General features: G+C 61.4%; 119 protein-coding genes, 1 tRNA gene and 21 pseudogenes (1 of these 141 cut by a window edge). 86 read left to right on the forward strand and 55 right to left on the reverse strand.

The annotated features are described in order from the left end of the window. The 3 genes in view from leuS to holA are tightly spaced (each overlapping or abutting the next) and all read left to right on the forward strand, a layout consistent with a single transcriptional unit that may run on beyond the window. On the forward strand, positions 1-570 hold the 3' portion of the coding sequence (leuS, locus tag QNJ43_RS06400; protein ID WP_300468324.1) for a leucine--tRNA ligase. The gene continues 2,043 nt to the left of window position 1, outside the view; 570 of the gene's 2,613 nt are visible here — the last part of the coding sequence; the start codon falls outside the window, past its left edge; it ends in the stop codon at positions 568-570. Then, the gene (lptE, locus tag QNJ43_RS06405; RefSeq protein ID WP_300468326.1) at positions 557-1,132 is read left to right on the forward strand and encodes an LPS assembly lipoprotein LptE; all 576 of its coding nucleotides are present in this window, start codon (positions 557-559) and stop codon (positions 1,130-1,132) included. Before leuS ends, lptE begins: the two co-directional genes overlap by 14 nt. Continuing rightward, positions 1,120-2,160: a DNA polymerase III subunit delta gene (gene holA / locus QNJ43_RS06410; RefSeq protein ID WP_300468328.1), complete on the forward strand. Its 1,041-nt coding sequence runs from the start codon at positions 1,120-1,122 to the stop codon at positions 2,158-2,160. Before lptE ends, holA begins: the two co-directional genes overlap by 13 nt. 31 nt (positions 2,161-2,191) lie before the next feature. Here the strand turns inward: holA and QNJ43_RS06415 are convergent. The 3 genes and pseudogenes from QNJ43_RS06415 to QNJ43_RS06425 all read right to left on the reverse strand — a co-directional run bounded on the left by QNJ43_RS06415 (position 2,192) and on the right by QNJ43_RS06425 (position 4,861). Further along, positions 2,192-3,763: pseudogene (locus QNJ43_RS06415) on the reverse strand (GMC family oxidoreductase). 57 nt (positions 3,764-3,820) lie between these two features. Further along, a pseudogene (locus tag QNJ43_RS06420) lies at positions 3,821-4,402 on the reverse strand (gluconate 2-dehydrogenase subunit 3 family protein). A gap of 63 nt (positions 4,403-4,465) precedes the next feature. Then, positions 4,466-4,861, reverse strand: a complete 396-nt coding sequence (locus tag QNJ43_RS06425; RefSeq protein WP_300468330.1) for a VOC family protein — start codon at positions 4,859-4,861, stop codon at positions 4,466-4,468. Positions 4,862-5,077: 216 nt separating this feature from the next. Here QNJ43_RS06425 and QNJ43_RS06430 point away from each other — a divergent pair. Together QNJ43_RS06430 and QNJ43_RS06435 are read left to right on the forward strand one after the other, a co-directional pair. Continuing rightward, a pseudogene (locus tag QNJ43_RS06430) lies at positions 5,078-5,378 on the forward strand (ribbon-helix-helix domain-containing protein). A 70-nt stretch (positions 5,379-5,448) separates the two neighbouring features. Next, a complete protein-coding gene (locus tag QNJ43_RS06435) occupies positions 5,449-6,639 on the forward strand; it encodes a pyridoxal phosphate-dependent aminotransferase (RefSeq protein WP_300468332.1) in 1,191 nt (396 codons plus the stop codon). Positions 6,640-6,819: 180 nt separating this feature from the next. Here QNJ43_RS06435 and QNJ43_RS06440 read toward each other — a convergent pair. Then, positions 6,820-7,830 (reverse strand): annotated as a pseudogene (locus QNJ43_RS06440) (putative sulfate exporter family transporter). A 172-nt stretch (positions 7,831-8,002) separates the two neighbouring features. Between QNJ43_RS06440 and QNJ43_RS06445 the strand changes: the two are divergent. Continuing rightward, positions 8,003-8,890, forward strand: a complete 888-nt coding sequence (locus QNJ43_RS06445; protein ID WP_300468334.1) for a LysR family transcriptional regulator — start codon at positions 8,003-8,005, stop codon at positions 8,888-8,890. Here QNJ43_RS06445 and QNJ43_RS06450 read toward each other — a convergent pair. The 6 genes and pseudogenes from QNJ43_RS06450 to QNJ43_RS06475 form a co-directional block, all read right to left on the reverse strand. Next, positions 8,887-9,225: an EAL domain-containing protein gene (locus QNJ43_RS06450; protein ID WP_300468336.1), complete on the reverse strand. Its 339-nt coding sequence runs from the start codon at positions 9,223-9,225 to the stop codon at positions 8,887-8,889. The genes QNJ43_RS06445 and QNJ43_RS06450 overlap by 4 nt on opposite strands. Then, a pseudogene (locus QNJ43_RS06455) lies at positions 9,201-10,163 on the reverse strand (bifunctional diguanylate cyclase/phosphodiesterase). Before QNJ43_RS06455 ends, QNJ43_RS06450 begins: the two are co-directional and overlap by 25 nt. Beyond that, positions 10,049-10,696, reverse strand: coding sequence for a PAS domain S-box protein (locus QNJ43_RS06460; RefSeq protein ID WP_300468338.1), 648 nt, complete (start codon positions 10,694-10,696; stop codon positions 10,049-10,051). The pseudogene QNJ43_RS06455 and the gene QNJ43_RS06460 overlap by 115 nt, the downstream one beginning before the upstream one ends. Continuing rightward, positions 10,654-10,929, reverse strand: coding sequence for a hypothetical protein (locus tag QNJ43_RS06465; protein ID WP_300468340.1), 276 nt, complete (start codon positions 10,927-10,929; stop codon positions 10,654-10,656). The genes QNJ43_RS06460 and QNJ43_RS06465 overlap by 43 nt, the downstream gene beginning before the upstream one ends. Beyond that, positions 10,929-11,435, reverse strand: a complete 507-nt coding sequence (locus QNJ43_RS06470; RefSeq protein ID WP_300468342.1) for a hypothetical protein — start codon at positions 11,433-11,435, stop codon at positions 10,929-10,931. The genes QNJ43_RS06465 and QNJ43_RS06470 overlap by 1 nt, the downstream gene beginning before the upstream one ends. Before the next feature lie 59 nt (positions 11,436-11,494). Continuing rightward, complete coding sequence (locus QNJ43_RS06475) at positions 11,495-12,238, reverse strand: hypothetical protein (RefSeq protein ID WP_300468344.1); 744 nt, start codon at positions 12,236-12,238, stop codon at positions 11,495-11,497. 280 nt (positions 12,239-12,518) lie between these two features. Here QNJ43_RS06475 and QNJ43_RS06480 point away from each other — a divergent pair, with 280 nt between their 5' ends. Both QNJ43_RS06480 and QNJ43_RS06485 read left to right on the forward strand, forming a co-directional pair. Beyond that, complete coding sequence (locus tag QNJ43_RS06480; protein ID WP_300468346.1) at positions 12,519-13,469, forward strand: bile acid:sodium symporter family protein; 951 nt, start codon at positions 12,519-12,521, stop codon at positions 13,467-13,469. A 798-nt stretch (positions 13,470-14,267) separates the two neighbouring features. After that, positions 14,268-14,975, forward strand: coding sequence for a GntR family transcriptional regulator (locus tag QNJ43_RS06485; protein ID WP_300468349.1), 708 nt, complete (start codon positions 14,268-14,270; stop codon positions 14,973-14,975). A gap of 97 nt (positions 14,976-15,072) precedes the next feature. On the opposite strand, the gene QNJ43_RS06490 is transcribed toward QNJ43_RS06485, so the two are convergent. The 13 genes and pseudogenes from QNJ43_RS06490 to QNJ43_RS26845 form a co-directional block, all read right to left on the reverse strand. Further along, positions 15,073-15,444 carry a hypothetical protein gene (locus tag QNJ43_RS06490; protein ID WP_300468350.1) on the reverse strand — a complete coding sequence of 124 codons (372 nt, stop codon included), beginning with the start codon at positions 15,442-15,444 and terminating at the stop codon, positions 15,073-15,075. 84 nt (positions 15,445-15,528) lie between these two features. Continuing rightward, positions 15,529-16,173: a hypothetical protein gene (locus QNJ43_RS06495; RefSeq protein WP_300468352.1), complete on the reverse strand. Its 645-nt coding sequence runs from the start codon at positions 16,171-16,173 to the stop codon at positions 15,529-15,531. Beyond that, positions 16,174-16,467 carry a hypothetical protein gene (locus QNJ43_RS06500; protein ID WP_300468354.1) on the reverse strand — a complete coding sequence of 98 codons (294 nt, stop codon included), beginning with the start codon at positions 16,465-16,467 and terminating at the stop codon, positions 16,174-16,176. It lies immediately after the preceding gene. A 414-nt stretch (positions 16,468-16,881) separates the two neighbouring features. After that, a complete protein-coding gene (locus QNJ43_RS06505; RefSeq protein WP_300468356.1) occupies positions 16,882-17,628 on the reverse strand; it encodes a threonine aldolase family protein in 747 nt (248 codons plus the stop codon). 90 nt (positions 17,629-17,718) lie between these two features. Beyond that, positions 17,719-18,479: pseudogene (locus QNJ43_RS06510) on the reverse strand (amino acid ABC transporter ATP-binding protein). Beyond that, the gene (locus tag QNJ43_RS06515) at positions 18,476-18,604 is read right to left on the reverse strand and encodes a hypothetical protein (protein WP_300468358.1); all 129 of its coding nucleotides are present in this window, start codon (positions 18,602-18,604) and stop codon (positions 18,476-18,478) included. Before QNJ43_RS06515 ends, QNJ43_RS06510 begins: the two are co-directional and overlap by 4 nt. A 200-nt stretch (positions 18,605-18,804) precedes the next feature. Next, the gene (locus tag QNJ43_RS06520) at positions 18,805-19,557 is read right to left on the reverse strand and encodes a hypothetical protein (RefSeq protein WP_300468360.1); all 753 of its coding nucleotides are present in this window, start codon (positions 19,555-19,557) and stop codon (positions 18,805-18,807) included. After that, the gene (locus QNJ43_RS06525) at positions 19,554-20,177 is read right to left on the reverse strand and encodes an ABC transporter permease subunit (RefSeq protein WP_300468362.1); all 624 of its coding nucleotides are present in this window, start codon (positions 20,175-20,177) and stop codon (positions 19,554-19,556) included. Before QNJ43_RS06525 ends, QNJ43_RS06520 begins: the two co-directional genes overlap by 4 nt. Before the next feature lie 65 nt (positions 20,178-20,242). Continuing rightward, positions 20,243-20,743 (reverse strand): hypothetical protein, encoded by a 501-nt coding sequence (locus tag QNJ43_RS06530; protein ID WP_300468364.1) that lies wholly within the window; start codon positions 20,741-20,743, stop codon positions 20,243-20,245. 130 nt (positions 20,744-20,873) lie between these two features. Next, the gene (locus QNJ43_RS06535) at positions 20,874-21,776 is read right to left on the reverse strand and encodes an amino acid ABC transporter substrate-binding protein (protein ID WP_346432886.1); all 903 of its coding nucleotides are present in this window, start codon (positions 21,774-21,776) and stop codon (positions 20,874-20,876) included. A gap of 12 nt (positions 21,777-21,788) precedes the next feature. Beyond that, positions 21,789-22,487, reverse strand: a complete 699-nt coding sequence (locus tag QNJ43_RS06540; protein WP_300468366.1) for a GntR family transcriptional regulator — start codon at positions 22,485-22,487, stop codon at positions 21,789-21,791. A gap of 470 nt (positions 22,488-22,957) precedes the next feature. Continuing rightward, positions 22,958-23,725, reverse strand: coding sequence for a phosphate acetyltransferase (gene pta, locus QNJ43_RS06545; RefSeq protein ID WP_300468368.1), 768 nt, complete (start codon positions 23,723-23,725; stop codon positions 22,958-22,960). Between the two features lie 85 nt (positions 23,726-23,810). Next, positions 23,811-24,029: pseudogene (locus QNJ43_RS26845) on the reverse strand (phosphate acyltransferase); the annotation flags it as partial. 192 nt (positions 24,030-24,221) lie between these two features. Here QNJ43_RS26845 and QNJ43_RS06555 point away from each other — a divergent pair. After that, positions 24,222-24,491, forward strand: coding sequence for a hypothetical protein (locus QNJ43_RS06555; protein ID WP_300468370.1), 270 nt, complete (start codon positions 24,222-24,224; stop codon positions 24,489-24,491). Positions 24,492-25,020: 529 nt separating this feature from the next. On the opposite strand, the gene QNJ43_RS06560 is transcribed toward QNJ43_RS06555, so the two are convergent. Next, on the reverse strand, positions 25,021-25,854 hold the full coding sequence (locus tag QNJ43_RS06560; protein WP_300468372.1) for a LysR substrate-binding domain-containing protein: 834 nt from the start codon (positions 25,852-25,854) through the stop codon (positions 25,021-25,023). 620 nt (positions 25,855-26,474) lie between these two features. On the opposite strand from QNJ43_RS06560, the gene QNJ43_RS06565 reads away from it, so the two are divergent. The 9 genes and pseudogenes from QNJ43_RS06565 (at position 26,475) to QNJ43_RS26860 (ending at position 30,733) form a co-directional block, all read left to right on the forward strand. After that, positions 26,475-26,657 (forward strand): hypothetical protein, encoded by a 183-nt coding sequence (locus QNJ43_RS06565; protein ID WP_300468374.1) that lies wholly within the window; start codon positions 26,475-26,477, stop codon positions 26,655-26,657. A gap of 43 nt (positions 26,658-26,700) precedes the next feature. Then, positions 26,701-27,255 carry a tripartite tricarboxylate transporter substrate-binding protein gene (locus QNJ43_RS06570; RefSeq protein WP_300468376.1) on the forward strand — a complete coding sequence of 185 codons (555 nt, stop codon included), beginning with the start codon at positions 26,701-26,703 and terminating at the stop codon, positions 27,253-27,255. Between the two features lie 11 nt (positions 27,256-27,266). Then, entirely contained in the window at positions 27,267-27,563 is a 297-nt protein-coding gene (locus QNJ43_RS06575) for a tripartite tricarboxylate transporter substrate-binding protein (protein ID WP_300468378.1), read from the forward strand. A gap of 81 nt (positions 27,564-27,644) precedes the next feature. Further along, entirely contained in the window at positions 27,645-27,890 is a 246-nt protein-coding gene (locus QNJ43_RS06580) for a tripartite tricarboxylate transporter TctB family protein (RefSeq protein ID WP_300468380.1), read from the forward strand. A 178-nt stretch (positions 27,891-28,068) separates the two neighbouring features. Then, positions 28,069-28,638, forward strand: coding sequence for a tripartite tricarboxylate transporter permease (locus tag QNJ43_RS06585; protein WP_300468382.1), 570 nt, complete (start codon positions 28,069-28,071; stop codon positions 28,636-28,638). 28 nt (positions 28,639-28,666) lie between these two features. Next, positions 28,667-28,891 carry a tripartite tricarboxylate transporter permease gene (locus QNJ43_RS26850; protein WP_346432887.1) on the forward strand — a complete coding sequence of 75 codons (225 nt, stop codon included), beginning with the start codon at positions 28,667-28,669 and terminating at the stop codon, positions 28,889-28,891. After that, a pseudogene (locus tag QNJ43_RS06590) lies at positions 28,869-29,494 on the forward strand (tripartite tricarboxylate transporter permease). The gene QNJ43_RS26850 and the pseudogene QNJ43_RS06590 overlap by 23 nt, the downstream one beginning before the upstream one ends. A 37-nt stretch (positions 29,495-29,531) precedes the next feature. Continuing rightward, a complete protein-coding gene (locus QNJ43_RS26855; protein ID WP_346432888.1) occupies positions 29,532-30,260 on the forward strand; it encodes an aminotransferase class I/II-fold pyridoxal phosphate-dependent enzyme in 729 nt (242 codons plus the stop codon). Then, positions 30,257-30,733, forward strand: coding sequence for an aminotransferase class I/II-fold pyridoxal phosphate-dependent enzyme (locus QNJ43_RS26860; RefSeq protein WP_346432889.1), 477 nt, complete (start codon positions 30,257-30,259; stop codon positions 30,731-30,733). Before QNJ43_RS26855 ends, QNJ43_RS26860 begins: the two co-directional genes overlap by 4 nt. A 61-nt stretch (positions 30,734-30,794) precedes the next feature. Here QNJ43_RS26860 and QNJ43_RS06600 read toward each other — a convergent pair whose 3' ends face one another. From QNJ43_RS06600 to QNJ43_RS06635, 8 genes are all read right to left on the reverse strand, one after another. Continuing rightward, on the reverse strand, positions 30,795-31,238 hold the full coding sequence (locus QNJ43_RS06600; protein WP_300468384.1) for a substrate-binding domain-containing protein: 444 nt from the start codon (positions 31,236-31,238) through the stop codon (positions 30,795-30,797). A gap of 611 nt (positions 31,239-31,849) precedes the next feature. Then, positions 31,850-32,344: a hypothetical protein gene (locus QNJ43_RS06605; protein WP_300468385.1), complete on the reverse strand. Its 495-nt coding sequence runs from the start codon at positions 32,342-32,344 to the stop codon at positions 31,850-31,852. Beyond that, positions 32,341-32,841, reverse strand: coding sequence for a hypothetical protein (locus QNJ43_RS06610; RefSeq protein WP_300468387.1), 501 nt, complete (start codon positions 32,839-32,841; stop codon positions 32,341-32,343). Before QNJ43_RS06610 ends, QNJ43_RS06605 begins: the two co-directional genes overlap by 4 nt. Before the next feature lie 162 nt (positions 32,842-33,003). Continuing rightward, positions 33,004-33,417 (reverse strand): MBL fold metallo-hydrolase, encoded by a 414-nt coding sequence (locus tag QNJ43_RS06615; protein ID WP_346432896.1) that lies wholly within the window; start codon positions 33,415-33,417, stop codon positions 33,004-33,006. Next, the gene (locus QNJ43_RS06620) at positions 33,324-35,060 is read right to left on the reverse strand and encodes an iron ABC transporter permease (RefSeq protein WP_300468389.1); all 1,737 of its coding nucleotides are present in this window, start codon (positions 35,058-35,060) and stop codon (positions 33,324-33,326) included. Before QNJ43_RS06620 ends, QNJ43_RS06615 begins: the two co-directional genes overlap by 94 nt. Positions 35,061-35,064: 4 nt before the next feature. Further along, on the reverse strand, positions 35,065-35,994 hold the full coding sequence (locus QNJ43_RS06625; protein WP_300468391.1) for an ABC transporter substrate-binding protein: 930 nt from the start codon (positions 35,992-35,994) through the stop codon (positions 35,065-35,067). Between the two features lie 189 nt (positions 35,995-36,183). Next, positions 36,184-36,342, reverse strand: coding sequence for a hypothetical protein (locus tag QNJ43_RS06630; protein WP_300468393.1), 159 nt, complete (start codon positions 36,340-36,342; stop codon positions 36,184-36,186). A 54-nt stretch (positions 36,343-36,396) separates the two neighbouring features. Beyond that, positions 36,397-37,137, reverse strand: coding sequence for an ABC transporter ATP-binding protein (locus QNJ43_RS06635; RefSeq protein ID WP_300468395.1), 741 nt, complete (start codon positions 37,135-37,137; stop codon positions 36,397-36,399). A gap of 679 nt (positions 37,138-37,816) precedes the next feature. On the opposite strand from QNJ43_RS06635, the gene QNJ43_RS06640 reads away from it, so the two are divergent. The 10 genes and pseudogenes from QNJ43_RS06640 (at position 37,817) to QNJ43_RS06685 (ending at position 44,503) form a co-directional block, all read left to right on the forward strand. Beyond that, positions 37,817-38,035 carry a phosphopantetheine-binding protein gene (locus QNJ43_RS06640; protein WP_300468397.1) on the forward strand — a complete coding sequence of 73 codons (219 nt, stop codon included), beginning with the start codon at positions 37,817-37,819 and terminating at the stop codon, positions 38,033-38,035. A gap of 562 nt (positions 38,036-38,597) precedes the next feature. Further along, the gene (locus tag QNJ43_RS06645) at positions 38,598-39,410 is read left to right on the forward strand and encodes a carbamoyltransferase N-terminal domain-containing protein (protein WP_300468573.1); all 813 of its coding nucleotides are present in this window, start codon (positions 38,598-38,600) and stop codon (positions 39,408-39,410) included. A gap of 34 nt (positions 39,411-39,444) precedes the next feature. Continuing rightward, positions 39,445-39,747, forward strand: coding sequence for a carbamoyltransferase C-terminal domain-containing protein (locus QNJ43_RS06650; protein WP_300468399.1), 303 nt, complete (start codon positions 39,445-39,447; stop codon positions 39,745-39,747). Continuing rightward, a complete protein-coding gene (locus QNJ43_RS06655; protein ID WP_300468401.1) occupies positions 39,747-40,601 on the forward strand; it encodes a hypothetical protein in 855 nt (284 codons plus the stop codon). The genes QNJ43_RS06650 and QNJ43_RS06655 overlap by 1 nt, the downstream gene beginning before the upstream one ends. 258 nt (positions 40,602-40,859) lie before the next feature. Then, a pseudogene (locus QNJ43_RS06660) lies at positions 40,860-41,876 on the forward strand (AMP-binding protein). 24 nt (positions 41,877-41,900) lie between these two features. Next, positions 41,901-42,290: a hypothetical protein gene (locus QNJ43_RS06665; RefSeq protein ID WP_300468403.1), complete on the forward strand. Its 390-nt coding sequence runs from the start codon at positions 41,901-41,903 to the stop codon at positions 42,288-42,290. A gap of 59 nt (positions 42,291-42,349) precedes the next feature. Then, positions 42,350-42,724 (forward strand): hypothetical protein, encoded by a 375-nt coding sequence (locus QNJ43_RS06670; RefSeq protein ID WP_300468405.1) that lies wholly within the window; start codon positions 42,350-42,352, stop codon positions 42,722-42,724. Positions 42,725-42,769: 45 nt separating this feature from the next. Then, positions 42,770-43,144, forward strand: a complete 375-nt coding sequence (locus tag QNJ43_RS06675; RefSeq protein ID WP_300468407.1) for a hypothetical protein — start codon at positions 42,770-42,772, stop codon at positions 43,142-43,144. A 1-nt stretch (position 43,145) separates the two neighbouring features. Beyond that, positions 43,146-43,556, forward strand: coding sequence for a hypothetical protein (locus tag QNJ43_RS06680; protein WP_300468409.1), 411 nt, complete (start codon positions 43,146-43,148; stop codon positions 43,554-43,556). A 164-nt stretch (positions 43,557-43,720) separates the two neighbouring features. Beyond that, positions 43,721-44,503 carry a multicopper oxidase domain-containing protein gene (locus QNJ43_RS06685; RefSeq protein WP_300468575.1) on the forward strand — a complete coding sequence of 261 codons (783 nt, stop codon included), beginning with the start codon at positions 43,721-43,723 and terminating at the stop codon, positions 44,501-44,503. Positions 44,504-44,623: 120 nt separating this feature from the next. Here the strand turns inward: QNJ43_RS06685 and QNJ43_RS06690 are convergent. Next, positions 44,624-45,520, reverse strand: a pseudogene (locus tag QNJ43_RS06690) (LysR family transcriptional regulator). A 126-nt stretch (positions 45,521-45,646) separates the two neighbouring features. Between QNJ43_RS06690 and QNJ43_RS06695 the strand changes: the two are divergent. From QNJ43_RS06695 to QNJ43_RS06760, 14 genes and pseudogenes are all read left to right on the forward strand, one after another. Continuing rightward, positions 45,647-46,708, forward strand: coding sequence for an NAD(P)-dependent alcohol dehydrogenase (locus tag QNJ43_RS06695; RefSeq protein WP_300468411.1), 1,062 nt, complete (start codon positions 45,647-45,649; stop codon positions 46,706-46,708). Positions 46,709-46,743: 35 nt separating this feature from the next. Further along, the gene (locus QNJ43_RS06700) at positions 46,744-48,093 is read left to right on the forward strand and encodes an MFS transporter (RefSeq protein WP_300468413.1); all 1,350 of its coding nucleotides are present in this window, start codon (positions 46,744-46,746) and stop codon (positions 48,091-48,093) included. Between the two features lie 83 nt (positions 48,094-48,176). Then, positions 48,177-49,158: pseudogene (locus tag QNJ43_RS06705) on the forward strand (aldo/keto reductase). A gap of 89 nt (positions 49,159-49,247) precedes the next feature. Beyond that, positions 49,248-49,742 carry a flavodoxin gene (locus QNJ43_RS06710; protein WP_300468415.1) on the forward strand — a complete coding sequence of 165 codons (495 nt, stop codon included), beginning with the start codon at positions 49,248-49,250 and terminating at the stop codon, positions 49,740-49,742. A gap of 50 nt (positions 49,743-49,792) precedes the next feature. Further along, positions 49,793-49,945, forward strand: coding sequence for a hypothetical protein (locus QNJ43_RS06715; protein ID WP_300468417.1), 153 nt, complete (start codon positions 49,793-49,795; stop codon positions 49,943-49,945). After that, positions 49,923-50,788: pseudogene (locus QNJ43_RS06720) on the forward strand (aldo/keto reductase). Before QNJ43_RS06715 ends, QNJ43_RS06720 begins: the two are co-directional and overlap by 23 nt. A 144-nt stretch (positions 50,789-50,932) precedes the next feature. Next, entirely contained in the window at positions 50,933-51,364 is a 432-nt protein-coding gene (locus QNJ43_RS06725) for an Rrf2 family transcriptional regulator (protein WP_300468419.1), read from the forward strand. A 37-nt stretch (positions 51,365-51,401) separates the two neighbouring features. Then, positions 51,402-52,408, forward strand: a pseudogene (locus QNJ43_RS06730) (sulfate ABC transporter substrate-binding protein). Positions 52,409-52,412: 4 nt separating this feature from the next. Then, positions 52,413-53,227: pseudogene (cysT, locus tag QNJ43_RS06735) on the forward strand (sulfate ABC transporter permease subunit CysT). Between the two features lie 19 nt (positions 53,228-53,246). After that, positions 53,247-54,122, forward strand: coding sequence for a sulfate ABC transporter permease subunit CysW (gene cysW, locus QNJ43_RS06740; protein ID WP_300468421.1), 876 nt, complete (start codon positions 53,247-53,249; stop codon positions 54,120-54,122). 10 nt (positions 54,123-54,132) lie between these two features. Further along, positions 54,133-55,232 (forward strand): annotated as a pseudogene (locus tag QNJ43_RS06745) (sulfate/molybdate ABC transporter ATP-binding protein). Positions 55,233-55,508: 276 nt separating this feature from the next. Beyond that, on the forward strand, positions 55,509-55,760 hold the full coding sequence (locus tag QNJ43_RS06750) for a hypothetical protein (protein WP_300468423.1): 252 nt from the start codon (positions 55,509-55,511) through the stop codon (positions 55,758-55,760). A 107-nt stretch (positions 55,761-55,867) separates the two neighbouring features. Further along, positions 55,868-56,821, forward strand: a complete 954-nt coding sequence (locus QNJ43_RS06755) for an SLC13 family permease (protein WP_300468424.1) — start codon at positions 55,868-55,870, stop codon at positions 56,819-56,821. Continuing rightward, positions 56,755-57,222, forward strand: a complete 468-nt coding sequence (locus QNJ43_RS06760; RefSeq protein ID WP_300468426.1) for an SLC13 family permease — start codon at positions 56,755-56,757, stop codon at positions 57,220-57,222. The genes QNJ43_RS06755 and QNJ43_RS06760 overlap by 67 nt, the downstream gene beginning before the upstream one ends. A 21-nt stretch (positions 57,223-57,243) precedes the next feature. Here the strand turns inward: QNJ43_RS06760 and QNJ43_RS06765 are convergent, their stop codons facing one another. From QNJ43_RS06765 to QNJ43_RS06775, 3 genes are all read right to left on the reverse strand, one after another. Next, positions 57,244-57,765, reverse strand: coding sequence for a hypothetical protein (locus QNJ43_RS06765; protein ID WP_300468428.1), 522 nt, complete (start codon positions 57,763-57,765; stop codon positions 57,244-57,246). A 75-nt stretch (positions 57,766-57,840) separates the two neighbouring features. Then, positions 57,841-57,978 carry a hypothetical protein gene (locus tag QNJ43_RS06770; RefSeq protein WP_300468430.1) on the reverse strand — a complete coding sequence of 46 codons (138 nt, stop codon included), beginning with the start codon at positions 57,976-57,978 and terminating at the stop codon, positions 57,841-57,843. A 12-nt stretch (positions 57,979-57,990) separates the two neighbouring features. Next, on the reverse strand, positions 57,991-58,188 hold the full coding sequence (locus tag QNJ43_RS06775; protein ID WP_300468432.1) for a LysR family transcriptional regulator: 198 nt from the start codon (positions 58,186-58,188) through the stop codon (positions 57,991-57,993). Between the two features lie 175 nt (positions 58,189-58,363). Here QNJ43_RS06775 and QNJ43_RS06780 point away from each other — a divergent pair, with 175 nt between their 5' ends. From QNJ43_RS06780 to QNJ43_RS06805, 6 genes and pseudogenes are all read left to right on the forward strand, one after another. Next, a complete protein-coding gene (locus QNJ43_RS06780; RefSeq protein ID WP_300468434.1) occupies positions 58,364-58,858 on the forward strand; it encodes a pyridoxal-phosphate dependent enzyme in 495 nt (164 codons plus the stop codon). A 213-nt stretch (positions 58,859-59,071) separates the two neighbouring features. Beyond that, positions 59,072-59,395, forward strand: coding sequence for a pyridoxal-phosphate dependent enzyme (locus QNJ43_RS06785; RefSeq protein WP_300468436.1), 324 nt, complete (start codon positions 59,072-59,074; stop codon positions 59,393-59,395). 67 nt (positions 59,396-59,462) lie between these two features. Beyond that, a complete protein-coding gene (locus QNJ43_RS06790; protein ID WP_300468438.1) occupies positions 59,463-60,248 on the forward strand; it encodes an amino acid ABC transporter substrate-binding protein in 786 nt (261 codons plus the stop codon). 200 nt (positions 60,249-60,448) lie between these two features. Next, positions 60,449-61,024, forward strand: coding sequence for an amino acid ABC transporter permease (locus QNJ43_RS06795; RefSeq protein WP_346432890.1), 576 nt, complete (start codon positions 60,449-60,451; stop codon positions 61,022-61,024). A 149-nt stretch (positions 61,025-61,173) separates the two neighbouring features. Then, the gene (locus tag QNJ43_RS06800; RefSeq protein WP_300468440.1) at positions 61,174-61,686 is read left to right on the forward strand and encodes an amino acid ABC transporter permease; all 513 of its coding nucleotides are present in this window, start codon (positions 61,174-61,176) and stop codon (positions 61,684-61,686) included. After that, positions 61,683-62,412, forward strand: a pseudogene (locus QNJ43_RS06805) (amino acid ABC transporter ATP-binding protein). The gene QNJ43_RS06800 and the pseudogene QNJ43_RS06805 overlap by 4 nt, the downstream one beginning before the upstream one ends. 109 nt (positions 62,413-62,521) lie before the next feature. On the opposite strand, the gene QNJ43_RS06810 reads toward QNJ43_RS06805, so the two are convergent. Then, the gene (locus QNJ43_RS06810; protein ID WP_346432891.1) at positions 62,522-63,409 is read right to left on the reverse strand and encodes a DMT family transporter; all 888 of its coding nucleotides are present in this window, start codon (positions 63,407-63,409) and stop codon (positions 62,522-62,524) included. A gap of 192 nt (positions 63,410-63,601) precedes the next feature. Further along, positions 63,602-64,036 (reverse strand): TetR family transcriptional regulator C-terminal domain-containing protein, encoded by a 435-nt coding sequence (locus QNJ43_RS06815; protein WP_300468444.1) that lies wholly within the window; start codon positions 64,034-64,036, stop codon positions 63,602-63,604. A gap of 578 nt (positions 64,037-64,614) precedes the next feature. On the opposite strand from QNJ43_RS06815, the pseudogene QNJ43_RS06820 reads away from it, so the two are divergent. The 6 genes and pseudogenes from QNJ43_RS06820 to QNJ43_RS06845 all read left to right on the forward strand — a co-directional run bounded on the left by QNJ43_RS06820 (position 64,615) and on the right by QNJ43_RS06845 (position 68,640). Beyond that, a pseudogene (locus QNJ43_RS06820) lies at positions 64,615-65,307 on the forward strand (glycine betaine ABC transporter substrate-binding protein). Further along, positions 65,304-66,209, forward strand: a complete 906-nt coding sequence (locus QNJ43_RS06825) for an alpha/beta hydrolase (RefSeq protein WP_300468447.1) — start codon at positions 65,304-65,306, stop codon at positions 66,207-66,209. Before QNJ43_RS06820 ends, QNJ43_RS06825 begins: the two are co-directional and overlap by 4 nt. A 744-nt stretch (positions 66,210-66,953) precedes the next feature. Continuing rightward, a pseudogene (locus QNJ43_RS06830) lies at positions 66,954-67,034 on the forward strand (GntR family transcriptional regulator); the annotation flags it as partial. Positions 67,035-67,085: 51 nt separating this feature from the next. Beyond that, complete coding sequence (locus QNJ43_RS06835; protein WP_300468577.1) at positions 67,086-67,547, forward strand: FCD domain-containing protein; 462 nt, start codon at positions 67,086-67,088, stop codon at positions 67,545-67,547. Positions 67,548-67,831: 284 nt separating this feature from the next. Then, the gene (locus QNJ43_RS06840; RefSeq protein WP_300468448.1) at positions 67,832-68,143 is read left to right on the forward strand and encodes a transporter substrate-binding domain-containing protein; all 312 of its coding nucleotides are present in this window, start codon (positions 67,832-67,834) and stop codon (positions 68,141-68,143) included. After that, entirely contained in the window at positions 68,062-68,640 is a 579-nt protein-coding gene (locus QNJ43_RS06845; protein WP_300468449.1) for a hypothetical protein, read from the forward strand. The genes QNJ43_RS06840 and QNJ43_RS06845 overlap by 82 nt, the downstream gene beginning before the upstream one ends. A gap of 122 nt (positions 68,641-68,762) precedes the next feature. Here the strand turns inward: QNJ43_RS06845 and QNJ43_RS06850 are convergent, their stop codons facing one another. Continuing rightward, the gene (locus tag QNJ43_RS06850; RefSeq protein ID WP_300468451.1) at positions 68,763-68,981 is read right to left on the reverse strand and encodes a hypothetical protein; all 219 of its coding nucleotides are present in this window, start codon (positions 68,979-68,981) and stop codon (positions 68,763-68,765) included. On the opposite strand from QNJ43_RS06850, the gene QNJ43_RS06855 reads away from it, so the two are divergent. From QNJ43_RS06855 to QNJ43_RS06940, 18 genes and pseudogenes are all read left to right on the forward strand, one after another. After that, positions 68,980-69,930: an ABC transporter permease subunit gene (locus QNJ43_RS06855; RefSeq protein ID WP_300468453.1), complete on the forward strand. Its 951-nt coding sequence runs from the start codon at positions 68,980-68,982 to the stop codon at positions 69,928-69,930. The genes QNJ43_RS06850 and QNJ43_RS06855 overlap by 2 nt on opposite strands. Positions 69,931-70,223: 293 nt before the next feature. After that, complete coding sequence (locus QNJ43_RS06860; protein WP_300468455.1) at positions 70,224-71,054, forward strand: amino acid ABC transporter permease; 831 nt, start codon at positions 70,224-70,226, stop codon at positions 71,052-71,054. Then, positions 71,051-71,794, forward strand: coding sequence for an amino acid ABC transporter ATP-binding protein (locus QNJ43_RS06865; protein ID WP_300468457.1), 744 nt, complete (start codon positions 71,051-71,053; stop codon positions 71,792-71,794). Before QNJ43_RS06860 ends, QNJ43_RS06865 begins: the two co-directional genes overlap by 4 nt. A 297-nt stretch (positions 71,795-72,091) precedes the next feature. Then, positions 72,092-73,261 carry an alanine racemase gene (locus QNJ43_RS06870; protein ID WP_300468459.1) on the forward strand — a complete coding sequence of 390 codons (1,170 nt, stop codon included), beginning with the start codon at positions 72,092-72,094 and terminating at the stop codon, positions 73,259-73,261. A 270-nt stretch (positions 73,262-73,531) separates the two neighbouring features. After that, positions 73,532-73,891: a sigma factor gene (locus tag QNJ43_RS06875; protein ID WP_300468461.1), complete on the forward strand. Its 360-nt coding sequence runs from the start codon at positions 73,532-73,534 to the stop codon at positions 73,889-73,891. After that, complete coding sequence (locus tag QNJ43_RS06880; RefSeq protein ID WP_300468463.1) at positions 73,875-74,048, forward strand: sigma factor-like helix-turn-helix DNA-binding protein; 174 nt, start codon at positions 73,875-73,877, stop codon at positions 74,046-74,048. Before QNJ43_RS06875 ends, QNJ43_RS06880 begins: the two co-directional genes overlap by 17 nt. A 232-nt stretch (positions 74,049-74,280) precedes the next feature. Beyond that, positions 74,281-74,328 (forward strand): annotated as a pseudogene (locus QNJ43_RS06885) (hypothetical protein); the annotation flags it as partial. Between the two features lie 233 nt (positions 74,329-74,561). Then, positions 74,562-74,825 (forward strand): FecR domain-containing protein, encoded by a 264-nt coding sequence (locus QNJ43_RS06890; protein ID WP_300468465.1) that lies wholly within the window; start codon positions 74,562-74,564, stop codon positions 74,823-74,825. After that, positions 74,826-75,161: a FecR domain-containing protein gene (locus QNJ43_RS06895; RefSeq protein WP_300468467.1), complete on the forward strand. Its 336-nt coding sequence runs from the start codon at positions 74,826-74,828 to the stop codon at positions 75,159-75,161. A gap of 216 nt (positions 75,162-75,377) precedes the next feature. Beyond that, positions 75,378-75,500, forward strand: a complete 123-nt coding sequence (locus tag QNJ43_RS06900; RefSeq protein ID WP_300468469.1) for a hypothetical protein — start codon at positions 75,378-75,380, stop codon at positions 75,498-75,500. Between the two features lie 3 nt (positions 75,501-75,503). After that, the gene (locus QNJ43_RS06905; protein ID WP_300468471.1) at positions 75,504-76,757 is read left to right on the forward strand and encodes a TonB-dependent siderophore receptor; all 1,254 of its coding nucleotides are present in this window, start codon (positions 75,504-75,506) and stop codon (positions 76,755-76,757) included. A gap of 10 nt (positions 76,758-76,767) precedes the next feature. Then, the gene (locus QNJ43_RS06910) at positions 76,768-78,405 is read left to right on the forward strand and encodes a TonB-dependent receptor (RefSeq protein WP_300468473.1); all 1,638 of its coding nucleotides are present in this window, start codon (positions 76,768-76,770) and stop codon (positions 78,403-78,405) included. Between the two features lie 27 nt (positions 78,406-78,432). Further along, entirely contained in the window at positions 78,433-78,744 is a 312-nt protein-coding gene (locus QNJ43_RS06915; RefSeq protein WP_300468475.1) for an iron chelate uptake ABC transporter family permease subunit, read from the forward strand. Then, positions 78,741-79,262: an iron chelate uptake ABC transporter family permease subunit gene (locus QNJ43_RS06920; protein ID WP_300468477.1), complete on the forward strand. Its 522-nt coding sequence runs from the start codon at positions 78,741-78,743 to the stop codon at positions 79,260-79,262. Before QNJ43_RS06915 ends, QNJ43_RS06920 begins: the two co-directional genes overlap by 4 nt. 62 nt (positions 79,263-79,324) lie before the next feature. Continuing rightward, complete coding sequence (locus QNJ43_RS06925; RefSeq protein ID WP_300468479.1) at positions 79,325-79,882, forward strand: iron chelate uptake ABC transporter family permease subunit; 558 nt, start codon at positions 79,325-79,327, stop codon at positions 79,880-79,882. Further along, on the forward strand, positions 79,882-80,253 hold the full coding sequence (locus QNJ43_RS06930; protein ID WP_300468481.1) for an iron chelate uptake ABC transporter family permease subunit: 372 nt from the start codon (positions 79,882-79,884) through the stop codon (positions 80,251-80,253). The genes QNJ43_RS06925 and QNJ43_RS06930 overlap by 1 nt, the downstream gene beginning before the upstream one ends. A 50-nt stretch (positions 80,254-80,303) precedes the next feature. After that, positions 80,304-81,233, forward strand: a complete 930-nt coding sequence (locus QNJ43_RS06935) for an alpha/beta hydrolase-fold protein (RefSeq protein WP_300468483.1) — start codon at positions 80,304-80,306, stop codon at positions 81,231-81,233. Then, entirely contained in the window at positions 81,230-82,036 is an 807-nt protein-coding gene (locus QNJ43_RS06940; protein WP_300468485.1) for an ATP-binding cassette domain-containing protein, read from the forward strand. The genes QNJ43_RS06935 and QNJ43_RS06940 overlap by 4 nt, the downstream gene beginning before the upstream one ends. A gap of 237 nt (positions 82,037-82,273) precedes the next feature. On the opposite strand, the gene QNJ43_RS06945 is transcribed toward QNJ43_RS06940, so the two are convergent. From QNJ43_RS06945 to QNJ43_RS06960, 4 genes are all read right to left on the reverse strand, one after another. Continuing rightward, a complete protein-coding gene (locus QNJ43_RS06945; protein ID WP_300468487.1) occupies positions 82,274-82,840 on the reverse strand; it encodes a hypothetical protein in 567 nt (188 codons plus the stop codon). Between the two features lie 45 nt (positions 82,841-82,885). Beyond that, positions 82,886-83,608 carry a glycosyltransferase gene (locus QNJ43_RS06950; protein WP_300468579.1) on the reverse strand — a complete coding sequence of 241 codons (723 nt, stop codon included), beginning with the start codon at positions 83,606-83,608 and terminating at the stop codon, positions 82,886-82,888. 235 nt (positions 83,609-83,843) lie between these two features. Continuing rightward, positions 83,844-85,685, reverse strand: coding sequence for a hypothetical protein (locus QNJ43_RS06955; RefSeq protein WP_300468489.1), 1,842 nt, complete (start codon positions 85,683-85,685; stop codon positions 83,844-83,846). A 12-nt stretch (positions 85,686-85,697) separates the two neighbouring features. Further along, the gene (locus QNJ43_RS06960; RefSeq protein WP_300468491.1) at positions 85,698-86,144 is read right to left on the reverse strand and encodes a hypothetical protein; all 447 of its coding nucleotides are present in this window, start codon (positions 86,142-86,144) and stop codon (positions 85,698-85,700) included. A 242-nt stretch (positions 86,145-86,386) separates the two neighbouring features. Between QNJ43_RS06960 and QNJ43_RS06965 the strand changes: the two genes are divergently transcribed. Beyond that, entirely contained in the window at positions 86,387-86,566 is a 180-nt protein-coding gene (locus QNJ43_RS06965; protein WP_300468493.1) for a DUF3883 domain-containing protein, read from the forward strand. Positions 86,567-86,924: 358 nt separating this feature from the next. Here the strand turns inward: QNJ43_RS06965 and QNJ43_RS06970 are convergent, their stop codons facing one another. The 5 genes from QNJ43_RS06970 to QNJ43_RS06990 form a co-directional block, all read right to left on the reverse strand. Next, positions 86,925-87,344: an autotransporter domain-containing protein gene (locus tag QNJ43_RS06970; protein ID WP_300468580.1), complete on the reverse strand. Its 420-nt coding sequence runs from the start codon at positions 87,342-87,344 to the stop codon at positions 86,925-86,927. Between the two features lie 54 nt (positions 87,345-87,398). Then, positions 87,399-87,998, reverse strand: a complete 600-nt coding sequence (locus QNJ43_RS06975; protein WP_300468495.1) for an autotransporter domain-containing protein — start codon at positions 87,996-87,998, stop codon at positions 87,399-87,401. Positions 87,999-88,032: 34 nt separating this feature from the next. Next, positions 88,033-89,073 carry a hypothetical protein gene (locus QNJ43_RS06980; protein ID WP_300468497.1) on the reverse strand — a complete coding sequence of 347 codons (1,041 nt, stop codon included), beginning with the start codon at positions 89,071-89,073 and terminating at the stop codon, positions 88,033-88,035. A gap of 1,037 nt (positions 89,074-90,110) precedes the next feature. After that, positions 90,111-90,356 (reverse strand): DUF6538 domain-containing protein, encoded by a 246-nt coding sequence (locus tag QNJ43_RS06985; RefSeq protein ID WP_300468499.1) that lies wholly within the window; start codon positions 90,354-90,356, stop codon positions 90,111-90,113. A gap of 88 nt (positions 90,357-90,444) precedes the next feature. After that, a tRNA-Ala gene (locus QNJ43_RS06990) sits at positions 90,445-90,520 on the reverse strand. Between the two features lie 458 nt (positions 90,521-90,978). Here QNJ43_RS06990 and QNJ43_RS06995 point away from each other — a divergent pair. From QNJ43_RS06995 to QNJ43_RS07015, 5 genes are all read left to right on the forward strand, one after another. Further along, a complete protein-coding gene (locus QNJ43_RS06995) occupies positions 90,979-91,275 on the forward strand; it encodes a YggT family protein (RefSeq protein ID WP_300468501.1) in 297 nt (98 codons plus the stop codon). Positions 91,276-91,288: 13 nt separating this feature from the next. Further along, entirely contained in the window at positions 91,289-91,621 is a 333-nt protein-coding gene (locus QNJ43_RS07000; RefSeq protein WP_300468503.1) for a DUF167 family protein, read from the forward strand. Positions 91,622-91,678: 57 nt separating this feature from the next. Then, a complete protein-coding gene (gene folD, locus QNJ43_RS07005) occupies positions 91,679-92,590 on the forward strand; it encodes a bifunctional methylenetetrahydrofolate dehydrogenase/methenyltetrahydrofolate cyclohydrolase FolD (protein ID WP_300468505.1) in 912 nt (303 codons plus the stop codon). Between the two features lie 134 nt (positions 92,591-92,724). Further along, a complete protein-coding gene (locus tag QNJ43_RS07010) occupies positions 92,725-92,913 on the forward strand; it encodes a hypothetical protein (protein WP_300468507.1) in 189 nt (62 codons plus the stop codon). Positions 92,914-93,083: 170 nt separating this feature from the next. Further along, positions 93,084-93,332 (forward strand): hypothetical protein, encoded by a 249-nt coding sequence (locus QNJ43_RS07015; protein WP_300468509.1) that lies wholly within the window; start codon positions 93,084-93,086, stop codon positions 93,330-93,332. Positions 93,333-93,523: 191 nt separating this feature from the next. Here QNJ43_RS07015 and QNJ43_RS07020 read toward each other — a convergent pair whose 3' ends face one another. Then, complete coding sequence (locus QNJ43_RS07020; protein WP_300468511.1) at positions 93,524-94,192, reverse strand: TlpA disulfide reductase family protein; 669 nt, start codon at positions 94,190-94,192, stop codon at positions 93,524-93,526. Between the two features lie 33 nt (positions 94,193-94,225). On the opposite strand from QNJ43_RS07020, the gene argH reads away from it, so the two are divergent. The 4 genes from argH (at position 94,226) to QNJ43_RS07040 (ending at position 100,247) form a co-directional block, all read left to right on the forward strand. Beyond that, on the forward strand, positions 94,226-95,623 hold the full coding sequence (gene argH / locus QNJ43_RS07025) for an argininosuccinate lyase (protein WP_300468513.1): 1,398 nt from the start codon (positions 94,226-94,228) through the stop codon (positions 95,621-95,623). A gap of 181 nt (positions 95,624-95,804) precedes the next feature. Continuing rightward, the gene (locus tag QNJ43_RS07030; protein WP_300468515.1) at positions 95,805-96,020 is read left to right on the forward strand and encodes a lipoprotein; all 216 of its coding nucleotides are present in this window, start codon (positions 95,805-95,807) and stop codon (positions 96,018-96,020) included. Positions 96,021-96,045: 25 nt separating this feature from the next. Continuing rightward, positions 96,046-97,317 carry a diaminopimelate decarboxylase gene (lysA, locus tag QNJ43_RS07035; RefSeq protein WP_300468517.1) on the forward strand — a complete coding sequence of 424 codons (1,272 nt, stop codon included), beginning with the start codon at positions 96,046-96,048 and terminating at the stop codon, positions 97,315-97,317. 434 nt (positions 97,318-97,751) lie between these two features. After that, positions 97,752-100,247, forward strand: a complete 2,496-nt coding sequence (locus QNJ43_RS07040; protein ID WP_300468519.1) for a TIGR02302 family protein — start codon at positions 97,752-97,754, stop codon at positions 100,245-100,247. Between the two features lie 318 nt (positions 100,248-100,565). Here QNJ43_RS07040 and QNJ43_RS07045 read toward each other — a convergent pair. From QNJ43_RS07045 to QNJ43_RS07055, 3 genes and pseudogenes are all read right to left on the reverse strand, one after another. Further along, a pseudogene (locus QNJ43_RS07045) lies at positions 100,566-100,962 on the reverse strand (RidA family protein). Positions 100,963-101,068: 106 nt separating this feature from the next. Next, entirely contained in the window at positions 101,069-102,292 is a 1,224-nt protein-coding gene (locus QNJ43_RS07050) for a multidrug effflux MFS transporter (protein ID WP_300468521.1), read from the reverse strand. Next, positions 102,289-102,768 carry a MarR family winged helix-turn-helix transcriptional regulator gene (locus tag QNJ43_RS07055; RefSeq protein ID WP_300468523.1) on the reverse strand — a complete coding sequence of 160 codons (480 nt, stop codon included), beginning with the start codon at positions 102,766-102,768 and terminating at the stop codon, positions 102,289-102,291. The genes QNJ43_RS07050 and QNJ43_RS07055 overlap by 4 nt, the downstream gene beginning before the upstream one ends. 215 nt (positions 102,769-102,983) lie before the next feature. Here QNJ43_RS07055 and typA point away from each other — a divergent pair, with 215 nt between their 5' ends. The 4 genes from typA to QNJ43_RS07075 all read left to right on the forward strand — a co-directional run bounded on the left by typA (position 102,984) and on the right by QNJ43_RS07075 (position 108,084). Further along, positions 102,984-104,807, forward strand: a complete 1,824-nt coding sequence (gene typA / locus QNJ43_RS07060) for a translational GTPase TypA (protein ID WP_300468525.1) — start codon at positions 102,984-102,986, stop codon at positions 104,805-104,807. Between the two features lie 494 nt (positions 104,808-105,301). Beyond that, positions 105,302-107,530: a heavy metal translocating P-type ATPase gene (locus QNJ43_RS07065; protein ID WP_300468527.1), complete on the forward strand. Its 2,229-nt coding sequence runs from the start codon at positions 105,302-105,304 to the stop codon at positions 107,528-107,530. 156 nt (positions 107,531-107,686) lie between these two features. Then, the gene (locus tag QNJ43_RS07070; protein WP_300468529.1) at positions 107,687-107,839 is read left to right on the forward strand and encodes a hypothetical protein; all 153 of its coding nucleotides are present in this window, start codon (positions 107,687-107,689) and stop codon (positions 107,837-107,839) included. Next, complete coding sequence (locus QNJ43_RS07075) at positions 107,836-108,084, forward strand: YkvA family protein (RefSeq protein ID WP_300468531.1); 249 nt, start codon at positions 107,836-107,838, stop codon at positions 108,082-108,084. Before QNJ43_RS07070 ends, QNJ43_RS07075 begins: the two co-directional genes overlap by 4 nt. 206 nt (positions 108,085-108,290) lie before the next feature. Here QNJ43_RS07075 and QNJ43_RS07080 read toward each other — a convergent pair whose 3' ends face one another. The 3 genes and pseudogenes from QNJ43_RS07080 to QNJ43_RS07090 all read right to left on the reverse strand — a co-directional run bounded on the left by QNJ43_RS07080 (position 108,291) and on the right by QNJ43_RS07090 (position 110,363). Next, entirely contained in the window at positions 108,291-108,497 is a 207-nt protein-coding gene (locus tag QNJ43_RS07080) for a DUF1737 domain-containing protein (RefSeq protein ID WP_300468533.1), read from the reverse strand. Continuing rightward, positions 108,463-109,392: a CoA ester lyase gene (locus QNJ43_RS07085; RefSeq protein WP_300468535.1), complete on the reverse strand. Its 930-nt coding sequence runs from the start codon at positions 109,390-109,392 to the stop codon at positions 108,463-108,465. The genes QNJ43_RS07080 and QNJ43_RS07085 overlap by 35 nt, the downstream gene beginning before the upstream one ends. A gap of 74 nt (positions 109,393-109,466) precedes the next feature. Beyond that, positions 109,467-110,363 (reverse strand): annotated as a pseudogene (locus QNJ43_RS07090) (EamA family transporter). Positions 110,364-110,532 lie beyond the last annotated feature (169 nt).

Genomic DNA, 110,532 nt, shown 5'->3' on the forward strand with positions numbered 1-110,532 from the left:
GTATGGCGGCTTGTGGGCGACATCGCGGAGCGGATCCCGGCAGATATCGCGCGGCCGTCCGCCTTCGGCGATGCGGCGACCGAAATCCGGCGTGCGACTCACAAGACGCTCGCCGGGGTCGAGCACGATATCGAGCATCTGGGCTTCAACCGCGCGGTCGCCAAGCTTTATGAGTTGGTCAATGCGCACGCCAAGGCCGCCAACGGGAAGGCTGCGGGTGACGACGTCGCCTGGGCGATCCGCGAAGCGGCACGCTTCCTGGTGCAGATGATGGCGCCGATGACGCCGCATCTGGCGGAGGAATGCTGGGTTGCGCTCGGCCATGACGACCTTCTGGCGGAGGTCGGCTGGCCTGTCGTCGAGCCCGATCTGCTGGTGGAGGATTCCATCCTCATGCCGGTGCAGGTCAACGGCAAGAAACGGGCTGAGTTGACCATTGCCCGCGATGCGTCGCAATCTGACGTCGAAGCGGCCGCTCTAGGGCTGGAGGCGGTGCAAAGGTCCCTGGAAGGCCGGGCGCCGCGCAAGGTCATAGTCGTTCCTCAGAGGATCGTGAATGTCGTTGTCTGATTATACCGGCCGCTTTCGCGTCCTTGCCGCGGTTTGTGTGCTCGCCGTTCTGGCGGGCTGCAACGTTCGTCCGCTCTACGGAACCGTCGGGGCCAATGTTGCGCCTCAGGAAGAGCTTGCCGCAATCGACATCCAGCAGGCTGACGATCGCGTCGAGCAGGTTCTGCGCAACGAACTCATCTTCATGCTCCAGCGCGGCGGCGAAGCTGCGCCGCCGCGCTGGAGCATGAAGATGATCGTCAACCGCACGAAGTCGTCGGTGGCGGTCGAGGAGTTGTCGGACGTTCCCGCCGCCTATCTGGTGCAGATGACCGCGAGCTTTGCGCTCACGGATATCAAATCCGGACACACCCTGCTGACCGGCTCGACGTTTGCCAACGCGTCCTACGACTTCTCCAACCAGCGGTTCGCCAATCTGCGTGCCGCCCGTGAGGCAGAGGATCGTGCGGCCAAGGTCATCGCCGACGACCTCCATACGCGCCTCGCCGCCTACTTTGCCGGGCGGGAGAGTAAGCCCGCCGTGGCTAGGAACGCTTCCGGGATCCGCTCATGGTTGCTCTGAAAGCTGCCGAGATCGACCGGTTCATCGCCAATCCGCCTGCGGATATGGCGGTGATTCTCGTCTACGGACCGGATGCGGGGCTGGTCAACGAACGGGCGAAGGCGCTCGTGGAGATCGCGGCAAAGGGAAATGATGATCCCTTCGGCCGGGTGAAACTCCACGCCTCCGAACTCGCTTCCGATCCGCAACGGCTCGTCGACGAATATCTCACTGTCCCGCTTTTCGGCGGCAAGCGCATCATCTGGGTGCGCGATGCGGGGGGCAAGAACCTTGCACCCGCCGTCGAGCCCGTCTTGAAGGCGGAAAGCGGGGATGCGCTCGTCGTCATCGAGGCGTGCGATCTCAAGAAGGGAACGGGCCTTCGCAAGATCGCGGAAAGCGCGAAGAACGCGGCCGCCGTGCCGTGCTATGCGGATGCAACGCGCGATCTCGACCGGCTGATCGACGAGGAAACGCGCGCGGCCGATCTCACCATTACTCGAGAGGCGCGGGCCGCCCTGCACACGCTGCTGGGGGCAGATCGTCTCGCTTCTCGCGGGGAAATCGCCAAGCTCTGTCTTTATGCGCTCGGCAAGGGGCGGGTGGAGGCGGATGACGTGGACGCGGTGGTGGGCGATGCCTCGGCATTCGCGCTCGACGCCCTGATCGATGCGGCAGCCGGTGGCGATCTTGCCACGCTTGACCATGGTCTCGATCGTCTTGGGGCCTCCGGCCTTGACCCGTCCGTCATTGCGGGGCAGGCGCTTCGTCGTTTTCAGTGGCTGCAGGCCGCCCACGCAGAGATGGAGGCGGGGGCTAACCCCGACGATCTCGTCAAACGGGCGCGGCCGATGATCTATTTCAAGCGGCAGCCGATGGTCGCCCAGCAGATCCGGATATGGACGCCGCCACGGGTGGCGCGGGCGCTGGAAATCCTGCACGAGGCGACGTTCAAATCCCGCACCATGCCGCAGCTCTCCCGTGCGCTCGTCTCCGACACGCTGTTGACGCTCGCCCGTGTTGCGCGCAGTGCCGGCGGGCGGCGCTGAGACCGCCCTCTCTTTCTCAAGGACTTTTGTTCTAAAGCGTTCCCGCCACCATCTCTCCGGCGATGAATTTCGCCTGCCGGATCGCCAGCGAGGCGATGGTCAGCGTCGAGTTTTCCGAAGCTCCCGTCGTGAACTGCGAGCCGTCGGAGACGAACAGGTTGGCGATGTCGTGGGTCTGTCCGTGCCGGTTGACCACGCCGTCGCGCTCCTTCTCGCTCATCCGGTTGGTGCCGAGATTGTGCGTGGACGGATAGAACGGGGTGGGGAAGACGCGGGTTGCGCCCACGGCATCGTAGAGAGCGGAACCTTGCGCATAGGCGTGGTTGCGCATGGCGATGTCGTTGGCATGGTCGGAGAAGTTGACGTTTGCCACCGGCATGCCGAAGGCATCCTTCTCGGTGCCGTGCAGGGTGACGGCGTTGGTCTCCTGCGGCATGTCTTCGCCCACCAGCCACATGCCGGCCATGTTCTCGTAAGCCTCCAGCGCACTGGCAAACGAGCGGCCTCAGGAACCGGGATCGAGAAAGGCGGCCATGAAGGGCAGGTCGAGTGACAGCGTCTCCATCTCGTATCCACCGACGAAGCCGCGTGAGGGATCAAGCCGGACCTCGTCCTGGATGATGCCTGCCATTGTGGTGCCGCGATACATGTGCACCGGCTTGTCGAAGATCGCGTAGACCGATCCCGTCATGTGCCGCATGTAGTTGCGCCCCACTTGGCTGGAGGAATTGGCGAGCCCGTCGGGGAACATGGAGGAGGCGGAATTCAGCAGCAGGCGCGGGCTTTCGATGGAATTGCCCGCCACCGCCACGATGCGCGCCTTCTGGCGCTGCTCGTTGCCGTCCTTGTCCGCATAGACGACGCCGGTCACCTTGCCGCTTTCATCGTGCTCGATCCGCAGCACCTGCGAATTGGAGCGCACCTCCATGTGGCCGGTGGCCTCGCCCTTGGGGATCTCGGTATAGAGCGTCGACCACTTTGCTTCCCACTTGCAGCCCTGAAAGCAGAAGCCCGTCTGCTGGCATGAATTGCGGTCGTCGTGGGGCTACGAATTGATCGCCATGCGGCTCGTATGGTACTCGGTGTAGCCGAGCTTGTCGGCGTCTGCCTTCATGATCTTGAAGTTGTTGTTGCCGGGAAGGTCCGGAATGGCGTTCGTGCGGGTCACGCCCATCTTGTTTTCGGTGCGGGCGTAGAAGGGCTCCATTTCCTCAAGCGTGATCGGCCAGTCGAGCAGGTTCGCTCCTTCAAGATCGCCGTAGTGGGTGCGGACCTTGAATTCGTGCTCCTGGAAGCGCAGCGAGGCACCTGCCCAGTGGGTCGTGGAGCCGCCGACCGCCTTGACAATCCATGCCGGAAGCTTCGGGAAGTCCTTGGCGACGCGTCAGTCGCCCGAGGTCATGCGCTTGTCGGTCCAGGCGAGCTGCGAAAAGCTTGCCCATTCGTCGTTGATAAACTCGTCGTATTCGTGCCGGGCGCCTGCCTCCAGAATGACGACGTCGATGACCTTTTGCGCCAGTTCGTTGCCGAGCATGCCGCCGCCGGCGCCCGAACCGATGATGACGACGACGCTGTCGTCGTTCAGCTTATAGGGAGCAGCCATGATGTTTCCTCCGAATTGGGTTTGTTCTTGTCGGATGCGCGAATCTTTCGTCCGCGTTCACAGCCAGTCGATGTCGTCGAAGCCGCGGTTGATGTAGCCGCCCTTGGAATAAAATTCGCTCTCGTAGCCGAAGAGCGGCCAGATCTCCTTCTGGTTGTAGAGAGAGACGACGAGACCGCCGCGCACCGCCTGGAAGAAAGCCGTGTCCTCGATTGGGCGGAGGAGAGTGACGCGGTCATCCTCCCATCTGAGGCCGCGATATCCGCCGGATCCGGCCCGTTGGTCGAGATCGGCAATGCCGCCTTTGATTAGATTGCGGTGGCTCTCGTTTTTCCGCCGCCTTCGTGTCGTGGTCCTTGACAGCGATGGCGTAGTAGCGGTCGGCGATGCGGTCGTGGGGATAGGTGTCACGCGCCACCTGGATGTGGGTGGCCATGGTCTCCGGCTTGAGAGATTGGGTCTCAAGACCCCAGGCCTGGCTTGGCAAAGAACGGCGCGGCCGGAGACGACGAGAAGCGCCCCGAGGCTGGTGGCGGCGGTGCCGCGCAACAGCGCGCGGCGGGAAAGGCCCGTTGTAGTCGGCTCTGAATGAGCTGAAGCGTCCGGGTGCGCGGCCCGGCCGGAATAGATTGTCGGCATGTTCTTTCCTCCCATTTACGAAAACACCGCCGCCGGCCCCTCCCAGAGCCGTCGGCGGCGATATCAGCGGTATCGACCGTGCTTCTGCAGCACCTCGATCTTGTAGCCGTCCGGGGCCTCCACGAAGAAGAAACGTGCAATCAGGGCACCGTCGCGGTGGAATTCCTTGATATCGCGGGGGCTGAGGCCGTTTGCGGCAAAGCGGGCGTGTTCGGCATCGAGATCCTCGACGCAGAAGGCGACATGGCCGTAGCCGTCGCCGAGGTTGTAGCTTTGCTCGCGGCCCTTGTTGACGGTCAGTTCGACTTCGAAGTCGGCTTCCGGGTTGCGCAGGTAGACGAGCGTGAAGTCGTCGAAGTCGTAACGATCCGCCACGTCGAGGCCGAATGCGGTCTTGTAGAATTCGACGGACCGGGTCTCGTCGAGGACGCGGATCATCATGTGAATGGCTTTTGCCACCGGATACCTCCGTTTGTTTTTGGGGGTCGCAGAGACTGCGGCTCTTGGCACCAAGTATGCCGGGTGTGAGGGAGAAATGGTGGCAGTTGACTACCACGCCTTGCCCGCGCGATCCCGCTGATCGGTCGAAAGCACGCTTGCGCACACGCGCTCCAGCGCGAATACTTGAGCGAGAACCGCGGCGAAAGAACCGGCGGCCCATGGGAGAACAGGCACATGTGCAGGGTATTCGCCGGTCAGTACCCCGCCGGCTACAAGCAGATAAACCGGTCGATCCGCATTGCGGGGCATTCCACCTCCATCCAGCTTGAGGCGACCTTCTGGGCGCTTCTCGACGAGATCGCGGCAGGCCAGGGGCTGACCGCCGAAATTCCTGTCGCGGCTCTACGACGAGGCGATCGAGATCAACGGCACGATCCCGAATTTCGCTTCCATGCTGCGCACCACCTGCGCGCTTTATCTGAAGGGCCATCGGCCCGACGCGGAAGAGATCGACGCGCTTCGCAAGATCGCGTGAGGCGGACACACGTCAGCGATATGAGACATTGCGCGACCTGAACGGGTGTGCGCGAGGGGAGGGACGGGCCATGCTCACCACCATTTCCGGTTTCGATCGGATCGGCGAGGAAAACGCCTTTGCGGTTCTGGCGCGGGCGAACGAGCTTGGCGCGCAAGGGCGCGACATCATCAATCTCGGGATCGGTCAGCCGGATTTCGAGACGCCCGACCATATCGTTGAAGCCGCGATCAAGGCGCTTAAGGACGGGCATCACGGCTATACGGCCGCAACAGGCATTGCGCCGTTGCGCGAGGCGGTTGCGGTGGATATCGTTAAGCGCACGGGCGTCGAGATCTCGCCGGAGCGCGTCGTCATCGTGCCGGGCGGTAAGGTCACGATGTTTGCCGCGATCCTGATGTTCGGCGAATCGGGGGCGGAGATTCTCTATCCCGATCCGGGCTTTCCGATCTATCGCTCGATGATCGAGTTCACCGGTGCAACGCCCGTGCCCGTGCCGATCCGCGAGGAAAACGGCTTCGCCTTTTCCGCCGACGAGTTGCTGGGGCTTATCAGCGACAGGACTCGCCTCGTCATCGTCAATTCACCGGCCAATCCGTGCGGCGGGGTGACGCCCAAGGCGGAAGTCGACAAGCTGGTCGCGGGCCTTGAGCGGTATCCGCATGTCGCGGTTCTCTCCGACGAGATCTATGGGCAGATGACCTATGACGGAGAGGCGCATGTCTCTATTTTGAGCTATCCGCAGATCCGGGACAGGCTGATCTTGCTCGACGGCTGGTCGAAGATCTATGCCATGACGGGCTGGCGGCTCGGCTATTCGCTCTGGCCCGATGCGCTCTTCGACAAGATGTGCAAGCTGGCTGTCAATGCGTGGTCCTGCGTCAACGCGCCGACGCAATATGCGGGCCTTGCCGCGCTCACCGGTCCGCAGGATGCGGTTGGGGAGATGGTCGCGGAATTCGATGCGCGGCGGAAACTCGTGGTCGATGGGTTGAATGCCATTCCCGGCGTGTCGTGCCTGATGCCGAAGGGCGCGTTCTATGCCTTTCCGAATATTCGTGAAACGGGCTGGCAGGCAAAACCGCTCGCCTCCGCTTTGCTGGAGGAGGCTGGGGTTGCGCTGATCGGCGGTCCGGACTTCGGCATTCTTGGCGAGGGATACATGCGCGTGTCCTACGCCAACTCGCGGGAGAATATCGCCCGGGCGCTGAAACGGATGGAGACGTTTCTGGCTCGAGGGGCTGTGGCGAAGCGGGAGTAAGGCAGAGGGGGGGATTGCTGGGGCCCATCCTTTGAGACGAGCCTGCGGGCTCTCCTCAGGATGACGTTGTGTGTGTTGTTCGGATCTTCAGAAATAACAATACGATAACCTCATCCTGAGGAGCCGTCGCAAGACGGCGTCTCGAAGGATGGACCCCAACAAGAACTTCCCTTATCCCATCTACTGAATGGCCAGTACGTTCAGCAGGATCGTCGCCAACGTTTCCAGCACGAGCAACGACATGACGGCGGCGCTCATCACGCGGACGCCCGCCTGGGCGATGGAGCGGATGTCGACGGTCAAGCCCAGCGCCGCCATGGATATGATGGTGAGAACGCCGGAGGTTTTCGTCAGCGGCGCGATCATCACGCTCGGCATCAGATCGGCGGAGCGCAATGTCATCATGATCAGAAAGCCGATGATGAACCACGGCACCAGCGTGCGCAGTCCCGCGCCGCTTTCGCGATTGCCCGGCATCATGCCGAGACTGAAGATGACCGACCCCAGCATGAGAACGCGCACCAGCTTCACAAGGATGCCGACCTGCGTGGCGACAATGCCGACGGGAGCGGTCGCCGCCAGCACCTGCGGCACGGCATAGACGGTGAGCCCGGCCAGCACGCCGTAGCGCGTCTGATCCATGCCGAGGCTTGCGCCGATCACCGGCAGGATCAAGACAACCGCGATGCCGAGAACGGCGGTGAAGGCGATGGAGGCAGCGACGTCGTCACTCTCCGCCTTGATGACCGGAGGAGCGGTTGCGGCAATCGCGGAGTTGCCGCAGATTGCGTTGTCGCAGGCGATCAGCGTTGCTAGCCGGAGGGACAGGCCCAACCCCCGGCCGATGGCGTAGCCTCAGGCGATGGTCACCACGACGATGCATGCGATACCGCCGACAAGTGCTGGACCTGCGGCCTGAATCGCGCCGAGACTGATCGTTCCTCCGAGCAAAACGATGGTAGCTTCCAGCACCTGCTTGGCCGCAAAATTCACACCTAGGCCGAACATGGCGTGAAAGGGAAAGGCGGAGCGCACGATCGCACCGAGGTGAATTGCAAGGACGAGGCTTTCCAGCCAGTCGCGGCCGAAAACCAGGATTTCCAGATGGGCGAGAGCGAAAGCGGCTGCGGTGACGACAAGGCTGAGCAGCAGGTCGGGAAAGACCCGGGCGATAAAACGAGGCAAGTCCAAGGGTGTAGTCCGGAGAGGAGAGAAGGCGCGGACATTCTCATGGAAATTCGTTTTACTACATCGGAGATTATTGGACGTTTGTTTCAGTAAAATCGAATAATGAGTTACATGGGTCTATCGGGCCCTGCTGAGCGGGAGCGGTCGAGGGCGGCCCGAGCGATCACGAGGCATCATGACATTCGAACAGCTCGCCATCTTCGTTGCGGTCGCCGATCGCGCACACCTGACGCGCGCTGCGGAAGCGCTGCATCTGATGCCTTCGGCGGTCAGTTCCGCCTTGCGCGCGCTGGAAAGCTATTACGGCGTGACGCTGTTCGATCGGGTCAGTCGTGGGCTCGTGTTCAACGAGAACGGACGGCTTTTTCCGGGGGAGGCCACGGCGGTTTTGAAGCGAGCGGAAGGGGCGTGGCTCGTTCTCGCCGAACTCGGCGGTTTGCGGCGCGGCCGGTTGACCGTCGCGGCCAGTCAGACGATTGCAGGCTACTGGCTGCCGTCCTTCATGATGCGGTTTCACGAGCTCTATCCTGGTATCGATCTGGTGCTGACCATCGGAAACACGGCAACGGTTGCAAGCGCGGTGGTCGCGGGCGAGGCGGATCTGGGGTTTATCGAGGGGCAGGTCGACAATCAGGCTCTCGCCGTGGAGGGGATTGCACAGGATGCGCTTCTCGTCGTGGTGGGCGCCGATCACCCCTGGGCGGACGGGCGTCCGCTTCAGGTCGAGGATCTTGCGGCTGGCAGTTCCTTGGTTTTGCGCGAGCACGGGTCGGGGACGCGATCGGAATTCGAGGCGGCTCTGCTGGCGCGCGGTCTTTCGCCCGATCGGCTCAAGGTGACGCTCGAACTTCCTTCAAACGAGGTCGTGCTGTCGGCCGCGCGTTCGGGGGCTTGTGCGGCGGTGGTTTCCGCATCCGTTGCTGCCCCGCTTCTTGGGCAGGGCGATCTCGTCGCGGTCAATTTCGCGCTTCCTGATCGCGCCTATTCCCTGCTCCATCACCGGGAGCGACCGTTGAGCCGTTCGGCGAGCAAACTGGTGAGATTGTGCCGGGAGCCGCTCTAGGCGGAATTGCAGGAAGCGCCTGTCTTGACGAAATCCGTCAGCTCTTCGGCTTCATCCCGCTTGTGGCCCTCGTCGCGAATCAATTCGGTCAGTTCCGTCAGGCGACGGATGCCGTCGGCATCGCCGCTGGCGGCGATAAGCGTTTTCCGGGCCATTGCGGGCGCCTCGTTCGGGGCCTCGGTCTCAGGCGCCGGTTTCCCGATCAGAAAGCCTTGAACCTCGTCGCATCCTTCCGCGAGCAGCAGGCGGAGCTGTGAACTCGTCTCCACGCCCTCCGCGACCAGACGCATCCCGAGCGCGCGTCCGAGTTTCAGGATGGTCTGGACGATGGCCATCGCATTGGCGTTCGTCTCAAGCCCCGCGATGAACGATCGATCTTGATGGCATCGAAGGGGAAGCGGCTGAGATAGCTCAGGGAGGAATAGCCGGTACCGAAATCGTCGAGCGCGACGCGAACGCCCAGGTGCTTCAAGGCGTTCAGAATGGTGAGCGCGTGTGCGTCGTCGTCGATGACGACATTCTCGGTTACCTCGATTTCCAGCCGTTCGGCGGCCATGCCGCTGGTTTTCAGCGCATCTTCCACCGTGTCCACGAACCCCTTGTCGCGGAATTGCAGCGGCGAGACGTTGACCGAGACGTGCTTGTCGGCGAACCGTTCGCACGCGATACGGCAGGCGTTCGTCAGCACCCACTTGCCGATCTGGACGATCTAGCCGGAATGCTCCGCGACGGGGATGAAATCCGTCGGATTGACCTCGCCGCGTACCGGATGATGCCAGCGGATCAGCGCTTCGTAGCCCGCAATCCGGCCGTCCGCCGTGGCCATGCGGGTCTGGAAATAGAGTTCCAGCTCGTCGCACTCGATGGTAAGGGATAGATCCGCTTCCAGCTCGCGGCGCACTTTCATTGCCGCGTCCATGCCCTTCTCGAGGGTGCAATAGGCGCCGCGGCCAATGCTTTTGGCCTTGTAGAGCGCGGTATCCGCGCGAGAGATCAGCGTATCGAGCGTCATTCCGTCGGCCGGGGCAATGGCAACGCCGATGCTGGCACCGGAGCGCACGACCAGGCCATCGTCGCAATCGATCGGCTGGGCGAGCACGTGCAACAGGCGGTGGGCGAGATCGGCGGCCTGATTGGTGAAGCCGATATTGGTCTGGATCACGGCGAATTCGTCGCCGCCGAAACTGGCAACCGTATCGTCCTCGCGGACCGAGTTGTGCACCCGGTCGGCGGTGACCTGAATGACCCGATCGCCGACCGGGTGGCCGTGCAGGTCGTTGATATCCTTGAAACGGTCGAGATCGACCAGCAGAACCGCGGTGAAGCTGACCGTCTCGTCTCCTCCAGCTTCGACAGGCGCGATTTCAGGCGATCGGTGAAAACCGCGCGGTTCGGCAGGTCCGTCAACGGGTCGTGCTGGGCGAGATGGCGGATGAGTTCCTCCGCCTTTTTGCGATCTCGCAGGTCGACCACCGCGGAGACCCGCGTGTGTTCGCCGCGATAGACGATCTCGCGCGTGCGCACTTCCACCGGGATGCGTTGCCCGTCGGTGTGCAGCGCCACCATTTCGCGCGGGCTGCTGAAGGATTCTTCCCCCTCGGGGGCCTGCTGTTCTTCATTGGGCAGAAAAAGCGCGTTGACGTCCTTGCCCTTGAGCTCGGCGATGGGCAGCCCGAGCAGTTCCTCCAGTGCGGCGTTTCCATCGACAATCTGTCTGGCGACCGTGATGACGATGGCCTCGAAAGTGGAATTGGCGAGCACGGTCAGCCGTTCCGCCTCCTCCTGGGACCGCTTCTTCTCCACCACGTAGTTTTGCGCGCGAGTTCTTCGTTCTGGGTGGAGTCCATGAGCTGATTAAACAGCTCGGAAAGGCGCTCTGCCTCGTCGCCGGGAATGACCGGTAGGCGCAGGGTGAGATCGGTTTCGCCGTCGATCAGTTGGGAATAGGCATCTTCCACGTGGCCGATGCCGAAACGGGTGTTGTGCTCGGCTTCGTTGAGGCCGAGCATATCGCCGGCTCCATCCACGCGCACCCGCATCACCTTGCCGAGCAGCCAGAAGAAGACGAGCCCGATACCGAATGCCCAGACGAAGTTGATCCCGGCGCGAGCATCTGCACGCCGAGCTGATCGAGCCTGGAACCGGTGGGCAGGTGGGCGACCGAGGAGAGCAGTGCAGGGGCGAGCGTTCCCACGACGCCCGATGCGCCGTGAACGCCGACGGCTCCCACCGCGTCATCGATCTTCAGCCGGGTTTCGAGAAAGCTGTTGAACCAGACGGCGGCCGATCCGCCCAGTGCGCCGACGATCAGAGCGCCTGCGGGCGTAAGCACCATGCATCCCGCGGTGACCGCCACAAGGCCGCCGACCATGCCGGAAAACGCCTTTTTCGGCAGGATAATGCGATCCTGGCGCAAGCCCTCCAGATAGCCCGCGGCCCCACCTGTACCTGCGGCCAGAACGGTGTTGGCGATGATGTGGGCGATCTCGGGCACCGCGGCTGCGGTCGAGCCGCCGTTGAAGCCGATCCAGCCGACGAAGAGCAAAAAACGCGCCGGCCGTCGCGAGCACGGGGCTATGCCCCTGAATGCGGATCGGGGGGCCGTCATCGGCAAAGCGGCCGATGCGGGGACCGCTGATGATGCAGGCTGCCAGCGCGATCCATGCGCCCGTCGCATGAACCACCGTGGGATCCTGCGAAATCGATGAAGCCCATGTTGCCGAGGAAGGCGGATGGGTTCGCCGTCAGCGCCGCGCCCCATGCCCAATGAACGAAAACGGGATAGACGAGACCGGCGATCAGCATCGAACACAGGATATAGGCCGTCAGCGGCATGCGTTCGGCCACCGCGCCGGAGACGATGGTCGCCGCCGTGCCGCAGAACATGACCTGGAAGGCAAAGAAGCCGATGTCCCATTCATCAAGGCCCTGCAGTATGAAGAAGCGCGGGTCAAGGCCGATCCAGGAGCCGTCGCTTGCGCCGAAGGCGAACATGAAGCCGACGGCGGTAACCAGCAGCCAGATGAAGTCGAGGTGGCGGGCGGAGGCTTCAAGCGTTGTGATCCGCTGAGCCAGATCCGCCATGTCGGGCGACGACGCGGTCCGGGACGAGGATGCTTCCCAGAACAGCGCCATTGCCGAGACCGGCAACGCCAGGGCGCCGCCTTTCAAAAGATCCTCTGGTTTTGAGTCGAATTGATCTGCATGTAAAACGCCCCGCCCGGACCATCGGCTTGCTCCAAACATCTCTATTAAATCTTTCATCGTTAAAATTCGCATAAAGGAAGTTTGCCAATTATGACCAAAAAACAGGCATAAACCGCCGGTTTCGGCGGCAGAAAATTGCATCGCATCGGTGCACGCGGTGCGTCCGACCCCATTGCGAAGAACCTATCGGTCCGACGAAAATGACGTTAAGGCAAATAATGGATGCGAATAATAGTTCCGTTTTTAAGGTATATTATTATCGATTTTTTCAATTTTACCTTTCCAAACGAGCGTTTTGTTCGATTATACAAATCCTGTCCTGCACCCTTGCTGTCGACCCCGCTTGTCGGCGTCCGACCTCAGCCCGTCGTGCATGGCATCATCTCAGACGATCCAAGAACGTAATCGGGAGGATTTTCGCGTGAAATCCCTGGCTGCCTTTTCTGCTTTCTTTGGACGAACTTTCGCCCTCTGGATTATTTTATTTGCTCTTCTCGGCTTCTTCTTTCCCGAGATATTCAAGTTTTTGCGGCCATGGATCGTACCGCTTCTGGCAATCATTATGTTCGTTATGGGACTGACGCTTTCGGGCCGTGATTTTACGGAAGTCCTGAAGCGCCTGCTCGAGGTGGGCATCGGCGTTGTTTCTCAATTCCTGATCATGCCGCTTCTGGCGGCAGCGCTGACGACAGTCATTCCGATGAGCCCGGAAGTTGCTGCGGGCGTTATTCTTGTTGGTTGCTGCCCGGGCGGCACGTCGTCGAACGTCATGATCTATCTGAGCAAGGGCGATCTGGCCCTGTCGGTCGCCTGCACCAGCGTGACGACCCTGGTCGCGCTGTTCGTGACGCCCTTCCTGGTGTGGACATTTGCCAGCCAGTACCTGCCGGTCGATGCGGCGGCGATGTTCCTGTCCATCGTCAAGATCGTGCTGGCGCCGCTGGCACTCGGGTTCATCCTGCAGAAGATTGCACCGAAGATCGTTGCCGCGGCCGTTCCGGTTCTGCCGCTCGTCAGCGTGACCGGCATCGTGCTGATCGTTGCCGCGGTGGTTGCGCTCTCCAAGGGCAAGATCGTGGAAGCCGATCTGATGATCTTCGTGGTCGTGATCCTGCACAACGGCCTCGGGTACTTCGCGAGCCGCGTCTTCGGACTTTCGCTTGCCAAGCGTAAGGCGATCACCATCGAGGTCGGGATGCAGAATTCCGAACTGGGAGCGGCGCTTGCGACCGCGCACTTCTCTCCCGCCGCGGCCGTGCCCAGTGCCATTTTCATCATTTGGCACAATATCTCCGGTGCGCTCATCGCGAACTACTTCACCGGCAAAAGCGAAGACGAGTCGTCGTCGAGCCTCGGAGTGCGGAGCGCCTGAGCAGCGCTCCAGTGTCGGTGTGATCCGCCTTTCCTCACTCCATCCACGGGCGGCGAGAGGGACGGATCGCGGCCCTTGTCGCCGTCTTGTGCTTCGACCCGCCCGTCTCCATATATTCTACAATTCGAATGTCTTTGGGGATGAGTGATGCAAGACGCAGTGAAACTCGTTTGCACGGCCTGAGGACAAACCAACCGGGTTCTGTTCGCTAAGTTGTCCGCAGGGCCGAAATGCGGGGCCTGAGGGGCCGAGCTGGCGCGCGCCGGGGTGAGCGAACTCGATGCGCGCATTCACGACAAGGCAATGCGCACGGATGAAGTGCCGCTGATCGTCGACTATTGAGCCCCGTGGTGCGGGCCTTGCCGGATGATGGTGCCGGAATTCGCCAAGGCGGCTGAGGCCGTCGGTCCGGTTCGCCAAGATCAATACGAAAGACTTCCCCGCGGTTTCCCAACGGCTCAACATTCGCGGCATTCCGCTTCTGATCCTGTGGCATCGCGGTCGGGAAGTGGCCCGTTTGACCGGTGCTCGACCGGTTTCCGACATCATTGCGTTCGTTCACCAGAACGTGCGGTTGAGCGGTTCGGATGCCGCGGGTAGCGCCCGGGCGGGATAAGCTCCGTCATTGTACCGCGTCTGCTTTCGTGCGGCACCATGCCGACTTACCGAAAGCCCCGGAAGCCCGCAAAAATCATGCGTATTGGACTGATCGAGGTCCGTGAGCGGGAATGCCCGTATTGGGAACGGGTATTCCGTCTCCGGCCTGTCGCATGTTGAAGACAAGGACACATTCCGGCCATGGCGCAAGCATCAGGGTCGCTACACCGGAGCGCCGATGATGAACCGGTTCTCCCGGTTAAAAAACTTTCCCTTCGAGACCGGGCCTACGAGCTGATCAAGGCGAAGATCATTTCGTGCGAATTGCAGCCTGGCGCGGCGGTAACCGTCACGGATCTCGCAACCGCACTCGGGATCGGTCGCACGCCGGTCATTCAGGTGGTCGACCGCTTGATGGTCGACGATCTGTTGCAGGTCATGCCGCGCAAGGGCGTGGTGGTGAGCCCGATCCTGCTCAATGACCTGATGATCATCGAAATGCGGCTCATCAATGAAGGGCGCGCAGCGCGCTGGGCGGCGGAGCGGATCACCGACGATCAACTCGCGGTCCTGCGGCGTAATCACGAGCTGATGGCCAAGGCCACCCGTGACCGGATGATGGAACATATCATTGCGCTCGATATCGAGTTCCACCGTCTGATATCGGCGGCGGCCGGAAATTCCATCATGTTGGAGTTTCTCGGCAATTTGCATGGCCGCTTGGTCCGGTTCTGGAGCCTTTCGCTCGGCGTGCCGGGGCAGAACCTGCGGGTTTGGGATCAGCATGCGGACATTCTGGGCGCACTCGGCGCGCATGACGCCGACCGGGCCGAAACCGCGGTGTGTTCCCATATCTCGGCTTTGCGGGAGAACCTCGTCACGCGGTTGGCGGAAAACGTGTTCATGTGAGTGACGGGTGAGGGACGGGCATCTTTGCCCGCCCCGCATTTCTCATCAGCTTCAGGCGTCTTGCCGGAGGGGGGAGTGCCATCCGGTCAAACCGCGATCAATGGGCCCGATCGGGGATGATCCAGGCGAAGTCGCTCAGCGTGACGCCCTTGAAGCAGTCGTCGCCCTTGCGGAGCACGGCCAGCAGATCCGGACAATTGGGATTGGAATATCCGGTCGTGCCGTCGGCAGGGCCCTTGCCGGAATTGCCAGGATAGCCGGCGCGCACATGACAGTTGCGACAACTCGTGCGGGTCGGGTGGATGACGCCTTCGATATAGGGGGTCACCGCCTTGGCGAGCCGACCTTGCGCATCCGGTTGGTAGATGTCGGCCTCCGTCAGAAGATAATGCTGCCAGGGCTTTCGGCCTTCATATCCTTCGGCCGGTTGTCGGCATAGGGGCCCTTGTCGGGGGCGGCGGACCACCACACGTTCTGCAACGTCCAGGTCGGAACCTCCTTGGTCATAATGTGCATCGCAACCGTGGCGACGTAATCGCCGGGGCCGAAGGGCTCATTGTAAAGCCAGTAACTTGCCGCGTTCAGTATTGCCTTGTCGGCATCGGAGAACATCTTCCAGTCCACCTCCGTCACCTTGTAGTGATAGAAGCGATCGAGATTGACTACGTTGGGCCTTCTCGATCTTTGGTTTCATCGGCGTCTTGTCATTATTGAAAATGCCATGGAGATAGGTCACCTCGACCGTCTCTCCCTCCTGCTTGCCGGTGGGGTCGATGGCGACGACGGTGTCCCAGGTCTCGTAACCCACATAGCCGTCGAAACTGTCGGGGAAATTGTTGTTCCACCAGGGAAGCGGCGTCAGTCCGTTCGCCTTCACCGGCCAGTACATGTGCTTGGTGGAGACGTAGTGCGCCGGCAGGTCGATGTCCTGGCCGAGATCGTGCGCCTGCTTGAGCTTGCTCTTCAGATAGAGCTTGCCGTAGCGAATGGCCTTGAAGCCCTCCGGCGACAGGGATTCCGTCGGCACGATGGTATCGCCGTTGAAGACGAAGAATGTCCCGTTGTTGATCGTGGCATCCGCGCCCTGCTCCTTGGCCTGCGTAAGGCCGGCGACCGACGGCGTTATGCAAATGCGGATCGGCTTAGGGGCGGTCTTCCCGTCGCCCTCGAATGCCTGTGCGGTGGTCTCCCAACTCAACTAGATCGGCCAGGAATTCGGATCGGTGGCACCCAGCGGCTGCATCATTCCGGCAAAGAGCGACCAGGCGTGAGCGCGTGAGACGGTGACGTCGCCCTTCGCGATGCTGGTATCAAGCTCCTTGTTCTCCTGGAAATAGCCGAATTTTTCCGGGATTGGCATAAAACCGGGACGGTCCTCCGCGTTGCTGCGATCTGCGGCAAGAACCGTCCCCGCCAGGATTACAGGAAGGGCCAAACTCAATTTGAAAAATATCTGTTTCATGGAATCCTCGTCTTTCTCGCGTGGCAACAATCAACGATGCACGCAAAAGAAATATTAAGATAAGCTCGGATTCCTACGGAATAAACTGTATATATTATTTAATTATAGATTTATTCCCCTTCGTAATTTCGTTGCATCGTGAGCGGTCAGGCGATCTTTTCGACGGCCTGCGCAAAGATTTTCGCCACCTCGCGGATATCTGCTTCCCCAACATCCAGATGGGTCACGACGCGCAGGCGCGTGTCCGATTCCGCTCCGATGCAAACACCTTTCTCCGCAAGCGCCGCAACAAGGGGGGCGGAAGTGAGGGGGCGCCGAGCTCCAGGAAGAGAATGTTCGTCGTCACCTCGCGCGGATAGACGTTGACATGCGGCACGCCGTCGACGAGTTCGGCGAAGAGTTTCGCGTTCGCGTGGTCCTCGGCAAGGCGTTCGACATTATAGTTTAGCGCAAAGAGATCTGTTGCGGCCAGCAGCCGGACTGGCGCAGCGCGCCGCCGAGACGATGCTTCCATACCCAGGCGGCCTCGATGAAATCCCTGAAGCCGGCGAGAACGGCACCGACCGGGCAGCCCAGCCCCTTGGAAAGATCGATCCAAGCGCTGTCGAAACCGGCCGTGAAATCCTTCGCCGGACGGCCGCTCGCAACGGCCGCGTTCAGCAGGTGGGCGTCGTCCATGTGCGTCGCGAGCCCGTTTTCATGGGCGGCTTTCGTGAGAGCCGACAGCGTTTCGACGGGCCAGACGAGGCCACCGCCGCGGTTGGTCGTCTGCTCCACGGAAACTGTGCTGGAGCGCAGGCTGCGCATGCGCGGACGACGAAGGGCGGCCACCATGTCGGCGGCTTCGAAAATGCCGGTCGGGGTCTCGATGGGGCGCATCTGGGCACCCGCAAGCGCGGCCGCGCCTACACCTTCGGAGGCGACCACGTGCGCATTGGCAGCGGCGACGATTTCGTCGCCAGAGCGGCAATGAACGAGAAACGATATCTGGTTGCACATGGTGCCCGAGGGCAGGAAAACGACGGCTTCCATGCCGAACAGGTCGGCCACCCGCTCATCGAGCGCGCAGGTTGTCGGGTCCTCGTTCTTCTGTTCGTCACCCACGGGGGCCGATGTCATCTGCGCCAGCATGGCGGCGCTCGGGCGGGTGGTGGTAGCGGAGACGAGGTCGATCTCGATGACGGACGTCATGATGCTTTCCTGATCATGTGCGGAGCGGATCGTTGGGGCGATCCGTGCGAAAGGGGATGAAACGAGCGGGCGGCAGGCGCGGAAAATCGATTATCCCGGGTTGGAAATCTTGCCAAGGAAATCGCGGGCGCGGTCCGTGGTCGGATGAAGGAAAAAGTCTTCCGGCGGAGCCGCTTCGACGATTTCGCCCTGATCCATGAAGACGACTAGATTGGCAACCCGGCGGGCAAAGTCCATCTCGTGCGTGACCACGATCATCGACTGCCCCGCATGGGCCAGTTCTTCCATGACTTCCAGCACTTCCTGGATCATTTCCGGATCGAGCGCCGAGGTGGGCTCGTCGAAAAGCATGACCTCCGGGTCCAGCATCAACGAGCGGGCAATGGCCACGCGCTGGCGCTGTCGCCAGAGATCTGACCGGGAAACTTTGCCACCTGATCGGCAAGCCGCACGCGGTCGAGAAGCTCGCGGGCGCGCTCGACCGCCTTCATCTCCGGTTTGCCACGCGCATAGATCGGACCCATCGTCAGGTTGTCGAGAACGCTGAGATGCGGGAACAGGTTGAAGTGCTGGAACACCATGCCGGTGTGATTGCGGATCTGGGCAAGCGAGGCCTGCTTTCCGTCCATCTCGGTGCCGCAAACGGTCAACTTTCCGCGCTGAAACCGTTCCAGCCCGTTCACGCAGCGGATCAGGGTCTACTTTCCCGATCCGGATGGTCCGCACAGGACGATCCTCTCGCCCTCACCGAGCCCGAAGGAGATGTCGCGCAGGACGTGGTGGTCGCCGTACCACTTGTTGACCTTGTCGAGTTCGACGATGAGATTTGCTGTTTTTTCGGAGTCTGTCATTGTTCCGCCCTCCGGACGCGCCATGCGTGGTTGCGCTCAAGCGAACGGCCGTAAAGCGACAGTCCGGAACAGATGAGGAAATAGAGTAGGAAGACGAAGAGATAGCCTTCCAGCCCGTAGCGCACCCAGGCGGTATCATCGAGCGCGACCTTGGTGGCGCCGAGAACGTCAAACAGGTCCAGGATTGCGAAATAGGTGGTGTTCTTGAAGGCGCGGATGATGTCGTTGAAGGAGCCGCCGGGACCGCGATGGCGATCGTCTGTGGCAGGACGATCTTGCGCATCCTGAGCCAGTAGCTCATGCCGAGCGCCTGGGCCGCTTCCTCCTACCCATCTTCCACGGCTTGCAGACCGCCCCGAATGACTTCCGCCGCATGGGCTGCGAAGAACACGATCATGCCGATTTCGGCGCGGATCAGCTTGTCGAAATTGAGCGAGGGCGGCAGGAAGAGCGGCAGGATCAGGGTGCCGAAGAAGAGCACGACCAGAAGCGGAATGCCGCGCACGTCTTCGATCGCGGCCACGGAGACGAAGCGCACGACGGGAAAGGTCGAGCGCCGCCCGAGCGCCAGCAGCACCGCCAAAGGCAGGCCGCCCCAGGCATCGGTACCCATGTAGGACAGGCCGAAGATCCCGCCGCGCATCAACACCAATGTGGCGACGAAGATGACGAGCCAGCCGACGAGGTGAAGGCACAGGGAGAAGAGGCGGAAGGCGGTCAGCACGGCCCACACGACCCAGATCGCAATGATCAGGGCGCTGCGCCATTGTTCCTCGTAAGGATAGGTGCCGAGCAGAATGACCCGGTATTTCTCCGCGATCACCGCCCAGCAGGCGCCGTCGGCGGTTCTGCAGGCCGCAGCCGTCGGATCGTACCAGACGGTGGAAAAGACACCCCACCGCAGGAAGGAATAGACCGCCCATGCGATTGCAAGCGTCAGCACGATTGTCAGGACGCTCGTGCCGAAGCTACCGAAATAGCGCGACTTTATCCGCGCAAAGCGGCCGAGCCCGTCGGGGGCCGGCTGGCGCGGCCGGCCGGTGCCAATCTCGGCGAAGGAATCGATGGCGGTACTCATGACTTACGCCCCGGAATGGTGAAGTAGCGGTTGGCGGCATTCGACACCGCGCCGATCGCCACGGCGATGGCGAGGTAGACGGCGGCCATGATGCACAGCACCTCGATGGTGCGTCCACTATAGGTGAGCATCGTGTTGGAAATCGAGAACAGGTCCGGGTAGCCGATCGCGACGACGAGCGAGCTGTTCTTGAGCAGGCTTACATAATACTGGGCGGCGAGCGGCGGGATGATCACCCGAAGCGCCTGTGGGGCAACGACGCGGCGATAGATGTCGGCGCGCGAAAGCCCGATCGTGTTGGCGGCTTCGAACTGTCCGAAATCGACGCTGGAGATGCCGGCGCGCACGATCTCCGCGATATAGAAGGAGAGATCGAAGAAGATCGCCAGGAATTCCGGCGAGAGGGTCACCCCGCCCTTGAAATTGAAGCCCTTGAGCTGGGGGATGGACCACGCGCTCGGCGCTCCGGCCGCAATCCAGACGGCGAGGGCGGAGCCGAGAATGAGGATGAGCTGGACGAGGCGCAGCGGCTTCCAGCGCAGGCCCGTGCGCCGACGGCGGCGCTCGTGAAGAACCGACAGGTCCCAGGCGACAACAAGGCTGACCACGGCGGCCAGCATCGCGTGGCCGAAGACCGAACCGTTCTGCTGGGCCGGCAGGGTCAGGCCTCGGTTCGAGGCGAAGATCAGGTCATCGAGAGACCAAGAATTGCGTGCCTTCGGTAGCAGGGTGAAGAAGCTGTACCAGAAGACGATCTGAACGAGCTGCGGCGTGTTGCGGAAGGCGAGACGTAGGCTTGCGCAAGCCCGCTGGCGAGCCCGTTGCGCGATAGCCGCGCCAGACCGACGAGGGTGCCGAGAATGGAGGCGGTGACGATCGAAACGGCCGAGACCATCAGCGTGTTGCCGAAGCCGACGGCGAAGGCCTTCAAATAGGTCTCACCCGGATGGAAGATGAAGAAGGCTTCGCCGAGCGAGAACTGGGCCTGATCGAACAGGAAGCCGAGACCGAAGGTCATGCCGCGCGCGGCAAGCGCAGCGCGGGCATTCATGACCAGCCAGATGGCGATCGCGACCAGCACGACGACGAGCGCCGCCTGCCAGAACACGGCCTGCGGCGAGACCCAACGGTGCAGCGGCGGAGGGAGGTCTCCCCCCACCGTCGCTTTTTTCTTGAAGATGGACATGTTGTTCCGTGTCAATCCGGGCTCATAGCGGCGGGGCGTAGATCATGCCGCCGTCGCTGTAATGCGCGTTCAGGCCACGCTCCAGCTTGAGAGCGGAGCCCTTGCCGACGTTGCGATCGAAGACTTCGCCCTAATTGCCGACCTGCTTGATGACCTGGTAGGCCCAGTCCGGCTTCAGGCCGAGGCCCTTGCCGCCGGAGGACTCCACGCCGAGCAGACGGCGAACGGTGGCGTCCTTGCTGTTGGCCTTCATCTCGTCGGCGTTCTTGGAGGTCACGCCGCTCTCTTCCGCCTGGAAGAGCGTGTAGACCGTCCACTGGACGATATCACGCCACTGGGCGTCGTCCTGGCGAACGAGCGGGCCTTCCGGATCCTTGCCGAAGCGCTGGGGTAGGATGACGTAGTCGTCCGGGTTGTCGGTAACAGCCGCGCGGGTGGAGGACAGCGCGGAAGACGACTGCACCATGGCATTGCAGCGACCGCCAAAGAAGGCCGTGTTGACCTCCTTCTGGTCCTCGATCACCACAAGCTGAAGGTCGATGCTCTTCTTCTTCTGGATGTCGGAGACGACGCGCTCGGAGGTTGATCCGGGACGCACGCACACGCTGGTGCCGTCCAGATCATCGACGCTCTTCACGCCCAGATCCTTGGCGACCATGAAAGCCTGGCCGTCGTAGAAGGTGGGGGCGATGAAATCGAGGCCGAGATCGGTGTCGCGCGACCGCGTCCACGTGGTGTTGGCCGTCGTCATGTCGACTTCGCCGATCTGCAGGGCAGTCAGGCGGGTCTGGTTGTTGGTCTTGAGGAACTGGACCTTGCTCGCGTCACCCAGAACGGCGGCTGCGACCGCGCGGCAAGTGTTGACGTCGAGGTCGTGCCAGTTACCCTCGCTGTCAACGGAGGAGAAGCCGGGGCGACTGCCGTTGACTGCGCATTTGACGACGCCTGCTTGCTTTACGTTGTCGAGAGTGCCGGCAACGGCGGCGCTCCCGAAAACGCCGAGGGAGACGGCGCCAACGAGCAAGGAACGCAAAACTAACGTTCTTCATTCGATGTTTTCCTTTGGCCTGGAGGTGGGGTTGGGGAGGTTTGGCGAGGAACGGTCGAGGTTCAGGCGGATCTGCAGGCCCCGGCGGAGATGGGCGCGCATGAGCGCTTCCGCGATCTCCGGTTCACGGTTCGAGATCGCCTCGAAGAGAGCGATGTGTTCGAGAAGGATTTCAGAGACCAGCTCGCGCGCGAAGTAGCGCGGGAGATTGAAGGCAAGCCGGAAGCGCATGCGCATGAAGCGCACCATTTCCTCAAGCTGTGGATTGCCCGCGCTGTCGAACATCGCGTCGTGAAGCTCGGTGCCCACATCATTGATCTCTCGGGATGTGAAGGCGGACGGATCGCGACCCATGACGCGCAGGCGCGTGCCACAATTCACCAGCGTGGGCGAAGGGTCGCGTTCGGTCGCGCGTCGTGCCGCGAGGCATTCCAGGGCTTCGCGCAGGTCATAGATCTCGCTGAGACCATCGGCAGTGATCGTGCGGATGAAAGTTCCGCGCGCCGGTTTCACCTCAACGACGCTTTCGCGCTCCAGCTTGCGAAGCGCTTCGCGCACCGGCATGCGGCCGATGTCGAGCTGCTGGGCGAGCTTGCGTTCGGACAGCGGTTCCGCCGGATCCACGGCGCCACCGAAGATCAATTCCACAATGCGGGCGTAGGCCCGGTCACTCTCGAATTCGAATGCGTCTGCCATGCCGACATACTGAACGACTGGTATACCAGTTACAAGTGGAGCTTCTACGCACCCCATTACGATTTCTGCGCCATCGGAACAAATGCGGTCTCAATTGGCCTTAACTCCGGGGAGAACGCCGGCGCACGTTGCTTCGATCTGCCGGCCCTGGAGACTAGCGGGTGTGTGAAGGCGATATTATCGTTCGGCGAAGGAAATCAGTCGGTTGATCGCACGCTTCGCCCTAAGGGCATGCTTGCTTTGTGTGACTTGAACCCGGTCGTCGGATCGGAGGCCGGATACCGGAAAACAGGGGCCGTCTGGTCTGAAAGGAGATTTCATTCCCCAGGGGTAGTTGGCTCGTCTTCGGCGATGGTCGCGGGGTGCGTGCTCAATAAACGTGCTCAATAAATAGGCCGGAAACCGGACGGAAGCGGGACTACGGGACTCGGTTGGTCGAGCCCCGTAGCAAGGTCGGTCGGACGGTTGCCCTATTCGGCGGCCGTCCGGGTCTGTTCGGCATTTTCCGCGCCGGGCTCCGTCGCCTGGATCGCGGTCAGAACGACGGTGTAGACGATGTCATCGACGAGAGAACCGCGGGACAGGTCGTTTACCGGCTTGCGCAGACCCTGCAGCGTCGGGCCGATGCTGACCACGTTGGCGGAGCGCTGCACCGCCTTGTAGGTGGTGTTGCCGGTGTTGAGGTCGGGGAAAATGAAGACGTTCGCCCGCCCGGCGATCGGGCTGTCCGGCGCCTTGGTTTGGGCAACGTTTTCAACGCTTGCCGCATCGTACTGGAGCGGGCCGTCGATGAGCAGGTCGAGCCGCAGTTCGTGGACGCGAGCGGTGGCCTCCTTCACCTTCTCGACACCTTCGCCGGTGCCGGAATCCCCGGTGGAATAGGAGATCATCGCAATGCGCGGATCGAGCCCGAAGGTTTCTGCGGTCTCTGCCGTCTGGATGGCGATTTCCGCAAGTTGTTCGGTGGTCGGGTTCGGATTGACGGTGCAGTCGGCATAGATGAACACCTCCTCCGGCAGCAGCATGAAGAAGACGCTGGAGACCAAGCTCAGGTAGGGGCGGGTCTTGATGAGCTGCAGGGCCGGACGCACGGTACTGGCGGTGGTGTGAACCGCACCCGACACCAGTCCGTCGACGTCGTCTTCGGCCAGCCTCATCGTGCCGGGGACGACCGTGTCCTGAAGCGCTTTGTCGGCCTGTTCCGGCGTCAGGCCCTTGGCCTTGCGACGCTCGACCATCGGCGCGGATGTAGCGCGGGCGCAATTCCGCGGGATCGAGGATTTCGATGTTGTCGGGCAACGTCACGCCCACCGCGGCAGCGCTTGCGCGCACATGGGCGGGCTCGCCCAGCAGCACGCAGCGGGCAATTCCCTTCCGCGCGCAAATGGCGGCGGCCTTGAGCGTGCGCGGTTCGTCGCCTTCAGGCAGCACGATCCGTTTGTTTGCCTGCCTGGCCATTTCCACCACCCGGTAGCGGAAGAGGGGCGGCGTCAGGCGGCGCAGGCGGGGATTGCGCGAGATTTCGGGAAGCCAGTCGCGCATATCATCGGCAAACCGCTCCACCCGGGACGCTGGGAAGGAGGTGGCGTTCGTCTCGCTCGTCTCGATCAGATCGCAGGGACAGGGTAGATGGCTCTCGTCGATCGCCTTGCGCAGATGCGCGGTCCATGTGGGATCCGAGGAGGTGCCGACGATGACGCGAACGAGGCTCCGGCCACGGGCCTGCTTGATGGCGTGGAGCGCGTCGTCGATCCTGTCGATCACTTCGTCCGCATCTTCGGCATCGCCGGAAACGAAGGGAATGGTGTCGCAGCTCAGGCCGCCTGCAATGACCTGGTTCAACTCGCTGATCAACGGGTGGCCGGCGGCTGGGGCGAGCCATTCGACGACCATGTATTCACGGTTCCGCCGTGCGGCGACCACGATGCCAACGATCTCGTCCAGAAGATCGGCCATCCGCTCCTCGCGGATCATCCTCTCCGCGGTGCGCATGGAGATCGATAGGCCGTCGGCCGCTGCCGCTTCCGCGCTCGTCGCTGCGACCGGTTTCACGTGCCCGACATCGTGTCCGGCTTCCGCAAACAACAGAACCAGCGCCTGCGCGATATCCGAAATCGGATCATCCGGAGAAGTGGGCACGAGGAAAAGGGCGCGTCCTTTTGGAAAGTTACTCATTGAACCATTGCCTTGCCTGTCTCGACCGCCGAGGGAATCTCCCGGTCAGGGTAAGCACGTCGAGCGCGATCATTCGGTTTTCGTGGTAGGGGAGGGTTGCGGGGGCGGTATCCGGGTTGCGTTTTGAGACCGCGCGTCGCGAGCAGATTGACTGCGGCATCGGTGGAACTGTCCTCGCGGTGTCCGAATGCCGTCGAGTAATCACGGCGTTGGACCGATTTTCCCGCGGGTTTTCGCCGATTTCGCTTGTGAAAACAAGTGTGTCGAGGAACGTCAGATGACGTAGCTCCCCCCCGGTGCCCGGGCATGAAAACATGACGTTACGTCCTTTTCGATCTCACAAGGCCGTTCGAACGGGCTAGTCGGGACCGCTCGGCGGCAGGTCTTTCTGGAGGGAGTCACGCAGGACGTCGATGAATTCGAGCGTGACCTTGGAGCGCACGCGGTAGCGGGGCCAGAGCGTCCAAAGGTTGAGATAGACCGGCGGATCGAGACGGCGCGTGACGACTGCATCGCCGAAGCCTGCGGGGGTGAAGGGGTCGACGATGGTCACGCCGAGCCCGTTCGCCACGAAGGCGCAGGCGCTTTCGGAATGACGCGTTTCGATCCGGTCATTGCGGCCAATGTCCAGATCGGAGAAGGCGTGTTCGATGGCGATGCGTTCGGCGTGGAGCGATATGAAGGGCTCGTCGCGCAGGTCCGACAGCTTGATCCGCTTCGCCGCCGTCAGCCGGTGTCCGCGCGGCAAGACGCACACGCGCTCCACCTTGTGCAGATGTTCGGTCTCGATGCTGGCATCGTCCGATTGCAGCGAGATCTTCACGTCCTGGCGCTGGCGCAGATAGTTCGACAGCAGGCGCGGAAGATAGCGTGAGGCGAGCGACGGGAAGGTGCTGATGGACAGGTGCCCGGCAATCTTGTCCCGGATATCCAGCGAAACGCGGCGGACTTCATCGATATCCACAAAGACGCGCTCCACCGACTGGTTGAGCTGCCAAGCTTCCGGCGTCGGCGTGATGCTTCCCGCCTGGCGGGTAAAAAGAGGGTAACCGCAGGACCCCTCAAGCGCCGCGATCGCCTTTGTAACGCCCGGTTGAGAGATGTTCAGCTTGCGCGCGGCCCCCATCATCGAGCCCGCTTCGATCACCGTACGGAATATCTCTAGCTGCCGAAAATTCATGATACCGCTCACAACTTTTACTCATGGTGGTATGGAATATTAATATTTGCAAGCCGTCGGTTTGTCGCCTCACTGTGCATTCATTACCAAAACTACCGGCAAAATATGCCTAAAATGAAACACAGAAGGCGATAATCTGTAATATTTGACAAGTCCCAGACGGTTGCCGAAATCCTGGAACGTCTCAAGGATGTGGAGTCCGAAGCGGTAACCAATGCCCTCGTCCGGCTGGGCCTGAGCGGTTGGATGGACGGCGCTCTGCCGCTCGGCCCCTCCGACCATGTCGTCGGACGTGCGCGCACAGTCAAATACGCGCCCAAGAACGGCGTGGTGAAGGCACAGCAGTCGATCTACTCGGTCATCCGCAGCACCGAAGCGGGGGCAGATCCTCGTCCTCGATACCGGATGTGCGAACAGCTGGATCCTGGGCGAAAACGTTGCCCACGCGGCCTATTACCAGGGGCCCGGCGGTATCGTGTCCGATTCCCTGTCCCGCGATGCCCGGCTTATTCGTGAAATGGACTTCCCCGTCTATACGCGGGGCATTTCCGCCCGTCCGCCCGCCATTGTCCTCGTCGACACGGATGTGCCGGTCGAGTGTGCCGGCGCGCGCGTGCTCAGGCGACTATCTCGTGGCCGATGCCGACGGCGTCGTCGTCATTCCGCAGGAGCGGATAGAGAAAGTCCTCGTGGAGATCGCAGATATCGAGCAACTCGAGAAGGACCAGGAGAAAGCGCTCGCAGACCGCGCGTCGCTTGAGTCCATCGAAGCGCTCATCAGGCGCAAGAAGGTTCGTAAAGGCACGCCCGCCTGAGCCGACCTGAAGACCTGTCCAGCAGGAAGAGGAAGATACTCAAATGAACGTCAAGTCCAGTCTGGTCGCCCTCGCTTTTACGGCCTCCAGTCTCGCCTTGCTCGCGGCTCCCTCCCAGGCTGCGTTCCCGGAAAAGCCCGTTGAGATGATCGTGCCCTACGGCGCCGGCGGTCAGATCGATTTCTCGGCGATCGCGGCCGCCAAGCCCGACGGCTACATGATCGGCTGGATCAATTCCGGCATTCTCACCAGCTCGATCGTGCGTCCCGACGTGACGTTCAACATCGACACCTATGACTACGTCGCCAACATCGTGATCGATCCGGGCGTCCTGTCGGTGGCAGGCGATTCCGACATCAACTCGCTGGAAGATCTGATCGCTCTGGCGAAGAAGGAAAAGATTACGGTCAGCCACGAAGGCATCGGCGGCGGTGACCACCTCGCCGTGCTGCAGTTTGAGCATGCGGCCGACGTCGCCTTCGATCTGGTGGCCTTCAATGGCGATGCCGAAGCCAAGGCGGCACTTCTCGGCGGCCATATCGGCACGATCGAGGGCAATGTCTCCGAAGAGGTCGGCTCGTTCAGGACGGTCAGCTGAAGCCGCTAGTCGTGTGGGCCTCCAAGCGCAACCCGGATTTGCCCGACACGCCGATCGGCAAGGAACTCGACTACAACATCATCACCGCTTCCTCGCGCGGTCTGGCCGGCCCGAAGGGGATGAACGAAAAGGCTCTGACCAAGCTGCGCGACGCGATGGTGAAGATCACCGAGGATCCGGAGTTCCTCGCCGCGCTGAAGAAGCTCAACATGCCGCTCGACGTGCTTGTCGGTGACGACTACCAGGCCTTCACGGCCGAGCAGAATGACGGCTACAAGAAGCTGTGGGCCGAAAGCCCGTGGCAGTAAGCTTCCGGCAAAACACCGTGAACTGGCGTGATTTCTGGATCGCGGTGGCCGTCATGGCGACCGCGGCCTTTGCCGCCTGGGATGTCTGGGGGTCTGAAGCACGGAGCCGCCCTCTTTCCGCTGATCACGTTGGCGGGGCTGTTCGTCAGCGGCCTGCTCCTGCTCGTGACCGCCTTGCGGCTCGTCGTGAGCGACGAACCGGCCGGGGACGGTGACTATGACGAGCGGCCGTTCCTCTGGCAGCCGCTGGTGCGCCTTTTCGTCATGACCGCGCTCTTTGCGACCGTGGTCTCCTGGATCGGGTTCTACCCGGCGACGTTCCTTTAACTGGCAATCCTGTTCAGCCTGTTTTCTGACCTGCGACCGCTCCACGGCTTCGTGACGGCGACCGTCCTTACTGCGCTGATCTAACTGATTTTCTCGATCCTGATGGAGGTGCCTACTCCTCCCGGATCGCTGATCGAGCTCCTTTCGTAGAGCCCGGTCAAGTCGATGGAATGACCGTATGGATACGATACTGGCTGCCGCCGTTTATATCTTCGAGCCGATGACGCTTATGGTGCTGATTATCAGCACCGTCGTCGGACTTTTCGTTGGAGCGCTGCCGGCGCTTTCCTCCACGATGGGCGTCGCCTTGTGCATTCCCATCACCTTTTCGATGAATCCGGCGAACGCGCCGGTTCTGTTGGGAGTGATCTACACCAGCTCCGTCTTCGGCGGATCGGTGACCGCGATCCTGCTGAGAACACCGGGCACCGACGCTTCCATAGCCACGACCTTCGACGGCTATCCGATGGCGCAGCGGGGTCAAGGCGCGCAAGCAATTGGCATGGCGCTGGTCGCCTCGCTGATCGGCGGCCTGTTCTCCGTCGTCGTGCTGCTATTCGTGGCCCCGCCCATGTCGCGCCTGGCACTGCTGTTCGGGCCGCAGGAATATGTCTACCTGACGATCTTCGGGATGATCTTCATCCTCGGCGTGTCGGGCGGCGTTCCGGTCAAGGCGCTCATCTCCGCCAGGCTCGGGCCTCTGATGGCGACCGTCGGGTTCGACCTGTCACCGGCTATCCCCGGCTGACTTCGGCCATGACGAGCTGTTCGAGGGCGTGTCGCTTCTACCCGCGCTGATCGGCATCTTCTCCGTGTCGCAGGCGATCTCGCTGTGCACCGGCGAGGCCAAGATCGGCACGGCCAACATGATCGCGGCCAAGGGCAAGACGCTTCCGAGCCTGAAGGTTCTCCGGCGTTGCGTCCGCACCCTGGTTCGCTCCTCCTTCATCGGCATCCTGCCGGGGGGTGGGCACGAGCGTGGCCGCCTTCATCAGCCATGACGAGGCGCGCCGCCGCCGGTCCGACAATCCGGAAGCCTTCGGAACGGGCGAGATCGAGGGCGTGGCAGCTACGGAAGCCGCCACAACGCGGTGACGGGCGGCTCGCTGGTGCCCGCTCTGACGCTCGGCATTCCGGGAAATGCCGTGACCGCCGTCTTCATCGGCGGGTTGACCATTCACGGGCTGGTGCCGGGGCCGCGTCTCTTCACCGAGCATTCGGAAATCGTCTACACGCTGATCCTGTCGCTGTTCCTCGGCAATCTCGCGTTCGCGGCCATCGGGCTTTTCGCAGCGCCCTGGGTCTCGCGCGTGGTCAAAATGCCCAGCACGATCCTCGGGCCGACGATCATCATCTTCTCGGTCATCGGGTCCTATGTGCTCCGGAACAGCATGTTCGACGTCTGGCTGGTGCTCGGGCCGATCCTGGAGACCAATCTTCAGTGTTCGCTGCAGATCTCCGGCGGCGACTGGATGATCTTCCTCACCAGCCCGCTGTCCTACATGATCATCGCGTTGATCGCGCTGACACTCGCCTACCCCTTCATCTCGCGCCTTTGCCACCGCAGCGGCAGACGCTCCAAGCAGGAAGACGGCTCGTCGTGAGCCGTCGCCCGCTTCACAACCTCCGCAGAGAAAAACAATGAACAAGATCTCGTCGCCTATGCTGGCGACCAAGCCGTCCGCCAGCACCGCCGTGTCCGGTTGCGCCCGGGCCCTCAAGGCCGAAGGCCGGGACATCATCAGCCTCGCCATCGGCGAGCCGGATTTCGATACGCCCGCCCACATCATCGAGGCCGCCAACAAGGCGATGGGCGAGGGCAAGACGCGCTACACCAATGTCGACGGCACCGCAGAGCTGAAGGCCGCGATCCAGCGCAAGTTCAAGTCTGAGAACGGCCTCGATTTCGCGACCGAGCAGATCGTCGTGTCCACCGGCGCCAAGCAGGTGATATTCAACGTCCTGATGGCGATCGTCGATCCCGGCGACGAAGTAATCATCCCCGCGCCCTATTGGGTTTCCTACCCGAAAATATCGCGGATTGCGGGCGGCACGTCGGTGATCGTGAACGGCACGGCAGAGAACGGCTTCAAGGTGACGGCAGAGGCGCTGGAAGCCGCCATTACCGACAAGTTGCGCTGGCTGATCCTCAATTCGCCGTGCAACCCAAGCGGTGCGGTCTACACGGCCGACGAACTCCGCGCACTTGCGGACGTTTTGCTGAAGTATCCGCAGGTCGGGATCCTGAGCGACGATATCTACGAGCACATCATTTTCGATGATCAAAAGTTCACCTCGATCATCGCCGTGGAGCCGAGCTTGCGGAGCGCACCGTTGCGGTCAACGGTGTCTCCAAGGCCTACTGCATGACGGGCTGGCGTCTGGGCTACGGTGGCGGCCCGACCGACATCATGCGCGAGGTTCGCAAGCTTCAGTCGCAGAGCACCTCGTGTGTCTCCTCCATCAGCCAGGCCGGTGCGGTCGCTGCTCTCGAAGGCCCGCAAGGTTCTCTTGCCGCCAACCGTCAGGCATTCCGTCGCCGGCGCGACATGCTGATGCCGCTTCTGGCGGAGACGGGTCTTTCCTGCCGCAAGCCGGACGGCGCTTTTTATGTGATGGCGGGTTGCAGCGATTATCTCGGCACCAAGTTGTCCGCCGGGATGGCCATTGAGAACGACGTGGATCTCGCCAAGGTGATCCTGGAAGAGGCCGGTGTCGCGACCGTGCCGGGAACGGTCTTCGGTGCCCCGGGCTTCCTGCGGCTGAGCTATGCCGTCGATGACGAGAAGCTCAAGCAGGCGGTGGAGCGGATCGCTGGTTTGTGCCGGTCGCTGACGCGCTGAGATGGAGCGGGATGAGGCACGGTGCATTTCTCCGTGCCTCATTCATTCTTGCCGTCCCGCCTCACGCGATCGTGCCGCGTTCGACCATTTGCACCGGCACATCGAAACGGGTCGATGGCGCATCGGCCGGGCGCTCGATGGCCTCCAGCGTGGCGCGGGTCCGATCTTCCAGCGATTGCCGGATCGTCGTCAGTCCGTGCAATGACCAGCCGGAAATCGGTGCACCGTCGAAGCCGATCACCGACAGGTCTCCGGGCACGGAAAGCTTCAGCTCGAAATGGGCCGTGTTGAGGACGCCGAGCGCGATTTCGTCCGTTACCCCGAAAATTCCACCGAGCCCTGGTTTCGCGAGTAAGGTACGGATTGCTTCCACGCCGGTGGCGTAGGTGTTGGCGCCGTCGGTCCAGCGGGTCACGGGGATGCCGCGCCGTTCCATTTCCGCGCAAAAGGCTTCCGCGCGTTCCGTCTTTGCGGATGTCCGCGAACCGGAGACGACGACTGCCACGTTTCGACAGCCCGCGGCCGCCAGACGTTCGGCCGCCGCATGCCGAATCGGAAACGATGAGGCCTGCCAGCGTGCCGTGCGGCGGAGGCGGGCGGTTGATCAGCACCATGCGGGCGCCGTTTCTCGCGCAAAGCCGGATCAGTTCGTCGGGCGTTGCCCCCGACAACAGCACCACGGTGCGGGCGCGATAGTCGAGGAGGCGCGCCAGATCCTCCGATTTTCCTTCACTGCTCTGGGCGGTGTTCATCAATAGGCATTGAAGCCCACGCCGATGAAGCGCGGCTCTCAACGAGTTCAGCTGGGTGGAAATATAGGGGTTGGCGAAATTGCCGCCGACTATGCCGACGAGATCGGAACGTTCCTGGTGGAGTGTGCGCGCCAGCCGGTTGACGCGGTAGCCGAGTTCTTCCGCCGCCTCCAGAATGTACGAGCGGGCGGACTTGGAAACCTGGGCGCCGGGCGTGAAGGCCCGCGAGATGGTGGAGCGCGAAACGCCAGACAGCCTTGCCACGTCGGAGGCCGAGACGAACCGGCCGAACGGGCCGCGCCCCTCTCCTCGACAGCTCATCGCGGTAGCAGGCTCCGGTCGATCACCTCGTTCGCAAGGGCGATCATCGGGGGCAGGGGATGGGCCGTCTCCAATCCGCGCAAGGTGCGCAGATGGCCGATGGCGCCATCGAGGTCCGGAAATTCATCCGTTCGCCGCCAATGCAGCCAAAGCGCCAGAACGTTGACTGAGCGCGAGCGACCGCCCCGGCAGTGGACCAGAAGCCCGCCTCGTCAATGGGCGGGATAGTGCTCCTTTCCCTCCGTGTAGCATTGCCCGGTCCGTCGCGCATGCCGATCTGGTAGCGACGCATTTCGGTGCCGTCGGCAAAGGCGAGCGGGCCGGGAAAGATGTTCATCGCCAGATTGAGGCTTGCGGTGATCCCGACCTTCATCAGCGCATCCGCGTCTTCGGCCGCCGTCAGGTTTCCGAGCCACAGCCGGTCGAGCCCCGGGCCGATATCCTCGGCGACGGGAATGAGCAACGGGCGGACATCCTCGCGCGCCTCGGCCTTCGGCACGAAGGCGGGCAGGGCGTTTCGGGTTGCGGTGTGCGTCATACGTCTGCTTCCGGCGTTTGAACGAGGATTGGCCCGAGTGCTGCGGCAAGATCGAGGAAGGCGGGGAGGATCTGCCTGGCTCCGGTCATTTCAGCCGCGGCGACGATATCTGTGAGCCGGGGGTGAACGTTCCAGCCCATCCAGCGCGCGCGACCCGAAGCGATCGGGCCATGCGCCGCGCTCGTTTTGGGAACGTGGCTTGAAAAGATGAACCGGAAGTCGTCGCGGGCCCTCAGCCAGGAGGGAAGGCTCTCGTCGGCATTGGAACCGCTGGCGACAATCACCTGGCCGGAATGGGCCGTATGTTCGTCCACGACTGGCGAGGCCTCGCCAGTCAACTGTTCGGTTTCTTCCGCGATGCGGGCGCAGGCGTGAACCGTCAATCCGCGTTCGGTCAGGGCCGCGACCGTTCGATGGGCACGGTAGCACCGCTCCGTTGGAGGCGGCATCCGCCATGGCCTCGATCTGATCGTCGAGATCTTCGTCGCGATCGCCATAAGAGGTATCGGCCAGCAGCGTTGCGATCTTCGGAAATGGATAGCAGGGAAGGAGCGTGCCTTCGGTGCTGAAGTCGCCGGTATAGAGGAAGCCTCCGTTCGGCGTGTCGAACCGGTTCCAGAGCCCACCGGGGACATAGCCCGCGCGTCCCGTTTGCACGGTCAGGCCCAACACGTCGGTTTTTCCGCGTTCGGTTCGGGCAATATATGGGCGTTCTTCGGGCGGTAGCCGTCGGGTAGGCCGTGGAACGTGCGGGCGCTGGCATAGACCGGCGGCATGCCGATCTCGTTCAGGCGGTCGAGCGCGCCGACGTGATCGACATGGGCGTGCGAAAGGATCACCGCATCGACGGTTCCGGCTTGCGAGAGGTCGGGGCGCTCGCCGCGCTCCAGTTCGTCGCCCAGATCGAGCAGCAGCTTCCAGCTTTCGATTTCCAGCAGGAAGATAGCCGTCGACTTGCGGCCGATGCCCCTCAGGGAGATCAGTCGCGCCGCGGCAAAACTCCTTCCGGTAGACGGCGGCCGAAGAGAAGGTTCACCCCCATCAGCACCAGAACCAGCGCGACCATCAGACAGTTGACGGCGGCGGCAAGCGTCGAGGAGCCTACTTCTTCCAGGAAGATGATGGTCGGGCCGATGGTTCGCGCCCTGGAGGAGACCAGCAGCACGGAGGTCTGGATCTCGTTGATCGCGGTCATGAAGACGAGGATCGCAGCCGCCGTCGGCGCCGGGGCGAGTGCGGGCAGAAAAATGTCTTTCAGCCGAGCGAAGATGCCTGCACCCGCAAGCTGGGTAGCCTCATCGAGATTGAGGTCGATCTCTGTGTAGCCGTCGAGGATGGGGCGGAGCGCCAGTGCCAGAAAGTTCGACAGATAGGCGGTGAGAATCACCCAGACCGTGCCGTAAAGCTCGGTGTCGATCAGCGGCAGGAGCCGCAGGAAGGACAGGATCATCGCCACGCCGATGATGATGCCCGGAAGGGCATAGGCGAGTTCTGAGGTGAGACGCAGGATCTGGGCGACAGGGCCTTCGCGCCAGGTCAGCACGTAGCCGAGCGCAACGGCCAACGGAATGAGCACTGCCACGGTGACAAGCGTCAACCAGAGGTTCGTGAGGAACGCCTCGCGGATGCCCTCGTGATGGAAGAGCGCGCTGGCGAAGTTCTCGAAGGTGACGGTATCGAGATTGAGCGGCTGGCCGTAGCCGCGCACAAGCGCGGTGCCGAGAAGCGCTGTCAGGGGCAGCACGAGACAGATCACCAGATAGAGCCAGGCAAACGTGTAGATCGGCGCCCACCAACGGCCCAGAGCCATGCGGGGCTGCCGTTGGGCGGTATCGGCGCGCTGGTCGCCGCGCCGGGCTAACCATGCGGTGACGCTCATGCCGAGAACGGTGAGGACGGCGAGCAGCAGCGCCAGCAACGCCATGTCGTTGAGCGCGGAGGGACCGTAGGAATTCAGCCGCCGATAGATCAGCGTGATCAGCGTGGAGACGTGGGCCGGGATACCGAGCATCGCCTGAATGCCGAAATTTCCGATCGACGAGACGAAGGTGAGAACCGCGCCCGCAAAGATGCCGCCGTGGATGAGCGGCAGGACGATGTCGCGGATGACCGCGCCGCCGCCCGCGCCGTTCGCACGTGCCGCTTCGATCAGGGAGGCTGGAACGCGTTGCAGGCTGGCGCGCACGAACAGGAAAACGAGCGGCACGTTGTAGAGACCGAGCAGAAAGACGATACCGCCCTCGAAATAAAGCGGATGGTGGGTGCCCGGCGGTAGCGACAGGCCGAGCGGTCCGAGCACGGGGCTTGCTGGGGAGAATGCCTGAATCCAGGCAAGGGTCGTCACCTGCGGCGGGATCATCAGCGGCAGCACGAAACCGAAGACCCACAATGTGGGATGGCGCATGTCGGTGAGGCTCACCAGCAGGGCTGCGGCGGTGCCGGTCACGGTGGCGAGAACGGTCGCGGAAACCGAAATGCGGATGGTGTTGAGAGTTGCCTCCAGCACCCGGCGGTCGCCCAGTACGTCCTCGATCCGCGCCCAGTCGAAGGCGTCGTGCGGTATTAGTGCAGAATAGGCCAGACGCGCCAGCGGGATGATAGACAGCACCCCGACGAAAATGACGAGCGCGATCAGCAGGGCGGGTTCTCCGCTCGGACGGCGGAAGAACCGAAGTGCCCGGGAGGGGCGCTTCGGAATGTCGAGAGCAAGGCTCATCGGATTACAGCCCGAAGATGTCGGCGAATTTGGCGCAGATCTCTTCATTGGTCTTGACCGCTTCATCGGCATCATAGCCCAGCAGCTTAATGTCCTCGACCTTCGGATAGCCTTCCTGTCCCTCGACGCCCGGCAGGATCGGCAGGTTGCCCTGCTTGGCGACCAGTTCCTGGCCTTCCTTGCTCAGCAGGAAGTCGATGAAGATCTTGGCTTCCTTGGGGTGCTTGGTGGTGGCCATGATGGTGGCCGGTTCGGTGATGAAGGAAACGCCGTCCTTCGGCGCGATGTAGTCGATCGGGGAACCGGCGACCTTGGCGCGAAGCGCGTTGGCGTCGACGACGATGCCGTATTTCGCCATGCCGGAGGCGGCCGCCTTGATCGCCGGGCCGTTGCCGCCCTCAGGCACTATGCCGAGATCGTTGATTAGCGCATGCAGGTGGTTGAGCGCAGCACCCGAATAAAGCAGCGAGGGAACGGCGATCTTGCCGCGGTTTTCTTCCTTTAGAAGGTCGGCCCACTTCTCGACCGGCTTGGCGATCTCAGTGTTGTAGGCGATGTCGGTGGTGATTGCCTTGGTGCTGAAGAAGGTCATGTCCTTGTCGTCGGTCGCCGGGTTGTAGGCATCGACCGGGGCTTCCGGATAGGCCAGCAGGTGGTCGCCGGCCTTCAGCTCGCCGAGATTGATGACATCGGCGACCAGCAGAACGTCGGCCTGCACCTGACCGGTCTCGATCTCCGCCCGCATGACATTCATCAGAGCGGTGGTCCCGTTGCGGGTCCATTCCACCTTGATGTCGGTATGGGCGGCCTCGAAGGCATCGACGGTGCTTTGCGCCTGCTCCGGCGGCTGAGAGGTGTAAAGCGTCAGCGTCGTCTGGGCGTATGCGGCGGAGGAGGCGAGCATGGCCGCCAGGGTAAGGGTGACCAGTTTCATCGGTTTGTCCTTGGGTCGATATCAGGATCGGTTGGCAATTACAGGGAGAGGGAAGCGTGGGAGGCGGTGGACGGTTCGGGAATGACCCAGCAGTTGCGCGTAGGGAGAAGGTGATCCGCTGGCCCTGTGTCACCGACGCAGATGCGGCGATTTTGAGGGAGAGCGGGACGGTGCCGGACGGTTCGGCCATCAGTCGGCGCGTAGGTAGGATCCGCGATAGGTGGCGCGGGTCACGTTGGCGGGGATGCCCGTGTTGTCATTGGTTGCGATCACGGTCAGGTCGCCGGGATGGACGGAGACGCGCGCGCGCTTTCGCGGCGGCTCGCCGGGGGCGCAGCGCAGTTCCACCGGCTGGCCGAAGAGCGATGCGGCAGCCCGGCCGTTGCCGAGCGGGCGGATGTCTTAGGCCTCCAGAACGCGGCCCTCGCCGATGAAACCGGCAACCGTTTCGCAGGTGGGCTGGCGGAAGAGGGCTTCGGGGCGGTCGAATTGCAGGATGCGGCCGTGGTTCATGACAGCCACGCGGTCGGCGAGCGCCAGCGCCTCGGCCTGATCGTGGGTAATGTAGAACATGGTCGCGCCGGAGCGCGCGTGGAAGGCGGCGAATTCCTCCTCCAGCGCACCGCGCAGGTGGACGTCGAGATTGGCCAGCGGCTCATCGAGCAGCACCACCCGGCTTTCCATCGCCAGGCCGCGGGCGAGCGCCACGCACTGGCGCTGACCACCGGAAAGGTCCGCGGGGCGACGGTCGGCAAATCCGCCCAGTTCCACCAGATCGAGAACGTGCGCGACGCGGGCGGCGCGGTCCTTTTTCGCAAGACCGGCGATCTTCAGGCCATAGGCGACGTTCTGCGCCACGTTCATGTGCGGCCAGAGCGCATAATTCTGGAATACGACGCCGATATTGTGCTTTTCCGGCGGGACGTGACGGCTCGGCCCCGACACCGTCTGTCCGCCGATCTCGATCTGTCCGGCATCGAGCGTTTCGAACCCGGCAAGACAGCGCAGCAATGTGGTCTTGCCGCATCCTGAAGGGCCCAGGACCGCAACGAACTCGCCTTCCTCGATCTGAAGCGAGATGTCTTTCAGGATCGGCGTGCGGTCGAAACTCTTTGCGATGGAGTCAATGCGGATTTCACTCATGGGTGGGCCTTCCTTCGGAACTGCACAGCTGTGCAGCGCGGGGAAAGAGCTAGTCCCGGCAGGCAACACTGGAATGACGCTCGCATGACGTTCCGATGAACAATTCCTGCCCCTAGGGAGCCTCAGCTATCGTTCAAACTGGGAAGTGGGGCGTAGGAAAACCGATATACGCAGGCTTGATGGCGGAGCTGCGCAAAGCGTCACATGAGTGATGTGTTGGATCGTGATCCTTTTTATCGCCCGGAAAGGTGAAAGCGGCGTATTTCGAGGTGACTGGAAAGTAGTCGATATTTCAAGCACGCGCCTGCGTTGCATAACGGAAGGGACGTTCCGTCGTGACGGGCCTAGATATATAATTTATCAAAAATAAAATGAACAAAATTTGAGTAATATTTCTATAGATGAAAATTTTATGTCGTTTTTGACAAGATTGGTGCAAGGTATATTTAGGCGACTTGATTTTCGTTGAGACGTAACGGATTCAGAATGCACTTGAGACAATTTGCGTGTGGATGAGTGATCCCAATTTCCCACAATGTGATATTCCAGAAATCAATCGGCATCTGGATCTGCGGGCTGCACATAGGTGACTTCAATCTGCTCATATGTGCGGCAGATATTCGAGGTTGAATTGAATATCCCCTCATTCAATTCGTGAGATGAGGCCCTTCGCACTTTTTTGCGTAAAGAGATCGCAAAAACGACGAAGTGTTCCGTGGATAGCATAAGCGATACGGCGAGTATCCAGAATTATGGATTAACCTCTCTTGAGGTGGTCATTCTGAGCGGCAAGTTCGAAGAAGAGTTCGAGATCGAAATAGATCCGGCCATCGTCTTCGAATATCGCATCCATCGATGCGGTCTGCGCGCATTTGCTGAAAAGCGGTTTCTAGCATGAGCACGTCGCGGGGCCACTATATCGGCCTTTCGGTATCGGGACATGATCCGGCATTCGCGATCGTGGGGCCTGAGGCGATCTGCTATTTGCGGAGGCGAGCGATACCTGCAGGACAAGCGGGCTTGGAGCGCGACCCCGGATCTGTCTGCGCATATCGTTCTGGGATCTCCCGGTTGTGCGGGGCTGCGAGCGAAATCATCATTGCCGGCAGCTGGCACAACCCGAAGCCCGATGTCGTAGCATCGTCAGACGTGGAGAGTGCGAGCGAGTATGCCAAGGTCCTGAGCGACAGCGATGCGCTCTGGTTGAACGGCCTGCAGCGCCGGGCCTTCGAGGCGACGGGCGCTCATCTCAGAGCCTATCTGGGCCTGCCTGCCGACACGGCGGTGCGTCGATACGATCATCATCTCGCCCATGCGCTTACAACTGGTGTCAGTTTTGCGAACTGCGGGATGCGCTTTGTCTCGTCATCGATGGGGAAGGCGAGGTCGGGTCTGTCAGCCTCTTTAATATGCGATAGCGTCGGTTCTCCCGTCGCTGGCTGTCCTGGGGACCCGGCAGTCTGGGGGCGATCTACGCCTGGGCGACTGACCGATGTGGTTTCGACTGGCGGGCGGGTGAGGAATGGAAGGTCATGGGGCTGGCGGCTCTCGGGCAGTCCGACGAGGGCGTGACGCAAGTGCTTCGAGATCTCGTGCGGATCGAAAACGGACGGCCCATGGCCGGTTCCGCCGAGGCGCTCGAGATGGCACGGCAAGCCGTTGCGCCTTTTGAGCGTGCGCGCGGAGACGGCGACGTGGAAAAGGCTGCGGATCTGACGGCCAGCGCACAGGCCGCCTTCGCCGATCTCGCCGATCAGATGCTCGAGGTGGCGCTGGCTGGCTCGATAGGCAACCTCCTCCTTTCGGGCGGATGTGCGCTCAATTCCGCTTACAATGGCATAGTGCGGCGCCGTTTCGGTCTCCAGGCGGTGCATGTGCCCAGTGCTCCGGCTGATGACGGGACTGCGATCCGCGCGGCGATAGCCGCCTGGCTTGAGGACCATCCGGATCGCGAATTGCCGCAGTGCCGCACTCCCTTCCTGGGCTCGGCCGTGCGCCCCTCGGCGGTCGATGCCCTTGCCCGTAACCTTGCCGGTTGCGAGATCGAGCGGACCGGTGATGTATCGGCTCGTCGGGTCGCGGATCTGCTGGCCGCGGGCAAGATCGCGGGCGTCATGCGGGGGAGGGCGGAGTTCGGGCCCCGGGCGCTCGGTAACCGGTCCATTCTGGCAGACTCGACCCGTGCCGACATGCAAGGACACGATCAATGCGCGGGTAAAGGGGTGCGAGGCCTATCGTCCCTTTGCTCCGATCATTCCCGAAGAGGTCGTTGAAGACTGGTTTCTTTATGCTTAGTCCTCGCCCCACATGTCGTTTGCCCTGCCGTGGCGCGAGAAGGTGCGGGATCGGGTGCCCGCCGTCGTTCATGCCGACGGCACCGATCGGCTGCAGACGGTGAACCGCAGCGAGACCCCGTGGATGCATGACCTCGTTACCGCCTTTGCGGAAGAAACGGGCGTGCCGGTGATCCTGAACACCAGTTTCAACATCATGGGAAAGCCGATCGTCCACGAGGTGGAAGATGCGGTGGCCGTTTTCGCCACGACGGGGCTCGATGCGTTGCTCATCGACGATCTTCTGGTGTGTAAGCCGGATGGAGGGGCTGCGTGATGGAGAGGGACGATCTTTCCTGGGCGCTGGACCATCTGGATTCGGACAATCCGTGTGAGCGCCTTGCGGCCTGTCGCACGCTGGTTTCGCGCGGGGCGATCAACACGGCCGAACCGGTGCTGGACGAACTGGGAGAGCGGGAGGCTTTGGCGCGTGAGGTGGACATGCTGCGCTCCGCCTGCCGCTATATACGCCGGGTTCTGATTGAAACACGGGTCTTGGATGAGGTCGGAAATCCCGCCCTGTCGGAAGAGGCGGAACAGCGAATTCTCGCCGGACGCAGCTTCGATGACTTCTACATGCTGAGGAAGGAGGAGGGCAGCGACAACCTGATCATTGTCTTCACCTGCATGGGCCAGAGTTTCGGCGTGTCGCTGGCGCTTCTGTTGCGCATCCTGAAGCACTTCGATTGCCACGTCATCTTTCTGCAGGACCGGAACGAACAATACTATTTCGGCGGAGTGGAAGGGCTCGACGGTTCCTGGATCAACGCTCGCCCGGCTGAAACAGGTGGTCCGGAAGCTGTTGGCAAAGAAAATCTTCTGTCTCGGCCAATAGGGTGGCGGCTATGCCGCCATTCAGTTTGCGGTGGATCTTCGCGCACGCGGGGTCCTGACCTTCGCGCTTGCCACGACGCTGGACTCGTTGTGGCAAATGGAGACCTTCGGTGCGATGCGTTGCCCGGCGGGCCCGAGAATGGGCTGCCGCAACCGCTGGATCTTGCCGTTCAGCTGAAGCGCGCCAAGCCCGTGCCGCATATCGGCATCGTTTTCGGTGCTCTTGCGGAAGAGGATGCTGCCCAGGCAGAACGGTTGCGGCATGAGGCCGTCGAACACGTTCGGGGCGACGGGTAAGCGGAGCACACGGTCTTTTCCAAGGTGGTTGCCGAAAACCTGCTCGATGACATGATCGCGGCCTTGTTCCGAAACAAGCCGCATGGCATGCGGCGTCCGAGATGACTATCGAGGTGGTGGCCTTCATGGTGAGTTTCGTCGCCGAAATATCGGTGCTTGCCGAGGCCGATGCGACCGCTCCCGCGCTGCGCTTCCTGGCGCGTGGCGAGCGCGAGGTATTTGCCGCCGATCGCGGTGAATTGCTGACGGCTGCGCGGTATCGCCGCCGGATTGGAAGCGCGCGGTCTTGCGGGGGAGCGGGCCCTGCTCGCCTTTGCCGCCGGCCCGGAATTCATTCAGACCCTGCTCGGCTGTTTTCTCGCCGGAACAGTTGCCGTTCTTGTGCCGATGCCGCGCGCGGGAGCGCGCACGAGCCGTCTTGATCGGATCATCGAGGATTGCGGCGCGAAGGCTGTCCTGTGTTGCGAGGCGGGCCGGTCGTCTCTCGTCAGGCATCTTGCCGAGGTCGGAGTTGCATCTGAGGCGGCGATTGTCACGTTCGAGACCTTGCGAGAGGAGGGCGCTGCCTTCCGTCCTGTCTGTCTCAGGCTTTCCGGGCGCGGAGACGATGTCGCCCTGATCCAGTACACCTCCGGCTCGACGCCTCAGCCGCGCGGCGTGCTGATCAGAAACGAAAATCTCATCGAAAACGGACGCCTGGTGGAGCGAGCCTGGCATCTCGACTATGAGACCATGCTCAACTGGATGCCTCATTTTCACGACATGGGGCTGATGGGCGGTCTTCTCTATCCGATGCTCTGGGGGCGGAAGAGCGTGTAGATGGCGCCGCTCGCCTTCTTGCAGCGCCCCGCGCGGTGGTTGAAGGAGATCTCGCATTGGCGTGCGACCATGAGCGGCGGCCCCGCCTTCGCCTTCGAACTCGCCTTGAAGGCGGCGGACGATGCGCTTCTGGAAACGCTGGATCTCACCGCATGGCGGCGGGCCTTTTGCGGGGCGGAGCCGGTGCCGGAAGCTCTCCTCAAACGGTTCCGCGAGCGCCTTGCCCCGGCCGGGCTTTTCGATGAGAGCGTCTTTGCCTGCTATGGCCTGGCGGAGGTGACGCTTTTCATCGCCGGGCATCCATCCGTTGCCCCCTGTCCGTTGCCTGCCGGTTCCCGGGATCTCATCCGGATCGTCGATGCGGAAACCCGCCGGCCGGTGTGTGAAGACGGACAGTCCGGCGAGATCTGGATTTCCTCGCCCTCCGTCGCCTCGGGTTATTTCGGGAATGCGTAGGCGTCCGAGCGTACCTTTCGTGCTGTGACGGAGTCCGATGACGGGGCCCATTATCTGCGCACCGGCGATATCGGCCTCGTTCGGAACGACACCTTGTATGTAACTGGACGGTTGAAGGATACGCTGGTCGTCAACGGCCACAATGTGGTCGCGCCCGACATCGAATGGCTTGCCGGGGAGATGAATCCCGGCCTCAATCCGCTGGCGGCGGCTGCATTCGAGGGAAACCGGTCGGGCAGTGCGGTTTTGCTGATAGAGGTTAAGGACAAGCGCTCGGCAATTGAAAACATTCAGGCTTTGGAGAAGCGAATCGCCGCCAATTTGCGCGCCGAATTCGCTTTCGATCAGGTCGTCGTGCATGTTCTGGAGCGCGGCGTCCTGGAACGTACAACCAGTGGCAAGATCCGCCGATAGGCGGCGAGGGACGGTTATTTCAACGCGCTCCCGGCAACTTCCGGAGGGAATGACGTCTGATGTCCCGTAATGTAACCGGCCATGCCCGCATTGTTGAAGAACAGTCCGGGGGAGAATGGGGCCTGTCGACCCAGTGCACGACGGTGACGGATTATGGCGTTGCGCGAAAGGTTGCGCGCAGCACCGGCTTCGACGTGGTCGACATGCCGAAATACTATCGCGACATGGCCGAGATGACCGGATTGCAGCTCGACGCCATCACGTGGATCGTCAATTGCATTCCCTTCTTTGCGCATGGCGAGCGTCACCTTCTGCTGCGGCGCGTGATCGTCGAGGTATTCAAAAAGACCCGGATCGGGGAATGGCAGTGGCTGATCGACGAGGAGGTCGACAGGGCGCCTGCCAATCTGGCGAAGGCCGGGGCTTCGGGCTAAGTCGATCTCGTACATGATTTCGCGGATCCGCTCTTTGCGGCGACGATGATCCGTCTTCTGGGGATGCAGTCCGGAAAGGCGGAGGAATTCAACCACTGGGCGGAGACGGTGCGGTTCGTCTCCGAATTGCTGCTGCCGATCCGACAGGTGCGTGAGATAGAGAAAGCCGCGCGCGAATTTCTGGATGTCATCGATCCGAAGGATCCGGAAGCGGTCGCGCTGCGCCGCCATTCGCTGGCCGGTCAACTGGCGGAGGCTGCGGGCGTGTGGCTGTGCGAGGAGGAGGTCAAGGCCGTCCTGGCCGCACTGTTTCATTGCCGGGTAGACCACGGCGCATACGCTTGCCAACATCCTGCTGCTCGTTCTGCGTCACGCGCCCGGCGAACGGCGTCTGCCCTCAGAGCCGGAGCTTTGCTCTGAGGTGGTCAAGGATCTCATCCGCCGGGGAAGCGCGTCGCAATATCTGCTGCGCATCTCCCAGACGGACCAGACCGTGGCCGGACGGCATTTTGCGGCAGGCGAAAAGGTGCTGGTGCACATCCCCTCGGCAAATGGCGTCATCCCCGAGCGCAATGTAGGATCGGATGCGGAGACGGGGTGTCCTGCCGCTTCCGGGCGTCGGGCCAAGGATCACTTCAGTTTCGGATCGGGCGTCCATCACTGCCCGGGTGCACTGCTGGTGCGGCTCCTGCTGGGAACGGCAATCGACAGGCTGACCGCTATCTATCCGGAGATCGAACTGCTCGGTACTGATCCGGAAATCCACGGTACGGATATCATCAAGAGCCCGCAATCGCTTCGCTGCCGTCTTAACCGCAAGGCAGGGGCCTGAAACGATCCTCGTGGCGACCGGGTTTGCCCGGCGACATCAATGGGTAATCAAGCGGGAAGCCCGGGAATATTGGCCCGCGCATTTTCCCCTTGACCTTACTGCAATGAGAAGATGCATGGTTTTCCGGTCGAAAATGAGAACTCCGGAAAACAACCTTGGTGCGTATGATCCGCATAGCGGCGGTAGTCCTTCTGGGCCTGATCCTTGTGGTCGAGCCGTCGGGGCTTGCTGCGCAGGCGGAAGCCGCCGGGACCTCGATGTATCAAAGCCATTGCGGTGTTGAACACTCCGCTTTTGTCGTGGCGCTGGACGGTATGCCTATGGAAGAGCCAGAACCGGCCGGGCGGATGGTGCTTGCTCCGACCCAACGGATCGATCTTGTGGTCGATGTCAGCGGGGATGCGCCCGCGCTCATGTGGTCCGATCAATCCATCGAGCTTGCCGGTTTCACCGTGTCCGGTTCGAGACAGGCGACGCGCGCCGAGCCGGGGGCTCTGCCGCCCAACGAGATGTCGCCGTTATCGCTGAAGACGGCCGTGCGGGCCCGGCTCAGCATGACCGGCGGCATGATGGGAAAAATGGGCCGCGTGCATCTTCGCGACGATGGCCTGTCTTCCCGACAAGCCATGCGTGAGGGATATTTCTGGGCCTTCAACGGTCGCGTTGATGTTCCGGAAGACCCGCTCCTGAGTGTCGGAGTTGGAGAGACGGCCGTCGTCGAAATGGTGAACGACACATCCTGGCCGCATGCGATGCACCTTCACGGGCAGTATTTCCGCGTCATCAAGGACGGGGCCATGTCCCCCTGGCGGGATACGGTCCTGACGACACCCGGCGAAACCGTGCAGATTGCGTTCGTCGGGGCCAATCCCGGCAAGTGGCTGCTTCACTGCCACATGCTTACTCATGCCGCCACCGGCATGCTGACCTGGCTAAAGGTGGCCTGACCGTCTGATCGCCTTAGTCCCGGTTCCGTCAGCGGATGGCATCGGGAACAGGCCATCGTGCTTTTCCTGTAGCCCCTGCGGCGACCTTGCCTGGCAATCGGAAAGAGCGCCGCGACCCGGTTACCGGCGATAGCGGAGTGCATCCACCAGCAGGCGGAAGGCGGATGAGACCTGGCGTCGGCTCGGATAGTAGAGGTGATAGCCGGGAAAGGGCGGACACCAGTCTTCAAGAACGCGGATCAGGCGACCGTTGGCGATCATATCTTCAAGGTGATCGTCGGGCAGACAGGCGAGCCCGTGGTCGCTCAGGGCGGCGTCGATGGCGAGGTCCGGATCGTTGCAGATGAACTGGCCGTCGACGCGGGCGTTGAGAGCGCGGCCGTCCTTCTCGAATTCCCAGGCATAAAGCCCGCCGAGCGTCGGCAGGCGCAGGTTGATGCAGACATGATCGGTCAGATCGTGCGGGGTCTCGGGGATAGGTTGATCCTTGAAGTAGTCCGCGCTTCCCGCGACCACCATCGACATGTCCGGTCTGATGGGAACCGCGATCATGTCCTTTGCCACCTGCTCGCCGAGCCGGACGCCCGCGTCGAATCCCTCCTTGGCGATATCGACGAGCCGCTGGCCACAGGAGAATTCGATATTCACCTCCGGATAGTCGGCCATCAGCCTGTCGGCGGCGGGCATGAGGATCCTGCGCGCCGCCGAACGATTGGTGGTGATGCGAACCACCGTGCCTGCCGGTCAACTGCGCAGTTCGTTCAGGGCAAGGAGGCGGGCCTCGATCTCGTCGAATGCCGGGCGCAACGTGTCGACGAGCTGAAGCCCGGCGTCGGTCGGGGTGACCGAGCGGGTGGTTCGCGTCAGAAGCCTGATGTCCAGCCGCTCCCCCAGCCGCCGGACGACCGTACTCAGGGAGCTTTGCGACGTGCCGAGCCGGGCTGCGGCGCGGGTGAAGTTGCACTCTTCGGCAATGGCGAGGAACGCCATCAGATCGCCGATTTCGTCCCGCCTCATTGATATCTCCAAACGATAAGTTCTATTGGAATAGATCGTCTAATAGTAACAATCGGAAATTCTTATGTTCCCGCTCGGGACGAACGGGATCGGTTGCAAAGCCTCCGATCCGAGTTGGAGCATGAGATGAAGACATTCGGTTATGCCGCAATGGAAGCTGGGAGCGACCTCGTTCCCTGGTCCTTCGAGCGCCGCGCGCCGCGCGCGAATGACGTGGTGATGGAGATCCTTTATTGCGGGATCTGTCACTCCGATCTGCATATGGCTCGCAATGACTGGGGCTTTGCCCAGTTTCCACTGGTTCCCGATCACGAGATCGTCGACCGGGTGATTGAAGTTGGATCCGAGGTCACGAAGTTCAAGGTCGGCGACAACGGCGCGGTTGGCTGCATGGTCGATAACTACTGCCAGACCTGCAAGCACTGTCTGAATGGCGAGGAGCAATTCTGCTGCGAGGGCAATACCAATACCTATTCCTCTCCGGATCGCATCGACGGGTCGATGACGCGCGGCGGTTATTTCAAGCATATCGTGGTGCGTGAGGAATTCTTCTGCACCCTTTTCGAGGGCCTCGATCTCGCCCGTGTCGCGCCGATCCTGTGTGCGGGCATCACCACGTGGACGCCGCTGCGCCGCTGGAACGTGGGGCCGGGAAGCCGGGTCGGCGTGATCGGTATGGGCGGTCTCGGCCACATGGCCGCAAAGCTCGCTCTCGGTCTCGGGGCGCATGTGACGATGATTTCCCGTTCTCCCGCCAAGCGGGAGACGGCGATGGAAATCGGCGTCGACGACTTTCTGGTCTCCACCGACGAGACCGCGATGAAGGCGGCGGCCAACAGCCTCGACCTGATCATCGACACCGTGCCGATTCAGCATGATATGGACGGCTATGTGCCTCTGCTCGATATCGACGGCACGCTGGTCATTCTCGGGCAGGTCGGCGCCATGGGCGACATAAGCACCATGCCGCTGGTCTTCGGGCGCCGCCGGGTTGTGGGATCTCTCATCGGCGGCATGCGCGAAACCCAGGAAGTGATCGATTTCTGCGTGCAGAAGGGCATCCTGCCCAAGTGCCGTATGATCCGTCCCGACGAGATCAACGACGCGTTCGCGACGCTTGAGAAATCCGACATTCCCTATCGCTTCGTGATGGACATGGCGGCATTGCAGGCACCGGAGGTCGCCTGAAGGTGGTCGCGGATTATGTAATGGACGAACGGCGCGTGACTTCTCCGGGCGCCGTTCTGTCGATCATTCTCATCACCTATCTGCTGATCGTGCTCGATCTTTGCATCGCCTATACGGGCATGCCGGAAATCGCAGCGGATCTCGGCATGGGGCCGGTGGAACTGAGCTGGGTTCAAAACGCCTACCTGCTTTGCTTTGGCGGGTTCCTTCTGCTATCTGCCCGGGCCGGAGATCTCTTCTGGTTCAAGCGGACACTGTTGTCCGGCATCTTCCTGTTCGCGGTCTCGTCATTGGTGATTGGATTTGCCGGCTCGCCGGTCGAGCTGATCGCGGCCCGCGCGGTTCAGGGCGTCGGCGCCTCGATCATCGCGCCTTCGGTGTTCTTCCTGATCGCGGTGAACTTTCCCGAAGGCGAACCGCGCAACAAGGCGCTTGCCTGGTATTCGATGGTTGCCGGGGTCGGATCGAGCCTCGACATGGTGCTCGGCGGCTTTTTCGCAGGCGCCCTGTCCTGGCGGGTCGGCTTTCTGGTCAACGTGCCGATCGGGGCCGCGCTGTGGCTTGCAGGCTGGATCGTTCTCGACAACACGCGTCACGGCGTCGGGCGTCTCGATGTGGCCGGAGCGATCATTTCGACCGTCGGCATGGCCTCCTTCGTCTGGGGAATCGTGCGCACCGCCGATCACGGCTGGAGCGATCCGTCGGCTCTTCTGGCGCTGGTCGTTGCCGTGGCGATGCTGAGCCTTTTTGTCCGGTTGCAGGCCCGGACTTCGGATCCGTTGCTGCCGCTCGACATCTTCAACAGCCGGGTGCGCGTCGGTGCCTATCTGGCCCGCATGTGCTTTCTCGGCGGAGCCGTCGGGTTCTTCTTTTTCGAAACGCAGTTTCTGCAACGCGTGCTCGGGTTCTCTCCGGTGGAGGCCGATTTCTGCTTCCTGCCGATGACGGTTTTGACCTTCGCGACGGCGGTTTTCGTGCCGCGTCTGACCCTGCTTTTCGGCAACGCCATGCTGCTCTGCCTCTCCATGGCGGCGAATCTTTTCTGGCTCTCGCTGGCCGGACCCGACGCGGTCGTCTGGCGCGATATCGCCCTGCCGATGGTTCTCGTTGGCATCGGTAACGGCGGCGGGCTCGGGCCTCTCACGGTCGTGGGCGTGGCGGGTGTTTCCGGTCGCAATCAGGGTGCGGCTTCGGGGGCAGTCAACGTGGCGCACCAGCTTGGCGGATCGCTGGACCTGAGCATTCTGGTCACGATCTTTGCCTCCGAGGCGGGCGCACCGCTCTGGCAGCAGCTTTCGGCGACGATCTTTGCGACCGGCATCCTGCTCGCACTCGGGCTGATCTTTGCCGCCGTGCTGATCCTGCCCGCGGCCCGGCGGCCCTGAGCCGCCAGTAAACTCGCCAGTGAGCCCGCCGGTTTGCCGCCGAATTCCCATTCATTTGGTTCTTCACAAAAGAGGAAAAGAAAATGCAAGAACGTAAACTCGGACAGAACCTCACCGCCTCGGCCCTCGGCTATGGCTGCATGGGCCTCAGCTTCGCCTATGGCCCGGCGGTTGCGGAACAGGACGGCATCAAGCTGATCCGTCATGCGCATGATTCTGTGCGTGACCTTCTTCGACACGGCCGAGGCCTACGGGCCGTTCGAAAACGAGAAGTTGGTCGGCGAAGCGCTGGCGCCCATTCGCGACGAGGTGGTGATCGCCACCAAGTTCGGTTTCCAGGACGGGGATGCCTCCAAGACCCAGGACAGCCGTCTGGAACACATTCGCAAGGTGTGTGAAGCCTCGTTGAAGAGCCTGCGCACGGATCGCATCGATCTCTTCTATCAGCATCGCGTGGATCAGAACGTGCGGATCGAGGACGTGGCCGGAACGGTCAAGGACCTGATCGCGGAAGGCAAGGTTCTCAATTTCGGCATGTCGGAGGCGGGCGTTCAGACGATCCGTCGGGCGCATGCGGTGCAGCCGGTGGACGCACTTCAGAGCGAGTATTCGCTGTGGTGGCGGGAGCCGGAGCAGGAAATCCTGCCGACATTGGAAGAACTGGGGATCGGCTTCGTGCCCTTCTCCTCTCTCGGCAAGGGTTTTCTGACGGGTGCGATCGACGAGACGACGCGTTTCACCGAGGGCGACAACCGCAATACTGTTCCCCGCTTTTCGGAAAAAAACCGCAAGGCCAATCACGCGCTGGTGGAAGAAATTGGCCGGATCGCGACAGCCAAGGGCGTGACCCGTGCGCAGATCGCGCTTGCCTGGCTGCTGCATCGAAAGCCGTTCATCGTCCCCATTCCGGGCACGACGAAGTTGCACCGGCTTGAGGAAAACTTCGGGGCGGCCGCTGTGGAACTGACGAGCGCGGACATGGATGCTATCCAGTCAGTTCTGGCGCGGATCGATATCGCCGGAGAGCGCTACAACGCGTTCGCCCAGGCCCGGATCGACCGATAGGGTCCGGTGCGATGAACAGGTGGGACATCATGCGAGCCCTCGTGGCCCCGGCCGCAACCCTCGCTCTTTCGGGAGCGGGGGGAGGGCCGGTGGCTGCACGGCCCGGCAGGAGCCGGGTGGCCTATCTCACCCGGTTCAGCAATACCCGCGTCTTCGCAAAGGCGTTATCGCGCGAATTGCCGGCGGACCTGTTCGAGATCCGCGCCGCCGATCCCTATCCGGAGGACTATTTCGCCCATGTGGAGCGCGCCCGACGGGAACGCGATGCCAGGGCGACGCCGGATCTGGCTTCCGATGTCGCGAGCCTCGATCCCTACCGGACGATTTACCTCGGCTTTCTCATCTGGGTAACGGAGCTGCCCGCGCCGGTGCGAACCTTCGTCATCCAACATGATTTCGAGGGCAAGACGCTGGTGCCTTTCGTGACGCACGGCAAATACGGGGCAGGCTCCTCCCTCTCGACGCTTGCGGATCTGACGCCGGGCGCGCGGCGCATGAAGCCGTTCGTTCTGGAATGCGATCAGGGGCGCCGTCAGCTCTCCGAACTCGATGACTGGCTGTCTTCGGTGCAGGCCGCGCTTTGACGAATGGCGCGCGGCGCCCGTTTCAGCCGCTTTCAACAAAGGAACGAGACATGAAAATGCGTCAACTCGGCCGCTCCGGCTTTGAGGTTTCCGAACTCGGGCTCGGATGCATGGGCCTCAGCCACGCCTACGATACGGCCGTCGATCAAACCCGGGGTGTGCCCTTCCTGCGGGCCGCGCATGATCTGGGCGTGGCCTTTTGATACTGCGGAGGCCTACGGCCCGTTCGTCAACGAGGAACTGGTCGGCGAAGCCCTGCAGCCTGTGCGCGACGAGGTGGTGATCGCGACGAAATTCGGCTTCGACATCGATCCTGAAACGGGAGCCCGGCGCAGCGGCGGCACGAACAGCCGACCGGAACATATCCGTGCCGTGGTCGAAGCGAGCCTCAAACGTCTTCGCACCGGCCGGATCGATCTGTTCTACCAGCACCTGGTCGATCCGGACGTGCCGATCGAGGATGTCGCGGGCACACTCTCGGAGCTCAAGCGCGAGGGAAAGGTGCTGCACTGGGGCCTGTCAAAGCCAGGCTCGAGATCGTTTGCCGTGCGCACGCCGTGGAGCCCGTCGCGGCCGTGCAGAGTGAGTACTCCTTGTGGTGGCGGGGGTCGGAAACGGGGCTTCTCCAACTTCTGGAGGAGTTCGGCATCGGCTTTGTTCCCTTCTTTCCCCTGGGCGCGGGCTTTCTGACCGGGCAGATCACCGCAGACACGAAATTTACCGCAAGCGACTTCCGCGCCTCCGTGCCCCGTTTCTCCGCCGACGCGCTGAAGATCAATCTGGCGCTGGTCGAAGTGGTCAAAAGGGTTGCTGCGGCCCGGCAGGCTACGCCTGCCCAGATCGCGCTGGCCTGTTTGCTCGCAAAGAGCCCGTGGATTGTCCCGATCCCCGGCACCACGAAGATCGGTCGGCTGGAGGAGAACCTGGGTGCCATCGAAGAGGACCTGAATGACGCGGATCTTGCGATGCTCGATGAAGCATCCGCATCCCTTCCGCTGGAAGGAGAGCGTCTGCCCGCCACCGCGCTGGAGATGGTCGGGCGATAACCGGAGTGGCTAGGGGGCCGTCGGCCCGGCATGTCCCGTAACTCGTGCGGGGCATGCCGGGTTCCGCCCAATCCCGACTTCATCCCTAGGGATAGGCATGATATTTCCTCAATCTGCGGTCCATTTCCCGGAACGAGGAAGATCATGATCTCTCAGAAGGAAAAATACGCTTTGAAGGCGATCGTTGCCTTGGCGCGGGCGGGGGAGGGGGCCGTGCTGATGATCGGCGACATTGCCGAGCGAGAGAGCATCCCGAAGAAGTTTCTCGAGCAGATCCTTCTCGATCTCAAGCACCAGGGGATCGTGATCAGCCGACGCGGCAAGACGGGGGGATACCAGCTTCTCAACTCCGCCAACGAGATCACCTTCGGCGATATCCTGCGCATCATCGACGGGCCGTTGGCGCGCGTGGCGGAGGCCATGCGGCAGGTTCTCGACGGCACCACGATCGCCAATTGCCTCGGCCGCGAGGGGGGAACGAAATTCCTGCAATCGCCGGGTAGCGAAACACTGCTTTTTCGGATGGCCGAAAAATCAGAACTTCACGACTTTCTCTATACTCGACTAAATAGGTAAAGTATTGTGAGTTTAGAGGTGAAGGGAACTGATGTTCATGTCTCGCAAGTTTCTGCTCGTACCGATCCTGCTCGCGGGTGCACTTGAGGTCGCCGGCTTGAACCCGGCCTTTGCGGACACGACGCTTATCAACGTCTCCTATGACCCGACGCGCGAACTCTACAAGGCGTTCCGTCGCCTTTTCGGAGAAGTGGAAGGTGGAGACGGGGGAGACGGTGACCATCCGCACGTCCCACGGCGGCTCCGGCGTGCAGGCTCGTGCCGTTTCGACAGTCTGGACGCGGATGCGGTCACGCTGGCCCTTGAAGCGGATATCAACGCCATCGTTGAAAGAACCGGACGGATCCGAGCCGACTGGCGCTCCCGCCTTGCAAACAACAGCGCCCCTATACCTCCACCGTCGTTTTCCTCGTTCGAAAAGGAAACCCCACGCAGATCCGGAACTGGCCCGATCTGGTCAAGGACGGCGTGGAGGTCATCACCCCCAATCCCAAGACATCGGGCGGCGCGCGCTGGAATCTGCTGGCCGCCTGGGGCTGGGGGCTTGAAGCCCACGGGGGCGAAGTGGCGAAGGTCAAGGCCTATATCGCCGAATCTCTATCGCCATGTGCCGGTTCTCGACACCGGCGCCCGGGGCGCGACCACGGCCTTCGTGCGGCGCGGGATCGGGGATGTCCTGCTCGCCTGGGAACAACGAGGCCTTCCTGGCGCTTGAGGAACTGGGGCCGGACAAGTTCGAGATTGTCGTGCCGTCGATCTCCATCAAGGCCGAGCCGCCGATCGCCCTCGTTGATGCGACGGTCGATGCCCGGGGAGCGCGCAAGGTCGCGGAGGCCTATCTCGATTATCTTTATTCCGATGTCGGCCAGTCGCTGACCGCCCGGCACTACTATAGGCCCTCCCGCCCGGAGGCGGTTGATCCCGAGGAGCTTTCCCGATGTCCGGCTGGTGACCATCGACGATCTCGGAGGCTGGGCCAAAGTACAGCCGGAATTCTTCGGCGACGGCGGTCTTTTCGATCAGATCTACAAGGCAGGGAGATAGCGCCGTGTCCTCTACTGTCCGTACCGGCTGGCAATTGCGCCGGCTGAGCGTCATCCCGGGCTTCGGGCTGACACTCGGCGTCACCCTCTCCATCTGTGTCTGATCGTTCTGATCCTGCTGGCCGGGGTTATCGTGACGTCCTCCTCTCTCGGGTGGGGACCGGTTCCTCGCGATCGCCTTCGATCACAGGACCCTTCAGGCGCTCGGGATTTCCTTCGGCTCGTCCTTCATCGCGGTTGTGGTGAATGTCGTTTTCGGCAGCGTGATCGCCTGGGTGCTGGTTCGTTATCGCTTTCCGGGGCGCCGTGTGGTCAATGCGGTTGTCGATCTGCCGTTCGCCTTGCCGACGGCGGTGCCGGTATTTCGCTTGTCGCGATCTACACGCAGGACGGTCCGGTCGGCCGGCTTCTGGCCCCGCTCGGCATCAAGGTCGCGTTCACGCCGCTCGGCATCGTCGTTGCGCTCATCTTCATCGGCCTGCCGTTCGTGGTGCGTACCGTGCAGCCGGTCATCGAAGAGAGCGAACCGGAGATCGAGGAAACCGCGGCCACGCTTGGCGCGTCACGGCTGCAGACCATGCTCCGGGTAATCCTGCCGACACTTGCTCCCGCACTTCTCACCGGGTTTGTCCGGGCGGTCGGCGAATACGGCTCGGTGATCTTCATCGCCGACAATATCCCCTATGTCTCGGAAATCGCGGCTCTGTTGATCGTCATCCGGCTAGAGAAGTTCGACTACGCGGCGGCGACGGCCATCGCGTCGATCATGCTGCTGTTGTCCTTCGCCATGCTGCTGATCATCAACCTGATCCAGAGCTGAAACCGCAGGAGGCAGGGAAATGATGGCTGAAGTCGCTCATGTTCCCCCGGCGCACCGGGCCAGTCCGATCACGGAAAAAACTGCGGTCCGCTGGGGGCTGACCGGGATCGCTCTGCTCTTTCTGTCCGTCGTTCTGTTTTTGCCTCTGGCTGCGGTTTTCAGCGAGGCGCTGCGCCACGGTGCGTGGGCCTTCATCGAGGCATTAGGGCAGGAAGATACGCTCGCCGCCATTCGCCTGACGCTGCTCGTTGCGGCGATCACCGTGCCTTTGAACATGGTGTTCGGCATCGTTGTGGCCTGGACCATCGCCAAGTTCGAGTTCTTCGGCAAAGCCTTTCTCACCACGCTGATCGACCTGCCATTCTCGGTTTCGCCGGTCATTTCCGGCCTAGTCTATATTCTGCTGTTCGGCTCGCAGAGCGTGCTCGGTCCCTGGCTCAAGGCTCACGGTATCGAGATCCTGTTCGCCCTGCTGGGCATCGTGCTGGCCACGATCTTCGTGACCTTTCCCTTCGTTGCCCGCAAACTGATCCCGCTGATGCAGGAGCAGGGCACCGGTGACGAGGAGGCCGCGATTTCGCTCGGCGCATCCGGCTGGCAGACGTTCCTCTATGTCATCCTGCCGCGCATCAAGTGGGGGGTGCTCTACGGCGTTCTGCTCTGCAACGCCCGCGCCATGGGCGAGTTCGGGGCCGTTTCCGTCGTTTCCGGCCACATACGCGGTCTGACCAACACCCTGCCGCTGCAGGTGGAGATCCTCTACAACGAATACAATTTCGTGGCGGCGTTCGCCGTGGCCTCCCTGCTGACGGTGCTGGCCCTGATTTCCCTTGTTTTCAAAAGTCTTCTCGAATTGCGGTTCAGCGGTGAGCTTGCCGCAACGACCCGACCCTGAGGTACATGTCATGGACGTCTGGATCTGCAATATCTGCAAGGAGTTCGGCTACTATCTTGCTGTACGGGATGTGTCCCTCGATATCGCATCGGGTGAACTGATTGCGCTGTTCGGTCCCTCCGGTTCCGGCAAGACGACGCTTCTGCGTCTCATCGCCGGTCTGGAAATGCCGACGTAGGGCGCCGTGTTCTTCGGGGACGAAGACGCCTCCCGCCAGACGGTGCAGCAGCGCAATATCGGCTTCGTCTTCCAGCACACTGCGCCCTGTTTCGCCACATGATAGTGGCCGACAACGTCGCTTTCGGCCTCAAGGTTCGGCCGCGGGCGACGCGGCCCGCATCGGCGGAGATCCGCCGATGCGCCCATGAGTTGCTCGATCTCGTCCAACTCTCCAACCTCTCCGAACGCTATCCGAACCAGCTTTCCGGCGGCCAGAGGCAGCGTGTTGCGCTGGCGCGGGCCCTGGCGATCGAACCGGCCGTGTTGCTGCTCGACGAACCCTTCGGGGCGTTCGATGCGCAGGTGCGGCGCGAATTGCGGCGCTGGTTGCGTGAACTCCATGATGCGACCCGGCACACGACGGTGTTCGTGACCCACGATCAGGAGGAAGCGCTTGAACTCGCTGATCGCGTGGTTCTGATGAACCAGGGCCATATCGAACAGATCGGATCGGCGGACGAGATCTACGATCACCCGAAATCGCCTTTCGTGTTCGGCTTCATCGGTGAATCCGCGTCCCTCACGGTCCATATCCGCGGCGGTCGGATATGGCTGCACGATCATGCTACTGGACTGGCCATTGCTGCGCCCGACGGTGAGGCGGCGCTGTATTTCCTCCCCCACGATATCGAGGTGACGGAGGGCCACGGCGATTGCATCGTCGGCACGGTGATTGCCAGCCGCAGGGTGGCTGAAATCCGACATCTTGAACTGGAAATTGACGTCTTTCCGCACCCGGTCGAAATCGCGCTTTCTGCCGAAAATCCCGCCGCCATGCGCTCCCGCATCGCTTTCCGGCCGACGCGCTGGTGTGTCTTCAGTGCGGGGTGGCGGCGGGAAGCGGGCTTCCGGCACCTGAACACCCCCAGTCCCGAATGCCGTCCCGGATGAGGGCAGGGCGCTTGCCCGCGGCGGTGCGGTCCATTGAAGTGACTGCCATGGTGTCTCAAGATCCCGGTATGTCATCGGCCGGGACCCATGACATGTGAGCTCGTCTTTCGGGATCCCGTTTGCTGTGTCTGAGGCGGATGGTCGTAAATGGGTGGATCGCTACGCTGGCCCGTCGAACGGGGTGATGTGTCCTTGCACACTATCCGGTTCGGTATCGTGGAGCCTGTCAACGAATGACGTTCGAGCAAGGGGCCGCTCGGGGCATTGCTCGTCTGCATGTTCGCCCTTTTCCTACTCGATCGCGTGCGCACGGAAGTCGTGTCTCTGGCCGGTTTCGGGGCGGGGGCGCTCCTCGATCTCGTGCCCGTGCCTGAGATCTTCTCCGGCCTGTCGGATCCTGCCTTCGTGACTGTTGTCGAGATGTTGTTGATCGTGATCGCGATTGGGCGCACCGCGCTTCCCGGGCGGCTATCGATGCTGCTTGCGGCAAGGCGTCTGTCGGAGCGCCAGGTCCTCGCGGTACTTTAACTGCTGCCGGCCGTGCTGTCCGTCTTCATGAACAATATCGGCGCGCTCGGGTTGATGATCCCGGTCGTGACGACGTCTGCCGCAACCTCCGGCTCTCGTCGCGCCAGATGTTGATACCCGTGCCCTTTTCCGCGCTTCTGGGCGATCTGTGTTCGTTGATTGGGACGCCCGCAAACTTGGTGGTCAGTCGGGAACTCGCCCGTGCTGCCGGTGCGGGGGTCGGCTTTTTCGACTTTGCTGTCGTCGGCGTGCCCGTCGCGTTGATCGGCATCGCGATCATCGTGCTTTGGTCACCGCGCGCCCTTTCAGGCGATGCTCCGGCCGATGGCTCCAGCGATGTGCGTGGTTGCGAGCCCGATGATCGCCCCCTCGTGGCGGAAGTGATCCTGCCCAAAGGCTCGCATCTGGTCGGCGTTCCGCTGGAGGATTGCGGCCTGTCCGTCCATGCGGCCATTCGTGAGGGCGTCCAACTCTTTATTGCAGGCGGCCGCAAGACGCTCGCAGTAGGAGACGTGCTCTATGCGGGCTTGCCGTCGGGACGGTTCGCCTCTGGGCTTGCCGATGGCGACTTTGCCCTGCCGGAGAGTGCCTCCGCCAATGATGGGGAAATTACCCGCCTCGTCATCATGCCCGAAAGCACGCTTGTTGAATCGCGGGTTGCCAGTATCGCCGGGCTGGAAGAGCGCGGGTTGGTGCCGGTTGTCGTCTCACCCCAGTCGCACCGCTTCGTGGGACGGTTCGCTGATATCCGCCTTTCCATCGGCGATGTGCTTCTGCTTTCCGGGGAGCGTGCGGCGGCGCGCGATTTTGCGGGCGAAAGCGATTGCCTCGTTCTTGCCGCCACGTCCGCCGTTGCCGACCCTGTTCCGGCCTCTGCCGCATCCCGGCTCGTGGTGCCGATATTCGTTGCGAGCATGGTGGCTGCGGTCTGGGGAGGGGGGGGTGCGCGGAGATCGCGTTCGGTGCCGTCGTTCTCGCCTATGCGGTCTGCGGTGTGCTCAATCTGCGAACCGCACTTTCCCGCCTCAACTGGCCGATCCTCATCATGCTGGCCGCGATGATCCCGCTGGGCTGGGCCGTCGACACAACCGGGGCCGCCCGACTGATGGCCGAAGCCCTACTGGCGTTAGGTCCGGGCGGAAGTGCGGTGGCAGGTGTCTCCGTCATTCTGCTTCTGGGGGTGATCATCACGCCCTTCGTCAACAACGCCGCCACCGCGCTGGTTCTGGCGCCAGTCGCTCTTGCCTTGTCGGCAGCGGGCAATCTGCCGCCCCAACCGTTCCTGATAGCGGTGGCGCTCGGTGCCTCGATCGATTTTCTCACGCCCTTCGGCCATCACAACAACACCCTGATCATGGGACTCGGGAACTATCGTTTCGCCGATTTTCTCAAGGCGGGCTGGCCGTTGATGTTGATGAGCATGATCCTGGGGCTGGCCGCCATCTCGATCCGCTGGCTTTAGGGAATTGTGGTTTGGTTGCGATCAAGCACCGTTTCTGAGGTCGGCTGTGAGGCGAGTGGGGGCATGATCGCGTGCCTGCCGGCTTCCCTTCAGCAGGTCGATCACGGCGATGCCGTTTGGATCGTCCGACCACGCGAATACCGAGATGTCGAGTGGGATGCAGCCGTGGACATGGGCAAAGCTCACCAGGCTTCCGCTGGCCACCAGCCGATAGGCGAGGGCATGCGGCGTCCAGCCGAAGCCAAGGCCTGACTTGATCATCTCCAGCACGCCGACTGAGAAGGCGGATTCGATCCTCGGCCCGGAAATGCCTTCTGCCGCGTTCTGGGCGGGGCCAAAGGCCTCCACCAACTGCCCGAAATGGCTATCGGCCGGGTAGGCGACATAGGGGATGTCCTTCGGAAGCTGGCCGTCTTCTCCGATCCGATAGCGCCATGATCCGCCGACGACGGGGATCAGCGTGTCCCTGCGCCAGACCGCGCGACCGACCCGTTCGTTGAAGGGCAGCGAGGGCATGTTGCGCGCCTCGTAGCACAGCAGCATGTCGGCATCTCCGCGCAAAAAGAGACCCAGGCAATCCTGCCGGTTCATCGTGCGAACGCGCCACAAAATCGGTCCTCATTCCGTGCTCAGCAGATTGTTCAGTTCAGAGAAGATGGCAATGCACAGCGCATGCTGCGTCGTGATCACCATCGATCTTTGCACCCGGTCGAAGTTTCGGATCTTCTGTCGCAGCGTATCAATGCGTCTCAACAACGAGCGGATTTCCTAGGAATTGAGCCGCAGGGCCTCTCCCATGGAGATCTGGTTAGGGTGGCGCTCGATCAGGTCCGGGCCGATCCATTCCTCGAAGGCGCGAATGCGCCGGGAGAAGGCCGGTTGAGTCACGTGGCGGCGTTCCGCGGCGCAGCTGAGGTTGCCCTCCTCAAGCAGGAGCAGCACGTCTTCCAGTAATTTTGAGTCCATGCGCCTTCTCCTCTTCGAAGCGGCCATACGGAAAGTATGAGTAGACTGAAAAATTTCGAATGTTCAAATATTCATTTGCGTCTCACGATGACTTCAAAACGCGAGGAGCCTGAGGAAATCGATGAGCGCGCTATCAGAGCAAGACATGACCCGACCCGCCAACAATGCGGAGATAATGGAACGCAGCAGAATTCTTCTGCGCTCCATCCAGGTTTTTCCCCGAGTCCTATTGGGGCACCTGCCGACACCGCTGGAACCGCTTGATCGTCTGAGCGAGGCGCTCGGCGGTCCGTGCATCTGGGTCAAGCGGGATCACTGCACCGGCCTTGCAAGCGGGGGCAACAAGACCCGCAAGCTCGAATTCCTGATTGCTGAAGCCTTGCAGCGGGAGGCCGATACGGTCATCACCCAGGGTGCGACGCAGTCCAACCATGTCCGCCAGACGGCGGCGGCGGCCGCGAAGTTCGGCCTGAAGTGCAAGGTTCTGCTGGAGGATCGCACCGGTTTTGCCGACGCCGGCTACAAGGAAAGCGGCAACGTTCTGCTTGACCGCTTCTTCGGCGCGGAAATTGTTGAAGTCCCTGGCAGCACCGACATGAATGTAGCCATGGAGGACGTGGCCGAAGCGACGAGCGAGGCGGGCGGCACGCCCTTACATCATCTCCGGTGACGACTCCAATCCGACTGGTGCGCTCGGCTATGTGAACTGTGCGCGCGAGTTCTTTGAGCAGGCAACGGAGGAAGATCTCCACATCGACATGATCCTGCATGCGAACGGCAGCTCCGGCACGCAGGCGGGACTCGTCACCGGGCTTGCGGCTCTGGGAATGGAGACGCTGCTCCTCGGCATTGGTGTCCGCGCCCCGCAGGAGAAGCAGGAAGGATGGTCTACGACCTCGCTTGCAGGACCATGGATCACCTCGGCACCGGGCAGACGATCCGCCGCGAGGCCGTGCGCGCCGATTGCTACTTCGTCGGCCAGGGTTACGGCCTGCCCACGCAGGGCATGTTGAACGCGGTGAAGATGCTGGCGGAACTCGAAGGGCTGCTGTTCGACCCAGTCTACTCGGGCAAAGGGCTCGACGGAATGATCACGCTCGTGCGCGAGGGGGCCCTCTCCGGCATGAACAACATCGTCTTCGTTCACACCGGCGGCTCCGCAGGCCTGTTCGGCTACCAGATCCAAACGGGTGACATATTCAAGTAAAAGTCTTGAAAACTCCGGTCGGAGAACCTGTCCGGCCTTCTCCCATAAAAACCAGAAGGAAACTCAGATGACGGTCTTCAAGAATGTTGGAAAGGCAGTGCTTGGCGCTGCCGCCATCGCCCTCATATCTGTCTCCGCGCAGGCTCAGGACTTCACGGGACATCTTGCCAAGATTGCCGAAAACGGGGTCATCACCCTCGGCTATCGCGACAGTTCCATTCCGTTCTCCTATCTTGACGAGAACCAGAAACCCGTCGGCTACACGATGGATATCTGCGCAAAGATCGTGGATGCGGTCGCCGAGAAGGTCGGCAAGGACCTCAAGGTGAATTACGTCCCGGTCAACCCCAAGACGCGCATGACGCTGATCGCCAACGGTACGATCGACATGACGTGCGGATCGGCGACGGACACGCTGGCGCGCGAGCAGAAGGTCGGCTTTCTGCCGACGATCTTCGTCACCGGCACCAAGCTTCTGGTGAAGGAAGGTTCCGGCATTTCCTCCATCGACGATCTGGAGGGAAAGTCGATCGCGTTGCCTCAGGGCACGACCAATGACAAGGCCATTCGCCATGAGATCGCCAAGCGCGGCCTCAACGTGAACATTCTGTCGGTCAGCAACCACGGCGAGGGCTTCCTGGCGCTGCAGACCGACCGTGTCGATGCCTATTCCACCGGCCACATCCTGCTGTTCCGCCTCAAGGCGAAGGCGAAGGCGAAGAAGCCCGACAACTACGCCGTCGTGGGCGATTTCCTGTCCTTCGATCCGTACGGGATCATGATCCCGCGTGACGATGACGACTTCCGCCTCATCGGCCGCATCGCTCTCGCCGATCTGGCGCGGTCCGGTTAGCTTGATACCCTATACGACAAGTGGTTCAAGCCGCTCGGCGTGGACAAGACCTCGCTGCTCGAGGCCGCTTTCCAGCTCGCCGCCCTTCCCAAATAGGCTGCCGCGATCGCTCTTCGACAATCGCCGCCGGGTCAACAAGTGCCCGGCGGTCGCCCTGTCGTCATTGGCCCCTAACCGGGTCGTGACGGGATCGGACAGCAATGAACTACAGATGGGACTGGTCTGTCCTCTTTCAGCCGCCCTATGCCGAATGGCTCGTCACCGGCACGCTGCTGACCTTTGACGTGGCGCTTGCGGCGTGGGTCATCGCGCTTGTCGTCGGCACGTTCGTCGGCGTCGGTCGCACGTTGCCGGTCAGGTCGGTTTCACTGCCCTGCACCGCCTATGTCGAACTCTTCCGGAACATTCCGCTCTTGGTGCAGATGTTCCTCTGGTACTTCGTTGTGCCGGAACTGTTGCCCCATGACTGGGGGTTGTGGATGAAGTGCGACATGCCCTATCCGGAATTCTCCACGGCGGTGGTGGTGCTCGGGCTCTTCTATACGGCAAGCCGCGTCGCAGAACAGTTACGCGCCGGTATCCAGTCCGTCGGTGAGGGGCTTGTTGCCGCGGCCTATGCCAACGGCTTTTCGACCTTTCAAGTCTACCGCTACATCCTGTTGCCGATCGCCGCGCGCACCGTCATTTCGCCAATGACTTCGGAATTCCTGACGATCTTCAAGAATTCGTCGCTCGCCCTGACCATCGGCGTGCTGGAATTGACCGCCCAGAGTTAGAAGGTCGCCGAATACACGTTCCACGGTTTCGAGGCCTACACCGCCGCCACCGTCATCTACGTGCTGATCGCGCTCGTGGTCGCCGCACTGATGCATATCCTGGAGAAGGCGAACCGCATTCCAGGTCTGATCGGCAGGGAGGGCTGAGGATGTCGGATTTCGATTTCGCGGTCATCGGCCAAAACCTGCCGTTTCTCGCAAAGGGCCTGGGACTCTCTCTGTGGCTCACCTTTCTGGTGGTCATCGGTGGCATGATCCTCGGCGCCGGACTGGCCCTGATGCGGCTGTCCTCTTTCACCCTCTTCGAGGCAGCCTACTATGCGGAGATCCTGCGCGCCGGCATCCAGTCCGTGCGGTCGGGACAGGTACAGGCCGGAAAGGCCTCGGGTCTGAACTACTGGCAGATCCAGCGCTACATCGTCCTGCCGCAGGCCTTCCGCAACATGATCCCGATCCTGCTCACCCAGCGCATCGTCCTTTTCCAGGATACGAGCCTCGTCTTCGTCGTCAGCCTGCGCGACTTCATGACGTCAGCCTCCATCGTTGCGCGAACGGAAGGTTGTCTCGTCGAGATGTATGTGTTCGTAGCCGCGGTCTACTTCGTCCTCTGCTTCTCCGGTTCCTTCGCCGTTCGCCGTCTCCAGAAAGGTCGTTCCCGATGAGTGAAATCAAAGCCATCGACAAGTGGTACGGCACGTTCCAGGTGCTAAAGGGGTGCATGACGACCGTTGATCATGGCGAGGTGGTGGTCGTGTGCGGTCCTTCCGGGTCCGGCAAGTCGATGCTGATCAAGTGCGTCAACGGTCTGGAAGGCGTCAGCGGCGGCTCCATCCGGGTCGAGGGGCTTGAGGTGACGGACCGCAGCACCAATCTCGTGAAGCTCAGAACGAAGATCGGCATGGTCTTCCAGCATTTCGAGCTCTATCCGCACATGAGCGTGCGCGAGAACCTGTGTCTGGCTTCCAATGAAGGTGCTCGGACGCTCCCGCGAGGAGGCCGACGAGAAGGCGAAGGCGCTTCTGGAGCGCGTCGGTCTGACTGCACAGATCGACAAATTCCCCGCGCAGCTTTCCGGCGGTCAGCAGCAGCGTGTCGCCATATGCCGAGCGCTTGCGATGGATCCGACCGCGATGCTGTTCGACGAACCTACCTCAGCGCTTGATCCGGAAATGATCAACGAGGTGCTCAACGTCATGGTCGAACTTGCGAAGGAAGGCATGACGATGATGGTCGTCACCCACGAAATGGGCTTCGCCCGGCGGGTTGCGGATCGCGTGGTCTTCATGGATGCGGAACAGATCGTCGAGGACCGTCCGACGGACACGTTCTTCTCCGCACCCGAAAGCGAACGTGCCCGGGATTTTCTGTCAAAAATCGTATCGCATTGAACTCAGGTGGGCCCTACGCCAACGCGCTCTTTGCGTGTGCGTTGGGAACGCTCCGTGCCACTGACACCCCGGTTCGCGCGGGAAGCCGGCAGGTCCGGGCGCTTATTGCTTAAGATGTGTCGCGCAGGACCATGACGCCGCTGCCGACAATGATCGCGCTGCCCAGAAGCGAGAGAGCGTCCGGGCGTTCCCCCAGAATGAAGATGCCCAGAATGAGTGCGAAAAGCAGACGGGAATAGCGGCAGGGAGAGACGGAAGCGATGCGCCCCGTCCTCATGGCAAGGGTGAGGCCGCAATAGGTGAACCCGCCGAAGACGAGGGCGCAGCTCAGGAAGAGCCAGGTGGAAACCATCGGCCATGCGGCACCGCCCGAAATGGCGAACAGGACCAGACCGGCCAGGGTCAGCATCGAAAAGCCGAGGACCCCGATCTGGGCCGTCGACATGGAGACGGGAGCGGCGCACGTCGCGAGATCGCATCCGGCGAAACCGATGGTTCCCAGAACCGCGAAGATCGCGCTTGCGCGAAATCTCTCGAGCCCGGGTCGAAGGATAAGCAGCACGCCGACAAAGCCTGCGAGGATCGACAGCCATTTGCGGGCCGTGACGTGTTCGGAAAAGAACTGGACTGCCCCGAGCGCCACGATCGCGGGCGTTGCCTGAAGAATGGCCGATGCATTGGAAAGAGGCGTCAGCGCCAGGGCATAGAACAGCCTGCCGCTGATTTCGCACAGGGATCGCAGGTCCATGGCTTTCGAGAAAATGGTGGGATGCAGGGTCCGTTCGTCTCGGTGACGGGCATAAAGGACAAAACACAGCGTTCCGGCAAGGCCGTAGATGACGACGGCCTGACCGACGGGAATATCCTTGGCCGCCTGCTTGACCGACAGATCCTCGAGAGCGAAAGCCCCCATTGCCAGCGTCATGAAGAAGGCCCCGCGTGCCTCCGCTGAAATGTGCCCGGGAAGGGGCGGGATGCGCGGAAGGGATAGGGGCACCTGGGATCTCTGATCTTGTTACGAAATGCCGTTGGGTCGAGGCCTGGCTGGTATCTACGAGCTGCATGAAAAAGTAAAGGCAAGCGTTTTGCGCGGCAGATCCGCCACTTTGGGAAGCATGGCGTGGAGCATGGGCGTCACTATCTTCCGGTTTTCTGATCTACAATTGGCCGCCTGCGCTGCGTTACACTCCTATCTGTGCCACGCCTTTATGAGGATGCGGGCCACTTTCAGCATGCGTGCCCGCGCCGCGCGGCGTTCCTCGTCGTCCGGCAGGCGCGCGTCGAGCACGACTTCCAGCTGCGCGCGGGCCTCCTGTTGTGTCACCCCGCCCAGGCTCAGCCCGCAGCGCAGCCAGATGCCGTCGATTGCCGTGGTCAGGAGGTCCGACATCAGGGCCGCATCCTCATCGGGCAGAATGCTGCGCAAGGGGCCGATCAGGTTCGAGCGCATTCTGGCGTAGATAACCGTTTGAATCCGTTGGTAGGCAGGCACATGGGGCACGCCGGCACACAGCGCGATCCAGGCATGTGCCACTTCGGGGCGAAACGAGGTCGGAGAGAGGTTCGTTTCAACCACGGTGTAGACACGTTCCAACGGTGTCCGGGCCTCGCCCAGAAGCAGCACGGCTTCGTGCAGAAGCCTCCGTATTGGCATGGCGCAGCGCGGCCGCCAGCAAGGGCTTCCTTGCTCTTGAAATAGTGCAGCACATTCGCCTTCGAGGCGCTGGCCCCTTCGGCCACGCGCGCCAGCGAGGTGCTCTGGTTCCCGTAGCGCATCAGCGCACGGTAGGCCGCAGCGGCATATCCCGCACGTCTTAGTTCGGAGATATTTCTTCGCCCCATTCTGGCGCTCCCGTCTGCACGATCCGTCCGAAGGACGTCGCCGCCTTTGATTGACTCGGCGATCAATCTATTCATAGTTTGGTTTATGAACCGATCGGTCAATAAACAAACCAACTAGATCAAAAACCGTTATGAAAAAGCTTCTTGTCGCCGCGGGTCTGCTCGCGATCTCCACAGTTCTACCTGCCCATGCCGATTGTTTCCGCGTACGTCTTGCCGAGCCCGACTGGACCGACCTGGCGCTGACCACAGCGGTCACGCAGGTTCTGCTGGAAGACATGGGTCACAAGGCCGACACCAGGTATCCTGGGTATTTCCGTAATTTACGAGTCGATGAAAAACGGCGATCTCGACGTCTTCATGGGCTATTGGGATCCCGCGATGCAGTCCTATTTTGCACCCTACCGCAAGAGCGGCGCGGTGGAGACGATCCATACCAATCTCGAAGGGGCGAAGTTCACCTGGGTCGTTCCGTCCTACGTCTACGACGCGGGCATGCACTCCTTTGCGGACCTGGCGGCGCATGCCGACAAATTCGGCAAGAAGATCTATGGCATCGAGCCGGGGTCAAACGAGATCATGCTCGGTATCGTCAAGAAGGGCGATTTCGGGCTGGGCGACTGGAAGGTCGTGGAAAGCTCCGAACAGGGTATGCTGTCCTAGGTTGCCCGCGAGGTCCGGCGCAAGAAGTGGATCGTCTTCCTTGGTTGGGCGCCGCATCCGATGAACACCAAGTTCGATCTCAAGTATCTCAAGGGGGGCGATGCCTACTACGGCCCCGACTTCGGTGGTGCGACTGTCTCGACCCAGGTGCGCAAGGGCTATCTGGCTGAATGCCCTCAGGTCGGCAAGCTGCTGAAGCAGTTGACCTTCAATGTCGACATAGAAAGCGAGGGCATGGGCTATATCCTTGACGACGGCATGAGTGGGAAAGAGGCGGTGCGCAAGCTCCTCGCAAATCCTCCTGAAATGCTGGATGCCTGGCTTGACGGCGTCACCACCGTGGACGGCAGCCCGGCGCTGCCCGCAGTCAAGGCGGATCTGGGACTTTGACGGGATCTGCGGCAACGCCGGACCGGTTTGCGGATCTGAACGGGCTTCGGATCTGCTACCGGCAGGACGGTTCACCGAAGGCCCCCGCGGTATTTCTAATTGCGGGGCTCGGCATGCAGCTGATCGAATGGCCGCAAGAGCTTGTCGATGGTCTTGCGAAGAATTTCCGGGTGATCCGGCTGGACAACCGTGACAGTGGCCTGTCCGCACGATGCGGCGGCCCGTTCTCCGAAATACCGCCGGGTTTCGAGTGGTCCGGCAGCGCAAAAGGGCTGGCCGCCTACGGCCGGATCGATATGGCGGATGATGTGCTGGCTCTGGCCGACCATTTGGAGATCCCACAGTTCACCTGCATCGGCTTTTCCATGGGCGGCATGATCGTGCAGCTGCTCGCCACGCGCGCTCCGGAAAGAATGACCCGTTTTGCCTCCCTGTCCAGCACCGGAGGGGATGCCACGGTTACGGCGAACGACGCTTCATTGCGGCTGATCGAGCGTTTCTTTCTGCTGTTTCCGTCAGAGGCTGATGCGATCGAGGCCATTCGCGAAAGCAACTGTCATTTCTCGGTCGGCTTGATGCCTTTGCACGGCCCCGAGAACCACCAGTTTGCCAAGGCCCTGTCTGACCGCGCAGCGGACGATGGCGGCTACCTCCGGGATACATTCGCCATTACGACCTCCCCTCCTTGGAGGGATAAGCTGGCAGGCAAGGAGATCCCCGCGCTCTTCATGCATGGTGGCAGTGACCTGAGCATCGACGTGGCCTCTGCCCAAAGCCTGGCAAACGACATGCCCCGGGCGACCCTCAGGATCAACCCCGGCTTCGGGCACTGGATCGATGGCGAAACATGTCGCCAAGCGCTGGACTGGCTGCAAAACAGCGCCCCGCGCGAGATGCATTGAGCGCCACGGTTCATTCACCCAAGGTCCCCAGCATGTGTCGATCCGGAATGCCGGTAAACTGCTGCTGGGGGCCATCGCCGCGTCGGACAGTCTGCATGGGGGATGCGGCAGCTAGCGCCGTCCGTGGGCTTGAGCGGTATGGCCCGCTTCGCCATTTATCGCCGAGCGTCACCCGCTCGATGCGAATGAGGCATCTGCCTAGGCACAGGTTTTCCTGCCCATTAGGCGAAGGGAGACGAACTGACATCCAAATTGGTGGCCGGTGGGAGAAGGCATTTCTGCAGCAAGTTTTGCAGACGGATCTGATTTTTTTGAACTGTTCCCAGTCCCCCGGACGTCTTGTGCTTTCAAGGTCTGTTGCCGTTCGACTTCAATGGGCGACAGCTGCGCATTCCTGACATGCCTGCGCAGGATCTCTTCGCCCTGTCATGACCCCCTTGCCTCAAAATGTGCGGAGAAGGCATCTGCGATGCCTGAGGCCGTTCGCGTTGCATGTTCCCCAATTTACATTCTATTTCAAATAGACATTTGAAAACAGTTATATAGCGGGCCGGGTGCGCCTTTGAGAGTGGCAACCATTCAAATAACGACTTGACATGTCAGTGGAATACCATTGGCATACCAAGCATGAGTGCATTGAACGAACTCCAGCGAGAAACCGCATATCGTCGGATCCTCGACCTCATCAGGAGTGGGGAATTGGCTCCGGAAAAGCCCGTTTCCGAATGAGGACTATCCAGTCAACTCGGGATTGGGCGCATGCCGATCCGGGAGGCGATGCGCGATCTGGCTCGGGACGGATTGCTCACGATTGTCCCCCTACGCGGGACGACGGTCTGTTCGATAACGACGGATCAGATCCACGAACTCTTCGACTTGCGGCAGGCTATCGAGTGTCTGGCGGCACAGCGAGCCACCGAAAACGGGCCAACGCCGGAACTGCTCGTCTACCGGGACCTGATGGAGCAATCGCGCCAGCCGGAAGCCGAGATGGAGTGGGACAACAACTACAATACGGGTCACGAATTCCACATCGAACTGGTCCGAGCAAGCGGCAATGCCTTGCTGCTGGACATCTATCTGCCATTGCGGGCGCGCTACAACATCCTGACAAGGCTCGCGCGCTTCTATGACAAGGAATGGATCCTGAAGACGGTCGATGACCATCTGGCGATCCTTCAGGCGGTCATCGACCGAGACCCCGAGAGAGCGCACCGCGAGATGAGCGAGCATCTCGAACGCAGCTACCAATCCAAGTTGAAAATTGTTGGTGCGACCCGTCGCACGGCAAGCTTTGCGGGCGCGGCATCGGTCATCCCGCCAAAACCGCGCCAATAAGCGGCAATCAAGAACAAATAAATTCCCACCAACTGGAGTATCAGTATGTCCGGAAATACCTTTGCCCGAGGCAAGCTAGCCGCCTTGGCAATAGCGTTCACAACAATAGCTGCAACAACCCCATCCCACGCCCAGGAAACCTCCACACTCGATACCGTCAAAAGCAAGGGCGTTGTCGCCTGCGCCGGCAATGGCGGGCGCCAGGGCATGTCGATGATCGACAGCCAGGGCAATTGGGTTGGTCTCGACGTGTCGATAGCTGCAAGGCGGGCGCTGCGGCTGTCTTGGGCGACGCCTCCAAGATTTCCATGGTCAAGGCAACCACTCAGACGCGGTTTTCGCTGCTGCAGACCGGCGAAGTCGATATTGTCACAGCCAATGCCACCTGGACGCTGTCGCGCGATGCCGAACTGGGCCTCGATGCCACCGTCACCACCTTCTATGATGGACAGGGTTTCATGGTTCCGAAGTCCCTCGGCGTCACCAAGGTGAGTGAACTGGATGGCGCAGACCTGTGCGTTCCCCCGGATCCAACTCCGAACAGGTCACCGCCGACGTCGCCCAGAAGGAAGGCATCACCTTCAACCCGATCGTGATCGAGGATCAGGCCGAACTCCAGCGCGCCTTCTTCAATGGCCGCTGCGACGTGCATATCCTGTCGACCTCCGACTTGGCGGCCGTTCGCGCCAGCTTGGCCGACAATCCGGACGATTGGGTGATCCTGCCGGGTGTTTACGGCAAGGACCCGATGGGCTCCTTCGTCCGGCAGGGTGACACTCAGTGGCGCGATATTGTCGACTGGGCCATCTACGCGATGATCGGGGCAGAAGAGAAGGGTATCACTTCGAAGAATGTTGACGAGATGCTCAAGAGTTCGGATCCCGAAGTCCAGAAGATGCTCGGCGTGGGAACGGATCTCGGTTCAAAACTGGGCCTGGATGCCAAGTGGGCCTACCGCATCATCAAGCAGGTCGGCAATTACGGCGAGGTCTATGATCGCAATTTCGGCATGGGCCCTCCGCTCAAGCTGCCGAGGGGCCTTGACGCGCTCTACACCGATAGCGGGCTGATGTACACCCCGCCCTTCAAGTAAGCACCAAGGTCATCGATTCCGCCTCGGCGATCTCGTCGAGGCGGATCTCATACCAATTGTCTACCTCCTACCGCTCCTAAATCAGCGAAGCTCGAGAGAGAAAGCAACAGCCGATGCAGTGCTCAAAATTGCTGCTCGTTGCGAGGAATTCCATGTTCTGACGAAATCAAAAGGTCCTGAATTGGGCCGCGCAAATATTTGTGCTGGTCGTGATCGGTGGAGGCATCCTTTTCTTCACCGCCAATGCGCAAAACGCCTTGCACGAGCGAGGGATCTCGACCGGTTTTGCATTTCTCGAGGACCGCTCCGGGTTTGAAATCAGCGTGGGCATGATCGCCCATGACCCTGATGACAGCTATTTCAATGCCCTTCTCGCCGGAGCGTCCAACACCCTTACGATTTCCATCATCAGTATCGTCGGGGCATCGATCTTCGGGCTGTTTCTCGGGATTTGCCGCCTATCCTCCAATCGTCTGGTTTCCGGCCTGTCCGGCAACCTACGTGGATCTGTTCCGAAACACGCCGCAATTGCTGCAGATCATCATGTGGTACTTGCTGCTGACCCTGTTGACTTCGCCGCGAAATGCGCTGGCTTTCGTACCAGGCCACATGTATCTGTCCAACCGCGGGTTGAACCTTCCAACTCTTGCCAACGGCTTTCCCCTTCCCGCCGCCTGTGCCGTTGTGGTCATCGCCGGATTTGCCGCTCTCTGGTTGGCCTCTCGCTGTCTGGAGTGGCGATTTCGGCGGGTCGGCAAGCAGGTAAATCGGGGCTTGTTTCTGCCGCTTGCCTTCGTGGCAGGCGCGGTCATCGACTGGCTCATCGTCGGCGCGCCCACATCTTTGGTGTCGCCCGAACTCAGAGGGTTCAAGTACCGTGGCGGCCAGACATTGTCGCCCGAGTTTCTTGCCCTCTTCTTCGGTTTGACGCTCTACATCGGTGCGTTTATCGCAGAGATCGTGCGGGCCGGACTTCAATCCGTGCCGAAGGGCCAGCTTGAAGCCGCCGATTCCATTCCCTTGTCGCGCTACAATCGCTTTGGGCTCGTCGTTCTGCCTCAGGCATTGCGCGTCGTCATCCCGCCGGCGATGGCCCAATATGTCAGCTTGCTGAAAAACAGCTCTCTTGGCGTCGCGGTCGGCTATTCCGAACTTTTCAATGTATCCAACACCACCACAACATTGTCCGGCCAGGTTCTTGAATGCGTGGTGCTCATGGCAGTGTTATACCTTGCGATCTCCCTCGTCATGAATTTCTACAATCGCCTCGTGCAGATAAAGGAGCGTTGATCCAGATGACCACTCCTCCTGTCTCGCATGTCTCGGTCCGCAAGCCAACCGAGCGCCCCGCGCCGGTCATGACCTCCGGTCCCCTTGCACGGGGGTGATTGCAGCGTTCTTTTCGACGCCGCTCAATGCGCTTGTCACGATCCTCATTTTCTTCGGCATCGTCATGCTGTTGCCGCAGGTCATCCGCTGGGCCTTCGTCGATGCGATCTGGTACACGACCGACCCCGAGGTCTGTCGCAGCGCTCAGGGCGCTTGCTGGGCGGTGATTACCGAGAAGTACCGGGTCATTCTCTTTGGAACGTACCCCCTACGAGGAGCATTATCGCGGAGCCATCGTCGTTGCTCTCGTGACCCTGCTGGCGATCTACACTGCCATTCCCCGTTTCTGGAACGTCTACCTCATTCCGATCTGGGCCGTCTGCGGGGTGATCAGCGCGATCCTGATGTTCGGCAGCGTCTTCTGGTTGCCGTTTGTCGGTACGGACGAGTGGGGCGGACTGCCCCTGACGATGATCGTCTTTCTGACGACCGTGGGGTTCGGCTTTCCCCTCGCAATTTTGTTTGCGCTTGGTAGGCGTTCAAAGTTGCCGATTATCAAGGCTGTCTGTGTGATCACCATTGAAATCGTGCGCGGCCTGTCTCTGATTTCCGTGCTCTTCATGATGATCATCTTTCTGTCGCTCTTTCTACCCGGCGATCTCACGATCGACAAGCTGCTTCGAGCGCTGGTTGGAATGGTCATCTTCTTCGGAGCCTATTCTGCCGAAGTCATTCGCGGTGGCCTCCAGGCAGTTCCCAACGGGCAGTATGATGCAGTCAAGGCACTTGGGCTGAACTATCTGAAATCGCACATCCTGATCATTCTTCTGCAGGCATTGCGCACCGTCCTGCCCGCGCTGGTGAATGACATCATCGGAGCCTTCAAGAACACAACCTTCGCCTCGATCATCGGCATCTTCGATATTTTCGGAGCGGCGAAGGCCTCGCTTCGGGATGTGTCGTGGACGCGCTATGCCACCGAAGTCTACATATTCGTGGCGCTTATCTTCTTCATCTATTGCTTCTCCATGGCCAAATACAGTGCGTTCATCGAGAGACGCAGCTCCAAGGAACGTGCCCGATGAGCGATACCGGCGGAGAACTCGTCCGCATCAGCAGTCTGAACAAGTGGTATGGCGACTTCCATGTCTTGCGCGATATCGATCTTGTCGTGGGAGAGAGCGAAAAAGTCGTCATCTGTGGCCCTTCGGGTTCCGGAAAATCCTCTCTCTTGCGTTGCATGAACCGGCTGGAATCCTATCAGGAAGGTTCAATCACCGTTGCCGGAAACAAGGTCAGTGACGACAAGGCCAGTCTGAACCGGTTGCGCCATGCGACAGGCATGGTCTTTCAGAACTTCAATCTCTTCCCACATCTGATGACCCTCGAGAACCTGACCATCGGCCCGGTGTATTCGCTTGCTCATCCGGTTGCAGAGGCGCGCGCGAAAGCGTTGCAGATGCTCGATCGGGTAAAGGTTGCCGATCAGGCGCTCAAATATCCCGGACAGCTGTCCGGCGGGCAGCAGCAGCGTGTTGCCATCGCGCGAGCGCTGATGATGGAACCCCGGCTTCTGCTTTTCGATGAACCGACATCCGCCCTCGATCCGGAAATGATCAATGAGGTGCTGGAGGCCATGAAGGAATTGGCGGAACAGGGCATGACCATGGTGATCGTCACCCACGAGATGGGCTTCGCCCGCAACGTGGCAAATCTGATCGGTTTCATGGATCACGGCTGTATCCGGGAGGCCGCGTCGCCGGAAGAATTCTTCAACAATCCCAAAAGCGAGAGAACCCGGGCCTTTCTTTCTCAACTGATCTGATGGCTTTTCCCTCATCTCAGACTGGCGCTTGAGCTTCTCGGGGCTTTTTCAGACGGCATCATTTTGAATCCTGAAGGGTTCAGAACCGCATGTCATGATCGATCTGTCGAGTGAGACATCGCTCCGCCTGAATGAAGGGCCGCATCAGATCAGGGCGCAGTTCGAAACGGGTGCAGAAAGTAAATGACGTTTCCGGACCGTTACGCATAACGACACAAGTGACGAGGCCATCGACACCCCCAGAGCCGGGATCCGAGCGACCTTAAAAGAATATCAAAAGATAAAGGAAATGGGGCGATGACGACCTTGAACGAGGGCATGAAACAAGAGGCAGATCTGGGCCCCAATGCCGGACTTGTCGGGGCAGCCGATGGACGGACGAGACTGGCCACGCCGTCGCTGTTGTTGGATCTGGATGCGCTGGAAGCCAATCTTGCCGAAGGCGCACGACTTGTTCGGGAAGCCGGGTTGCGCCTGCGTCCTCATTTCAAGGCGCACAAGTCGCTGGAAGTGCTGCGTTTGCAGTTGGAGGCCGGAGCCTGCGGCGTTGCGGTTGCCACAATCGGCGAGGCCGAAGCCGTCGCTGCCGCCTTTCCGACCACCGATATTCTTGTGACTTCCATTCTTTCGTCACCAATTCAATTGGCCCGGGCCGTGGCAATCTTTGCCAACAGGGTCCCGCTCACCTTGGCGATAGACAGTCGCGATCAACTCAAGACCCTCTCCCAGTGCCTGGCTGGAAAAAATTGCCAGATGAACGTCCTGATCGATGTGGACATGGGACGCGGAAGATCCGGTTGCGTAACCGTCAGCGAGGCGATCAAACTGGCGGAAATGATCGAGGCCGAGCCGAATATCTCATTGGCAGGGCTTCAGACCTATGCCGGCCAGCTGTCTCACGTCACCGATCTGGAAAAACGTTCTGACACCTATGAGATTTTCGCCAGCCGTGTCGTTCTCTTCCGCGAAGCCCTGGCGTCGCACCTGCCTCGCCCGTTGAAGATTACCGGTGGGAGCACTGGTTCGATGCAGCTTGATCTCGCCTCCGGTCTTCTGACCGAACTTCAGTGTGGAAGCTATGCGATCATGGATGTGGAGTATCTCCCACTCCATCATCGCGACGGAACCTGGCCATTTGTTCCGGCGCTATCCGTCCTGTCTACCGTGCTTTCCGCAAACTGGGACTATCACGTGACCACGGATGGCGGTGACAAACGCTTCCAGAACAAATACGGCCACGAACCGGTTATCGTGCGCGGTGCGGAGCCGGCCTGCCGGTATAAGCCGGTCAGCGACGAACATGGTCGCATCGACGCGCCCGACGGTATTCCGCTGCCGGCTGTCGGCGACAGCGTCGAATGTATCGTTTCGTACTGCGATCCCACGATCAATCTCTACGACGCCTACCATGTGGTGCGAGACGACGCATTGCTGGCCATCTGGCCGATCGACGGCCGGGGCCGGTAACAGTTGACGTGGCCCCAGATGTTCCCGCATCAAGCAGTGGAGTTTCCAGGCCGCAATTTCCGGTGGGCTGGGTCAAGGGGGGGGCAATGCCGTCGATGAGCCTTTTGTGAGCGCCATCGGTGGGGTTGCCCGATTTCAAATAGGTATAAGCGCACCGCACCACTGCAGAAAATTAAATCGGAGTATTAAACTCAACTATTTTATCCACCCCGGAAGCTCGGTATTTCCTGTGATATCCGCATTTCAAACGGGCAGGCCCCACGAGGACGGATGGGAACGGAGGCTGATCGCGACCGGCTTTTGGCGGTCTTTTCGCACTACGAAGCGCGCCTGAAGCGGTATTTCGCTGATCGGACGCGCTTGCAGGCGGATGCGGAAGACCTCACCCAGGAGGCCTGGATCAAGCTGTCGCGCAACGGCGCGAGCGCCCTTGCCGCCCCCTCGCCCTATTTGATGCGGATCGCCAGAACCCTTGCCATCAATCATGAGCGCACCCGCCGCAGGCGTTTGAGTGAAGCGGAAGTGGACGACCTGCTGGCCGTTCCCGACACAGCCCCCCGGGCCGGAGGCGCACCTTGCCGCCCGCGACGCGCTGCGCATCCTGTCCGCCGCCATGAACGAACTGCCTGAGCGCCGCCGCGCCATGCTCGTTGCCGCGCGCATCGGGAACCGTCGACACTCCGAGATCGCGGCGGAACACGGCGTTAGCGTTCGTACTGTCGAGATGAAAATCCGCAATGTGCTCGACTTTTGCCGCCATCGGCTCGAGGAACACGGCGCGGCCTGACAAGACGTGGATTGACGAACGCAGATTGACTGGCCCCGGATTGACAAGGAGGCCGGGTTCAGGCCATTGCCAGCGGCATCCGTTTCGATGATTTTCGCCGTCTGGCTTCGTTTCATCGGATTTCAATCGTTATACCTAGTACAGCACAGCTGCCGAAGGATTTTCACGAGAGGACCCAGCCGTCGTGGAGCGGGATTTCGAGGTTCTCAAACGCGAAGCGAGCGAGTGGCTTGTGCGCCTGACTTCCGGCGAGGCGACAACGCGCGACCGGGACGATTTCCTTGCCTGGCGACGGCGCAGCCCTGCCCACGAGCACGCCTTTCGCGAAGTTGCGCAGGTCTGGCGTGGCCTCGGCGAGATGCCGGCCGGCATCCGCAGCAAAAGGCCGCGTCCCACGCGCCGGATGGTGCTGACGGGAGGGCTCGCCGCCGGCGTGGCGGGCCTGACGGTTGGATTGTCGGCCACCGGCTATTGCCGTCCCTGCAAAGGCTTCTCGCCGACCATGCGACGGGCGTGGGCGAACAGAAGACCGTGGCGCTTCCCGACGGCTCCACCGCGCTGCTCGACGGAGCCAGCGCCCTGTCCGTCGACTTTTCCTCCACCGCCCGCCATCTGGAGCTTGCCGAAGGCGCAAAGATCTTCGAGGTCGCTCCCGATCCCGCACGCCCCTTTGTCGTGTCGGCCGGCTACGGCGAAAGCGTCGCCGCCGAAAGCTCCTTTGCCGTCAAGCTCGGGGCGTTTCGAATCGTGGTCGATTGCGTGGCTGGCAAACTCTAGGTGAGCTGCGTCTATACGCTGGCCCTCAAGACCGGCGAACGCGTCCGCTACACCGAGGCCAGGCTCGGCAAGAGGATCGTCTCGGACCCGACCGTGACCTCCTGGCGGAACGGGTTGCTGATCTTCGATGACCAGCCGCTTGGGGAAGTCGTCGCGGATCTCAACCGGCACCGGCGCGGCAAGGTCATCGTGGCGGGCAATGGCCTCCGCGCCTTGCGCGTCTCCGGGGTCTTCCACCTTAACCGGCCGCAGGAAATCCTGACGCATCTGGAAAAGACCCTGGGTCTCGACGTCTATGGGCTGGCCGGCGGCCTCGTGGTGCTCCACCAGGGTTGATCCCACAGCGTCTCACGCATGCGCTTCAAGCCGGCGCTCCGGGCCACCTTCAGCAAAAAAATCGCCTTCAAGGCGAAGAAATGTTTCGGGTTTGTAAATCCGCGTCGTTTCCCTCGATAGACCCGGCCGCACGCCAATTCCTCCTCGCGCGGTCCGCCAACATCCGAGGATACGACATGCGCCAGACAACACGGGCCAGTATAAAGAAACAGAAACTTGGCCGGGCGCGGCGCAAAACGCATACGGGGATCGGGCCTCGCTCTGGCGGTGTCGACCTCGATACCGGCTGCTCTGGCACTCGTGCCGTTGGCAGCAGGCACCCAGGAAGCGGCGGCATAGCAGGTGGAGAGTTATTCCATTCCAGCCGGATCGCTCTCAAGCGCGCGTACCAGGTTCGGTGCCGCCAGCGGCCTGCAGGTTCTCTTCCGCACGTCTGATACTACCGGCCTCACCACGGGTGGCGTCTCCGGTCAAATGTCTCCCCAGGCAGCCATTTCCCGCATTGTGGAAGGCACGGGCCTCGTCTATCTCTTAACCAGCGTCAACAGCGTAACAGTTGGCAGGCCCGGTGAAATCGACGCCGCACTGGCGGTTTCCGGCGACGGCTCGACGGTGCTTCCCACCATCAACATGCGCGACGGCGGCGGTGTGCGTGGCCCCATCGGCGGCTACGTCGCCCGCGAAAGCGCATCCGGCACCAAGACCGATACGCCGATCATGCAGACGGCCCGCTCCATCGAGGTCGTGGGCCGTGAGGAGGTGGAACAGCGTGCTCCCATCACGTTCACTGACGCCGTCAGCTATTCCTCCGGCGTCACCACCGGCTCCTATGGCTACGACCCGCGTTTCGACGAGATCTACGTGCGCGGCTTCTCGCTCACTACGCTCAGCGATTTCGAGGACGGCCTGCGACAGATCGCAGGAAACTACGGCACATTCCGCACCGAGCCCTACGCACTGGAACGCATCGACATCGTCAAGGGTCCGGCCTCCGCGCTCTATGGGCAGTCGACGGCGGGCGGCCTGATCGATCGCGTGTCCAAGCGGCCCTCAGCCACTCCGGTGCATGAGGTGATGACGCGCGTCGACGATACGAGGCGCTACCAGACGGTCTTCGATTTCGGCGATGCGCTGACCGACGACAACACCTGGCTCTACCGGGTCGTCGGCGTCGGTCGGGTCGGCGAAGGCAGCTTCGATGTCGAGGATGGCCGGCTGATGCTCGCTCCCTCGCTGACCTATTCATCCGATGAAAACACCGAACTGACCATCCTGGCGCTTGCCCAGCGCGACGAGACGGACGGCAACGTCGCCGCGCTCAACAAGTCCGGCCAGGTCTATGACGTGCGCGCCAGCGATCCCGACTATGACACGCAGATCGTCAAGCAGTTCCAGCTCGGCTACGAATTCACCCATCGCTTCGGCGATCGCTGGACACTCCGCAACAATTCGCGCATCGGCTATCTCGACACCAAAGCCAAGTACCTAACGGGCAGCGTCACGGGCGGAGGCTGGAAGACCGACGGCTCCGGCAACGACTATTACGCGCGCGGCCGCTACGCCGTGTCCGACAGTATGCTGAACGCGCCAGACTGATCTGAACCTGATGAAGGAACTGGACACGGGACCGCTTGCGCACAAGGTCCTGGCCGGCATCGACTACCAGACATCCTTCTCGACGTTCCGCACCGGATCGTCCGTGGCCTCCAGCGAATACGATCTCTATCCCGACAGCCCGGATTATGGCCGCAGCGGCTCTGCCCTCGACTACTCCTCCGGCAGTGACTACACGTTCCGCCAGACCGGCATCTACGCGCAGGACCAGATCACCTTCCTCGATCGTTGGCACGCCAATTTCAGTGTCCGCCAGGATTGGGCGAGCTGCACCCAGTACGAGGCCGGCATCAAGTATCAGTCCGTCGGCTTCAACGGCTTCTTTTCCATCGCTGTCTATCACCTGAAGGAAAAGAACATCTCCAAATATGCCGGCTACAACAGCACCGTCGGCTACTACTACGAGCCGATCGGCGAGGTGACGAGCAATGGCATCGAGGCCCAGGCGCGCTTCAATCTCGACATGGGCCTGAGCGTGATCGCCTCCTACACTTTCAATGACGCCGAGATCACCGGCGACATCACCGCCAGCAATATCGGTAACGTGCCGATGGTGACGCCGCGCCATTCCGCCTCGCTCTGGCTCGACTACGCCTTCAAGACGGCGATGCTCGACGGCGTTTCGCTGGGTGCGGGCATGCGCTATCTCGGCGAGACCTACACCAGCAACGCCAACACCGCGAAGAACAAGTCCGCGACGCTGTTCGACGCCGCGCTGCGCTACGATTTCGGCGCGGCGAAGAGTGAACTGGACGGTCTGTCCGCAGCGCTGAACGTCAACAACATCGTGGACTGGCAGCCCACGACCTGCAACAACGGCTACTGCTATCTGGGCGCACTCGCCGCCCTCGCGGGCGGGCGCCCGGCGATCGCGGCACAGCTAGCCTTCAAAGCCAGCCAAGCAGTCCGCCCGTTGCGATCGCCTCCGCCCATGCCTGGGCACCTGGGTTGCCGAGCCGCCCCTGCCGCGGGACACGATCAATCTCGGCCTGTCGCGCGAGATCAATCTGGAAATCCTGCAGCAGTTGAGCCGAACCTCATCGTCTCCACGCCCTATCTGGAACGGTTACGCGAAAAGCTCGAGCGGATCGCTCCCGTGCGCTCCTTCGCCATTCATGCAATCAGCGGGCCGGCCATGCCCCCGATCCTTGACGGTACCCGCGCGCTCACCGCCCTCACCGCCACGAAAGCGAAGGGCGAGGCCCTGATCGAGGCCGCCTTCGCGGACATCGCGTCCCTCTCGGAGGTGGTCCGACCTTTACGCGACCGGCCGCTCCTTTTGGCGAACATTCTCGATCCCCGGCACCTGCGCGTCTACGGACGCAACAGCCTTTTCGACGACGTGTTGACCCGGCTGGGGCTCACCAACGCCTGGACCGGGCACAGCAATGTCTGGGGTTTTGCCACGCTCGGCGTGGATGAACTCGCGGACGTGGCGAACGCTCGGCTCGTCTGTTTTGACTCGGTGCCGGGGGATGCCGCACGCGCGATGCGCGAGAGCCCGGTATGGCGTGCGCTGGGCTTTGCCGAGGAAGGCCGCATCCTGCAACTGCCGACGGTGCTCGCCTTCGGCATGCTGCCATCGGCCACCCGCTTCGCGCCCCTCCTCAGCGAGGCAGAGCGTGGCTAGGATCCTTGGATTTTTGCGGGTCCCGGAATGGCGACCCTCGCCCTGTGGCTTGCCTGCCTGCCTCTGGCCACGACATTGCCGCCAGCCGCCTGGCCGGGCGCGACCCTGTCACCTTCGCCCAACGACATGGCCGCACTCCTTTTTCACTACAGTTTCCTGCCGCGCTCCGTCGTGGCGCTGGCCGCCGGGGCCGTGTTGGGGCTTGCCGGCGCCATCCTGCAGCAGGTGCTACAGAACCCGCTGGTCTCGCCCGCAACGCTCGGCGTTTCGGCCGGGGCGCAGCTTGCGCTGGCGCTTGCTCTTCTGCTCGCCCCTGACCCGTCCTGCCCGCCGGGATGATTATCGCGCTTGTCATGGGAACGCTCGCCACCGCGCTCGCGCTCTTCAACGAACACCAGTTGAGCGGGCTCTTCGTGTGGGGCAGCGGATCGCTCGTCCAGCGGGACTGGAGCGCGAGCCGGCAGATCCTTCTGACCCTCTTCCTTGCAACAGCCGCGCTCGCCCTGTTGCGACGCCCCTTCGTGCTGCTGGGACTCGGCGAGGGCGCCGGCGCGCTCGGCCTTTCGGTCGCCCGCACGCGGCTCGCCTGCATCGTGCTGGCGGTGATGCTGACCGGCGTCATCGGCTTCATAGGACTTGCTGCCTCGGCGCTGGCGCGCGGTCTCGGCATCCGGCGCCCCGTGGTGATTGCTCTCGCCGCGATGAGCCTCGGCGCGCTCCTTCTGTCGACCACCGACAGTGCACTGCAGATCGTGCGACACCTCGGCGGGGTTCACTCTCCCGACCGGAGCCGTGACCGCGCTTCTCGGTGCACCGCTGCTCGTCCTGCTGGTGCGAGGTCTGCGCACGCTGCCTGAAAATGCCTCCACCGACGTCGCCGCCGCAACTCCCAAGGCCCTCCCACCCCTGGCGCATTGCGGTGATCCTGCTTGCCCTGCTGCTGATCGCGGTCCCGCTTGCCCTCGTCTACAACGTCCAGCCCGATGGGGCCTTCTCCATTCCCGGCGCGGACGAACTCGCCCGGCTGATGCCCTGGCGGGCTCCCCGGGTGACGGCAGCGCTTGTCGCGGGGGCGCTGCTGGCGGTCTCCGGCCTCATCCTTCAACGCATGACAGGCAATCCGGCCGCAAGTTTGGAATTGTTGGGCGTTTCCGCCGGCGCGGCGCTCGGCGTCACCGTGTCAGTGCTGTTCATCGCCAATGCGGGCTACTGGGCGCAGATGATGGCGGCAGGCACGGGCGCGGGCCTCGTCCTCGCGCTTCTTCTCACGCTTTCGGCGAGCGGACGGATCTCGGGAGAAAAGCTGCTGCTGACCGGAATTGCGCTCGGTGCCTTCATCAGCGCGATCCTGACCCTGCTGCTGGCGAGCGGAGATCCGCGCGTGATGCTGATCGCCACCTGGATGGCGGGTTCGACCTATGACGTCGAACCACAGACTGCCCGTTATCTGCGCTGTGCGGCACGGTCTTTCTCGTGATGGTGCCGCTTCAGATGCGCTGGCTGGAAATCCTGCCGCTCGGCGGCACGGTCGCAAAGGTTGTGGGCGTCCCGCTTGCGCGCGCCCGTCTGGCCCTGCTTGCCACCAGCGCAGCAATGGCAGCCGTGGCGACGCTCGCTGCCGGTCCGCTCAGCTTCGTCAGCCTCCTCGCGCCCCATCTGGCGTGCCGCATTGGCGTTACCCGAGCTTTGCCCCAGTTGGCAGCGACCGCCCTCATCGGCGCCGCGATCATGGTATTTGCCGACTGGCTCGGCCGCAATCTCTATTTCCCCTTCCAGATCCCGGCAGGACTCCTCACCTCGCTGATCGGTAGCCCCGCGCTCGTCTGGATGCTGGCGCGCCGACCATGACACGCTCCGACACGCATGCCGCAGAGACCGCAAGCGGCAAAGGACCACGAATGCCCCAAGAACTCGCCCCTTACGCACCCGCCGGCTGCTTCCAGAGCGACCTTGCCGTAAGCGACGACAGCCCACCGCGCCGGATCTTCGTCTCCATCCCGCAAGGCGAGCCACCTGCCGGCGGCTGGCCGTTCCTCTTCATGAGCGATGGCAACGCCTGCTTCCCCGGCGCCACCGGTGTCGCGCAGGTGCAGTCGCCCTACCCGGAGGGCACGAATGTCGAACCCGGCGTGCTCGTCGCCATCGGCTATCCCGGCACGGCTTCTTACGACTTCCACCGCCGCTCGTTCGATCTCTCGCCACCGCCGAAAAAGACCTTGCCACCCGCGACAGATGACGGCCGGCCGGTGCGAATCGGCGGCGCGGATGAGCTTCTTGATTTTATCGAGGGCAGCCTGCTTCCCTGGATCGCGGATCTGGCGCCGATCGATACCGGCAGACGCATGCTTTTCGACCATTCCTTTGGCGGGCTCTTCACGTTGCATGCGCTGTTCACCCGGCCGCATATCTTCACGACCTGGATCGCCGCAAGCCCGGCGATCTTCTGGGACGATGCCGTCATTCTCGGCACGGAGGCGGCTCGACGCAGACACGACGCTCCTCCCCGCCTGCTACATCTGTCTGTCGGTGAACACGAGGGCGACAGTTTCGCCCCGTTCCAGCTCGATCACGCCGACGCGCCGGAGCGGTTGGCCCAAAAGGCGCAGACGCGCACCGTCGCCCATGCGCGCGAGATGGTCGCGCGTCTTGCGGGCGAAGGAGACCGCGTCCCGGCCGATATCGTCCCCTATTTCGAGGTCTTTGCCGGTGAAAATCACATGTCGGTCCTCACGGTCGCGCTCGGCCGGGCCGTGCAGATCGCCTTCTCGATCACGCCCGCGCAAAGCTGGCTGCCCGGGCAAAGCGGGTTAAAGGAGCGGATCCCATGACCGGACTGACGGCCTCGCAGGATCCGTCCGGATCCACCTTCGTCCTTTCCGACCTGAGCTTCGCCGTGAAAGGACGGACACTGCTTCATCCGCTGAGCCTTGCGCTTTCTGGCAACGGCGTTACCGGGCTGATCGGTCACAACGGATCGGGCAAGTCTACGCTCCTGAAGCTGCTGGCCCCCCAGCATGCGCCGTCGGCCGGTACGATCCGTTTCCATGACCGTGATCTCAAGGCCTGGGGCCAGCGGGAATTTGCGCGAAAGCTCGCCTACCTGCCGCAACAGGCGCCGTCCGCCTCCGGTCTTCTGGTGCGTGAACTGATCGCGCTCGGCCGCTATCCCTGGTACGGGGCGATCGGCCGTTTCGGCTCGCATGACCGGCAAAAGGTGGATGAGGCGATGGAGATGACCTCGCTTGTCCCCTTCGCCGACAGGCTCGTCGATACCCTGTCGGGCGGAGAACGCCAAAGGGTCTGGATCGCGATGGCGATGGCACAAGACGCCTCGTGCCTGTTGCTCGATGAACCCACCTCCGCCCTTGACATCGCCCATCAGATCGAGGTGCTGTCGCTCATCGCCTGTCTCGCCCACGAGCGCGCGCTGGCGGTCGTCGTGGTGCTGCATGACGTGAACATGGCAGCACGCTATTGCGACGAGGTCCTGGCGCTTCATTCCGGCCATCTCATCGCGCGCGACGACCCGCACGTAATAATGGAACCGGCAATGCTGGAGAAAATTTACGGCACCCGCATGGACGTGGTTTCACACGGCCCCACCGGACACACTGTCGCCATCCCGCTGTGATGGTGCGAAACCTATCCAGGATAAATCGCGCAGGTTGAGATCTACTACAGCGGCCTGATTACGTTACCTGATCGCGTTGAATTCGCATTTAGTCTCAGGAAGCTGAAAATCAGCGCCTCTCGTGCACGGCAAACTGTATCTAGGCACTGGTTGACGAGCTTCCGGGAGATATAGAGCAGAGTGAAGCATTTACGGTTGTAATTCACGAACTGCCACGTCGTCTTCGCCTTCCGACTTTCACAACAAGGAAAGCCAATTCTTGCGCGTTATCGATGACCTAAACTTCCATTCTTTTTTGTAACGTCTGGTAAGAATATTGTTCAATCCGGGGCCCCAGGGGCGCAGAAAAAAAGCTCGCTGAGCGAACATCATTCTGAAAGCCCGGAATGCCCTTCCCGGAATGTGCAGGGCAAGATTTGTCACGTCGAAGGAACGGGGGTCCAATACATGGGTCCAGAGGAACAATTCACACGCATCTTGAGAATTTCCCCTTTCGACCAGCGTCTTGATGGCGAAGGCGAGCGCATCGACATAATTCGAGTTTATCGAGAAAGCTTCATGAGCCAAATGCACGGCACTGTCTCGACGAACCGGTTCGGTTGACTTTTTCGCACAGCGCGCCGCGAACAGGCAAAGCTCCGCCGAATTCGGCCAGCGTTCAATCGCCTCGTCCATGAGAGCGCAAGCATGGTCGGGGTTTGCTTCCAACACGGCCTCAGCCTGGTTTCTAAGGACTCTTGCCTTGAAGGTTTCATTTCCCGCATCCAATGCAGCGTCCTCTTCAATCGAGCCCAGTCGTGACAATTCGGCTTCAATCTCGGAAGCCTCTGCCGAACAGATATCGCTTTGTCATTGGAGGGCGGACATCGTGTGGGCGAGCCGTTGCCGCTTCAACTCTCGAATGCGGGCGCAAAATCGATTCGGATCTCTGTAATCGGGTGCGATGCATTTCTGCACACGGCGGCGTGCCCGTGCCTGGATATTCTGCGCCACTGCTTCGCTCGTCTGATCGAAGCAGTGAACATGTCTGATGTCCGCATCTTTCGCGATTTCAATCTTCTTATCCAACCGCCTGTTGAAGATGCTGTCCTCGCCGATGCGGACACCCGGAGGGAAATAACCGAAGTGCCTGAACAGCGTGCGATTGTAGGACAGGTTATAGATCTGATCGTCCACCTGGGGTGACGTCCCGAGACGGGCGCTGTAAAGCCAAAGCCAAACCGCCCTTGCGGCGACGGAGGCGCCTCGCTGCGGTGCGACATTCGATGGCACCGCGTCATACCCGGCTCTATGTGCGTCCAGTCGGCCCTTTACCCAACCGTCGGTCGCCAGGCAATCCGACGCCAGAAAGGCTACATATCGCGTGGTTGAGGCGTCGATGCCGATATTGCGAACCGCGCCCGCGTACAATCGCGTCTCGACGCTGATCAGCCGGATTACGTCCAGATGCTCGGTCAGGATTTCTTTCGCGGGGCCTCCGCCAGAGTTGACGACGACAATCTCACACGGTGCCGATTGAGCCCTCAAGGAGGCAACAGCATTCGCGAGTTCGGGAGGGGCCCCAAAAGCCATGACGACCACCGCGATTTCCGCGTCTACAACGTTGGCTCCGACGTGAATACTCGTCTCTGGATCTGCCTTTCCGGCCAGCCACCTGCGTCATAGCCCTTCGGACATCGGATCGCCCTTCAATGAGAACGAAAGACGATGGCTCTCCGGCGCAATCAATCCGGGCACTGAGCTGAGAGCTCCGATCTTCCCGATGACTTTTGCAGCCTTTTTATTCTGGCTGAGATCCAGATATGCCTCAGCCGACAGCTTGAGCGCGAGCAGAGGCTGGCTGAAACGGCTGGCAAGTGGCCGGCATATCCATTATCCGTAAGGTCGTTTCGGGAAAACCTTCCATGAGCGCGGAATCTGCCGCCATAAGGGCTATCTCACGATCGTGCGGATGCTCGTTCATGAGGTCGAGCCCGACATGCATGGCGTTTTCGAAGCCAAGCATCTGCCTCGTTTTCACGACACGCCGCAGCTTATGAAGCAACGGATCCTGCCCGCCGTCGGGCGTGTCGCTCAAATCCTGCGTTTGAGCCCCCCATGTGCCGCCGTCTTCCGTGAAAGGCGGCGAGAAGCGGCGATGCGCCGGAATAGCTCGGAGCTTCATTCCCCGTTCGTCATCGAGGTAGTCGTAGCCGATAGTCTGGAAATTGCGGGTGGGATCGGAGTTGCAGTAGAGAGCCATGCGTAATTTTCGCCGTTTCGGCAACGCCATACGCAAATGAAAGAACTCAAGCCCCGACGGCCTTACCGGCAAGCCAGGGGCGTTTTTCGTCCAACGCCCGTGTAACCTGTCGCCATCGGGCTCCATGCCCGGAAAGCACGGGAACAATCGCGCACGATTACGGGATTTCCATATGCCATCCACACGGTAGCGATCTTTGTCGAACATCTTCCGGCAGTTGAATGTCCACACCACCGGTCCGTGCTGCGTGGTTAGGTCAGAAATCCGATTGCCGAACCGGTCTTCAAATCGTTCGTCCGGGACCACGGCAAATATCCATTTTGCCCCCATGGCGGCGGCTGCAGCATACAAAGAGGATTGCCGGTCAGCCTCGTTGGTCAAGAGTTCGCGCCCGGCCCTGTCGTCCAGAGCGACATACCCATGGATTGCGGGACGAATATTCTCGATCAAGTCCGGAACCAGATGGACATCATACCGGAATGAAAAGCCGGCGATGACCATGGGCTCGCCGTCTTTTGGGACCCGTATGATTTCCTTTTCAAGCTGATGACCCGAAACAGCTTTTGCGACCGTTGGGATAGTGTTGAAGCAAGGTAATTTGCGCCCACGAGCAAATTCACGGTCAATCAGACGATACAGGCTCCGTTCCGTTCGAAAATCTTTCCGCCAACCGTTCTCCCGAGTCCAATCCGGCCAGGGTGTTTTGCCCCTCTCTTGTGTCGCGCGGGCCAGCAATTCATCAACAAAGTGCTCCAGATGAAACTGCTCAAGGCTTGCCACATTGTTTGTCCTGGCCCATTGCCCAGTCTGAGAAAATCCGCTGAGCAGCAACTCGGCGAGTTCGTCCGGGGAACGACATTCGGGTGAAGATCTGCCAGAAAAGTTCCTTTCTTTATCCTCGCTTGCCCATGGGATCAGCCAGCCCGGTCCGCCGAAGTGATTGTAACAAAAAACGGGTTGTCGGGAACGAAACCCGTATTGAACGGACTTGCCGATCGTGACGATTGCATCGCATTGAGCGATGTCCTCCGGCGTCACGCGCCGGTTCGCTTCCGGGGATCCGATCCGGAGCATATCAACACCTTTTGTCTTCAGAATTTCGAAGGCCTTGCACAATTCGGCAGGAACATGGTTGGAAATTGAAAGAGCAAACTGCAATTCATCGCGTGACTGAGCGGGAATATCGAAACATGCCAGTGCAGGATTCTGGAAGAGGGCGACGTCATTGATGCCGTGCAGGGCAAGTTCCCGCCGAGTCTCCTCCGAATTCGCGAAAACCGAATCTGCCAGTGCACGTTCGATGAAGGGGTCAGGTTGTTCAAAGGGTTCATGTGGAGAGAGATGGAAATACGCAATATAGGGGCGATTAGGATGTGAGAATAGCCTGTCGAAGGGTGCTTCATCCAATGGGGGCAGCCCCTAGTGTAAGACAATAGCCAGATCGAAGGAACCTAAATCTGAATTTTTCGGATCGATCTCAAGAACTCCCCAATCGCTTATTGCCCGGTGTACGAAACGTGCGGATGGGAAAGCACATCTGATATTTACAAAATGCCCTCTGTCGTTCAACGCTTCGAGCAATTCCATGCTTACCATTTCCGATCCTGCCCAGGTCGAAAGATGGTGGCAAAGAATCAAAACTCTCATCGAATCACGGCCCTTATCGTTCAAGGTTGGTTCAGAGGTGAAGATCTCGGCATCTGCGTGATGGAACTGAATCTCCTTGAGTAATTCATAGCCATAATACGTATATTTTCTTAGGTGACGCGTTATCCATATCGACCTGTCACTGAACTTTTGCCCGGCAGCGACTAACGCGCGGACGTGACGTGCTCTCAGTTTTGGGATCGCCCCGAGCGGAAACATCCGGGGTGTCTGGCTCAGGTGGCGGAGGCCGCCTGCTCCGCTCCTCCAGCTTGGACCGCCGGAATGACGGAAGCAGTTTCCCTATTCGTAGGCGTTGCGCCCGCGCTCAAAAACACACCTTCTGAAAAGGAACTCGAGCAGTTACAAGCGATTGCGCGCCTTTTGACGTTGCGGGTCGAGACGAACGCAATCGCATTCTCGGTTGCTCTGGTGAAGAACTCGCGTTTTTCCGGGAACAGGGATTGCTCCGCCAACACAATCTCGACGACCTGGCCAGAAAGGTTCGTTGGAATTCAGCAGAGGACGGCGACGGTGAAAAATACGATATCGCGAGTTTCTTGCCGGATGGCCGCGAATGCCTGATAGAAGTGAAAACCACCAACGGCTGGGGGCGCACTCCCTTTCGTATTTCTCGAAACTAACTTGAGGTTGATGAGGTGCGCCGGAACAACTGGTACCTTTCCCGCCTCTACGAATTCGTCCGCACCCCAGGCTCTTTCGAGCTTCCTCCACCACTCAACGGACAAGTTTCGTTGACCGCAATGGACTTTAAGGTGAGTTTCGACCGGCTCGCTACCGGCTGTTTTCTTTTGTTGAGATCTAAGTTTCTCGATAATTAAAGTCCATTTGCTCCGGTCGAATTCACGATTGTTCTACTCTAATAGAGATGCCTTCTTCGGTGCAGCTTGAACAGAACGCCGCAACGGAAGTGACAAAGAGGACGCCACCGATGTTTTCAATGGCGTCCCTTGTTTTTTCGTATTCGTTATGTCGGGAAAATCAGAACTTGATCTTCACGCCCATATTGGCATCCCAAGAGCGGCTGTCGTCGGAATAGATGCCAAGGCGGGTGCTGGCAAAGATGAAAGCCGTTTTGGTCAGCTGCATCTGTCCAACCAACCCCACGCGCCCACCAACGACATTTCGGTCGTTTAGGATCGAGACGGTGAAGTCTGTGCCGGCGAAGCTGGCCGTCATATCCGAAGAACCAAGGTTGAACGTGTCAACGAGGGCACCTGTGAAGGCAATCCTGCTCATGCGACCGTTATCCAGGTGGCCCTGACGCGAGACCTCGGCCTGAAGTACGCCTTCGAAGGCCTGGGACGTACGATTGTCGTACGTCACATCTTGGTCGGAGCCTTTTTCTGAAAAGCTCTCGAAGGAAGCCACAGTGTAGCGGACAGATGCGGATGGACGCAGGGTTCAGCCTGAAACTTTGCCGATGTCCCGGGACAGATGAATGCATGGGGTAATTTAGTAACCAGTGAATTTACCTTCTGCGGTTTCTCCGGCTCCATTGACGGTGATGGAACGCTTTGTCTGAGAATACATACCGTCACCAATCACGAATTCATCCAAATCGAAGGCACCCAGAGGGCTCGCCACGTAAACGCCGCCGAAACCGGTGTCTCCGTCTATCTTTTGGGAATCGTCATTGGATGCGTTGGTCACGTGCCCCACGCCGAACAGAACACTGATGCGCTGCTCGCCAAGCTGATGATCAACACCCATGGCAACGCCAAAGTTGGTTGATGTGGTGTCGTTCTCATGCTGGAAGCGCTGGCCGCCGAAGCCTCGAACCCAGAACATGTTTCCATGGTTATCGACGGCAAAGTTATTCGTCAGAACCTTGAAGGCATCTGTGTGGATCGACTTCTTCTTCTCTGCATAGCCAAGAAGCATGGAGTCGGAGGACACGTCTCTGGGAGCAAAGCTGTGACGTGGCACATCAATGTCGAGAATGCTGTTCATTACAGTGACAACGGAATTCGCGTATGCACTGACCGCCTGCGGTGTTGATGCGTAGCTGGACAGATCAATAGCATTCAACGTGCTGTTGGATGCGTTGTACACGACCGTAAGGGCACTGTTGGTCGAGTAGGCCGTGTCATTGGACGTTATTATAGTTCGCCACATCCAGGGTGTAGATGCCTGAAGTGGAGAAGAACGTCGTGGCGGAAGCGTTATTATAGTCGGTCCCGCCATCGAGCACCGCACCATCACAGATGGTGATCGTGTTGCCTGTCGAACCAGATGCCAGCTTAACAGCAGAAATGCTGCTGGAAATGGTACCACTGTTGGCCAATTTCAGCACGGCATCGTCAGTTATCTCGATACCGTAATCGCCTCCGGAAATGGTGCTGGCATTGGCAATCGTCACGATGCCGGAGGAGGCGGAAATACCTGACGAGGAGCCCGTGATTGTGCCGCTTGTCAGGTTGGTGATGAACGCCGCATCTGCTGCGGTCAGGGTACCGTAAAGGCTGGTATCGCTTTCGTCATCTATACCTATTTCGCCGCTGTTGTTGACCGTCAGCTTGTCTGTGCCGCTGGTCGCATCAATCGCTGCATTGGCGCCATGGATCGTTCCGGTGTTTTTAACCGTCACATCACCTTCAGAAGCATAAATGTCGTAGATCCCGCTGAGGCTGCCTGTGTTGGTCACGGCACCGCTTCCGTTCAGGGCCACGGCGGCAGCGCTCGAAGAGGTCACGCTGCCCGAGTTGTAGACCGTGGAGCCGTCCCCGACCTCTATGCCGAAGGCCCCGGTGTCGATCGTGCCGGAGTTCGTGACGCTGTTGTAAGAGCCGGCATGGATACCATCGCTATTGGTCGAGGACACATCGCCCGAGTTGACCACGGAGGCATAGGCGCCAGTCTCGATGCCATTGCCGTAGATCGTGGCCACGTCGCCTGAGTTGTCGACGGAAGATTCGTCGCCAACCACGATGCCGCCGTTGCCGCCGTCGATCGAACCGGAGCTGGTGACATCGGCATAATCGCCGGAATAGATGCCGGCCCCGGTGGTCGTGGAGATCTCGTTCGTGTTGGTTACGTCCGAATGGTCACCGACGTTTATGGCGTCACCGGAGGTCGTGATGGTGCCGGAGTTTGTGACGACGGAGTAATCGCCGGCACTGATGCCCACGATGTAAATGCTCGAGGTCGAGAGATGGACCCGCTAATGTTGATCGTGTTGGACGCCCCCAGGCTAAAGGCGGTCGAGCTCAACGAACCGTGCTGGTCACGTTGATGGTGGAGCTGGCGATAGAGGTGTCATTCAGGCGGGTGTCGGTGCAGGTGTTAGGTCGTTCCATCGATGGTGCAAGCGGCATAGACCTCGGGGACCAGGGGGAGTGTTGCGGCCATCGCAATCGCCGAGACACAGCTCGTCCGGGCCAGTTTGGTAGGTTTCATTCAAAAGAATCTAATTAGATTTACTTTCAACCTCAATATTTTACTTGTGCTATTCAGAATAAATGTGCGTGAATAATATAATTCTGTGGGATAAATACGATCATAAAATTTGGAAATATAGAATTGAACGATGTACATATTTGAGTCACCAGAATTATATTATTTCGAAACCAAATCTGTATTGGAAATAAAAGATCGAAAAACCTGGAAGAAGCTCGGTATGTTGTCGTCGAACTCCAGCGATGATGGAGGCCCACTTCATCGGCATCACAAAACAATCGATTGCCGTACGAGAGAACCTTGGTTCGACCTGACTGGTCGTTAAATGGCGTCCGAGGATCGCCCCGCCGCGTTTCAATTTTGTCCGCCAAGCACTTCAACAAGGTAGTCGCAGCAACCTGAACACGAAGAGCGACGTGCGCTAGAGGGCGTAGAGGAACATCACCTTATGTGGGAGGAATTCTTTTTTCATGCCGGAATAGAGACATGTTCGAAGGAAATCTCGTCGAGGATCGATCGGAGATACTGCATGGTAATTCAGTCGGTCAAAAACATAGCGTCGCGATTTTTATTTACCCGTCAGCCCCCCAAAAAAACGGCGCCGTCGCATCGATGATGCAGAAAAAATGAAAATGTGCCGGGCGCGCAACGGGATAAGCGTGAAAGCGCTGTATACCCGACGTAAGTACTGGCGTGTGGTGGGGGGCTGAGTGACGTGCTCCCCGTCTTTGGACCGCTCCGAGCGGGAACATCTCAGGGGAGCGGATCTCAGAGGTCGGCTCGGGAGACGTCGGCCTTGGTCTTTGCCCGGAGATTTCGCCGCAGGCTTTGCCATTCGCCGTCGAGCTTCATCCGCTCAATACGAACCAGCCGTTCGGCTTCTTCGAAGTCGCCGGTTTTCAGGGATTTGCGGATTTCTGTCTTGCCGACGGCGGCTCTAAGGTCGTCTGGCACCCGGATGCGCAGCCAGAATACGTTGCCGCGCTTCTGCAGATTGCGCGTTCGTCTCGGCACTGGTTTACGAGCCCTTGTGTACCACATGAGCAGACCAGATCATTGAAATAAAAGGATTTATTTTGAGTTCAACGCGATAAAATGGGGATGGTGGAGCCGAGGGGAACCGAACCCCTGACCTCGTCATTGCGAACGACGCGCTCTCCCAACTGAGCTACGGCCCCATCTCTTGGGTGAGGCACATGTAGTCGGCGGGGAGTGGACTGTCAAGATCATCGTGCAGGGAAATCAAACCTTCTTTACAATCCTGTGCAAAGGAAAGGCGCGAAACGATGCGTAAGCCAAGACAGTGACGCCTTATCCTTGGCCAGCCGCGCCGCTGCGGCCGGTGTCGCGTGGGGATGGTGAGCCCGGTCGTTGCAGGCAGGGGAGGCGATTCGGGAGCGGGGCTCGCGTTCCGCCTGCGAATGCCGCGGGAAGGATAAAAGGAGGCGGGGAGGGCCAGACTCAATGTGCGGCGCCAAACGGTGCGAATTCTCTTTCTCAGGTTGCTTCCGGCATTTACCGCGCGCCCAACGGGATCATTGCCCGTCTTGCCATGCAGGCGGGCTGTCGTTACACCTGCCACACGTAAAATCGCCGGAAACTTATCGAGACCCCGAACACGGAAAGATCGACCGAGATGGCCGTCGTCTGCTCCATCGTCCCCGTTGTCCTGCTTGCGCTGCAGCTCTATTTCTACATCATCACCGCATCCGCGATCTTTTCGTGGCTCTATGCGTTCAACGTGATCAATCCGCGTAATCAGGTCGTGGGCATGATCGGTCAGGCGCTCTATGCGTTGACCGAGCCGGTCTATCGACCGATCCGCTCCATTCTGCCCGCCATGGGCGGGCTGGATCTGTCGCCGATCGTTGTCATCCTGATTCTGATTCTCATTCAGAACCTGATCACGAACCTGAGCGGCTGCTACTACTAGGATATCGGCTCTCATGAGCGATGCTGTCCCCTGGCGCGCGGTCGAGGGCGGGGTGAAGCTGTCACTCCGTCTCACGCCCAAAGCCGGGCGGGACGGCATCGACGGGATTGGTGAACTCTCCGACGGGCGGTCCGTGCTTCTGGTGCGGGTGAGGGCGGTGCCGAAAAAGGGCGCGGCCAACAAGGCGCTGCTGGAAAAGATGCTCGCCAAGGCGCTCAAGGCGCCTGAGCGCGACGTCAGCGTCGAAGCCGGTCACACGGCCCGCATCAAGACCGTTCTGCTGACCGGAGACAAGGCGGAACTCTGCCATGCGCTAGAGGCTCTCACGCAGCCGGGCGCAGGCTGATAAGAACGGCGCGATCGGTTTCCAAGCTTCTTCCAGATCTTTCAAGGACGAAATATCATGAGTGCCACCCTCACCGACGGTAAGGTCCGTGCCGCCCGTTTGCGTGAAACGGTCGCAAATGCCGCAGATGTGCTGAAGCGCGAAAAGGGCGTGGAGCCCGGTCTGGCCGTGGTGCTGGTGGGCGAGGATTCGGCAAGCCAGGTCTATGTCGCCAGCAAGGTGCGGCTGACGAAGGAATGTGGCATGCGTTCCATCGAGCACATCCTGCCGGCGGAAACCAGCCAGGCCGATCTCCTTGCCCTCGTACAGAAGCTGAATGCTGACGAGAGCGTCGACGGCATTCTGGTGCAGATGCCGCTGTCCGATCATATCGATTCCGATGCGATCGTGCTCGCCATCGACCCGGCGAAGGACGTCGACGGACTTCATCCGGTCAATGCGGGCCGGATCGTGCTGGGCAAGCCGGGGCTGGTGCCGTGCACGCCGCAGGGCTGCGTGATCCTGGTCAAGGAGGTGATGGCGGAGAAGACCGGCGGTGATCTTTCCGGGCTCGATGCGCTGGTGCTGGGGCGCTCCATTCTGGTCGGGAAGCCGATGGCGCTTCTGCTGCAGAACGAGAACTGCACCGTCACCATGGCCCATTCGTGCACGCGCAATCTGGAAGAGGCCTGTCGGCGCGCCGATATCGTCGTTGCCGCCGTCGGTCGTCCGCGTATGGTCAAGGGCGACTGGCTGAAGCCGGGTGCCTGCGTCATCGATGTCGGCATCAACCGCATCCCCGCGCCGGAGAAGGGCGAAGGCAAGACGCGGCTCGTGGGCGATGTGGATTTCGACAGTGCGGTGGACGTCGCCGATTCGATCACGCCGGTGCCGGGCGGCGTCGGCCCGATGACGATTGCCTGCCTGCTCGCCAATACCATTCGGGCGGCCTGCAAGCGGCGCGGCTTCGCGGTGCCCGATCTCGGCTGAAACGGGGACGGGCCGACAGGATCCGTAAGAGCTCTGATTCGCGTCTCCATGCGCGCGGTAGGGCCAATTGTAACGGAGCCGTTGAGGACTTCTTAAATCCGCACGCGGCAGGGTCTGCTCAGAGAAGCAAGATCATGAGCACCACCGCCACTGCCACTGTTGTCGCCGACCGGTCCCAGGCCGTGTCCTCGATGCTTGCGTCCTTCATGAAGCAGGGCGCGCAGCAGGCACAGGCCATGGCGGCGATGCTGGAAGAGGCGGCTCAGCCTGCAAAGGCGACCGCCCCCAGCGGTATGGGCGCGCGAGTCGACGTCCAGGCCTGAGTTTCGATGATTTCAGTCGAAATTTAGCTACCCGGTATAGGCTTGGTTGAGCATCTTAAGATATCATTCAGGTTTGTTACCACGCGTTAGCGCGAAGTCGCGACCCTGTGCTCACGTTCTGACACGCTTACATCCTGATACTCACGTCCTGATACAAGGAGTGCGTTCAAATGCAGATCACTGGCGCCGGGCCCGCTCAACAGACCCAGTTCGATTTCGATACGAAAATCGAAAAGCAGGGCAGCGACGAGGCGGAATCTAGAACGCAGGTTGCCGCAGAACAGTCCGTGCCCGGAAGCGAGGCGCGCGAACAGACGGCCTCTGTCCAGGCTTCGTCCGAAAGTTCTGAAAACAACACCGAGGACCGCTCCGGCAACCGCGAACGCGGAGTTGGCGAGCGGGTTGACATTTCGGTGTGAGGCCGCGCGCAGCGAGCCTCGCGCGGCGAAGTCGAGATTTTCTGATCATCGCAGCCATCCCCGCGGCTGCGATCGAAAAAGCCGGTTCCGTGTGTGCATGGGGCCGGCTTTTTTATCGCGGGGACGACAGTACGAGGCAAACCGACGGTCTTTCCTGCTAGACTTTTCGAAAAGGCCTAGCGCGGTTTTCTTCAGTTCTTCCCGTCCATTGCGGCTGTCAGCAGCACCTGAGCGTCGGGCGAATCCCATTCTGCCGGGCCGTACATGGTGCCGATCTCGCATCCTTCAGGGCTCACTAGCATGGTGGTGGGCAGGCCGGTCGCGCGGCTCATCGAGCGCAATTCGTTGAAGATGCCCATGCTGTCGTCGGCATAGTGGGCCAGATGCTTCACGTCGATCTCTTTCATGAAATTCCAGGGCCGGTCGCCGCCGCGCGTATCCACGTTGACCGGAACCACCTGGAAATCATCGCTGTCCAGCGCGCCTTCCAGACGGTCGAGCGCGGGCATTTCCTTGCGGCACGGGGCGCACCAGGTGGCCCAGAGGTTCAAAAGCACGGTCTTTCCGGCGAAATCGGCGACCGTCATGTCGGTGCCGTCCTGCGCCTTGAAGGCGAGGCTGGAGACGTCGAGCGCCTTGGTCGTGGGCAGGAAGGCGGCCACCTCGCCGGTTGCCAGCGGTTTGATTTTTGCTGCGGTGGCCAGTGACGCCTTGCAAGTCTTGTCAGCGCCCGAGTTGCCATCGGGCCATCCGATCCCGTATATCGCTGCCACACCCATTGCCGCGCCCGCCAATCCGGCGAGCACGATCAATTTCAGGCCGTTTCCGCGTTTCGGGTTTTCGTTGGCGGGTTCGGTCATCTTTCTAGGCAACCTTGCTTAAGGGGCTTGAGGATGAGCAATCGCATGTGGGGCGGCCGGTTCGCCGAGGGTCCCGACGCCATCATGGAGGAAATCAATGCCTCCATCGACTATGACCGCAAGCTCTATCAGCAGGATATCGCCGGGTCCAAGGCTCATGTTCGCATGCTGGCCGCGCAAGGCATTGTCGGCGCGCAGGATGCGGAGGCGATCGCCAAGGGTCTAGACACGATCCTGTCAGAAATAGAGGCGGGCACGTTCATCTTTTCGCGCGCACTCGAAGACATCCATATGAACATCGAGGCGCGGCTGGCCGATCTCATCGGCGATGCGGCGGGACGTCTGCACACCGCGCGCTCGCGCAACGACCAGGTGGCGCTCGATTTCCGCCTGTGGGTGCGCGACACGCTCGATACGCTCGACCATCAGCTTTCCGAGCTGCAGCAGGCCCTGGCGGAAAAGGCTGAAAAGCACGCCGGTGCGGTGATGCCCGGCTTTACGCATCTGCAGTCGGCCCAGCCCGTCACCTTCGGCCATCACATGCTGGCCTATGTGGAGATGATCGCGCGCGATCGCAGCCGTGTGCGCGATGCCCGCAAGCGGATGAACGAATGTCCGCTGGGCTCCGCAGCATTGGCCGGAACCTCCTTCCCGATCGATCGGTTCGCGACGGCGGAAGCACTTGGCTTCGATCGGCCGACGGCCAATTCGCTCGATGCGGTGGCCGATCGCGATTTCATTCTGGAAGCCTTGTCGACGGCGGCCATCTGCGCGGTGCACCTGTCGCGGCTGGCTGAGGAAATCGTGCTGTGGTGCTCGGCCCAGTTCGGGTTCGTGAAGCTGTCGGACAAGTTCGCCACCGGCTCCTCGATCATGCCGCAGAAGCGCAATCCGGATGCCGCCGAACTGGTGCGCGCCAAGACGGGCCGCATTTCCGGTGCCCTGCTTGGCCTGCTGACGGTGATGAAGGGCCTGCCGCTCGCCTATTCCAAAGACATGCAGGAAGACAAGGAACAGGCCTTCAACGCGCTTTCCAACCTGTCGCTGGCGGTTGACGTGATGACCGGCATGGTCGGCGACATGGAGCCGGACGTCACGCGCCTGAAGAAGGCCGCCGGGTCGGGCTATTCCACGGCGACCGATCTCGCCGACTGGCTGGTCCGGGTTCTGGGCGTGCCGTTCCGTCGGGCCCATCACATCACCGGGTCCATTGTCGGCATCGCGGCGGCCAAGGGTATCGACCTGCACAAGGTGCCGTTGGCCGAAATGCAGGAGGTTGAGCCGGGGATCACCGAGGGCGTCTATTCGGTGCTGTCCGTTGGCAAGTCGGTCAAAAGCCGCGTCTCCTACGGCGGCACGGCACCGAGCAACGTGCGCAAGCAGGCCCGGTGCTGGCTGAAGCAGCTGGAGAAGGAACGGGCCAAGGCCTGATCCGTCTTGAGGTGAGTGGCCCCGGTCGCTCACCCTTCGAGCCTCATGGGCGCCCCATCTGCGCCTGGGCGGATGAGCGGCAAGACGTCCGTTCCCCCAAACAACGTCTTGAAGCAAATCGCACTCCGTGCGACAGGAGAGAGAGCACACCCGCGCCGTTTGAAGAAATCTGGAGAGATCCGTGAGCGTCGTTCGTTCCGCCCGTCTGGCCGTTCTCGCCGTCGCCGTCCTGACGCTCACCTTGAGCGGATGCGGGCGTCGCGGGCCGTTGGAACCGCCGAGTGCGGCGCAAAAACCGGAAGTTGCCAGCGCGGCCGCCGTCGCGCCCGGTGCGGCTCAAGACGAGAAACCGGCGCCGTCGGAAAATATGACAAGCCGTTCATTCTCGATCCCCTGATCTGATCTCTCTGGAGCTAAAGCTCGTGCATAATTTTTCGTATCGCAACGGCGTTCTGCACGCCGAAGACGTGAGCGTAGCCGATATCGCGCGCGAGGTCGGCACGCCTTTCTACTGTTACTCCACCACAACGCTGGAACGTCACTACAAGGTCTTTTCCGAGTCTTTCTCGTCGATCGACGCTCTGGTCTGCTACGCCATGAAGGCTAATTCCAATCAGGCCGTGCTGACGACGCTTGCGCGTCTTGGCGCGGGGATGGACGTGGTCTCTGAAGGCGAATTGCGCCGCGCGCTCGCCGCGGGCGTGCCCGGCAGCCGGATCATGTTCTCCGGCGTCGGCAAGACCGACCATGAGCTGGCCTTCGCGCTCGACAACGACATCCTGTGCTTCAACGTGGAATCGGAGCCGGAACTGGAAGCGCTCTCGCGGGTCGCGGCCTCCAAGGGCCGGACGGCGCGGGTCTCGCTGCGTATCAATCCGGACGTCGATGCGCGCACGCACAAGAAGATCTCCACCGGCAAGGTTGAGAACAAGTTCGGCATTCCGTGGCAGCGCGCCCGCGAGGTTTACGGGCGTGCGGCCGATCTGCCGGGTATAGAAGTCACCGGCATCGACATACATATCGGCTCGCAGATCACCGAGCTGGAGCCTTTCGATGCCGCGTTCGCGCGTCTCGGCGAACTGATCGAGACCTTGCGCGCCGACGGTCACCGCATCGGGCACGTGGATCTGGGCGGCGGGCTCGGCATTCCCTATCGCGACAGCAACGAATTGCCGCCGCACCCGGAGGCCTACGCCGAACTGGTGAAGACCCATGTGGAACGGCTCGACTGCCAGATCGTGTTCGAGCCCGGTCGTCTGATCGCGGGCAATGCGGGCATCCTCGTCTCGCAGGTCGTCTACGTGAAGCACGGGGCGGACCAGACCTTCATCATTGCCGATGCAGCGATGAACGATCTGATCCGCCCGACGCTCTACGAGGCCTGGCACGAGATCGCTTCGGTCGTGGAGCCCGCCGTCGATGCCCCGCGCATCAAGGCGGATGTCGTCGGGCCGGTTTGCGAAACGGGCGACTATCTCGGTCTTGGTCGCGACATGCCGGCGGTTTCGGCCGGAGATCTGATCGCGGTCTATTCCGCCGGAGCTTATGGCGCGGTTCAGGCAGGGACCTACAATTCCCGCCGTCTTGTGCCGGAGGTTCTGGTGAACGGCGCCGAGTATGCCGTGGTCCGTCCGCGTCCCAGCTACGACGATCTGATCGCTCTCGATCGCATTCCGGACTGGCTGAAGGACTGAGGCGCGCAGACCTCAAGCTGCGGAAACCTCGATGTTCGCCAATCGCCTCTCCCATGGGGGGAGGTCGGACCAACGGTCCGGGTGAGGGGTATTGATCTTTCGTGGATACGGCGAACTCTCATCCCCTCACCCTAACTCTCTCCCCATGGGAGAGGGGACTTGTGCGTCTCCTGCCGCGTCTTGCCAAGCAATGACACGCTTTCGGCGACGCTGAGGACGCCTTCTCGTTTCCCGCTCTTGAACGCACCGGTCTTTCCCCCTCTTGAACTGATTGTGACCGGGGAAAACACGCAGCGGCCATAATTAGCTTGCCGTGTGGCGGTCCGCGACACACCCTGTAGACTGTGCGATGCGTCGGATCGTCAAAATGACGCCGTTACCAGGTACGTCATTCGGGGAGACGATCGGCAACCGGCAATCGGGGAGCTTCAGTCTTGCCAGAGCAGCAAGATCCGTCTCAGACAGATCTTAGGTCTCCTTTCGAGCGGCGGCTGGATCGTGCGCTCGCGCTGGCGTGCTCCGCTCTCTTCTGGGAGCGCCTGTGGCCCGTAGCCTATCGGGTGCTGATGGTCGGCGGTCTTTTCCTCGCCCTTTCTTGGCTCGGCTTATGGTGGATCTTGCCTTCGTGGCTGCGCTGGATCGGCGTCGTCGCCTTCCTTGGCGCGCTCGCCTATGAGGCCTGGCCGGGGCTCAAGCTGCGCTGGCCGACGCGGGCGGAGGGCATCGCGCGGCTCGAAGAGGTCGGGCATTATCGGCACCACCCGCTTGCCGCGCTGAAAGATCATCTGGTAACCGACAAGAACGATCCGACGGTGTGCGCCCTGTGGCGGGCGCATCGTGCGCGGGCGCTGAAGGCGCTGACCGCGCTGAAGCCGGGCTGGCCGCACCCCCAGGCTTTCCGCAATGATCCCTGGGCCTTGCGGGTGATCGTCGCCTTGCTGCTCGTCGTCGGTTTCGGCGTCTCAACCGGCGAACGTGGTATGCGCACCGTTTCGGCCTTTGTCGGCTCCGGTGCATCGGATACGCTTATCGGGCGCATCGATGCCTGGGTGACGCCGCCCAGTTATACCCGTCGTCCGCCCATTTTCCTGACCGGAGACATGGGATCGGCGCGCGATCCCAAGGCCATCGTCACGGTTCCGGAGGGAAGCGTCGTCGTGGTGCGCGCGCAGGGCGAAAGCCGCGATCTCGGCGTGGTTTCGCTAACCGGCGGCACGGAGATGGCGATTGTTCCCGAAGTCTCGCAGGATCCCACCGTTGCCTCCGATGCGCCGCTCGAACATCGCATTACGCTGGCTTCAAGCGGTGATGTGGAGGTTCGCCGCGGCGGCGACGTCGTCGATCGCTGGCGGTTTTCAGTGGAGCCGGATGCCGATCCGGTCATCGATTTTCTGGAAGAGCCGGAGCCGCAACTGAGCGGCACATTGAAACTCGCCTACGAGGTTTCCGACGATTACGGGGTGATGTCGGCGCGGGCGGAAATCGAGCCCACCTCCGATGCCACGACCATTGCCGGGGCGTCGTCGGCCGAGCCGCATCCGCTCTATGAGGCGCCCGTCTTTCCGCTGTCGCTGCCGCACCGCCGGGCGCGCGAGGGACAGGGTGAGACCTTCAAGAACCTCACCTCTCACCCCTGGGCGGGCTCCAAGGTCCGTCTGACGCTGGTTGCCAAGGATGAGGCGGGGCAAGAGGGGCGCAGTGCGACCAAGACCATCACGTTGCCTGAGCGCCGTTTCACCAAGCCGCTGGCGCGCGCCATCGTGGAGCAGCGCTGCAATCTCGCGCTTGACGCCAACCTGCAGCCGCAGGTGATCGACGCGGTGGACATGCTGATGCTGGTGCCCGACGAATTCATGGAGTCGCCGAAATCCTATCTCGGAATGAAGTTCGTCTATGCCCGGCTGAATTCCGCCAAAAGCGACAAGGAACTGAAGGAAGCTTCCGATCTGATGTGGGAGCTGGCGCTCTCCATCGAGGACGGCGATCTGTCGGTTGCCGAGCGCGAATTGCGGCAGGCGCAGGAACGTCTGCGCGAGGCGCTGGAGCGCGGTGCAAGCGACGAGGAGATCGCCAAGCTCACGCAGGAACTGCGCGAGGCGCTGCAGCGCTACATGCAGGCGCTGGCGGAGCAGTTGAAGAACAATCCGCAGGTCATGCAGCCGATGGATACCAATGCGCAGATGTTGCGCAGTCACGATCTGGAGGAGATGCTGCGGCGGATTGAGGAACTGGCCAAGAACGGCGCGCGGGATGCGGTGCGCGATCTTCTGGCGCAGATGCAGCGGATGATGGAAAACCTGCAGACCGGGCGCATGCAGCAGATGCAGCAGAGCCGTCAGTCGCGGGAAATGATGAAGATGCTGGGCGAGCTGGCCGACACGATCCGTCGCCAGCAGGAGCTGATGGATCAGACGCACCGGCAAGGCCAGCAGATGACGCCCGAGGAGTTTACTGAGGCGCTCAAGCGTCTGCAGGAGGGCCAGAACGAACTGGCCCAGCGCCTGCAGGAACTGATGGATCAGATGGCCAAAAACGGCATGCCCAAGCCCGGCGAGCTGGGCGAGGCGGGCAAGAGCATGGACCGGGCCGGCAAGGCGCTCGGCCAGGGACGGCCGGGTGACGCCGTGGGCAATCAGGCCGACGCCCTGAAGGAACTTCGCGACGGTGCGGGAAAGCTCGGCGAGCAGATGATGGGCCCCGGCGGGCCGCGCGGATTGATGGGGCGTGAGGACAATTGTAACGAGGATCCCCTCGGACGACGACCTAGCCACACCGATATGCCCCCAGACGGACGCGGGCCGAAAGTGCCTGGCGATATCGATATTCAGCGCGCCGGCCGCATCCTCGAAGAACTGCGCCGCCGCTTTTCCGATCCCAACCGGCCGCAGCTTGAGCTGGATTACCTGGAGCGCTTGCTGAAGCGGGAGTGAGGCGTGCCTCTCTCGGGAATCGGGGGCATCACGGGCAAAGAGACAAGGTGCCTTCGGCGCTTGTTACGCTGGATTTCGGATCAGCGTTCGGCTTCGCCTCACTTGTCCGGAATGAGGGAGTTTGTGGCGGAGTTGTAATCATACGCAGGCACCGTTGCCACGTGCTATCGTCCGGGGGTCTGTACGCACTTGATTGGCGTGTGGTTACAATTCTCCTCTTGCTCCTCATTCCGGACGATCTGCGGCGAAGCCGCATGACCAGATCCGGAATCCAACGCAACTAGCGTCGAAAGCCCCGTATCCCTGCTCCGGACCATCTTATTCCGGCGTTCTTCCCCGCCGCAGGGCCGTGACCTCGATCTCCACCAGCATTTCCTTCTCGATCATCTCGCACAGCACCATTGTGGCCGCGGGGCGGATTTCGCCGAAGGCATCGGCCAGAATGGGGGTGATGCGGCGCACGTGATCGCGCTCGGACACGTAAGTAGCGAACCCGAACCACGTTGGCTAGCGAGGCTCCCGCTTCCGCCAGCGTGCGGGCGGTGTTGGCCGGCGCCTTGCGCGCCTGCGTCTCCACCGTGGCCGGAAGCGTCTTCTTTTCGTAGTCGTAGTCGGTTGTGCCGGAAACGAAGATCCAGTCTCCGTTCATGACGGCGCGGGCATAGCCGAACCGTCGCTCGAAATCGGAGCCGGTGTAGATCTGGTGTCGGATCATGGCGTGTCGTCCGGTCATTCGTGAGGAGGTCGCGTTCGTGGCCGTCTCGAAGGATGGGCCACTCGCCCCTTGGATCGCAAGTTGTTTCGCGTGCCCCGGCGTGGCTTCATATGCGCGCGGTCGGCGGCGTGCGCGGTGTCCGTCCGAGCAGCGCATAGGCGAGAATTCCGAGCACCGGCAGGCCCGGCGCCACGGTCGCCATCGCCAGGATGGGATCGTTCAGTGATGCGGCGAGGATCGATCCCACGAAGCTGCTGTCGAACTGGATGAAGCCCATCATCGAGGTGGCGGAGCCCGCCATGCGGGCGAATGCGGCCAGCGCCCGGGTAGTGGTGGCCGGAATGACGAAGGCAAGCGAGAAGACGAAAAGCGCGATCGGCGCCATCACCTTCAGATAGCTCAGATCCATCTGAAACAGGTTGAAGGAGAGCAGTGCCATGCCCGCCACGACGCCGACGATCGACCACGGGATGAGGCTCTCGGCGGAATGGCGGCGGAGCAGGCGGGAGGTGACGATGGTGTCGAAGAAGTAGCTGCCGGACTGCAGCATCATGCCGAGGCCGAATTGTGCGGGCGTCAACCCCACATGCTCGATCATCATGAAGGGAATGAGGGCCGCGATCGTGTAGAGGGTGCCGAGTGACAGGTCAATGAAAAGCGAGGGTTGCATGAAGGCCGGCGTCACGGACAAGGTTGCATAGGAGGAAATCAGGCGACGGGGATGGTCGCGGCTGCGGTCGGGATGGGCGTTGGTCTCCGGCAGCAGCGTGTAGACGGCGACCGCCAGCGTTCCACCGTAGATGATCATGAAATAGAAGATTTCTTGCCAGCCGAAGAGCGTCAGCGTAATGCCGCCAATGGTGGGGGAAATGGCGGGGCCGACCGCCAGCATCATGCCCACCGCGTTCAGGATGCGCGAGGAGGCCTGGCCGATATACTGATCGTGCACGATGGCTCGCGAGGTCGCCATGCCGACCGCCGTTCCCACGCCCTGAAAGAGCCGCGTGCCGATCAGCCAATCGACCGTGGGCGCGAAGGTCGCGACGATCGTCGCTCCCAGATAGAGCGGCAGAAACGCCAGTGTCACGGGCCGTCGGACAAAGGCGTCGGTGAGCGGGCCGCACAGGAGCTGCGTCATCGCAAAGCCCGCGAAATAGGTTGTCAGCGTGAGCTTGATGACGGCGGGCGAGGTGTCGAACACCGCGGTCAGCGTCGGCATGGCCGGGGTGTAGAGCGCCATGGAAATCGGACCGATGGCAACGAGGGCGGCGCCGAGCATGGCGGTTCGGCGCTCGCTCATCTGGGGAGCCGGAGGGACGATCTGGTTCATCTTGTTTTCTTGTTCCCGTCGGCGGCGGGCTCCGGCGTATTGGTTGCGAGATTGGTCTGAAGTGCCTGCAGGAGCGCGAAGGTTCGCTCGATATCCGCGTCGCTGAAGCCTGCGAAGGCCTGCTTGCGGATGCTTTCGATCAGGGGGTCGAAGCAATGGATGGCGAGGGCGGCCTTGTCGGTGAGGCGGATGAGCTTGGCACGGCGGTCGTTGGGATCGGGGCAGCGCTCCACCAGTCCGGCCGCCTCCAGCCGGTCGAGAAATCCGACCAGCGTCATCGGCTCCACGCCAAGATACTCGGCCAGCACGCTCTGGCGCGTGTCGGATAGGCGCTGCACGAAGGCAAGTGTCCGCGCTTCGCCAAGCGTCAGGCCCAGTCTGGCATCGGCAAGACCTTTGGCAAAATGTCTCCGGGCCAGCCGCGCGAGGTCGGTTAGCAGGAAGCTGATCGGGCGCTCGGTTGGCTCAACAGTCATACGGCTATCATATTATATGGAGACCTTATGACCTATTCGGACCGTTCCCCTTGGTCAAGCTATTGCGTGTTGTTGATCGCGGTGCGTTGCACAAACCGGTCATTTGCCTTATATACGCGGCCAATCGCAACAACCGGCCCTGTTGGGCCTGCCGCTACAAGGGCGCAACGAACCGCGGGTCCTATCGGGCTCGCGGTGCTTTTTTGGATGGGCTTATGAATCTGCGCAACATCGCCATCATCGCTCACGTCGACCATGGCAAGACCACGCTGATCGACGTTCTGCTCAAGCAATCCGGCGCTTTCCGTGAAAATCAGCGCACGGAAGACCGGATGATGGATTCCAATGACCTGGAGCGTGAGCGCGGCATCACCATCCTAGCGAAGGTCACTTCGCTGGTATGGAAGGACACGTGCATCAACATCGTCGACACGCCGGGCCACGCCGATTTCGGCGGCGAGGTGGAGCGTATCCTGAACATGGTTGACGGCGCCGTCATTCTGGTGGACGCGTCCGAAGGGCCGATGCCGCAGACCAAGTTCGTGCTCTCCAAGGCCCTGAAGCTGGGTCTGGAACCGATCGTCGCCATCAACAAGATCGACAAGCCGAACCAGCGCGCCGAGGAAGTGCTGGACGAGGTGTTCGATCTGTTCGCCGTGCTCGATGCCGACGAAGAGCAGCTCGACTTCCCTGTTCTCTACGGCTCGGCCAAGCAGGGCTGGATGTCGCTTGATCCCGAGCAGCCCGCCGAACCTTCCATGGCGCCCCTTTTCGACGTGGTTCTGGAGCGCGTCGCGCCGCCCCATGCGGAGGAAGGTTCCTTCCGCATGCTGGCGACCACGATCCAGTCCAACCCGTTCCTCGGCCGTATCCTCACCGGCCGTATCGTGGCCGGTAAGGCCATCCCGAACATGGCGGTCAAGGCTCTGTCGCGTGACGGCAAGGTCGTGGAGCAGGGACGTATCTCCAAGGTTCTGGCCTTCCGTGGTCTCGACCGGCAGCCGATCGACGTGGGCGAGGCGGGTGATATCGTCTCCATCGCAGGCCTTCAGACGGCGACGGTCGCCGACACGATCTGCGCGCCGGACATCTCCGAGCCGCTGCACGCCCAGCCGATCGATCCGCCGACTCTGTCGATGACCTTCCGCGTCAACAACGGTCCGCTGTCGGGCACCGAGGGTGACAAGGTGCAGAGCCGCGTCATCCGCGAACGCCTGATGTCGGAAGCGGAAGGCAACGTCGCGCTTAAGGTCGAGGACAGTGCGGAGCCGGATGCCTTCGTCGTGTCGGGTCGTGGCGAATTGCAGCTCGCGATCCTCATCGAGAACATGCGCCGCGAGGGCTTCGAGTTGTGCGTCGGGCGTCCGCGCGTCGTCTTCCAGCAGGACGAGGTGGGCAACACGCTCGAGCCGATCGAAGAAGTGATCATCGACGTCGACGAGGAATTCTCCGGCGCGGTGGTACAGAAGCTGTCTGAGCGCAAGGCGGATCTCATCGAGATGCGTCCCTCCGGCGGCGACCGCACGCGTCTGCTCTTCCATGCGCCGACGCGCGGTCTCATCGGCTATCAGTCGGAGCTTCTGTCGGATACGCGCGGTACGGCGATCTTCAACCGTCTGTTCCACGGCTACGCGCCCTACAAGGGCGAGATCCCGAGCCGCAACACCGGCGTGCTGATCTCCAACTCCAACGGCGAGTCCGTGGCCTATGCGCTCTTCAACCTGGAAGATCGCGGCCCGATGCTGATTGGCGCCAGCGTCAAGGTCTACGAGGGCATGATCATCGGCGAGCACACCCGCGGTAACGACCTCGACGTGAATCCGATCAAGGGCAAGCAACTCACCAATACCCGTGCGTCGGGCAAGGACGAGGCGGTCAAGCTGACCACGCCGATCAAGCTGTCGCTTGAAGGCGCGCTGTCCTACATCGCCGATGACGAACTGGTGGAAGTAACCCCGAAGAGCATCCGCCTGCGCAAGGCGATCCTCGATCCGAACGATCGCAAGAAGGCCTCGCGCGTGAAGAAGACGGCGGCGTAAGACACGCCGCGCGCATCCGATCGGCGGCCGCATGCCGCCGGTCCTTGTGTGCTCTCGCTGTGAGGCCTCGCGGCGATGTTTGTGCCCGCACAAAAAACAAGGAGGAGGGTTTCCCTCCTCCTTGCTGAAATGCTCACCGATTAAAAAATCTAGCCGTATTCATTGCATCGGCAAAAGCCGGTCAAAAGCCCCTGGGCAGCTCCTCCCAAGAGCTGGGATCCCGTGTGGGCAAGAAACTATTCGGCCAAGTCCTACCAAATCTCCCATCCTGTCGCTCTCGAACGGTAGGTCGGGGTAACCACGAATATAACGTTGCGTTGAGATACACGCGCAAGTTGTCCTCGTCTTTGCGACCGCTAATTGTAACGGTGCCGCAGGCTTGACATTCCACCGACTGGAAACCCTATCTCCTGTAAATGCGGCTACTCGCGGCTCCGAAATCAGGCCCTGAGGCGCGCGGTTCGCGACCCAGCTCAGGCATTGGACAGTCTCTCATGAGTACCCAACTCGCTGAAACCAATGCGGAATCCTCCAGCGCGGTACAGCTCGACATTACGGGGATGACCTGTGCTGCCTGTTCCACGCGCGTGGAAAAGGTGCTGAAGCACGTTCCCGGCGTGGCGGATGCCACCGTCAATCTGGCGATGGAACGCGCCGATATCGCCTTCAACGACAACGTCAAGGTGGACGATCTCGTCGCCGCGGTTGAAAAGAGCGGCTATCACGCCTTCCCGCGCGCCAATGACGCCGAAGTACGCCGCGCTGAGCGTGAGGAGCGCGAACGCGAAACGGCGCGCGAGGAGCGGCACACCTTCATCATTCTCGTTGTCTCCGCGCTTCTGGCCGCCCCTCTGGTGGCGCAGATGATCGCCATGACGGCAGGCCTTTCGTTCCATCTGTCGCCGATCATGGAGCTGGTTCTGGCCGCGCCCGTGCAGGTCATCGCCGGGACGCGGTTCTATCGCGGCGCCTTCAAGGCGCTTCGCGGTGGCAGCGCCAACATGGACGTGCTGGTCGCGCTCGGCACCTCGGCTGCCTTCTTCTATTCGCTCTATCATCTGATCACGCTTGGGAATGCGGCGACCGGGCATCTCTATTTCGAGGCGTCCGCCGTCATTCTGACGCTGATCGTCTTCGGCAAGCTTCTGGAGGCGTGGGCCAAGCGTTCGACGACCGCCGCCGTTCGCTCGCTGATGGCGTTGCGGCCTGAAAGCGCCAACCGGCTGACGGAAACCGGCACCGAGGTCGTGCCGATCTCCGCGCTGCGGCTCGGTGATCGGGTCCTGGTCAAGCCGGGCGAGCGGGTGCCGGTGGACGGTACCGTTCGCGAGGGGACGAGCGAACTCGACGAATCCCTGATTACCGGCGAAAGCCTGCCGGTCCTGCGGTCCAGCGGCGGCGACATCACCGCCGGAACGATCAACGGCTCCGGCGCGCTTATCGTGGAAGCGACCGTGCTTGGCGAGGATACGACGCTGTCGCGCATTATCCGCCTCGTCGAGAACGCCCAGACCAGCAAGGCCCCGGTGCAGCGACTGGCCGACAAGTTGGCTGCCGTTTTCGTACCGACCGTGGTCGGCATTGCCGCGCTGACCTTCGTGGTCTGGTTGGTGGCCGGCGGAACGTTCGAAAACGCCCTAATCGCGGTGGTTGCGGTTATGGTCATCGCGTGCCCCTGTGCGCTGGGCCTGGCAACACCAACCGCGCTTGTCGCGGGAACGGGCGCTGCGGCGCGCTCCGGCATTCTGGTGAAGGACATCCAGGCGCTGGAAACCGCGGTTCATGTCGACACGGTCGTCTTCGACAAGACCGGCACGCTCACCGAGGGCCGTCCGGAAGTCACCGACATCCAGGCTTTCGATTATGATCCCAATCGTCTGTTGTGTATTGCCGCGTCCGCCCAGACGGCAAGCGAACACCCGCTGGCCCATGCCATGGTGCGCGCCGCCGAGGAACGCAGGCTGGAGCTTTCCCGCCCGACGAAGTTCGAGGCTTGCACGGGCCGCGGGCTTGTCGCAGAAATCGCAGGTCAGCCCGTGGCCATCGGCAATGCGGCGCTGATGGACGAACTCGGCATCGATCATTTCACCGCCGACGACATGCGTCGCGATCTGGAAAACCAGGCCAAGACCAGCGTCATGGTGGCGGGGGCGGGCCGCACTGTCGGTGTTGTCGCCATGGCCGATCAGCCGCGCGAGGGGGCGGCCGATGCGCTCGCCAAGTTGAAGCATATGGGCGTTCGCACGCTGATGCTCACCGGTGACAGCCCTGCCGTTACCCAGGCAATCGCCGCGGGTCTCGATCTCGACGACGTGGAAGCCGGGATCCCGCCCGACGGCAAGGCGGCGCGGATCGAGGCGTTGCGCAAGGAAGGCGCGACGGTTGCGATGGTCGGCGATGGCCTCAATGATGCACCCGCTCTTGCGTCGGCCGATATCGGCATCGCCATGGGCTCGGGCGCCGACGTGGCGCTGGAGACGGCGGGCATCACGCTGATGCGATCCGATCCGCGCATGGTGGTGGCGGCACTAGAGGTCTCCCGGGCGACGGTGCGCAAGATCCGCCAGAACCTGTTCTGGGCCTTCATCTACAACGTCGTCGGCATCCTGCTTGCCGCGATGGGCTTCCTGTCTCCGGCCATCGCCGGGGCGGCGATGGCCATGAGCTCGATCTTGGTCGTGACCAATGCCGGGTTGCTGTGGCGCTGGAAGGCGAAGGTTTAAGGGGAGTGGTGGCGCTTGCGCGCCGCTTGTTGCGCTGATTCGGAATCCAGCGCAACAAGCGGCGGCAAGGCCGCTCCATTTGCCTTTCTCCCGTCGCGATCCCATCCAAGCCGTAATCCCGGCTATGATGACCTTCGACACGATGCGAGAGAGGCAATGAACGACACCTATCCGCTTGACGGCGAAATCCTCGGTCCCCCCGATCCTTCGGGGCCGCGCGAGCGTGAGCGCCTGAACGAGAAGGCGGCGCGGGTTCGCAAGTTGTTCTTCAAGGCCGTGCGCAAGGCATTGCGGCAATCCCCTGCATGAAAGACGTGATCGCGGCCTATTACTGTGCCTTCGATCCGGCTACGCCGCCCAAGGTGCGCGCCACGCTGATCGGCGCTCTCGCCTATTTCGTGCTGCCGCTCGATGCCGTGCCCGACTTCATCCTCGGCATAGGCTTCACCGACGACGCCACGCTGTTGCTGGCCGCTATTTCGATGTTGGGTGCGAATATCCGCGAGGAACACCGTCAGGCCGCCCGCGACGTGCTGGCCAATATGGACGATTAGGGCTGCGTGAAGCGCGCGGGCGGGATGGTACCTGGTGTCCATCCTTCGAGACGGCGTCTGCGATGTCTCCTCAGGATGAGGTTGTTTGGATTGAATATTTCATAAAATATATCAATATGATAATGTCATCTTGAGGAGCTCCTAAAAGGCCGTCTCGAAGGATGGGCCAATGCTACACTCTCCGGTCCGGCCCTTTCACTCAGGCCTCAATACTCCACGAGCTTCATTTCCGGCGAATATTCTTCTCCCGGCACGTCCTTGGTCACGGCTTGGCCGCAGATGGTGCGTCCTTGCACGGGATCGAAGGTGAGCGAGACCGAGCCCGCGAGTTCCCAACCCTTGTTGAGCGTCGCCGTGACGCGGTGGCAGAAGGTGGAATCATCCGGACCGGTGATGAAGCGGTAGAGTTTCATGAGATCCTGTCGTCTCTATTGCGCGCGCGGCAATCGCATCGGCGATCACGACGGTGCGCCGTGCCATCTCCGCATGGAGCCGTTCCACCATCCGCCCGTCAAGCTGGATTGCGCCCTTGTTCGCGTTTTCCGGCAAATCGAAGGCGGCGATGATGGTCCGCGCCCGCTCCACTTCTTCCGCGCTTGCCGAAAAGGTCTCGTTGCACGGGGCGATCTGCGTGGGGTGAATGAGCGTCTTGCCGTTCATGCCCATGTCCATGCCTTGTGCGCATTCGGCTGCGAACCCTTCCTCGTTGGCGAAATCGTTGTAGACCCCGTCGACGATATCGAGCCCGTTGGCGCGGGCCGCGGCAAGGCAGGTCATCAGCCAGGGCAGCATTGCGGCGCGGCCGGGAACGAGGCGTGCGCCGGTTTCCTTGGCGAGATCGTTGGTACCCATCACGAAGACGGAGAGGCGCGGCGAGACGGTTCCTGCGGCCGCCGCGATCTGACCGGCGTTCAGCATGGCGAGCGGGGTTTCCATCATCGCCCAGAGGGCGAGATCGTCGGACGCTCCGGCCTTCCGCAACCGGTCCTCGATATCGGTGAGGTCGTCAGGTGAAAAGATCTTCGGGATCAGGATCGCATCGGGGCCGGCTGTGGCTGCGGCTTCCAGATCGGCCTCGCCCCACGGGGTCGACAGGCCGTTGATGCGGATCACCACTTCGCGCGGGCCGTAGCCGCCCTGTTTGACCGCATCGCTCACCTGCGACCGCGCGGTTTCCTTGGCATCGGGGTCGACGGCGTCTTCCAGATCGAAGATCAGGGCGTCCACGTTAAGCGTCCTCGCCTTGTCCAGCGCAAGGGCGTTGGAGCCGGGCATGTAGAGAACGGAGCGGCGCGGTCGGAAAGTCATGGACGGATCCTCTTCGGGGTCGATTCTTGGTTCGGATTACCCTTGCGAATATTGCCGATGCGCGAAGGCGCCCGCTAGCCGACTTTCGCAAGGTTGCGGCGGCGGAAGATCATGTCCTTGGCGGCGATCGGCGCGCCCAGCGTGATCAGGCCACAGGCCCCTGCGACGGGCAGCGTGAAGGCTCCGAAGCCGAAGGCGATGAGCAGCAGGGTGGAGAGAAACGGCGCGCCGTAGGCGGCGCTCCCAGCACCTGAATATCGCCCCGCTTAACGCCGAAATCCCAGACATAGAAGGCAAGACTGACCGGAAAGAGACCCAGTCAGTGCGAGGACTGCGCCCCATTCCGACAGGGAGGCGGGCCAGACCGTTTCCTCGAAGGCGAAATGGCAGGCGAAGGAGAGGACGGAGGTGCCGAAGCAAAAGCCCGCCACCGCGTCGGTCGGCACGTTGGGCAGGCGGCGCGAAAGGACTGAATAGCTCGACCAGAAGAGCGAGGCGCAGCAGGCCGCCAGATAGCCGAGGCCATTGCCTTCAAACGACAATCCCGTCCCGCGCGTGACCAGAAGGGCGGCACCGATGAGGCCCAATGCGGCGCTCGTCAGGTGGTTCCAGCGCAGCTTTTCGCCCGGAAGCAGACCGGAGAAGAGCACGATCAGCAGCGGCCAGGTATAGTTGATCAGGTTGGTATCGACTGGCGGGGCGTTTCTGAGCGACGTGAAATAGAAGAAATGGAAGCCGAAGAGTCCCACAATGCCGAAGGGCCAGACCTTGAGCGGCTGGCGTAGTGCACGGACCGCGCCGGGGCGAAAGGCCATGGAGGCAAGCGCCAGCAGCGCGAAGAGGCCGAAACACAGGCCGTTCAGCAGAAAAGGCGGTACGGAACCGGCGGTGAACAGGCCAAGCGTCGACCACATCAAAACGGCGGTCAGGCCGATCAGCGTGGCGCGGAGACGATCGGGAGATGGAGACATGAAAAGGCTTTCGCGAAAGGCGGGATTGCGGTCACCTTATGCGAGAGCCTACGTCGCCGCAATGGCCGGTGTCACCGATTGTCGCGGCGCAAAACGGGAGGGAGACTAATGCTCGAACTCACATCTTGCCGATCTCGTCGTCGATCTTGCCGCGCCTCTGGAATTGGGG

Source organism: Breoghania sp. (assembly GCF_030066895.1).
Lineage (GTDB): Bacteria > Pseudomonadota > Alphaproteobacteria > Rhizobiales > Stappiaceae > Breoghania.

What these genes read in the sequence shown, in the direction of transcription:
- QNJ43_RS06780 (WP_300468434.1), top strand. Translation starts at nt 58,364, where the DNA reads ATGGAACGCAGCAGAATTCTTCTGCGCTCCATCCAGGTTTTTCCCCGA.
- QNJ43_RS07075 (WP_300468531.1), top strand. Translation starts at nt 107,836, where the DNA reads ATGAAAGACGTGATCGCGGCCTATTACTGTGCCTTCGATCCGGCTACG.
- QNJ43_RS06765 (WP_300468428.1), bottom strand. Translation starts at nt 57,765, where the DNA reads ATGCTGCTGTGCTACGAGGCGCGCAACATGCCCTCGCTGCCCTTCAAC.
- QNJ43_RS06465 (WP_300468340.1), bottom strand. Translation starts at nt 10,929, where the DNA reads ATGCGGGTGCGCGTGGATGGAGCCGGCGATATGCTCGGCCTCAACGAA.
- QNJ43_RS06635 (WP_300468395.1), bottom strand. Translation starts at nt 37,137, where the DNA reads ATGAGTGAAATCCGCATTGACTCCATCGCAAAGAGTTTCGACCGCACG.
- QNJ43_RS06915 (WP_300468475.1), top strand. Translation starts at nt 78,433, where the DNA reads ATGGCGACCCTCGCCCTGTGGCTTGCCTGCCTGCCTCTGGCCACGACA.
- folD (WP_300468505.1), top strand. Translation starts at nt 91,679, where the DNA reads ATGAGTGCCACCCTCACCGACGGTAAGGTCCGTGCCGCCCGTTTGCGT.
- QNJ43_RS06485 (WP_300468349.1), top strand. Translation starts at nt 14,268, where the DNA reads ATGGCGCAAGCATCAGGGTCGCTACACCGGAGCGCCGATGATGAACCG.
- QNJ43_RS06960 (WP_300468491.1), bottom strand. Translation starts at nt 86,144, where the DNA reads ATGTTTCCGCTCGGGGCGATCCCAAAACTGAGAGCACGTCACGTCCGC.
- QNJ43_RS06875 (WP_300468461.1), top strand. Translation starts at nt 73,532, where the DNA reads ATGGGAACGGAGGCTGATCGCGACCGGCTTTTGGCGGTCTTTTCGCAC.
- QNJ43_RS06585 (WP_300468382.1), top strand. Translation starts at nt 28,069, where the DNA reads ATGGATACGATACTGGCTGCCGCCGTTTATATCTTCGAGCCGATGACG.
- QNJ43_RS06530 (WP_300468364.1), bottom strand. Translation starts at nt 20,743, where the DNA reads ATGTCCATCTTCAAGAAAAAAGCGACGGTGGGGGGAGACCTCCCTCCG.
- QNJ43_RS07015 (WP_300468509.1), top strand. Translation starts at nt 93,084, where the DNA reads ATGCAGATCACTGGCGCCGGGCCCGCTCAACAGACCCAGTTCGATTTC.
- QNJ43_RS07050 (WP_300468521.1), bottom strand. Translation starts at nt 102,292, where the DNA reads ATGAACCAGATCGTCCCTCCGGCTCCCCAGATGAGCGAGCGCCGAACC.
- QNJ43_RS06935 (WP_300468483.1), top strand. Translation starts at nt 80,304, where the DNA reads ATGCCCCAAGAACTCGCCCCTTACGCACCCGCCGGCTGCTTCCAGAGC.
- QNJ43_RS06940 (WP_300468485.1), top strand. Translation starts at nt 81,230, where the DNA reads ATGACCGGACTGACGGCCTCGCAGGATCCGTCCGGATCCACCTTCGTC.
- QNJ43_RS06445 (WP_300468334.1), top strand. Translation starts at nt 8,003, where the DNA reads ATGACATTCGAACAGCTCGCCATCTTCGTTGCGGTCGCCGATCGCGCA.
- QNJ43_RS06785 (WP_300468436.1), top strand. Translation starts at nt 59,072, where the DNA reads ATGGTCTACGACCTCGCTTGCAGGACCATGGATCACCTCGGCACCGGG.
- QNJ43_RS06650 (WP_300468399.1), top strand. Translation starts at nt 39,445, where the DNA reads ATGTCGTTTGCCCTGCCGTGGCGCGAGAAGGTGCGGGATCGGGTGCCC.
- QNJ43_RS07010 (WP_300468507.1), top strand. Translation starts at nt 92,725, where the DNA reads ATGAGCACCACCGCCACTGCCACTGTTGTCGCCGACCGGTCCCAGGCC.
- cysW (WP_300468421.1), top strand. Translation starts at nt 53,247, where the DNA reads ATGATGGCTGAAGTCGCTCATGTTCCCCCGGCGCACCGGGCCAGTCCG.
- QNJ43_RS06580 (WP_300468380.1), top strand. Translation starts at nt 27,645, where the DNA reads ATGTCTGGGGGTCTGAAGCACGGAGCCGCCCTCTTTCCGCTGATCACG.
- QNJ43_RS06930 (WP_300468481.1), top strand. Translation starts at nt 79,882, where the DNA reads ATGGTGCCGCTTCAGATGCGCTGGCTGGAAATCCTGCCGCTCGGCGGC.
- QNJ43_RS07065 (WP_300468527.1), top strand. Translation starts at nt 105,302, where the DNA reads ATGAGTACCCAACTCGCTGAAACCAATGCGGAATCCTCCAGCGCGGTA.
- QNJ43_RS06475 (WP_300468344.1), bottom strand. Translation starts at nt 12,238, where the DNA reads ATGCAATTTTCTGCCGCCGAAACCGGCGGTTTATGCCTGTTTTTTGGT.
- QNJ43_RS26855 (WP_346432888.1), top strand. Translation starts at nt 29,532, where the DNA reads ATGAACAAGATCTCGTCGCCTATGCTGGCGACCAAGCCGTCCGCCAGC.
- QNJ43_RS07070 (WP_300468529.1), top strand. Translation starts at nt 107,687, where the DNA reads ATGAACGACACCTATCCGCTTGACGGCGAAATCCTCGGTCCCCCCGAT.
- QNJ43_RS06920 (WP_300468477.1), top strand. Translation starts at nt 78,741, where the DNA reads ATGATTATCGCGCTTGTCATGGGAACGCTCGCCACCGCGCTCGCGCTC.
- QNJ43_RS06865 (WP_300468457.1), top strand. Translation starts at nt 71,051, where the DNA reads ATGAGCGATACCGGCGGAGAACTCGTCCGCATCAGCAGTCTGAACAAG.
- QNJ43_RS06620 (WP_300468389.1), bottom strand. Translation starts at nt 35,060, where the DNA reads ATGAGCCTTGCTCTCGACATTCCGAAGCGCCCCTCCCGGGCACTTCGG.
- QNJ43_RS06605 (WP_300468385.1), bottom strand. Translation starts at nt 32,344, where the DNA reads ATGACGCACACCGCAACCCGAAACGCCCTGCCCGCCTTCGTGCCGAAG.
- lptE (WP_300468326.1), top strand. Translation starts at nt 557, where the DNA reads ATGTCGTTGTCTGATTATACCGGCCGCTTTCGCGTCCTTGCCGCGGTT.
- QNJ43_RS26860 (WP_346432889.1), top strand. Translation starts at nt 30,257, where the DNA reads ATGACGGGCTGGCGTCTGGGCTACGGTGGCGGCCCGACCGACATCATG.
- QNJ43_RS06755 (WP_300468424.1), top strand. Translation starts at nt 55,868, where the DNA reads ATGTTGATACCCGTGCCCTTTTCCGCGCTTCTGGGCGATCTGTGTTCG.
- QNJ43_RS06870 (WP_300468459.1), top strand. Translation starts at nt 72,092, where the DNA reads ATGACGACCTTGAACGAGGGCATGAAACAAGAGGCAGATCTGGGCCCC.
- QNJ43_RS06685 (WP_300468575.1), top strand. Translation starts at nt 43,721, where the DNA reads ATGATCCGCATAGCGGCGGTAGTCCTTCTGGGCCTGATCCTTGTGGTC.
- QNJ43_RS06610 (WP_300468387.1), bottom strand. Translation starts at nt 32,841, where the DNA reads ATGGCGATCGCGACGAAGATCTCGACGATCAGATCGAGGCCATGGCGG.
- QNJ43_RS07080 (WP_300468533.1), bottom strand. Translation starts at nt 108,497, where the DNA reads ATGAAACTCTACCGCTTCATCACCGGTCCGGATGATTCCACCTTCTGC.
- QNJ43_RS06880 (WP_300468463.1), top strand. Translation starts at nt 73,875, where the DNA reads ATGAACGAACTGCCTGAGCGCCGCCGCGCCATGCTCGTTGCCGCGCGC.
- QNJ43_RS07000 (WP_300468503.1), top strand. Translation starts at nt 91,289, where the DNA reads ATGAGCGATGCTGTCCCCTGGCGCGCGGTCGAGGGCGGGGTGAAGCTG.
- QNJ43_RS06995 (WP_300468501.1), top strand. Translation starts at nt 90,979, where the DNA reads ATGGCCGTCGTCTGCTCCATCGTCCCCGTTGTCCTGCTTGCGCTGCAG.
- holA (WP_300468328.1), top strand. Translation starts at nt 1,120, where the DNA reads ATGGTTGCTCTGAAAGCTGCCGAGATCGACCGGTTCATCGCCAATCCG.
- QNJ43_RS07085 (WP_300468535.1), bottom strand. Translation starts at nt 109,392, where the DNA reads ATGACTTTCCGACCGCGCCGCTCCGTTCTCTACATGCCCGGCTCCAAC.
- QNJ43_RS06750 (WP_300468423.1), top strand. Translation starts at nt 55,509, where the DNA reads ATGTTCGCCCTTTTCCTACTCGATCGCGTGCGCACGGAAGTCGTGTCT.
- QNJ43_RS06800 (WP_300468440.1), top strand. Translation starts at nt 61,174, where the DNA reads ATGTCGGATTTCGATTTCGCGGTCATCGGCCAAAACCTGCCGTTTCTC.
- QNJ43_RS06520 (WP_300468360.1), bottom strand. Translation starts at nt 19,557, where the DNA reads ATGAGTACCGCCATCGATTCCTTCGCCGAGATTGGCACCGGCCGGCCG.
- typA (WP_300468525.1), top strand. Translation starts at nt 102,984, where the DNA reads ATGAATCTGCGCAACATCGCCATCATCGCTCACGTCGACCATGGCAAG.
- QNJ43_RS06850 (WP_300468451.1), bottom strand. Translation starts at nt 68,981, where the DNA reads ATGGGCGATCATGCCCACGCTGATTTCAAACCCGGAGCGGTCCTCGAG.
- argH (WP_300468513.1), top strand. Translation starts at nt 94,226, where the DNA reads ATGAGCAATCGCATGTGGGGCGGCCGGTTCGCCGAGGGTCCCGACGCC.
- QNJ43_RS06435 (WP_300468332.1), top strand. Translation starts at nt 5,449, where the DNA reads ATGCTCACCACCATTTCCGGTTTCGATCGGATCGGCGAGGAAAACGCC.
- QNJ43_RS06910 (WP_300468473.1), top strand. Translation starts at nt 76,768, where the DNA reads ATGAAGGAACTGGACACGGGACCGCTTGCGCACAAGGTCCTGGCCGGC.
- QNJ43_RS06570 (WP_300468376.1), top strand. Translation starts at nt 26,701, where the DNA reads ATGAACGTCAAGTCCAGTCTGGTCGCCCTCGCTTTTACGGCCTCCAGT.
- pta (WP_300468368.1), bottom strand. Translation starts at nt 23,725, where the DNA reads ATGGTCGAGCGTCGCAAGGCCAAGGGCCTGACGCCGGAACAGGCCGAC.
- QNJ43_RS06625 (WP_300468391.1), bottom strand. Translation starts at nt 35,994, where the DNA reads ATGAAACTGGTCACCCTTACCCTGGCGGCCATGCTCGCCTCCTCCGCC.
- QNJ43_RS06855 (WP_300468453.1), top strand. Translation starts at nt 68,980, where the DNA reads ATGACCCTGATGACAGCTATTTCAATGCCCTTCTCGCCGGAGCGTCCA.
- QNJ43_RS07055 (WP_300468523.1), bottom strand. Translation starts at nt 102,768, where the DNA reads ATGACTGTTGAGCCAACCGAGCGCCCGATCAGCTTCCTGCTAACCGAC.
- QNJ43_RS06505 (WP_300468356.1), bottom strand. Translation starts at nt 17,628, where the DNA reads ATGACGTCCGTCATCGAGATCGACCTCGTCTCCGCTACCACCACCCGC.
- QNJ43_RS06715 (WP_300468417.1), top strand. Translation starts at nt 49,793, where the DNA reads ATGAAAATGCGTCAACTCGGCCGCTCCGGCTTTGAGGTTTCCGAACTC.
- QNJ43_RS06540 (WP_300468366.1), bottom strand. Translation starts at nt 22,487, where the DNA reads ATGGCAGACGCATTCGAATTCGAGAGTGACCGGGCCTACGCCCGCATT.
- QNJ43_RS06670 (WP_300468405.1), top strand. Translation starts at nt 42,350, where the DNA reads ATGTCCCGTAATGTAACCGGCCATGCCCGCATTGTTGAAGAACAGTCC.
- QNJ43_RS06725 (WP_300468419.1), top strand. Translation starts at nt 50,933, where the DNA reads ATGATCTCTCAGAAGGAAAAATACGCTTTGAAGGCGATCGTTGCCTTG.
- QNJ43_RS06950 (WP_300468579.1), bottom strand. Translation starts at nt 83,608, where the DNA reads ATGGCTTTTGGGGCCCCTCCCGAACTCGCGAATGCTGTTGCCTCCTTG.
- QNJ43_RS06675 (WP_300468407.1), top strand. Translation starts at nt 42,770, where the DNA reads ATGATCCGTCTTCTGGGGATGCAGTCCGGAAAGGCGGAGGAATTCAAC.
- QNJ43_RS06790 (WP_300468438.1), top strand. Translation starts at nt 59,463, where the DNA reads ATGACGGTCTTCAAGAATGTTGGAAAGGCAGTGCTTGGCGCTGCCGCC.
- QNJ43_RS06695 (WP_300468411.1), top strand. Translation starts at nt 45,647, where the DNA reads ATGAAGACATTCGGTTATGCCGCAATGGAAGCTGGGAGCGACCTCGTT.
- QNJ43_RS06775 (WP_300468432.1), bottom strand. Translation starts at nt 58,188, where the DNA reads ATGGACTCAAAATTACTGGAAGACGTGCTGCTCCTGCTTGAGGAGGGC.
- QNJ43_RS06525 (WP_300468362.1), bottom strand. Translation starts at nt 20,177, where the DNA reads ATGCTGGCCGCCGTGGTCAGCCTTGTTGTCGCCTGGGACCTGTCGGTT.
- QNJ43_RS06795 (WP_346432890.1), top strand. Translation starts at nt 60,449, where the DNA reads ATGAACTACAGATGGGACTGGTCTGTCCTCTTTCAGCCGCCCTATGCC.
- QNJ43_RS07020 (WP_300468511.1), bottom strand. Translation starts at nt 94,192, where the DNA reads ATGACCGAACCCGCCAACGAAAACCCGAAACGCGGAAACGGCCTGAAA.
- QNJ43_RS06655 (WP_300468401.1), top strand. Translation starts at nt 39,747, where the DNA reads ATGGAGAGGGACGATCTTTCCTGGGCGCTGGACCATCTGGATTCGGAC.
- QNJ43_RS06450 (WP_300468336.1), bottom strand. Translation starts at nt 9,225, where the DNA reads ATGGCCATCGTCCAGACCATCCTGAAACTCGGACGCGCGCTCGGGATG.